This is a genomic window from Paracoccus contaminans, from assembly GCF_002105555.1.
GTDB classification, from domain to species: domain Bacteria; phylum Pseudomonadota; class Alphaproteobacteria; order Rhodobacterales; family Rhodobacteraceae; genus Paracoccus; species Paracoccus contaminans.
The window spans coordinates 2,175,275-2,285,858 of sequence record NZ_CP020612.1 but is presented as its reverse complement, the minus strand read 5'-3'; the positions used below and the strand labels follow the sequence as shown (position 1 = coordinate 2,285,858).

Here is a 110,584-nt window from a genome sequence, read left to right as displayed (position 1 = left end):
TTCCAGCAGAGGAATGGATGTGATCGAGCCGAGCCGCTCGAGGTCGAGCGTCACGTCGAGCATGTCGGTGTCGAAGCGGACCGGCACGTCGAAGGCGTAGCCCGCGGTAATGGCGACGCCCTCCGCGGGCGCAGTGTCGAAGGTGACCGCGCCGGTGGTCGCGTCGACGGACCAGCCGGACGGCTGCTCGACGCCCGCCAGCGCGATGCGCACGCTGCCGGTCACCGGCTTGGCGATGGCGCGCGTCCAGGATTGCGCGCCCGAGGCGTAACGCTTCACCAGTTGAAAGGCGGTCGTCGCGCCGTCGCCGGTGCCGATCGCCTGATCGGTGGGCGACGGCGTGCCCGACGGTAGGCAGGACTTGTGGTCGCCCCAGTCCTTGAACCGGAAACCATGCAGCCGACCGTTGCGCGCCTCGAAGAAGGCAACCACCGCCGCCAGATCGTCGGCGCGGCGGATGCCGTAGGCGACATCGTAGCGGCGGCGCGAATTGGCCCAGCTGGCGTTGCGCTCCTCGTCGCCAGAGGCGAGCTCGACGATCTGCGTGCGCCGCTCGGGCCCGCCCCGCGCGCCGCGGCTGATATTGTCTGGGAAGCGGACCTCGTGGAACGCCATCACATACCCCTCCGCCCGAGTGACACGGCGCGGGCGATGTCGGCCGCGACCTGCGTTCGCGATCGCCGGAAGCTTTCGGCGTCACGCGCCATGATGGTGACGTTGACGCCGCCGCCCGTGCCGTAGCTCTGCGCCTCACGGCGCGACAACACCCGCTCGCCGCGCTGCAGGATCGCGGATACCTCGTCGTGACGAAGCCCGGCCATGCCGCCACCATGCATGCGGGGCGCGGCTGCGAAGGCCATGGCCGGGACCATCCGCGAGGGTCCGCCCGATCCAACCATCCCGCCCGCATGCAGGACGTTCGCGATAATGCCGCCCGCGCCGGAGAACACGCCGGAGAGCGCATTGGCGATCGGCCCGAGGATGAACCGCCGCGCCGCGAGCTGGGCGAGATCGGCCAGCAGCGAGGTGACGAGGTCGCGGAAGCTCAGCTTGCCGGTCCGGACAAAATTGCCCACGGCGTTCTCGGCCGACTGGAAGGCTCCGACGAGGCTCTGACCGATGTCGCCACCGATGTCGCGGGCCTTGCTGGCGTAATCGGACAGCGCCGCCGTGACTGCCTGCCAGCCGGTGACGGCGGCTTCGGTCGCGGGCTCCGCCGCCGCGGCAGCAGCCCCGCCAGCCGCACCAGCACCGGTCGCGGCGCGTCCGACATCGCCGAGTGCCGTCTCCAGCCGCTCGGCCGCGCCGGTGGCCTCGGTCAGCGCATCGGCACTGGCCTCGTCGGTGTCGCGCACCGCATCGCGCAGCGCCTGCCAGCTTTCCAGCGGGGCGCGAGCGCCGTCGGCCAGATCGCGCGCGGCCCCGCGATAGAGGTTCGCGGATTCGAGCGCCCGGTTCGCCGCCTCGGTCAGACCGAGATCGGGCGCGGTGAGCGGGTTGTCCTCGAAGGCCCCGGTCGAAGGCCGCCTGTGCTGCGGTGGTAGCGGCGGTCGCCGCGCCCGCGAAGCGGTTCTCGATCTGGCCGAGGTCGAGGTCGGGCACCAGCGAGATGCGCCGCTCCGACCCGAGCGCTTCCAGCCCTTGGTTGATCCCGCCGATGAAGCCGTTGATGCGCGAGACTACGCCGTTCAGCATCGCCTCGACGCCGTCGACCAGGCTGTTGGCCGCCTGGAACGCCAAATCGCCGATGGCGGCGGGCAGCAGGCCCCAGATCGCCTTGATCGCCTCGTAGGCGCCCTCGAACGTGTTGGCGGCGGTGTTGCCGAAGCCGACGACGCTCTCGATGGCACTCTGCATGCCCGACGCGGCGTCGGCTTTCAGGTCGAAGAACATCGCCGTGGCGGCGGCACCCGCGGCGGCCGCGCCCATGCGGATCCGCTCCCAGACCTCGACGGCGAGGTCCTTCAGGAGCGACATCGCCTCGCCAAAGCCACCCGCACCGGAGACGAGACGCGTGAACTGGTAGACGAGCTCGCCCGCGCCGACGATGAGCGCCCCGATTCCGGTGCGGATCAGCGCGCCGCGCAGGACGACCAGCGCCGTGGCGAGGCCCCGGACCGAGAGCGCCGCAGCGGCCATGCCCGCCACCCAGCGGCCTGCGAGAAAGGCCGCGAAGGTGGCGGCATAGGCTGTGAGGCGGCCGATGTTGTCGAAGAGGCCGCGAATGGCGATGCCGAGCGGGCCGGTGCGGCTGGCGACCGCCGCCATGGCGTCGGCGACGGCTTCCAGTGCAGGCGCAGCGGCGACCGCGAGCTGGTTCGACAGCCCACGCCAGATCAGTCCGAGGCGGGAGATCGCGTCGTTCGTCCGCTCGATCTGGTCCGCGTCCTGCTCCGAGACAACGACGCCGAAGGCGAGGACGTCCTCCGTTGCCTGACGCAGCGTCGCGGTGTCGATCCGGCTCATGGCGATGGAGCCTTCCTCGCCGAAGAGCTGGCCGGCGACGGCCGCGCGCTCCGCGACGGGGACGAAGCTTTCGATCGCGGCGTTGATCGCGCCGACGCGCGCGTCGAGCGGCAGCGCGATCAGGTCGGCGGCCGCGAGGCCGAGCCGGTCCAGCGCGTCCGCGGCGGGGCCGGTCCCGGCGGCAGCCTGGCTGAGTCGCCGCGTCAGGTCCTTCGTCGCCTGCTCGATGCCGGACATGGACACACCAGCCAGCTCGCCCGCGCGCTCCAGCGTCTGGATCGAGGCTACGGTGGTGCCGAGGGACTGGGCGAGCTTGGCCTGCGCATCGACCGTCTGCAGACCGGAGCGGATCATCGCCACGCCCGCCGCGGCGGCAGCTGCAACTGCGGCGGCAGCGGCTACGGCAACGCGACGGGAAAATGCCGCTAGCCTCGCGTTCGCGGCCTCCATCTCCCGGCTCAGCCGTCCGAAGCCGCGCGACCCGGCCTCGCCCACGCCTTCCAGCTCGGCGCGCACCTGCCGTCCGCCCACGGCCGCGAGGCGGACGCTGACCCTCTTCTCAGCCATGGGAGTGCTCCATCTGCTCGTTGAGCTTGGCGACCATCACCGCTTCGATGACAGGCAGCAGTTCGGCCATGGCGAGCGGCGGCACGCCGAGTGCGTCACCGACCGCGAGCGCCGCCGACATGTCCCAGCCGATCACCGCGCCGGGCAGGACACGCAGTTGGCCGCCGAGTCGGCCGACAAGGTCCCAGACCTGCCAACCCTCCGGCGTTGCCGGACGGTTCAGCCGCGCCGGGCAGTCCGGGCAGGCTTGCTCGCGGCCCTCGTAGGGTGCGCAGGTTTCGCAGTAGCGCTCGCCCCCGCCGAAGGACCATTCGGCGAGAGCGCGGAGGCGTTTTTTTCCTGTTCCAGCAGCAGACCCTTCGAGACGTAGGTCAGCTGGAAGGCTTCGAAGATCGGCCAGACATCGAGCAGCGCGTCGATGGCCTCCGGGCTCGGGTCGATCACGTTGCCACCCGCGTCCCCGATGCCGTCCCAGGCGAGCACGGCACGCCGCGCGAGCGCCTTCGCGAAAGCGACGGCGCGTTCCTCGTCCGAGGCTTCTTCCGGAACTGCCTCGACGGCGGGATCGCTCCGGGTCGCCACCATTAGCGCCGTCGTCAGCGGGCGCAGCTGCACCCGGACGCCGGGGGCGACGTCGTGCCAGCGCGGCGCGTTGGTCAGGTCGAGCGTGAGCATCAATACGTCTCCACTTCATTCACGAGGGTGGCGGTGCACATCCGGCCGACGACGCTGTCGCGCGCGGCCTGCCAGTCGAAGGTCGCCTGCACGCCCTGCGGCCCGGAAATCTCGACCCGCGGGCGCGGCAGGTAGACGGCGTGCACGGTGAAGGTGAAACTTTCGCCGGACGGCAGGACGTAGGCGAACTCCATCTCGCAGGCCTCGCCGTTGATCGCCTGCGTCACTAGCGTCTGGTCGGCGAAGCGCACCTCGATCCGGCCGGTGAGCGCCGCGATGGACGGGTCGGCCCCGTCGATGCGCCCGTCCGAGCGGATGGTCTCGATCCGGTCGAGGTTGTTGGCGTAGGTGATCTCGGCCGAGACCACGTTGCCGAGGGCGGACCCGTTGCGCGTGATCGACCCGTTGAAATGGCCGAAGCGCTTCAGTTCCAGCGCAGCAGGCGTTCCGGCGCTGGTCGTCGTGCCCACCGTCTCACCCTGCGCCACCAGCCGCGCGGTGGCAGTCAGTAGGCCAGACCGCTGCATCTGCCAGGTGATCTGGTCGAGCACGCAGCCGGAATACATCGCGTAGCGTGGCACCTCGGGCATGCCAGTCTCGATCGACATGCTCGGCAGCGTCCAGGACCCCGACTGGAACTCGTGGGTGAACGGGGCCTCTGCGCCCGTGGTCATCGGCGCGCCGAAGGCCGCCTTCAGCCAAAAGCCAAAGGCCTCGGCATCAAGCGGCACGACGACATCGCCGTCCGCCGTCACCGCGTCCTTGATCGGCGCCAGCGGATCGCGGCCGTAGCCGAGAAGCTCGGAGTTCAGCAGTGGCTGCTCCGCCCCAAGCGATGAGCTGGCGAAGGGCATGCGAGTGAAGCCGCTCGCGGGCGACGTTCCATAGGTCGTCTCGAACGCAAGCGCCATCAGCGCCCGCGCCCCCTGGGCTCGTGCCATGGTGTTCTCCTGTGGTCGGTTGGGTCAGGCCAGCGCGTCGGCCGTGGAATAATGCAGCACCACCGGGATCACGGCGGCCTTCAGGCTCGCCGCGCCCTCGACCGGCAGATCGACGGGCCTTGGCGCTTCCGCCTCGACCCAGTCGCAAAGGCCGCCCAGCGTTCGGTCGGCGGCGAGCGCTGCGCCGATGCTGGCGGTTAGCGTATCAAAGGCGGCGTCAAGGTCGGCGCCCTGAACGACAGCCTCGATCTCGGCGCGGTGCTGGTAGTGATAGACCAGCGGCGAGAGCGTCACCTCGGGCTCACCCGGCTCGCCGTCGCGCAGGATCAGCAGGCCCTCGGCCGGGACGCGTTCGGGCAGCACCTCACCGCGCAGTGCGGTCGATGGCAGTGCCGATAGCCGCGTGTGCAGCGCGACGAGGATGGTTTCGCGAGCGGTTGCCATAGAGAAGCTCCCAAAGGATACTCACAGTAGCTGCACAGGAGCGACTATTGGCTACAGTTCCAGATGTTTTCATTATCGAGTCCTTGGACCCGGACGATGAGGGGAATGGACGATTTGAAGGCAGTGTCGTTTCCCATGTCCTACGTCTCCATGGAAAGAATCCAAGATACTCGTATGTCCGGACCAGAGAGCAGTTCGAGCAAGCTGCCTTGGATTTCGGGACGTCACGGTACCGGTATTTGCATATCTCAGCACATGCTGAACCTGAGGGGATGTGTACGACAAACCAAGACGAGATCGATTACGACGAGCTAGCAGAAATCTTAGCTCCACACCTTGGCGGTCGACGGTTGTTCCTCTCCGCCTGCTCGATGGTTCATGAGGACATGGCCAAGGAAATCATCCCCAAAACAGGGTGCTATTCCGTGGTCGGGCCGCGCGAGGATATTCCATTCACAACGGCGGCGGTGTTTTGGCCAGCCCTTTATCACTTGATGTTCACAATCAAGGACACCGCGATAAGCCACGGGACATTGAAGGAAAACCTTCTTAGAGTTTCCGATCTGTTTGACACAGAGATCGGTTACTTCTCAAAGTCGAAGAAGCTCAAGCGTGGATACACGTCGGACATAATGAAAAGGCGAGGCTAGAGCTTTTCCTCCACCCAGTTCGCCACGATCAGCCCCGGCACGCTGTCCAATGCCCGGTCCGCGTCTCGTGCGAGGTCTAGCCGCTTCGGCAGCTTGACCTGCGGGACCAGCGGAAGATCGGTGCGGTGACCTTGCCGCGCCTGGTCTTCGAGCGCGACACTACCGCCTGGCCCTTCGTGTTCAGCCGCCCCTCCGCCACCAGCAGGCTCGGGCCGCTACGGCGATAGACGAAGCGGAGCCGCAGCCCGCGTCGCCGTTCCCATTCGCCGGGCGTGATCCGGCCGCCTCGGAGGGACTTGCCTGCGGCAGGCAGCGGGATCGCCAGCCAGAAGCCGCTTTTCGACCGGATCAGCGGCCCCGTGTCATGCGCGCCGACGATCACCGGCGCCTTCGACCAGACCAGCGCCGCGGCGTCGAGGCTCTCGCCCGACCTCGGGAAGTTCTGGCTGCGGATCGAGTTGGCGAGCCGGAGCCCGAGCCCCGCGCCGGTGATCTGTAGCCGCCATGCGGTCTTCAGCCCGGTTCCGGCCTCGCGCATGGCGGCCGTCACGGCGCGCTCCCCGGCCGCCACCTCCGCCGCCATCATCGGGACGATGTCGGGATCGATGTCGAGCTTCAGTTTCACGCGGGCCTCAGATCGACCGTCCAGACCAGCCGCTGACGGTCGCGGACGGGCTCTCCCTGGATGAGGAAGGCGTCGCCATCGATCTCGATGCGGTCGCCGGGGCGCGGGTTCGCAACCTCCGCTACGCGCAGGTCAATCCGGGTGGTTTCCGACCAGAGCCGCGCATCGCCGAAGTCCGATATGGCATCCGCGCGCCGGGCGACGGCACGCACCAGCACGGGCGCGCCGCCGTCGGCGATGTAGACCGCGTCCCGGCCGATATTGGGATCGGCAAAGAGCGCACCGACGGCGGCGGCGAAGGCGCTCATCAGAAGCTCGCGTTCAGCCGTACCCGGCCGATGGTGTCGCCGGCGCCGCTCGCCACCGCCTCGACCGCCAAGCCGATGAGGGTGTTGTCGGTCGCGACCGTGGTGCAGCGCTTGTTGGTGTCGTCCCAATAGACCCTGGCGCCGACGGTCCAGGCCTGAGAGCCGACCTTGGTGATGTCGAACACGCCGACGAGCGCCGTCTCGACGGGCTCGGCGATGGCGGCCGCTCCGGCGGCGATGCCGAAGATGGAGCCGACGAGCAGGCCATCGCCGGAGGCGACGGCATAGGGCGCGGTCAGGGTGATCGTGTTGCCGGGCTGGACGTAGTTTTTCATGATGGGAATCCTCGTGGAAAGACGAAGGGCGGCCCGTCAGGACCGCCCGCGTGTCAGGGTTCAGGATGGGGTGCGGGTTACGCGCCCGGGTTCTTGTAGAGGCCGCGCCAGTCGATGGCCTTGGCGCCGAAGTCGAGGCGGCACTTGATCTCGACGCCGTCGACATCGAAGCCGTTGCGCGTCTCGATGTAGGCGCCCTGCTGGCCCTCGAGATAGGCGTATTCGATGGTGTCGATCTGGTTCGGGCTTGCCGCCAGATACCAGGCGGTCTCGCTGGCCGCGTCGAGCCGGGGCTCGCTGATCGGCGCGAGGGTGCGGATCGACTGCGGCACCACGCTGGACGTCGCGGCGGGGACGAGGTTCTGGGCGACCAGCTGCTCGGCCTTCAGTTCCAGCGACGCGGGCACGATCAGGAACGCCGGGCGGACGTTCAGCACCGTCTTCTTGTCGAGCCCGGTCTGCTTGGCCATCGCGGCGCGGGCCGCGCCGACGCTGCCGACGTCCAGCGCCGCCCCGGTGCCCGCGAGGTTCTTGTGCGTGGTGTGGAAGAGCGCGTTGCCGTCGGCCATCGCCGGGTTGGCGGTGATGATGCCCCAGACCACGTCCGACTCCAGCTGGGCGATGGAGTTGCCGTACATCGCCGGGATCCGCGTGAAGGCGTCGAGATCGTCGTTGATCAGCGTCTGGCGGGTGATCGCGACCACCCGGCCATAGGTCTTGACCTTGTAGCTCTCCTTGCTCTCGCCGAGCGTGCCGCGCTTGAACTCGCCGCTCTCGCCGACTTCCAGCAGCTGGGGCGCTTCGCCGAGCTGGACCTGGTGCATCGCCTTGAAGTCAGTGGCGAGCACCTGGCGGCAGAACAGCATGAAGGTGCGGGGATAGGCCTCGTAGGCCTGCCGCAGCGTCTTGTTGGTGACCGCCGAGAGGATCTCGGGGAAGTCGGACGTCGAATGCAGCGCCCGCGTCGCCACCTCGTCACGCGACAGGCCGCGCGTGCCGACCCCGGCATTGCCGAGGCTTTCGCGGGCGAGTTCCAGCAGGGTCATTCCGCGGTACTGGCGCGCGGCGTCCTCCAGCTGGAACAGCGTCGGGCTGTAGCGGTGCAGCAGCGCGTTTGCCACGGCGTCGCGGCGGGTGATGCGCTCGTCGCGGCCGCCGAGCGGCACGGAGACATGGGGGAAGGTCTGGGTCTCGTCGGATTTGGCGGCGACCTGATCGAGGATCAGGCGGCGGGACTCGTCCACGCTGACGCCGCGCTTGACCAAATCCTCGGCGAAGCCGCGCTCGAGATTCAGGCGGCCCGCGAGATCGTAGATGGTGGAGACCCGGTCGCGCTCCGCCTCGCGGGCGCAGGTGGCGACTGCCTCGGTGTCGGGCGCCGCGGGGGCATCGGTATTCTGAAGCTTCGGCTGGGTGCGGGTTTCCACTGCGGCGACCTTCGGATTGGGCGCAGCCGCTTTCGGCTCGGTCATGGTGGTGTCCTCGGTTTCGACCGGGTCGGTCGGCTGGGTGGTGGCGGGGGTCGCGGCGTCGCTCGCCGGGGTGTGGGTCTTGTCCGTCATCGGGATCGGTCCTTTCGTGCTGAAAGGGGCGTCCCGGCGGTGGAGGACGCAGTCGTGAAGGGGATGCTGGGCGCGGAAGCCCGCTGCCGGGTCCGCGCCGACCGCGACGGCGGAGACCTCGAACGGGGTCCAGTCCACCGCGCGCCAGAGTTCGCGAGCGGCCTCGGGTTTCGAGACCTCGAAGCGGTGGACCTGGTAGCCGATCGAGACCGCGCGGATGTGCCCGGCCTGGATGTCGCGCCAGATCGGCTCGACATCGGCGCGCTCGGAGATGCGCACCAGCGCGATGCCGCGGCCGTTCTCGATCCGGGCCGAGCCCGGCACGATAGAGCCGATCACTGCATCGAGCGTGTCGAGCTCGTGCACCTTGAGGAACGGCGCGCCCGCGTTCAGCCGGTCGAGCCGGACATGGGCGGGATCGAGGCTCAGCTCCTCGTCATAGGGCTCGCCGAAGAAGGTGGCGCGGCGGACGCGGGCACCGGCCGACCAGACCACCTCGACGGTGCGGCTGTCGGCGTCGGCCGTGTTCGGCGCAAGCTCCGCCGACCGGCGCATGGCCGGCAGTTCGATCATCGTGTCCATGAAGGTCAGTCCTGTTGGTCGGCCTGCGCAGGGTCATTGTCCGCGCCGGCCGTCGGGTCGTCGGTGGCCGGATCGTTCGCCGGATCGCTGGCCCCGTCTTTGGATTGTGCGCTGCCGGTCTTGGTGACGCGCCGCGGGTCGCTGTCGAGCACCAGCCCCAGCGCGTCGAGCTTGGCGTTGGTCGCGGCGATCTCGGCCAAAACGGCGTCGGGGTTCCGGCCCTGTCGGGCGATCACCTCGGCCAGCGTCATGGTGCCAGAGCGGATCGACAGCAGGTTCGCCATCGCGTCCTTCTGCGGATCGACCGCCTCGAACTTCGGCGGCGACCATTCGACCGGCACCATGGGCGACGGGATCTGCCCCGCTGCCCACGCGGCTTCCGTGAACCATCGCCAGACCGGTGCGCAGAACATCGGGATGAAGAGCTGCCACTGCACCGCGTCGATCTGGCGGCGGAACTCGACGAGGCCCGCCCGGATCGAGGAATAGTTGACCTGGCTGAGGTCCCCGGTCAGCAATTCATAGGGCACGCGGAACCCGGCCGAGATGGTGTGCAGGCTGGCCCGCTTGTATTCGCCGTAGCCGCCGGTGGCTGAGGGCTGGTTGAAGCGGATGTCCTTGCCGCCACGCGCATAGGCGATCAGCCCCGGCTCGAACTGCTCCACCCGATTGCCGTCGGCGTCGACCACGGAGGGCGCAATGCCCTGCTGCGCCTCGTCGTCGCCGAAGACGATGGCGGTGACACAGGCCTCGGTCTTCTTGCGGACCAGTTCGGCCACCTCGTAGTCGTCGAGATCGCGCAAGCTGCGGATCACCGGCGCGCCCCAGGGAACGCCGCGCGCCTGCGTGCGCTGCTTCTCGTAGACATGGGCGATCTCGGTCGCTGGCACCGGGCGGCTCTGTAACCCGTTCTGCAATGCGCCATAGGCATCGCCAGGGTGTTCGGCATGGAGCCAGTAGGCCCGGCGCTTGCCGACCGGGTCGAACTCGATCCCCTGCACGAGGCGGCCCGCGCCGATGGCGCCGGATTTGGTGGCGTCGAGGAAGTCGGCCTCCAACACCTGCAACTGCAGTGGTTACCGGCAGCCCGTCCGAGGATCGCCGCAGGCGGCGGCGCACCAGCACCTCGCCCGCCTCGACCATCTCGCGGCAGATCAGCGTCTGCAGACCGTAGAAGTCGAGCTGGCCATCGGCGTCGCACTCCGCCGTCCAGCGCTCGAAGAGCGCGTCGACCTTGCGGTCCAGCGTGTCGTCGCCGCTCGCGGCGCGCGGCATGATGCCCGCGCCGATGATGTTGTTCACCAGCACCGCCACGGCCTTGGCCGCATGCGGGTTGTTGCGCACCAGATCGCGCATCCGGTCGCGAAGCAGCGCCCCGGCGACGCCGATCTCGGTGTCGGCCGAGGATCCCGGCGCGCGCCAGCCCTCGGTGCGACGCCCACGCGCGGCCCCGTCATAGCCCCGCGTCAGGGTCTCGAAGGCCTGCCGCGCCATCACGCGGCGCGCGGCCATGCGCGGCGCCACCGTGGCGATGGCATGATCGAACCAGGTCGCCGACATCACCGATCCCCGCGCGAGAAGCCAGCCAGCCCGGCAACCGGCAGCGGCCGCGTCGTTCCCGCGATGGCGCGTTCGATGGTCCGGATGCGCGCCAGCAGGTCTTCAGCCGAGCCGTAATCCACCGACTTGCCGTCATAGCTGACGCGCGTCGTGCCGCTGGCATAGGCCCGGCGCAGCGCCGATAGCTCGGTTTCCGTCCAGTCGGTCATGTTCAAAACCATCCTCCGCGCCGCCCGAGCCAGTCGGATCGGCGTTTGCCCTGCGGGGCCTGTCCCGGCCGGTTGATCTGCCCGGCGGGATCGCTGTCGGTGGGGGCGGCCCCGAGCTGATCCTCGAGGTCGCGCCATTTCTCCTCAGACCAGCGGTCCGCGCCCGCGATCCAGGCGGCGGCGCGGGCATAGACCCGGCAATCCAGCGCCTCGTTGCGCTCGCGGAGCTTCTGCCATTCCAGCCGGGCGAAGCCGCGCTTGGTGCGCACCGTCACCAGCTGTTCCGCGACGAACTGCTTCAGCCATTCGTTCTCGACCCAATACGGCAGATGCACCGAGCCGGGCGGGAACACCGCCCCGTCGGCCATCTCCTCTTCGGTCGGCCGCGCCAGCCGCAGGAAGCGATAGGTCTCGGCCTTGAAGGTCGAGACCGCCACGGTCCAGAGCCGCGCCCCGCGCCGCAGGCGTTTCCCGCCCTCGGTCGCGTCGACGAAGGTGGGCCCCGACACGGGGCTCGAGCGGTTGAACCCCTCGACGCCCTTCACCGGCGACACCTGCGCGAAGCCTTGCGCCCGCGACCAGGAATAGACCGCCGGGGCCTCGTAGCCCGTGTCGATGGCGAGCCGCACGATCCTGAGATGCGCCCCGCGTTCGTGCGGCCAGCTTTTGTCCAGCAGCGCGGTCAGCTCCGACCACGCGTCGTGCCGGTCGGGCCCGCCCTCGATGACGACATGATCGACGAGCCAGGACTCGAGCCCGCGGCCCCAAGCCCAGACATCGACCTCGATCCGGTCCTTCTGCACGTCGGCACCGGCGGTCAGGAACAGCCCGCCCGCGGGCACCGTGCCGGATGTCCACCGCTCGCGCCGGTCATAGAGCCGCTGCCAGTCCGGGGCTTCCCCGGTCTCGACCCATGTCTCGCCGAGGATGGTGTTGCGGAACGCCTTGATCGCCTCGTCCGACCCCTGTGCCGCGTCCCAGGCCCGCACGATCCGCTCCCAGCTCAGCCAGCCGATCGGCGAATAGAGCGCCGAGAGGTGATACCCGACCGTGGTCGGATCGGCGGCGGTGGCGGTCGCCCGCCATTCGCCGCCCTCCAGCATCGCCGTCTTGTGGTGTTCCGCGATTGCCGCGTCGCAGCCCTCGCAGTGATACTCCGCCGTCTCCGGGCGGCCCTTTTGCCAGCGCAGCCGGTCGAACTTCAGCCACTGCATGGCGCCGCAATGCGGGCACGGCACGAAGTAGCGCCGCTGGTCGGACGCCTCGAACTCCCGCTCGATGCGCGACAGCCCCCGGATGGTCGGCGTGGAGACCAGCAGCACCTTGCGCCGGTGGGCGAAGGTCAGCGACCGGGCTTCCGCCAGCGTGACCGGATCGCCTTCCTCGTCGGCCGAGGCCGGATAGGCATCGACCTCGTCGAGGAAGATGTACCGCGCCGGGGTCGAGCGCAGCCCGACCGCCGAGTTCGCCCCGGTCATGATCAGGATGCCGCCCGCGAACTCCTTCGACAGCATGGTGTTGCCCGCATCGCGGGATCGCGCGGGCTTCACCCGCTCCCGCAACTCCGGGCTCTCGTCGATCAGCGGGTCGATCCGCTGGCGCGAGTTCCGTTTCGCCAGTTCCACCGTCGGCTGGACCGCCAGCATCGGCCCCGGCGCCTGGTGGATGGCGAACCCGATCCAGTTGTTGCCCGCCTCGGTCGCGCCGACCTGCGCCGCCTTCATGAACACGACGCGCTGCGCGGGATCGCCGGGCGAGAGCCGGTCCATGATCTCGCGCATGTAGGGCGTGCGCGCGGTGCGGTACCGCCCCGCTTCGGCCGAGGCGCGGCCCGAGAGCATCCGGTGCCGGTCGGCCCATTCCGAGACGGTCAGATCCGGGTCGGGCCGCAGCCCGTTGCCCCAGGCGCGCAGGATCTCGCCCGCGCCGTCGAAATCCGTCAGTGCGTCATCATCACCGGAAGTCGGGCCGGACCTCGGCGAGTTCGTCGAGGTGGGCGCGTACATGCTTTTCCAGGACCTTCTGCATCGCGGCTGGCTCCACGGTGATCTGCGAGCCTGTCGCGTCGCGGCACGAGGCCGAAAGCTCGGCCGCCATTAGCGCCGCCGCTCGTGCAGGCCAGGTCACCCACGTGTCCCGTTCCTCCCGCGCCAGCCGGAACACCAGCGCCAGCGCGCGGGCCCGCTCGATCAACTCCCCCTTCAGCTTCTGCAGACGGATGCGCCGCTCCTGTGCCTTCAGCACTTCGTTCGCGGTCTTGGCCTGCAGGAAGGTTGTGCCGCCGCCCACCGCCGGAACAGCCAGCCCCTGTTCGCGCAGCGTGTCGCCGACGGCGGCCACGGCAGCCTCAGGGACGGGCTTCAGCTTCGGCGCGGGCGGCTTTCTCGTCTTCGACGGGTCCGTTGTCTCGGCCCGTCTAGCGTCGCTGGCGGCCGCGTTGATGCTGCCGTCGGGATAGAGCACCAGCCGCTCGGCCGTCTTCGCCTTCTGGATCGCGCCCCGCGACAGCCCGACATGGGCGGCGTACTGGCGCTCGCTCATGCCCTGCATCGACGGCTCCGATTATCATTCAGATTCATGTGCTTATCGAGTTGATAAGCCTCGCCAGCGGAGCGAACGTCACTTCAAAGAAGCGATGCAACTCACCAAGGAGCCACCAAGATGACCCGCCGCGCGACCGACAACACGAAAGCCCTCGACGCCTTCATCGCCGCGAAGACGGAGATCGACGCGATGCTGGAGCGGCTCGCCGCCCTCAGCGCCGACCACTTCGAGACCAGCCCCGATGAGATCAACTGGGGCCATGTCGGCACCCTGAACCACTATCGCGCCAAGCTGCGCGAGATCACCGACATGGCCTTCAGCGAAGGCGAACACGCCGAGTGAGACGACCCGCTCGCGGTCCTGCCCGCCGACTGGCGGGCTCGACCTCGTAGAAGGGCCCGCATCCTGCGCGCCCCGATACGGGAGACGACGATGACCAAGCTTTCCGACACCCAAGCCCTGATCCTGAGCGCCGCCGCTCAGCGGCCCGAGCACATCGCCCTGCCGCTGCCCGAGAGCCTGCGCGGTGGCGCCGCCGCCAAGGTGGTCGGCGCGCTGCTCGCCAAGGGCTTCCTGCAGGAGGTCGACGCCAACGTGCGCAAGGGCGAACCCGTCTGGCGCGAGAGCGGCGACGGCCATGGAGTCACTCTGGTCGCCACCGACGCAGGGTTCGCCGCCATCGGCATCGAGACCGAGGACGCGAACCCCGCGCCTGTGGGCGCGACTGACGCGCCGACCGAGCAGCCCGCGCCGGAGGCCGCCACCGAAACCGAAGCCGCGCCCAAGGCGCGCACGCCGCGCGAGGGCACCAAGCAGGCCACGCTGATCGCCATGCTGCGCGCGCCCGAGGGGGCGACCCTAGACGAGATCGTGGCGGCCACTGGATGGTTGCCGCACACCGCGAGGGGCGCCATGTCCGGTGCGCTGAAAAAGAAGCTCGGCCTGACCATCACCTCCGAGAAGGTCGAGGGAAGAGGTCGCGTCTACGCCATCTGTGACTGACGCCAGCGCCCCAAGAAACCGATGCCGCCGCCAACCCTCGGGCGGCGGTTCTTCATTCTGCGCTCCGCATCCGGATCGCCTCGAACAGCCGTCGCAGGAGGTAACCGCGCGCCAGAGAGACCCCGACGAAGGCGAGGCCGATGGTCAGATGCTCGGCCAGCCCCGTCTCGATCCCGAACCACGGAAACACCACGATTTGCGTGCCGATGGCCAACACGTAGCCGACAACGACATTCGTCACGGCCTCGACCATCGACATGACCCGGCTCTGCTTCATCGCAGGCTCTCCAGAAACGCCGTCACGAATTCCGCCGCGAGCGGCGGCACGATCGCATTGCCGTAGCCCCGCAAGAGCCCCATGCGGCCGGGTATCCCATCAGCCAGCGGGAATGTTCCGGGCTCAGCGGACCGCCAGCACCCATCGCGGCAGAGGAGCCAGTCCGGATCTCGCCAGACGCCGTCCGTCGCATTGGACCCGGCAGGGTCGGCGCGGTCGACCAGTCGACCAGCTTCACCGTCCTGCGACTCGCATCGGTGTTGCCGGCCGCGTTGTAGCGCTCCGTGGCGGGCGAGCCCGCCATCGTCGCCGGCCACCCCGCCAGCCAGACCTGCCGGCCGAGCAGCGCGTTGATCGGGACCGCATGGCATTCCGAGCCGTCCTTGTGATCCCGCGCTGAGGCCGTCGCCCAGCCCGCTCGGATCGAGGGCGACTGCGCCGAAGAACAGGCGCTGACGGATGTGCGGCGCGCCGATGCCCGCAGCCGGCAGATCGGCCGCTGCGACGGCGTAAGATGCCGCTTCCAGGTCAGCCGCCAGAGCGTCGAACCACGCCCAGCCAGCCGGATCCTCAGCCGCTGTTCGAGCCGCGCTGCCAACCGGTCCGAGCACTGCCGCGCTCGCGACCTGCTCGCCGAAGACGAGCTCCGGACGGCAGGCTGCGACGAGACGCAGGAAGGCCGGGGCGAGGTGGCGGTCATCATCCTGTCACTTGCGCTGCCCGGCCTGGCTGAAAGGCTGGCAGGGTGGTGATCCGGTCCAGACGGACAGTTCCTTGGCGACACCTGCGAGGCGCAGGGCGTAGGGCCAGCCGCCGATCCCGGCGAAGAAATGGCATTGCGCGAAGCCGCGCAGGTCAGCGGGCTCCACCTTGAGGATGGAGCGCTCGTCCACCTCGCCAGCAGGCAGGAGCCCGGCCGAGATCAGTTCCCGCAGCCAGGCGCAGGCCGCGGGATCGGCATCGTTGTAGTAGACGGCCATCAGGCGGCGGCATCGGCCTTGTCGCCCAGCCGCTCGGCCTTCACCTCGGCGAAGGTCCGGCCGTCGCCTTCGAGGATCGCGTCGCGGCCAGTCTCGGCCTGCCAGCGTTCCACGGCGACATCGACATAGGCGGGGCTGATCTCCATTGCGAAGACGCGGCGGCCGTTGGCCTCGCCCGCCATGATCTGTGAGCCCGAGCCGGAAAACGGTTCGTAGCATAGGCCGCCGCGCGCAACGTGCTGGCGCATCGGGATCCCGAAGGCGTCAAGCGGCTTCGGTGTCGGGTGGTCGGGTCGGTCGTCCTTGGCGAAGCTGGGCAGCGCCCAAGTTGACGGTAGCGTTTCCTCGGCCACCTTCGGCGGACGGTTCGGACGGCGCCAGCCCATGAAGCAGGGTTCGTGTTTCCAGAGGTAGTGCGACCGGGTCAGGACACCGCGGTCCTTCACCCAGATGATCTGCTGGTGGACGAACGCCCCGGCCTTCTCCCAGCAGGCTTCGAGCATCGCCTGGCGACGCGAGGCGTGCCAGCAGTACCAGGCGGCGTCCTCGGCGATGGCTTCCGCCACAGCGGCGGCGATGAAGCCGTCGTAGAGCTCCGCACCCTGCGAACTGTCGTCCCAGGTCGTGCCGTAGGACGCCGACCAGTCCTTGTTGCGGGTCGGATGGTTGGACCCGTCGTAATCGACGAGATACGGCGGGTCGGTGGCGAACAGGATCGCGCGCTCGCCGTTCATCAGGCGGCGCACGTCGGCAGCGCTGGTGCTGTCGCCGCACAGGAGGCGATTGTCGCCGAGGATCCACAGGTCGCCCGTCCGCGACGCCGGGTTGCGCGGCGGCTCGGGGATGGTCACCGGCGGCACGGAGCCCCCGGCGCCACCTTCTTCACCGTCGTCTTCCGCGACGTAGGCCAGCAGCTTGTCCAACTCGCCGTCGGAAAAGCCGACCAGCGACAGGTCGAAATCCTCGGCCAGCAGTTCGTTCAGTTCCGACGACAGCAGCGCCTCGTCCCAGGTGCCGAGTTCGGTCAGCTTGTTGTCCGCGATGCGATAGGCCCGCCGCTGCGCCTCGGTCAGATGCCCGAGCACGATGACCGGCGCCTCTGTCAGTCCAAGCTGCGTGGCGGCCAGCACCCGGCCATGGCCCGCAATCAGCTCGCCGTCCTCTGCCACGAGGCACGGCACGGTCCAGCCGAACTCGGCCATGCTGGCGGCGATCTTGGCGACCTGGTCCGGCCCGTGCGCCTTCGCGTTCTTCGCGTAGGGCTGCAGGCGCGACAGCGGCCACATCTCGATCCGCTCGGGGGCGAAGCTCAGCGTCATGGGCGGGCGGTTTCCGGTGTTCAGGTGGATGCTGACCGGACTCCGGACACTGGATGCCGCGCTGGACTCCACGCGGGGTCCAGCGGCATCCGGGGTGTCCGGCCCGAAGGCCAGCGTTCATTGGGGTTGGTGCGGGAGGCGGGTGGATCCGGATTCTGGCTGGCTTCCCAAAAATCCGACCCTGACGCTGGCGAAGTCCCGCGCTTCGCCCGCCAGCATACGAATGTCGCGCAGAAGGAACCGCGAAGTCGGCTGAGGGCTTGGCGGGGGCGGACAGCGGCCCGCAAGGAAAGGATCAGCGCCTTTCCTTTTCCAACGGCCCTCACCAACGAAAGGATGGTTTCGTTCGGGTCTGCGCCGCGCGCGCCTCTCCCGAGCATATCCACTTTCTAGCCCGGGAGAGGCGTTTTTGTCTGCGCGAAAACCCTCTACACGAGACTTTCCTACTGGCTGCGCGCAAGCTTGATGATCTCGAGGATCGGCAGTTTCCGGTTGAAGGGCCGCCTGTTGAGGTTCAGCGCGATGAGCGACAGCCCGTAGCGCCAGTGCTGGTGCGCAGCGGCGTGGCAGAGACCGACGTGCCAGCAGATGTTCTTCCAGCGCTCGTCATGCGCCTTCATCCAGACGATCTTGCCGTCGATGGGCTCGAGGCAGTTCGTCCAAGTTAGCGTCTCCTCCATCCGCGCGATGTCCCGCGGCGAGGGCGAGACGCGCATGGGCTTCGGCTCCTGGCCCACCTTGTCCGCGAATCCGTGGACGATCTCGGGCCATGTGCTGAAGTATCCGTTGCGCCGGGGCTCCGGCAGACGGCGCAGGATCATCCCCGCCTCGGAGAGCCGCGCCTCCACGTCGGCTGGTGTCCAATGGGTCATTTCCTCACCTCTCGTTGTGTTGGGCGCGCGCCGTAAAGACGCTCGCCGAGTTGCCGCACCAGCTCCCGCTCAGGCCAAGTAAGTCTCTGGTCGTCAAGGGAAACTGCGAACACGCGTTGCTCCTTCCAGCCGTCGCGCTTGACCTGTTCGGGGTTGCGGCGCTCGCCGCCATAGCCACGGGGAAACCGCCTCATTGCAGGCCCCCCTTGGTCTCCAGCGCCCAGAGCAGGATCGCGATGGCGTCGGCCTCGTTGTCGTCGGCGGGGCTGAAACCGCGGGCGCGGGCCGCGGCGATCATCGCCTCCTTCGGCGCGTTGCCCTTGCCGGTGGCGTGGCGCTTGATCGTGCCGACCGGGACGCCTTCGTAGGGAATGCCGCGCAGTTCGGCCCATGCGGTCAGCGTGGCCATCAGCCCGCCATAGACATGGGCCGCGTCGGTGGCCGCGTGGCGGCGGACCTCCTCGAACCAGATGGCGGCGACGGGCCCGGACAGCCGATCGATCTCGGTCAGCCAGTTGGTGAAGCGGAGATACCGCATGCCGCCGCCATCGAACCGGCCAGGGCGGAAGGACACCGTGCCGGAGGTGATCAGCCCGTCGATGCCATGCAGCGCCCAGCCCGTCGCGGTGCCGAGGTCAAGGGCCAGCATCGACCTGTTGGATCGGGATACGGGTGGCAGATCGGGGATTGCCTCGCGGCAGTGTGTGGCGAGATTCAGGTCAGCCATGGGTGGTCTCCTCTTCTGGTTGGCTGCTCGGGTGGAAGACGACGGCGGTCTGGTGCTTGGCGGTACGGGGCCGCCGTCGTCGGATCGGGAGATTTGGGCGGGGACGAGCCACGCGCGCGAACCCCCGGGGGTGGGCGTGGGAGAACCCGCCTGCGGCGTTCTCCCCCACCCCCGTAGGGGGTGGTTTCACCCCCTAAACTGGAAAACCGCAGCAACACACTGACAGAAAAAGGGAATTCCAGTTTCGGGAGTGCGCTTGCGCCTGACCCGGCCGAAACTGGGTGCAGCGTAGCCGTTGCGGTCCTAGCGCAATCCTGAAGGGGCAGTTTCGGAAGCGGGCCGAAACTGATCACAGCGGGCGTTTGCGCATGTTCGCGAACGGATGGCGGGGCAGTTTCGGCAAGGCCCCGCATCTGGTTCAAACTGGCCCCTGCGCAATTCTGCGCAGAACGATCTGCCGGGGCGATCATGGCCGTTCCCCCTCCGGATAGACCCAGACCTGAGGGTTCTCGACCTCGAGCAGCGCCCCGGTCTGCGGCGATTTGTAATGGGTGGGCAGCACTGCGATGCTGGCGGGGGTGACCTCGCCGGTCGCCGGATCGACATCCTCGCCGTCCGTGGGCATGACCATCCCCTCGACGCAGAGGTATCCGAAGCGCGAGCGCGAAGGCCCAAGCCCGTATGGCGCGCCGTCACGGATGAACTTGATGGCGCCCTTGGTGGCTTGAACCGCGATCCGGTCGCGGATCGTGTCCTTGCCGCCCAGACCGCCTTTGTTCTCGAAGGCTTCGGCGAACTGGTTGATGGTGTAGAGCCGCCCCTCGGCGGCCTCGTCGAGCAGGATCGAGAGGATCACGTCCCGCTTGCGATCGCGCTCGGCGTCATGCTTCGCGCCGACCTCGGGGCGCACGAGCCGCTCGTTCATCGGGTTGATCTCGACCCATTTGCCCTTGACCTTGTCCACCAGCTTCGCGGGCAGCGCGGGGCCGTTGCGCAGCTCGATTTCCAACCGCCTCTGGGTCGAATCCTCCTCGGGCCGGTGGAGGATCAGGCCGGTCGTGTAGAAACCCCTGAGTGCGCTGGCGCCGGAAAGGGCGAGAAATGGGTCCTCTTTCACCTGGTGCTTCGAGAGCTTCTTGGTGTGGTGGACGAGGATCACGCCGCAGTCCGGGTTGACGTGGTCGCGCAGCACCTCCACCCGGTCCTTCAGGAAGAACATCATCGCGGCGTTGTCGTTCTCGCCGCCGCCATCGGGCCCGCCGTCGAAGAGATTGCGGATCGGGTCGATGCAGAGGATGTCGAGTGGTTCGTCGGGGAACGCGGCCCTGATTGCCTCGGCCACCCGCGCGCTGCCCTCGGCATCGAGCAGCATCCGCAGCTTCGGCGTGACGATCAGGTTGTCGCGCGCGGCCGCAATCAGCTTGGGCGGCAGGCCGATCTGCTGCATGCGTTCGCGCAGGTAGTGGTACTGGATCTCGGCCTGCAGGTAGAAGATCCGCAGCGGCCGTGGCGGGGTGAAGCCGAGGAAGGGCACGCCCGCCGCCATGTGCACGAGCAATGCGATCAGCAGGTCGCTCTTGCCCACCTTGGGCGCGCCACCCAGCACCAGGAGCCCGCCCGGCGTCAGAACGCGCGGGCCGATGATGTCGTCGGGCATCGGGCTCGTGTCGTCGAGCAGCGCGCCGAGGCTGAAGGTCGGCAGGTTCGTTTGCGCAGGCGCCGCGCTGTCCAGGCGGACCAGCGGCGCCCCGTGCCGCTTGATGTGCAGCTCCCACAGCCGGTTCGTCTCGCGCTTCAGCCGGTCGAGCGGCCAGGAGGGGCGCAGCATCGCGGCGTTGTAGCCGCAGATCGCCGTCCAGCCCTCGTCCATCGGCATTCGGCCCTCGTGCACCAGCCGCAGGAAATAGCCGATCGCGGCCGAGGCGCCCTCGAAGCGGGACCAGTCGTCCGCGCCGCCCTCGTGCACCGGGGTCACCAGCACATCGCCTATGGCGGGTTTCTCGCGGGTCTCCGCCGTGGCCATGCCGACGCCGGGCATGGGCGGCATGTCGGCGACGCGTTCAGCCATCTCGGCGAGATCGACCTCGAGCTCTGTCGCCTCGCGGATTTGCACCAGCCGGGTGAGCCCGCCCTTGTGATAGACGGTGCCGGGCACGCGGATCGGCTGGTGGGCCGAGCGGAAATGCGTGTCGCCGCCCACCTTCAGCGCGATCTCGCCGCGGAGCGCGCAGAGCCGGTCGAGATCGGCGCCCTCCGCGGGTTCAGTCAGCTTCCACCAGACATGGAGCTTGGTCGCGCCCTCGGGTGTGCGCCCGCCGCTCTCGACGATCAGGGTCGGTCGCCCTAGGTGGTGGACGAGGTGATCGAGCTTGGCCGGGATGTCGCCCGAGTCGAGATCGACCACGAGGCTCTGCATCTGAAGGACGTCCGCGGCGCGCGCCTGCCCCGTTTCCGCGACCGTGCCGGGGATGACATAGACCGCCGCGCCCTCACGCGCGGCCCAGCCGGCGAAGGTGCCGAGCTTCGCGGGCGCGGTGGCGTCCGCGTCGATCCAGACGTTGTGCGGCCGGCCGTCCTTGCCCTGACCCTTGTCGACGAAACCGCGAACCGGGATCAGCCCGTCGGAATAGCCAAAGACCACATCGACGAAGCGCGCGATCTGGCCCGCGTCCGGTTCGACCGCGAAGGGATCGGCCAGAGGTGCCGCGTCGTTGAAATCCCGCCAGGGATTGAAATGGATGATGTTGTCGTCGCTCATGCCGGCAGGCTCCAGCAGCGCTCGGCCCACGGGCAGAACCGGCATTCGAAGAAGTCGCGATTGGCGGCGATGCGCGGGAGCAGCTCGCCCGCGTCGGTGGCCCGCAGGATCCGCACGCCGCGGTCCGACATGCGCTGTGCGAGATCGGCGTCGAAGGGCACCAGCTCGTGGTGCAGCTCGGCTGTGTCCTTGTTGATCGCGGTGAAGAGCGCCGGGTTCGCGCAGATGCCCGGCACGGTCGCTTCCATGTAGGCTTGGTAGAGCGCGATCTGAGCGGCATAGACCGGCTTCGCGACAGTCACGCCCTTGGCCACCGTCTCGCGCCAGTTCTTCGCGTTCATCGTCTTGCACTCCCAGAGCGCGGGGGTGCGCAGTCCAAGCGCCGCGGGGGCCTCGGCGACGATCCCGTCGACATGGCCGCGGATGCGGCCCCCGGCGACCGAGAAGCCGAACTGCTCGCCGTCCGCGCGGTTGCCCTTGCGGGTGTAGAGGTCCAGCCCCGCCGCCCGCAGCCAGCGGATGGCGAGATCCTCGAGCTGATGCCCAGTGGCGAAGATCCGGAGCGACCGGCCGGAGAAGTTCTGGCCCTCGTCCTTCGGCGCGCCAGCGAATTCGAACTGCAGCGCGCGCTCGCAGGCGTGCCCAAGCCGGGAAGCCCCGAGATAGTCGCGCGGCGGGGTCGCCGCGCGCTCAGCCTCGAGAGCCGCGTCCACGGCCGCGTTGATGCGCTCGACCATGGATGGACGCTTGTTGAAGTCCAGCATCAGAACGGGATCTCCGACTGGCTGGCGATCTCGGCCATCTCGGCGCGGAAGGCCTCGATGGTGGTGACGATCAGCCGGTGCATGTCGTTCTGGGTCAGCTGGCCCAGCGGCCGGTCCCAGCCGATCCGCTCCATTTCGGGCGCGAGCGCGCGCATGACGGCGGGCAGCGCCTGAATTTCCTCTTCGGTGAAATCGACCATGCTCAATCCTTTCCGGGCTTTGAGGGTGAAGGCCGCCTGGCAGTCCATGGAGCAGAACCAGCGGTGGGTGCGGTGGGGGCGTGGCCGGTGGGGATCGAACCAGCCGAAGCCGCGGGTGCGCGCGGTGCAGACGGCGCAGAGCACCGGGCGCGGATGCCAGAAGCGATAAAAGCCCGGTCGATCCGGAGCCTCTGCGGGCGGGGATGGGACTTGCGCGACATGGTTCACGCCGCCCTCCGCTCGGGCGCGGCCGACATGACGAGACGCCGGATGTCGCGGCGGTTGAACTGGAAGGTGATCAGCGCCGAGGCGCGGTAGCGGGTCAGCCCGTAGTCCTGACGCAGCGCGGGCGCGAGGTATTGCAGCTGTTTTTCCGTCGGCGCCTGGCTCAGCCAGCGCTTCGACTTGAAGGCGCTCTCGTCGCTCTCGTGGGCGTTCAGCCAGTCGTCGGCGCGCGCGAGGCAGACGGTGCGATCCCCCACGCTGAGAAGGCAGCTCGGCAGCCCCCTGGCTCCGCCCACGGCATGCCAGCGGCCCTCGAGGAAGAACACGCCGCCCCAGGCGTTGAAGCCGCTGGCCATCAGCGCGGCGTCGTCGCCGAAGAGGTCTTCCCAGACGAAGCTCGACCGTTTCAGCAGGTCGAGCTCGGACATCACGACGCTCTCGAGCGGCGATGTCACGGGCCCGCCGGGGAATTCGTAGCCGCAGATCGGGCACTGACGTGACGCGAGCGGGATTTCGGCCTCGCATTCCGGGCATGTCTTGGTCGGGGCCACACCCGGCGCCGGATCGCGGCCGTCGAGATCGACGTCCTGTTCCAGCGTGCCGTGGGTCAGGCTCGATATCCCGAAATCAAGAATGATGCAGTCGGTCTTCACCACGCCGGGATGCTCGACTGGATCGACGGTGCGCAGCCCGCGCCCGACCATCTGGATCATGGTCGATTTGCAGGAACTTGGCCGCAGCAGCACGACACAGGAGGTGGGCGGGTGGTCCCAGCCCTCGGTCAGCACCGCGACATTGACGATGACCTGGATTTCCCCGGACGCATAGGCTTCGAGCACCATCTTCCGCTCAGTGGAGCCCATATCGCCAAGGACGACGGCGGCCGGGTTTCCGGCCTCATTGAAGGCGGTCGCGACGTCGACCGCGTGCGCGACGGTCGAGCAGAAGACCACGGTTTGGCGGTCGCCCGCCTTTTCCTCCCAGTGCCGGATCACTTCCTCGGTGATGGGCGCGCGGTTCATGATCGCCGCCACCGCGCCCATGTCGTAGTCGTCGGTGGTCTTGCGGATGGCGCGCAACTGCTCCTGCACGCCCACGTCGATTACGAAGGTCCGCGGCGGCACGAGATGGCCGGAGGCGATCAGCTCGCCCAGCCGGACCTGGTCGGCGACATTGTCGAAGACCTCGCGCAGGCCCTTCCTGTCGCCCCGGTTCGGCGTCGCCGTGACGCCGAAGACTCGGGCCTCCGGATTGGCATCGCGCACCCGGTCGATTATGCGGCGATAACTCTCGGCCACCGCGTGATGCGCCTCGTCGATCACCAGCAGATCGAGCTTCGGCATCGCCGCGAGATTGGACGCCCGCGACAGCGTCGGCGCCATGGCGAAGGTGACCTGTCCGTGCCAGGACTTGGTCGTGGCATCGACGACCGATGTCTCCGTGTCGGGATTGACCCGGGCGAACTTCGCCCGGTTCTGGCTGGTCAGCTCGTCGCGGCGGACGAGCACGCAAGCCTTAGCGCCGTCCCCGGTCATCCTGCCGGTGACGGCCGAGAGCATGATCGTCTTGCCCGCACCCGTGGGCGCCACCCCCAGTGTGTTGTCGCGAGTCGAGAGCGCAGCGAGGCTGCGCTCCACGAAGAGTTTCTGGCGGGGACGGAGGAGCATCGCGCGCCCTCTACTCAGCCCAGGCCGGACGGCCCGGCACCGGCGATGTCGCGCGCTGCTGGACCGGCGCCTGCTGGGGCGCCGTCTGCGCGGGCGGCTGGTAGCCGTGCTGCGCCGCCAGCCCCATCACCTGCGCGTAGTCGCGATGGTCGGGCGTGACTGCGGCGCGGATCTCGTTCTTTTCCTCGCCCATGGCGTCGGTGCCGACGTCGATCCGGGCGATGAACTCGATCCCGTCGAGATCGGCGAAACCGTTTATGCGCCGCGCCGCCTGCGCCTGTGGGGACTGATCCTTGTCGGAAATCCCGCGCGCCGAGTTCAGCATCCCGCGCACGAGGCTGCGACCCATGTTGGCCCAGTCGGGCCCCTTGGGGCTGTAGAGCCCGATCAGCGTGAAGATCTTGCGCCGGGCGTATTGGCCCTCGGTGACCGTGAACTCGCCGTTGAGGTAGACAGCCCCGGTCGAGCCGCGGGTGGCATAGCCCCCGGTCCAGCCCTGCGACGGGTCGTCGAAGCCGCCGGGGCGGATCGTCAGCCGCACCTTGGCCAGCGTGCCCTTGGGGATGATGTTGGTGTTGGACTGCGCGTCGTTGAAATCGTTCCAGAGACCGGACATGGCTCGGGTCCTTTCAGTTGGTGGGATAGGAATGGGTGTCGGTCGCCGTCGGACCGGGCGGCGGGGGCAGCTGCGGCGGCGAATAGGTCAGCCGCCGTTCCGCAGGGATCAGCGGGCCGCGGATCTTCTCCATCAGCCGGCCGAGATGGGGCTCTTCGACCAGGTCGAGGCGGCCGGAGCGGTCCTTGGCCGGGTAGCCCCACGGGTTCAGCGTCTGGCAGACGAAGGCGCGCTGAGGCCGGTTCATCTCGTCTGGCAGGCTGGCCATGGTGATGACCTGATCGACGATGCCGGGCAGCTCGAGTCCGGTCTTCGAGCCGTCGATCTGCGGGACGAAGACCTTGCGATTGAAGTCGTCGAGCTTCTCGTCGAGGATCCCGACGAACCAGACATTCTTGCCGCGCGTGTGCTGGAGGTGGGTCAGCCAGCCGATCATCTCGCGCCCGTGCAGCCCGTAGGCGCCGCGCACGTCCGGCTTGCCGGTCTTCTCCGAATGCGCCTCCGGCTGCCCGCGGCACCACTGGAAGCAGAGCCGTCCGGCCACGGTGATCGAATCGATGAAGACGGTGTCGTATTTCGCGAGGACGCGCGGATCTCCGAACCGCCCGCACACCTCGTCGAAATGCGCCTGGCTGTAGGGCTGTTCGGGCCGGAGCGCCGGGTTCGGGCCGCCGATGAAAACCGCGAAGTCCCGACACTCCTTCCAGGTGCGCGGCCGAACCACGTCGATGAGCATTCCCTCGATGGCGAGGTCGCCCGCCTCGAGGTCAAAGAACAGCATGGTCGAGGCTTCCAGCGTCCAGAGCAGGCTGGTCTTGCCGATCCCGGAGCGGCCGAAGATCACGCCCTTGACGCCCCGCGTCTCTGCCAGCCGCTGATCGGCGGTGATGATGGGGAGGCTCACGCGTGGTCCTCCTGCGGCAGGATCGCGATCTTCAGCGTGCCGGTCTTCACGGTGCGGGCGGGCTCGAAGCCTTGGCGGATCGCCTCGGGCCATGCGACATAGGCGCGCTCGGGCACCTTGAAGCTGATCTCGACGTATTCGGATGGGTCGTCGCCGGCGGCGCGGATGCGCTCGACCATGGCGGAGAGCTGGGTCTGGTCCCATTCGACACGCTTCGGCAGATCGGCGACCACGGTGAAATCGCCATCGGCAAGGCGGACAGTGCCGGTATCCTTGCCGCAAGCGCGGCGGGCTTCGGCGGCGCGGGCAGCGTAACGGACCTCGAGGGCCGTCGAGAAGCGCGCGGTGACGGCCTTCATCTGCTTCGCGGCAGCGTCGATCTCGTGCTGCATTGCGGCCAGAAGCTCGACCGGAAGCTGGGCGATCTCGCCTGCGGGCAGGTTGATCAACTCGTCGATCCTGGGGGTGTTCTGCGGGAATGGCATGGGGGCCTCCGTGATTGGGGATAGGGTCAGGCGGCCTCGAGGAGGCGCATCGAAAGGGCGGCGCCAGCGGGGCCGGGATTCGGCCGGGCGACGGCGATGTAGGCGAAGTGGTCGGGGCCGAGCCGGGCCTGCACGAGGTGGACGAGCCGCTGCTCGGCGGCGCGAAAGGCGGCGGCCGCGACACCGCGCACGGTGCGCTGGCGCTCGGGCGTGAGGTTCGAGACGGCCCCGGTGGCGTCGACGGCGAGGAACCCGCGGTGATAGACCAGCGCCTCGCCCGGGGCGGCCTGCGCGATCCAGGCGGAAAACCCCACCTCGTCGAGCGCGGGACCGGCGGCGCCGAAGATCGACACGACGCGGCTGCCGTGGATGGCGGAACGGCGTTCCATCATGCCGCCCCCCGCGCGCTGTCGGCGGTATGCGTGAGCTGGTCCTTCTCGAAGGCCAGGATGTCCTCGAGCCGGTAGACCACCCGGCCGCCGAGTTTCATGTAGGCGGGGCCTTCCCCTGCCCATCGCCAGCGCTCGAGCGTGCGGTGCGAGATCGTCCAGCGCCGCGCGAGCTCCTTCTGTGTGAGGCAGGTCTTCTGCTGCATCGTCATCTCCCGGTGTCGTTTGTCGGGAGCACGATGCGAAATCCCGCGAGGGGATGTCGTCAGGATCGGAGTGGGATGCGGAGGGGGATTGTCAGGAGCTTTTCAATCCAAGGGAGAACGGCTCTGTGGGGGATCGCCATCCCCCTCTCATCCCCCGGCGCATCCCACCGCAGGGATCGGGAGGGCGCGCGGATGGGAGGGATGGCGCGAGATCAGAGCCCGAGCAGGCGATAGGCGCCGCGGCCGTCCGACTCGATCAGGAGGCGCCAGTTCTTCTTCGACTTGAAAACGTCGGACATCTTGAGGCTGCGCGAGCCCGCCGCGGCGAGGATCGCCTTGCCGCTCTGCCAGGGCTCGCCGCGTCGCGCCGCCTCGTGCAGCGCACGCACGACCTGCGCCTGGATCGCGCCCAGCCGGAAGTGCTGACCGTTGCGGCGGACATCCTGGTAGTCGGCCGAGGCATGGAAGGCACCAGGCATTGGTCCTGTCGCCGCGCCTGCGAATCCGGTCTCCGCCTCAAACCGATCGCGTTCCTCGCGCCTTAGCAGCACGTCACGCTTGCGCACGGTGATCTGCTCGCGCGCACCCCAGAGACTGGCGTAGTCGGCGCGCGGGGTTCGGAAATGCCCGACCCGCACCTCGCCATGGCGGAACAGCTGGAACACGTCATGGACGTGCAGGTCGAGCAGCCCGTTGAAACATCCCTGCTCCCAGGGGACGGAGAAGCGCTCGCCGTCCTGCGTTTCCTCGTAGTCACCGAACTCCAGAGGGAGATGGAACACCCGGATCGACAGTCGCAGCTGGTCGTTCTCGGCCAGGTAGACGAGGTCCGCCTCGGACATGGACCAGCGCTCGAGGATCTCCGGCAGGGTGAAATACGACTTCTCGATCTCCATCCGGACCCCCGATTCCCATGTGCGATTGTTTAGGTTTTGTTCTAATCGCTTGACGGGTCCGCATCAATCCTGTTTTATCCTATTTCATCCACATACCCTTGGGGAAAACATGACCGAGCAGCATACCCTGGCCGACCGCCTGCGGGCCCGCGCCCAACAGCTCGGTCTGACGCCTGCCCATGTCGCCGAGATGGCCGGCGTGAACCGCTCCTTCGTCTACGACATCCTGCGCGGCCGCTCCGCGCGCCCCGGCATCGACCGGCTGGCCGAGGTCGCCCGCGTGCTGAAGGTGGACCGCGACTGGCTGATCCACGGCATCGGCGAGGTCGAGGGCACGCCCCCCTTCGTGGACAATCCCGACGACGCCTTCGTGGCCATCGCCCACGCCACCCCGCGCCCCGCGATGGGCGGCGGCGCGGTTGTGACCGAGGACGGCGACACGCCCGGCCGTGTTTATCACTTCCGCCAGTCGTGGGTCCGCCACAAGCTTAAGGCCAGCCCGTCGCAGCTGCGCATCATGCATGTGGAGGGCGACAGCATGGCGCCGACGCTCCTGAGCGGAGACGCGGTGCTTGTCGACATGACCCGCCGCGCGCCCAACCCGCCCGGAATCTTCGTGCTGGACGACGGGATGGGGCTGGTGGCCAAGCGGCTCGAGCACATCCCGAACAGCGACCCGCCCGCGGTGCGCGTCATCTCCGACAACAAGCACTACCCCGAGTACGAAAGAACGGCCGACGAGATTCACATCGTCGGCCGCATCCGTTGGTTCGCGCGGGAGATCTGAGGTGATCGCGTTTCGGGAGATCGACGATGCCGATCCGGCGCTTGCGTTCTCGCCGCTGGTGCGCGGCATGGAGAAGACCTTCGCCTGGATCGGCGAGAATGGCGGTATTCCCCTGACGCCGTCCAAGGCCTTCAAGCGGTTATTCGTGCACTGGGCCGCGGCCGCGTTCGACTGGCCCGGCCACACAGAGGCGGACCTCTTCGCCGTCAACAAGGTGCTGAACGAGCCCGACTTCGCCCCGCTGATGGTGCTGCACGACCTGATGATCGCGATGAAGCTTGGCCGACACTACAAGGGCGAGTTCCGCCTGACGAAAACCGGCCAAGCGCTGGTCGATCATCCCGGCCGCATCTTCGGCATGGTCGTCCCGTTCTTCCTGTTCCGGATCAACCACGCCAGCATGTCGCGCTTCGACGACGCGCCGATCCTTGGCAACTGGGACCTGTTCCTGAACGTGCTGAATGTCGAGACTGAGGATGGCGCGACCGGCGCCTACCTCCGCCGCGCGCTCTTCGGCGAGCCCGAGACGGGACCACTCCCGCGCTACGACGAGGTTATGGGACAGCTCTACATCCAGGTGCTGCGCCCGCTCTGCTGGGCGGGAATTCTGCAGCAGGAGCGCGGAAACCCCAGATATCGGTTCGAGGACGCGGTGTTCATGAAGACACCGCTGTGGCGGGCGGCGTTGAGGCTGGACACGGATCGGCTGGTGCGTGGGGCGACGCGGCACTGACTAAGTCGTTTCAGTAGGTTGGAAAATCGACGATGAAGATGTTTGACGATGAAGGTGAGATGCAGGATTGGCTTGAACGCGAGCTTGCCGAGCGAGAAGGCCTCACTGAACTGATAGAAGAGTTTGACTTTAGAACTGCAAGAAACGCCTCTTGGTCATTCAAGAAGGTTCTGGAAAGCTTTGAATACTGCTTTCGATCTCTAAATATGCTGGAAGTGATATCCAGAAATGAGAACATTTCAATTTCGACCAAAGAGATACTCCGACCGGATATTCTGGCTTATGCGCCAGAAACGCAGAGCGTCGTAATCATTGAATTGAAGAATATATCTGGACCGACACGGCAAGCAGGTACTGAACTTTCAGCATACTGCGCCGAGGTGAATAATTACATGCCATTCATATCGGACTCCGACATAGTTAACGTGATAATCTCAGTGGAGTGGCCAACTCTTCTGCGCCGACATGTCATTCAAGACATCCTTTGGCGAGGAAGAAAACTGATCTGCCTTCGTCCGGAATTGGTTGGCACCGACATTCGCCTCAAGGTAGTTACTCCGGATGATTTGGGATGCGCTGAAGTCGATCTGAAGCTTTCTCCACACCATGTTGGCGGTTATCAGCTATGTCTCTACGACTATGAGCTCTACTCACACAATCCCGATCGAGACCGACTGAGTGCCCACTTGCCACAGATGAAATCTGCCTTGTCTGCGATGGCTGCAAAGGGTCATGCTTTGGGGAGTCATGGATTTGCATTCCTATGGCGTGATCTATGGACTGAGAGTCTCGCGCCCTACAACATCACAATGCTTAACGTCGCCTCGTTCAATAGGCTGGATAGATTTCTTCTTGAACTTCAAGAGGGCGAAGATTTGGCAGAAATCTCAAGAAGACTCCTTAGAATGGTCTCCGAGTTCTCGCCTGAGGGGCATGGAAACTCCCTCAATGACATCACCAACGAAGGCGAGCGTTTTCTGCGTGCCTTTTGCACACCCAGGACTGAAGGGTTCTTCACTTGGCCTGCGCTTCGCGACGTTATGGAACGCCGCGCTGATCATGTAGCTTTTGTTGCCTGGGGTATATTTGGTGAGCGTCACCTAGATCTCCTTGATCAAGAGTACAGGGCGGGAAGCAATCCTGATTTCTTCTCCCCTCAGATCGGCATCAAGCTCGTCAACTGGATTGTCGATGAAAGTGTGCCGTACATCGACCTTGCATTCTTTGACTGGGGTGACAATGACACCGACGAGGCGGGTGAAGACGACTTCTGAACCTGAGATGGCGCTTGAGCGGCATGTGCGCTGAAGGCTCTACCCTCTGCGAAGAACTGAGAGCATGCTCGCGCACGATCTCATGCGATCAATTTCGTTCCGCTACGACAACCACTTGTTTTAACTTGAATTCGCTCGCTGCAACCGGCGAACACGGAGCAAGCCACCTCAAGAGGTTCGCTCCCCATGCAAGACGACATCGCCTTCGCGCCGCCGGCCGAGACGCTCACGACTGATGAGCGGCTGGCGGAGCTGGCCGCCATCCTCGCCAGCGCCATCGCGCGCACGAACCCAATGGAAACGAACGAGAATTCTCCGCTCGACGGAGACAGTTCGCTGGACATTCTCGCCCTCAGACGCCGTCGTCGGAGACAGGTGCAAAACCGAGTTGGAGACGACGCATGAAAAAAAATACAAGGAAATCAGCAGCAAAGGCCGCGCTCGCACGCCAGCCAGAGGGGATCGACGTCCTGGCCGAGTTGGCCGCCCTGAAGGCCATGACGGTGCCCGAGCTGCAGGGCAAATGGCGGGTCATGTTCGGCGAGCCCGCGCCGAACGCCAGCCGGGGGAACCTGGAGCTGCGGATCGGCTACCGCATCCAGGAACTGGCCCATGGCGGGATCGAGCCCGCGACGCGGCGCACGCTGGACGCGCTGGCGGCCGAGGTCGCATCCGGCGCGCCGGGTCCGCTGATCGCGGATCCCCGCCGCCCGATCCCCGGCACCAAGTTGGTGCGGGAGTGGCAGGGCGAGGAGCATGTCGTCACCGTCCTGACAGAAGGTTTCGAATGGCAGGGTCTGCGCTTCAAGTCGCTCTCGGCCGCGGTGCGCGCGATCACCGGCAGTCACTGGAACGGGTGGAAGTTCTTCGGGCTGGCGCATGGCGCCGAGGCCCGCCCATGAGCCGCGCCAAGCCAGAACCCGTCCGCCGCCTGCGCTGCGCGATCTACACCCGCAAGTCGAGCGAGGAAGGGCTCGACTTGGAGTTCAACAGCCTCGACGCACAGCGCGAGGCCTGCGAGGCCTACATCGCCTCGCAGCGCGCCGTAGGCTGGGTGGCGCTCCGCGACCGCTACGACGATGGCGGCTTCTCGGGCGGTACGCTAGATCGCCCCGCGCTGGCACAGCTGATCGCCGACATCGAGGCCGGGCTGATCGACGTGGTCGTGGTTTACAAGATCGACCGTCTGAGCCGCGCGCTGATGGATTTCTCGAAGCTGGTCGAGATCTTCGACCGCCACGGCGTCACCTTCGTCTCGGTCACGCAGTCGTTCAACACGACAACGTCGATGGGGCGGCTGACGCTGAACATCCTGCTCAGCTTCGCCCAGTTCGAACGCGAGGTGATCGGCGAGCGCATCCGCGACAAGTTTGCGGCCTCCCGGCGGAAGGGTATGTGGATGGGCGGTCCGGTGCCACTCGGCTATGTGGTCAAGGAGCGCAAGCTGGTGATCGAGCCCGCCGAAGCCGAACAGGTCCGGACGATCTTCCGCCTCTATGCGAGGTCCAGCTCCACGGCGCAGGTGCTGAAGGAATTGCACGCCCGCGGGATCCGTACCAAGCGCGGCGCAGTGTTCGACCGCGGCTACCTGCTGAAATTCCTGCACAACAAGGTCTACCTCGGCCTCGCCGTGCACAAGGACGAGGTCTATCCCGGCGAGCACGCGGCTATCGTCGACCAGAAGCTGTGGGACGAGGCGCATGCCGTGATGGCCAACAACCGCGTCGCCCGGGCGGCGGTGGCACGAACGGCACAACCAGCACTCCTACGCGGGCTGATCTTCACCGAGACTGGCGCCGCCATGACGCCCCACCACACCAAGCGGAAGGGCAAGCGCTACTGCTACTACACCTCGATGGACGTGATCCGGAAACGCCCTGCGGCCGAACTGCGCGGGCCGCAGCGGCTGCCGGGTGCCATGGTCGAGGATGCCGTGATCGGCGAGATCCGCCGCATGTTGCGCACGCCCGAGGTGGCGGCGCGCACGGCGCGGGCGGTGCGGAAGGACCGCCCCGATCTCGATGAGACCACCGTTGTCGCCGCGCTGGCGCAGTTCGACGACCTGTGGAAGGCGCTCATCCCGGCCGAGCAGGCACGCATCGTCCAGCTGCTGGTCGCCCGCATCACGGTGAGCGAGGCCGGCCTCGCCATTGACCTGCGCCACGACGGCCTCGGCGCCATCGCTGCGCTGATGGCCCCGCCGAAGAAGGAGGTCGCCTGATGCCCGCGCCCGAGACCCTTCGCATCCACATCCCGCTAGAAATCCGCCGTCGCGGCGGTCGCCCCCGGATCCTGCCGCCGAAGCATGTCGAGGCCGCCATGGACCGCGAGCAGGATCCCCACCTCCTGCGCGCCATTGGCCGGGCATGGGGCTGGCGGCAGCGGCTGGAACGCGCTGACGTCGCCACGCTCAGCGATCTGGCCGCCGACGAGGGCCTCTCCGATCGCTATGTCAGTCGCATCCTGCGGCTTGCGTGGCTGGCGCCCGAGGTGCTCGAGCGGCTGGTTGTCCACCGCGAGCCCTCGACGATCAGCATCTACGACCTGTGCTTCGTGGCGTCTCTGCCGTGGGACGAGCAACCAGGGCGGGTGTTCGACTAACGGCGAATTGGACTCGCAGTAGCGAGTAGCGTTGCACGCGCACGCCCGTTTCAGCCACCATTCACTTGCCGACGCAGGGTTCCTTTCCCCTGTGCAAAATTACGTTTTACATCTAGCGTCTACTTCGAACAGCTTGAGGCTTCGTTGCTCCGATCTGTCTGCCCGATCGATCACACAAACTCATAGTCAACCCGAGATGACCCGTACCTTCACCAGCGCAACCGACGAAAGCGTGATCGAAATGATCCGCAGCGCGAGCCGTCGGCTTGCAGTAATTGCACCTGGGGTGACGACTCCGGTTGCGAAGGCGCTGGCGGAGCGGATGGCAGACCTTCCTTCTCTGTCGCTGACCGTGGTCTTGGACGCGGACCCGGAGGTCTATCGCATGGGCTACGGCGACACCGAGGCATTGTCGATCATTCGCGACGCCAGCAAGGCATCGATGTTTGACCTGCGCGAACAGCCGGGCGTCCGAATTGGCGTCATCATCTCGGATGAGCGCACGATGGTCTATGCGCCTGTCAGCCGGAATGTTGAAGCGGGTTCAACTTCGGCCGAGCGGCCGAACGCTATCGTGCTCGGCGGTCCCGCAGCCGACGCGCTGGCCGTTGCCTCCGGCAGTACCCCGCCGCCCGAGACGCACAAAACAGATACCGAGACGGAGCGGCAAGGAGGTCAAGAGATCGGGCATGAGGCGCTCGAACCCACCAAGGTCGAGAAGATGGAGGCAGATCTGCGGGCGAACCCTCCGCGCCCCTTCGACCTCACACGTCGGCTGACGGTGTTCATCTCGGAGGTGCAGTTTGTTGAACTGCGCCTTACGAACGCCATACTCAGCTCGCGGAAAATCAGGCTGCTGCCTCATTTTCTGAAGTTTGAGGATGCCGGGCTGCGCCAGGAGATCGAGTCGACGCTGAAAATTCCCGTCGATCTCACCACGAAGCTTGATGTGACCTTCGCTTCTTATCGCGGCCCGGAAAAACTGAAGATCAGCGAGGCCGACCTGAAACGCGAGCGCGATGCCATCGAGCGCACGTTCTTCTACGACTGGAGAGGGCGTGGAAGAATCATCCTTCGCAAGGACAAAGAGCAGTTCAAGCGTGAGCTTAGTCGCCTTCTGGACATGACCGAGGCTTATCAGGCGGCGTTGAAGAACCAATTCGAAACCGAGAAGGGCAAGTTCCGCAGTAGGATGGTCGAGGAGTTTCTGGAATTCTGGAAGCAGTCACCTCCAGACAACCTCAAGAGACGCGGCCTTGTGGACGAAGAATCTTGCAAGCAGGATATCGAGCGTGCCGCTGACCAGATGTTCGAAAAGGCTGTGACGCTGGGCGCGCCCGATGCCAAGGACATCTACAAGGACATATCCATCGAGGACCTCAAGGACGAGGAACTCATGGCAAGCCTACGAAAGCTGATGACGGACGCAGGCGTCGACCGCGACACCATTCAAAAGCTCTTTCAGTCGGGCGACGCCATTGCTGCTGAAGGGACGCTTTTCTGACGAGAGTGGTCTGAACATAGGTGAGCCGGAGCCTTGCTGAGGAGCACGGCCGGCAGCCCATGCGGCAAAGCTCGCCGGAAACCGATCCCCGTCAACCACAGCCACCGCTACGCGCCATTCTGCCAGCGCACCCAGCGGCTGCGCCTCTCGCGTGTTGCGGCTCTGTTCCCCTCGAAGGGAATGGACACGGGGGCCGAAGTTTTGGCGGAGTTGAAACTCAGGGCATTGGAATGACGAGGAAAAATCCGACCGAACCGAATTCGACGAGGTTCGCCCGAACAGAGACGGAGCGCCATTCAGAGCCCGGAACGGGCCTTGCGTGCAGTCTCGGAGGTTCGCATGGGGGAGGCAAAGCCCTTTGAAAACACGACTATTTCCGCACCACGATGGGCGCCTGTCCGTGTTCGCAACAGGGATGATGGCGGAGGCGGTGGGATTCGAACCCACGGTGGAGTTGCCCCCACGTCGGTTTTCAAGACCGGTGCATTAAACCACTCTGCCACGCCTCCGCAGTGGAGTTGCCTAACCCGCGCCGAGGCCGGGTTCAAGCCATCAGGCCAGCCGGTCCAGCACCCCGGAGAGACGCGCCACAGTGCCGTCCACGTCCCTCAGCTTGTCCAGACCGAACAGCCCCAGCCGGAAGGTGCGGAAATCCGGGCCCTCGCCGATCTGCAGCGGAACGCCCGAGGCAATCTGCATTCCGGCCTGCGCGAACTTGCGCCCGCTCTGGATCTCGGGATCGTCGGTATAGCTGACGACGACGCCCGGCGCGGCAAAGCCATCGGCAGCGACCGACCGAAAGCCGCGCCCGGCCAGTTCGGCCCGCACCCTTCGGCCCAGCTCCCACTGCGCCGTCTTGGCCGCCTCAAAGCCCATCTCGCGCGTCTCGACCATGGCATCGCGCAGCACCAGCAGCGCATCAGTCGGCAGGGTGGCGTGATAGGCATGCCCGCCATCCTCATACGCCTTCATGATCGCCCGCCATTTCTTCAGGTCAAGCGCGAAGCTGTCCGATGCAGTCGCCTCGAGCCGTTCCAGCCCGCGATCCGAGAACATCACCATCCCGGCCGCCGGCGGCGCGCTCCACCCCTTCTGCGGGGCCGAGATCAGCACGTCCACGCCCGTCTCGCCCATGTCCACCCAGACCGCCCCCGAGGCGATGCAGTCAAGCACCAGCAGCGCGCCCACCTCATGGGCGGCATCCGCCAGCGCGCGGATATAATCATCGGGCAGGATCAGCCCGGCCGAGGTTTCGACATGGGGGGCAAAGACGATGGCGGGCCGCGCCGCGCGAATCTCGGCGACCACATCCGCGATCGGCGGGGGCGCATAGGCAGGCTGGGCCTGGTTGCCGGCGGGGCGGGCCATCTCGACCCCGGCCTCTCCGTCGAACTGGGCCGTGTCGCGGATCTGGGTCCAGCGAAAGCTGAACCAGCCGTTGCGGACGATCAGGGCGTCGGCGTCGCGGGCGAACTGGCGGGCGACCGCCTCCATTGCAAAGGTGCCGCCGCCGGGGACGATCGCCATCGCCCTTGCGCCATAGACCTCGCAGGCGATGTGCGAGATGTCGCGCATCACGCCCTGGAACGTCTGCGACATGTGGTTGAGGCTGCGGTCGGTGAAGACGACCGAGAACTCCATCAGGCCGTCCGGGTCCACCAGGCTGTGTCCGTCAGGGCGCAATCCTTGCATCGACTTTTTCCTTTCTGCCGATCTTGCCTATCCTTAGCCGTCCCGGCCGCTTATCGCCAGCAGGACCGTTGCCCCGATCGCCGCGCCCGCGGCGGTTCCCCCTTGCAGGGGCGCGGCCCGCGCGCCTACCTTGCGGGCCGACGGGGCAACCAGGGACAAACGATGCGGATCGGCATCCTCAAATGCGGCCAGTCGCCCGAGGCGCTGCGGGCTGAACATGGCGATTACGATGACATGTTCCGGCGCCTGCTGGCCAATCGCGAGTTCGACTTCGACAGCTATCACGTCGAATCGATGGTGTTTCCGGGCGATGTGCATGACGCCGACGGTTGGCTGATCACCGGATCGCGCCACGGCGTCTATGAGGATCACGCCTTCATCCCGCCGCTGACCGATTTCATCCGCCGTGCCCATGACGCGGGGGTGCCGATCGTCGGCATCTGCTTTGGCCACCAGATCGTTGCACAGGCGCTTGGCGGGCGGGTCGAGCGGTTTGCCGGCGGATGGGCGGTCGGGCCGCAGGAATACGACTTTTCCGGCCAGGCTGTGACGCTGAATGCCTGGCATCAGGATCAGGTCGTGGGCTTGCCGCCGGGGGCAGAGGTCGTCGGCGCCAACGCCTTTTGCAGCAATGCGGCGCTGATCTATGGGGATCGCGCCTTCACCGTGCAGGCCCACCCCGAATTTTCCGACGCCTTCATCGACGGGCTGATCGAACATCGCGGCAGCGCCGTGCCCCAGGCCCTGATCGAGGGCGCCAGGCAACAGCGCGGATCGGCCCGCCCCGACAGCCTGGCCGACCGGATCGAGGCGTTCTTCCGCCAGCCCCGCGCCGGCATGCCTGCCGCCGCCAGCCCCGAAGGCGCCGCCTGATGTATGTCCCGCCCGCCTTCCGCGAGGACCGGCCAGAGGCTCACGAGGCGCTGATCGATGCCTGCCCGCTGGCCCTGCTGGTGACAGCCGGACCGGACGGGCCGCTGGCCGATCCCGTCCCGATGATCCGCGCCGGCAGGGTGCTGCAGGCGCATCTTGCCCTGGCCAATCCGCAGGTCGAACAGTTGCGCGCGGCCGAGGCAGAGGGGCGTGAGGTTCTGGCGGTCTTTCAGGGCCCGCAGAGCTGCATCTCTCCGTCCTGGCATGCGTCCAAGCGGGACCATGGCCGGGTGGTGCCGACCTGGAACTATCTTGTCCTGCAGGTCCGGGCGGTGCCCTGGGTCATCGACGACCCCGCATGGCTGAGGGGGCAGGTCGGCGCCCTGACGGACCGGCACGAGGGGGCGATGCCGGCGCCCTGGGCGGTATCGGACGCGCCCGGCGCCTTCGTGGCGGCGCAGCTGCGCGGGATCGTGGGGCTGGAACTGCCGCTGGCGCGCATCACGGCCAAGTGGAAGGCCAGCCAGAACCGATCCGAGGCCGACCGGCTGGGCGTGATCGCGGCGCTTGCCGCCGCGGAGAACCCGCTGGCCGCACATGTCCCCGCCCCCGAGCAACCCGAATGGAAAGCCGGCCCGTCCGGCAGAAAGATCCCATGTCCGACTGGCTGACCCGCCTGCCCCAGGCCGCCCGCGACTATGTCGAGGGGCGCAGGCTCGACGAGGTCGAGTGCATCGTGTCCGACATCGCGGGCGTCGCCCGCGGCAAGGCGATGCCCGCCTCCAAGTTCGCGCGGCAGGAAAGCTTTTTCCTGCCCAACTCGATCTTCCTGCAGACGATCACCGGGGAATGGGCCGACAATCCCTCGGGCGCCTTCACCGAACCGGACATGATCCTGGTGCCCGATTTCTCGACGGCGACGGCGGCGCCCTGGACGGCGGATGTGACGCTGCAGGTCATCCACGACGCCTTCGACCAGCAGGGCAATCCGGTCGCGGCCGCGCCGCGCAATGTCCTCAGGCGGGTCGTGTCGCTTTACGCCGAGCGCGGCTGGCGCCCGATCGTGGCGCCCGAGATGGAATTCTTCCTCGTCGCCCGCAACATCGATCCCAACCAGCCGATCCAGCCCCCCATGGGCCGATCGGGCCGCCGCGCCGCCGCCAAGCAGGCCTATTCGCTGTCGGCGGTGGACGAATACGGCAAGGTCATCGACGATATCTACGACTTCGCCGAGGCGCAGGGCTTCGAGATCGACGGCATCCTGCAGGAAGGCGGCGCGGGCCAGGTCGAGATCAACCTGGCGCATGGCGACCCGGTGCGGCTGGCGGACGAGATCTTCTTCTTCAAGCGCCTGATCCGCGAGGCGGCGCTGCGCCATGACTGTTTCGCCACATTCATGGCCAAGCCGATCGAGGGCGAGCCGGGCAGCGCCATGCATATCCACCATTCGGTGGTGGACGCCGCGACGGGGCGCAACCTGTTCTCGGACGACGAGGGGCGCGAGACGCCGGCCTTCCTGCATTTCATCGCCGGGATGCAGACCCACCTGCCCGCCGCCGTCGCCCTGCTGGCGCCCTATGTGAACAGCTATCGCCGCTATGTCCCCGACTTTGCCGCGCCCATCAACCTCGAATGGGGGCGCGACAACCGCACCACGGGCCTGCGGGTGCCGATTTCCGGCCCCGAGGCGCGGCGCGTGGAAAACCGTCTGGCGGGCATGGATTGCAACCCCTATCTCGGCCTCGCGGCATCGCTGGCGACGGGTTATCTGGGGCTTGTCCAGGGCCAGATGCCGCGCGCCGAATGCCTGGGCGATGCTTATATGTCCGATGACGAGCTGCCCACCAATCTGGGCGACGCCTTGGACGAAATGGCCGCCAGCGAGGCGATGCGCGATGTGCTGGGGACCGAGTTCGTGGCCGTTTACGAATCCGTCAAGCGCAACGAGTACAAGGAATTCCTTCAGGTCATCAGCCCCTGGGAACGCGAACACCTGCTGCTGAACGTCTGAGGCGCAGAGCTGGCGCGCGCAGGGGTGCCCCGGCGAGCGCCCGCCTTGCTTCGCCGCCGTGACCAGGGGTTTCACACCCCCGGACCCCCGTGGGATATTTGGGTGCAGAAGAAAGACCCTCAGGGCGTGAATTCTTCTGCACTGAAATATCCTGGGGGGGCGCGGAACGCGCGGGGGCAAGGCCCCCTGGCGGCCGGGCCGCGATGCGGCCTTGCGCGCCCGCGGCGGCAGTGGCAATCCCGCCTGAAGGACGGGGGACAGCCATGACCGACCACAAGCTTGCCATTGTCACCGGGGCCTCGCGCGGGCTGGGCAGCGCCATTGCCGAACGCTTGGCCGGGCGCGGCCATCACATCGTCGCCGTGGCCCGCACCGTGGGCGGCCTTGAGGAGCTGGACGACCGAATCCGTGCCAGCGGGGGCGAGGCGACGCTGGCGCCCATGGATGTCGCCAGCCCCGAGGCGATGATCCAGCTGACCCGTGCCGTGTTCGACCGCTGGGGCGGCTGCGACCTGTGGGTTCATGCCGCGATCCATGCCGCGCCCCTGTCGCCGCCCCCCCATGTCGATCCCAAGGACATGGAACGCAGCATCGCCGTCAATATTGCGGCCACCCACGGTCTTTCGGTGCTGATCGAGCCGCTGCTGCGCGCCCGCCAGGGCGCGGCGCTGTTCCTTGACGATCCGCGGGCCGGCCAGCCGTTCTTCGGCGCCTATGGCGCGACCAAGGCGGCGCAGATCGCCTTTGCGCGCAGCTGGCAGGCCGAAAATGCCCGCATCGGGCCGCGCATCCACATCGCCGCGCCCCGGCCGATGGCGACCGCCCTACGCGCACGCTTCTTTCCCGGCGAGGATCGTTCGGCCTTGGCACCCTGCGGCGCCGAGGCCGACCGGATCATGGCCGAACTGGGGCTGTGAGGGGCGCGGGCGCCTAGAGGCGGTAGATCGCGGCGAACTTGTCCTCGAGATAGTCCAGCAGCGGCTCGGGCGTGACGGGCGCGCCGGCGGCGCGCTCGATCAGGGCGCGCGGCTCATGAAGGCCGCCATGGCGCTGCAGGTTCTCGCGCAGCCATTCCACGCCCGGCGCGGCCTCGCCGCGGCCGAGGCTTTCGTCGAGATCGGGCACTGCCGCCCGCATCGCCAGGTTCAGGCAGCCGGCATAGACATTGCCCAGCGCATAGGTCGGGAAATAGCCGAACAGCCCCGCCGACCAGTGGACATCCTGCAGCATCCCGTTTGCAGGGCGGTCCACCGCCACGCCGAAATCCTTGAGGAAGCGTGCATTCCATGCCTCCTCCAGATCATCGGTGGAGAGCTTGCCCGAGATGAGATCGCGTTCGAGATCGAAGCGCATCATGATGTGCAGGTTGTATTGCACCTCGTCCGATTCGGTCCGGATATGGCCGGGCGTCACTCGGTTGACGCTGCGGTAGAAGGCATCCGCGTCGGGGGCGGGCAGATCGCCCGCCATGTCCTGCATGCGCTGGAACAGCCAGCCGGTGAAGGCGCGCCCCCGCCCCATCTGGTTTTCATAGATGCGCGACTGGCTTTCATGCACGCCCATCGACACGCCCCGGCCCAGGGGGGTGAAGGCATAGTCGGGATCGATGCCCAGCTCATAGCTGGAATGGCCGACCTCGTGGATGGTCGAATAGATGCAATTGAGCGGCTCGGCCTCGATCACCCGCGTGGTGATGCGGCTGTCCTGCCAGCGGCCCGAGGAAAACGGATGCACCGCCAGATCCATGCGCCCGCGCGTCCAGTCATAGCCGAAGGCGGCGGCGCAGGCGCGCGCCAGGCGCAGCTGCGCTTCCTGCGCGATGCGGCTGTCCAGCGGGCGGGGCTGGTCGGGGGCCCCAAGAACATCCTCGCGCAGGGCAACAAGGCGCGGGCGCATGGCAGCGAACAGGGCTGCAAGCTCGGCCTGGGTGGCGCCCGGTTCGTAATCGTCCAGCAGCGCGTCATAGGGATCGCCGCCGCCGAAGCCGGCCGCGACAAGGGCATTCGCCTCGTCCTGCTTGAGCAGGACGATCTGGTGCAGCGTGGGCAGGAAATCCTGCGGCGCATCGGCGGCGCGGGCCGCGGCCCAGATGCCGTGCGACAGGCTCGTCTGGCGAGCCAGTTCGGCCGCCAGATCGGCAGGAATCGCCGAGGCGCGGCCGAATTCGCGCGCCACCAGCACCAGCGTGCGTTCCTCGGCGGGGGTCTGGGCCACGGCGGCGTCGAGCCATTCGCCGATGCGCGGATCGGTGCGCCGCTCATGCAGCACCGATTCCATGGCCCCCATTTCCTCGGCGCGCTGTTCGGCGGCGCCGCGCGGCATCACCGTTTCCTGGTCCCAAGACAGACGCTCGGCCACCGCAGACAGCGCCTCGGTCTGGCGCTGAAAGGCGATCAGCGCATTCATGGCGGTGTCGGCTGCAGCTGTGGTCATCGGATGGTCCCCCGGACGCTGGTTTCATAAGGATAGCGGGCATGGTGGCGGGCGCGGATGACCAGCACGAACAGCAGCACCGCGCCAAGCTGATGGCTCAGCGCCTCGGGCAAGGGCGCGCCGTGCATGACGGTGGCGATGCCCAGCATCACCTGAAAGGCGACGGCGCAGATCATCGCCGTGAAGGCCCCCCGCGTCACCGGATGGGGCGAGCGGCGCGAGCGCGCCCAGACCACCAGTGCAAAGGCCGTCAGCACATAGGCAACCATGCGGTGGGTGAACTGCACCGTCGCGGGGTTTTCGAAAAAGTTGCGCCAGCCGAGCGATGCGTCCCAGATCGCCTGCGGGATCCATTCCCCGCCCATGCGCGGCCAGCCCGTATATTGACGCCCCGCATCAATCCCCGCGACCAGCGCCCCCAGCAGGATCTGCACGAAGGCCAGGTGCATCAGGCCCGTCGCCATGGAAAAAAGCTTCGGCTCTCCGGCGCGGCGGGCGCGCAGCAGGGCCGCTTCGGGGCGCGACAGGGACAGGGCGAGCCAGGCGATGGTGCCCAGGATCGCAAAGCCCAGCCCCAGATGCACCGCCAGCCGGTATGAAGCGACCGCGGTCATGCCCGGCTGCAGGCCCGAATGGACCATCCACCAGCCGACTGCCCCCTGCAACCCGCCGAGCGCGCCGATTCCCAGCAGCCGCCCCGTCCATCCGGGGGGATGCGGCGGGTCAGCGCGAAGGCGGCGAAACCCAGCGCCCAGACCAGCCCGACCAGCCGCCCCAGCAGCCGGTGCGACCATTCCCACCAGTAGATCCGCTTGAACCCGGCAAGGTCCATCGTCGGGTTTTCCTCGCGGAACTGCGGTATCTGCTGATATTTGGCGAATTCGGCCTGCCAGGCGGCGTCATCGCGCGGGGGCAGCGTGCCGACGACCGGCTTCCATTCGGTGATCGACAGGCCCGATCCGGTCAGCCGCGTGGCCCCGCCCAGCGCGATCATCGCCGCGACCATGATGAACAGCACGATCAGCCAAGCGCGGATCGCGCGCCGCGCGCCGCGCGGGGCGGCGTCGATCAGGCTGCCGGGCGGAGCAGCGGTGATGGGCGCCGCTGCGGACATCTCTTGAAAGACGGGACGCTTGGCCATGATCTTCCCCTTGCCTGTGCGGCCGGGACAGTGGCCCCGGCGGTGGCAAAGGTCAATCGCGCGGGGGCATGTCCTCGCCTTGGGCAGGCTGTGGCCCGGCCCATGTCAGCTGGCGCAGCATTCCGTGCAGGATCTGCACATCCGCGCGGGTCAGCGGCAGGCGCGACCACAGGTTGCGCAGGGTCAGTCGCATCGGCCCGGCCTTTTCGGGCGGAAAGAAGAAACGTGCAGCCGTCAGCTTTTCCTCCCAGTGATCGCCCAGCCGCTCGATTTCCAGCAGCGTGGCGGGCGTCTCGCCAGGGGGGCGGCGGCCGGCAGGGGCGGGCTGGGGGGGCAGCGCCTCGCGCCCCCATTCATAACCCAGCAGCAGCACCGCCTGCGCAAGGTTCAGCGACGGGAAATCGGGATTGACCGGCACGGTCACGATGGCCGAGGCCCGCGCGATGTCGTCGTTTTCAAGCCCCGCCCGTTCCGGCCCGAAGACCAGCGCCACACGGCTGCCCGCGGCGACAAGGCCGCGCGCCTCGGCCATCGCCGCGGCAGGGGTATGGACCGGCTTGGTCAGCTCGCGCCCGCGCGCTGTGGTGGCGTAGGCGCGGTCGATGTCGCCCAGCGCCTCGGCCAGGGTCGCAAAGACGCGGGCACGGTCCAGCACCTGCCCTGCCGCGCCTGACGCCATCGCCACGGCCCTCGGGTTGGGCCAGCCGTCCCGCGGCGCGACGAGGCGCATGTCGGTCAGGCCGAAGTTCAGCATCGCCCGCGCTGCCGCGCCGATGTTCTCGCCCATCTGCGGGCGGACGAGGATCACGGCGGGCTGGGGGCCCGCGGGCCGGGCGGCGGGCTGGGGGGCGGCAGGGTCTGCGGGCGGCTGGATCGGATCGCTCATGCCCCGCGCCCTAGCGCCGGGGCGGCGGCGCGGCAAGTGCCCCTTTCCGCGCCGTCCGGCCTGCGCTATCCCCCTGCCCCATCCGCCACCCCGCCAGCCGCATCCGCAGGAGATCGCCATGCCCCAGGACGACGCGCCGCAGCTTTACCTGATCGCCCCTGCACGGATCGCGGCCTCGCAGCTTGAGCCGCTGCTGGCGCCGGTGCTCGACGCCCATCCGGTCGCCTGCCTTCGCCTGCCCGGCGCGGGCGAGGAATCGGAACTGGCCCGCATCGCCGACCTTGCGCGCGAGCTGGCCCATGCGCGCGATGTCGCCGTGGTGATCGAGGATCACGTCGCCTTGGCCAGCCGCCACGGCCTTGACGGCGTTCACCTGACCAACGGCGCGCGCGCGGTGCGCTTTGCCCGCAAGGAACTGGGCACGGATGCGATCGTGGGCGCCTTTGGCGGGGCCTCGCGCCATGAGGGGCTGAACGCCGGCGAGGCAGGGGCGGATTATGTCAGCTTCGGCCCCTGCGGCCCCTCCCTCCTCGGGACAGGAGAGAGCGCGCCGCTCGACCTGTTCGCCTGGTGGTCCGAGATGATCGAGGTGCCCGTCGTCGCCGAAGGCGCGCTTGACGCCGCGACCATCCGCGCCCTGTGGCCGACCGCCGATTTCATCGCCATCGGGGCCGAGATCTGGTCGGCCGAAAATCCATCGGCCGCGCTGTCGGCCCTGTGGGGCTGACGGCGGGCGCACCCGCCCCCTGCCCGACCCAGCTCCGCCAAGGGCGGCTGACCCGTTGGCCCGCAGGGTTCTGCCGTCTTTTTGGCACCGCAGGGCGCCTGCCTTGCGTTGCCCGGCTTGCCCAGCCGGGCGCGCCGCCCTAAAGCGCGGGCATGACCCAGCACCAGCGCCTGCTCATCATCGATTTCGGCTCCCAGGTCACGCAGCTGATTGCGCGGCGCCTGCGCGAGCTGAACGTCTTTTGCGAAATCAAGCCCTATCAGGCCGTCGGCGAGGCCGGCCTGCGCGCCGATCCGCCGCAGGCGGTGATCCTGTCGGGCGGCCCCGACAGCGTCACCCGCGCGGGCAGCCCCCGCGCCCCCCAGGCGCTGTTCGAGCTTGGGGTTCCGGTGCTGGGCATCTGCTATGGCCAGCAGACGATGATGGCCCAGCTTGGCGGCCAGGTCGAGGCGGGCCACCATGCCGAATACGGCCGCGCCTTTGTCGAACCGGCGCCCGGCCATGGCGGGGACGGCATGTTCGCCGGCCTTTTCGCCGCCGGCCGCGAAGAAGTCTGGATGAGCCATGGCGACCGCGTGACACGCCTTGCGCCGGGGTTCGAGGTCATCGGCACCTCGCCGAACGCGCCCTTCGCCATGATCGCGGACGAGGCGCGGCGATTCTATGCCGTCCAGTTCCACCCCGAGGTGCATCACACCCCGAATGGCCGCCGGATGCTGGAAAACTTTGTCAGGCTGGCCGGCTTTACCGGCGACTGGACAATGGCGGGCTATCGGGACGAGGCGATCCGCCGCATCCGCGAACAGGTCGGGGATGGCAAGGTCATCTGCGGGCTGTCGGGCGGGGTGGACAGTTCGGTCGCGGCGGTGCTGATCCACGAGGCGATCGGCGCGCAGCTGACATGCGTGTTTGTCGATCACGGCCTGCTGCGCCAGGGCGAGGCCGACGAGGTCGTGACGATGTTCCGCGACCATTACAACATCCCCTTGGTCCATGCCGACGAATCCGAGCTGTTCCTGGGCGCGCTGGACGGGGTCAGCGATCCCGAGGTCAAGCGCAAGACCATCGGCCGGCTGTTCATCGACGTGTTCCAGAAACATGCGGCCGCGGTCGGGGGGGCCGAGTTCCTCGCGCAGGGCACGCTTTATCCCGACGTGATCGAATCGGTCAGCTTCACCGGCGGCCCCTCGGTCACGATCAAGAGCCATCACAATGTCGGCGGGCTGCCTGAGAAGATGGGCCTGAAACTGGTCGAGCCGCTGCGCGAGCTGTTCAAGGACGAGGTCCGGGCCCTGGGGCGCGAACTGGGGCTGCCCGAACGCTTCATCGGCCGCCACCCCTTCCCTGGCCCCGGCCTTGCCATCCGCTGCCCGGGCGAGATCACCCGCGAAAAGCTGGACATCTTGCGCAAGGCGGATGCCGTCTTCATCGACCAGATCCGCAGGCACGGGCTGTATGACGAGATCTGGCAGGCCTTCGTGGCCATTCTGCCGGTCCGCACCGTCGGCGTGATGGGCGACGGGCGCACCTATGATTTTGCCTGCGCCCTGCGGGCCGTTACCAGCGTGGACGGGATGACGGCCGACTATTACCCCTTCACGCATGAGTTCCTCAGCGAGACGGCCACCCGGATCGTGGGCGAGGTAGACGGCATCAACCGCGTGACCTATGACATCACGTCCAAGCCGCCCGGCACCATCGAATGGGAATGATCCGGCCCGGCCTTTCCCGCCACTGACCCTTGCATCCCGCGTCACGGCAGCAGGGCTGCCGGGCAGGCGCGCAATCACAGGCGCGAAACATGCCTGTCCCCCGCCCCCCCATGCCCCTTGCCGGCCAGGCGCGCCGGTGCAGGCAGGCGCAAAGCCTGTTTGCGCCTGCGCCCTGCCCTGGATGGCCGCTGCCTTGCCATGGCGCACCGCGCCGGCGCGGATCATCCTTGGCCAGGTCGTTTCTCGGCCCCGATAAAGCTGCTCTCCTTGCCCGGCGATCCCGGGCCATTGCAGGCGCCCTGGGGGGCCGCACTGGCCCGTCGGGCGGGCGGGCCGGGCGGCAAGGCGCCGCCTCCTGCCCGCGCGTCCCCTGATTGGCAGCCCTTGCGCGCGCTTGTATAAGCAGGCGAGCGGGCTGCGGGGGCGCCATGGCGATCAGCGTGAAGTCAGTCATCCTGGCGGTTGCTTCCGTCATCATCGCCATCGTGGCCTATCTGGCGTTTCTTCATCTTTCGGGCAATTTCCACACGGTCAGTCCGGGCCAGGTCTATCGCGCCGCCCAGATGGATGCAGAGACGCTTGCCCGCTGGCACGAACAGCACGGCATCACCAGCGTTCTCAATCTGCGCGGTCCCAACCGGGGGGCCGATTGGTATGATGCCGAGCGTGCGGTCTCGGACCGCCTGGGGATCACCCATATCGATTTTCGCATGTCGGCGCGGAAGGAGCTGACCCAGCCGGAAATCGAATCGCTGCTGGCGGTGATGCGGGATGCGCCCAAGCCGATGCTGATCCATTGCCTGGGCGGCGCGGACCGCACAGGTCTGGCCTCGGCCCTATATGTCGCGGGGATCGAGGGACGGGGCGAACTGGCGGCGGAATGGCAGCTGTCGCTGGCCTATGGCCATATCGGACTGCCCGTCATCACCAAGGCCTGGGCGATGGACAGGACATGGGAAAGGATCGAGGACTGGCTCGGCCTTGAGAGCAGCTAGGCCCGGGCCGTGCGCGCCGCCCCCCCTGGCACGGCCCCGCGGGGCATCTGCCCTCAGGCGACCACCCCTGCCACCCCCAAGGCGCTGCACAATGTCCGAAAGCGCGCCTCCGCGACCTCGCCCATCAGGTCGCGGCCCTTTGCCGTCAGGGTCAGCGTCAGCGTGCCCGCATCGCGGTCCAGTCGAAGCCTGCCCGCCTCGGCCGGATCGCCGATGGAAAACATCGCGCCAAAGCGCAATGCCTTGCCCAGCGTTTCGGCATCGCGAGTGTCGTCCTCGGTCAGCAGGGTGAACAGCGGCGCCATGGGAGAGCCTGCGCGGCTGTTCTTGTAGCGATGCAGCAGCGCCAGCCCGACGAACACCCGTTCAGGATGGCTCAGCGCCGCAAGGCTCGACCGGGTCACGTTGTCGAAACAGGCCTCGGCCCGGTAATCGGGATGGGCGCGCCAGCTGGTATCGTGCAGCAGGCAGGCGGCACGGATCAGGCGTTCGCGTTCGGGGGGGGCGCCCTCGAACAGGGGGGCGAGGAAATGAAACAGGCGCTTGCCCGAACCCGGCATCCGGGCCATCTGCCGTTCGGTAAAGCGGGCCGCCTCGATCAGCGGATCGCGCCGGCGCAGCGTGTCGGGCATCTGTTCATACAGCAGCCCCTCGCGGATACCGTAGGAGCTGATGGCGATCTCGGACGGGCCGAAGGTCAGCACCACCTGGCGCAACGCCTGCATCGCCAGGGGCACCAGTTCGAGCCGGCTTGAGGATATGCCCGTGCGCGCCTTCAGGTCGGACAGGTTTTCCTCGGCGATCCACTTGACGGTGGCCAGCACGTCGTCGGGCGTCATGCGGTATTCGTGAAGCACCGTCATGGGATAGGCGCGGCGTTCCATGTCCAGCCGGGCGATGGCCCGCCACGAGCCGCCCACCAGATAGATCCGTTCATGATCGGTGCCGACCACATCGGCCAGCCGCTCGACTTCCTTCTGGATATAGCGTTTGAGGCCCTTGGCCTCGACCTGCTGCAACCGGAAGGGCCCAAGGGGCGATGTCGCGCGCCGGCCCACCTCGCGCCGGGCAAGCTCGGCAACCTCCATCGAGTTGCCGCCGATGTCGCATACCAGGCCCAGCGCGTCCGGCCAGCCCAGCAGCACGCCCTGCGCCGACAGGCGCGCCTCTTCCTCGCCGTCGATGACGATCAGCTTAAGCCCGGTTTCCTTTTCCACCGCGCGGTGGAAGGCGGGTCCGTCCTCGGCCTCGCGCACTGCGGCTGTGGCCACGCAGGTCATCTTCTCGATGCCCATGCCGCGCGCCAGCGCCGCAAATCGCTTGAGCGCGGCCATCCCGCGGGCCGCGCCCTCGGGATTCAGCCTGCCCGTCGTCGCAAGCCCCTGCCCCAGCCCCGCCATGACCTTTTCGTTATAGAAATAGGCCGGGCTGCGCGCCGCGCCGTCGAACACCACCATGCGGATCGAGTTCGACCCCACGTCAACCACGCCCACCCGGCTCAGCTCGCGCGCCGAGCGGACCGGCAGCCCCCCCTGCCCGAAGGGAGAGACCTTGTCTCCCGATGTGGTCCTGAGGTTCATGGGCTGCAATCTCCGGTCCTTGGCATTCTGGGTCGGGTCTGGGGCGGGTCAGTCGGGGCTGTGGGTCAGGGCGGGCACATCCCCCGCCCCGGCCGTGCCGCGCCCGGAAAGAGAGGGATTTTCCATGAAGAAGCGGTGACAGTTGAACAGGTCGTCCCGGTCTTCGGGCAGATGGCGCAGATAGCGGCCATCGGGCTGCAGGATCCAGCTCTGCGCCTCGTCGGCCATGTTGGCGGCCATGATCTGGCTGGTGATCTGCGCCTTGACGGTGTCATTCAGGCATTCGACCAGCGTCTCGACCCGGCGCGACAGGTTGCGGTCCATCCAGTCGGCGGAGCTGATAAAGACCCGCGCCTTGCGCGAGGGCAGCCCGTGCCCATTGCCGAAACAGACGATGCGGCTGTGTTCCAGAAAACGGCCGACGATGGATTTCACCCGGATGTTGTCCGACAATCCGGCAATGCCGGGCCGCAGGGCGCAGATCCCGCGAATGACCAGGTTGATCCTGACCCCTGCGGCCGAGGCGGCATACAGCGCGTCGATCACGTCGCGCTCCACCAGGCTGTTCATCTTGGCCCATATCTCGGCCGGACGGCCGCGGCGCGCGAGCTCGGCCTCGCGCCCGATCAGATCGAGCAGCCGCGATTTCAGGCCGATCGGGCTGATCGCGAGATTCTCCAGCCCCTCCGGCTGGACATAGCCGGACAGGTAGTTGAACACCTTGGCCGCATCGCGCCCCAGTGGCGCGTCACAGGTGAACAGCGATAGGTCGGTATAGATGCGGGCGGTGATCGGGTGATAGTTGCCCGTGCCGTAATGGGTATAGGTGACCAGCGCATCGCCCTCGCGCCGCACGACGGTCGAGATCTTCGCATGGGTCTTGTAGTTCACGAAGCCATAGACCACATGGGCGCCCGCCCGTTCCAGCCGCCGCGACTGGCGGATATTGGCGGCCTCGTCAAAGCGCGCCTTCAGCTCGACCAGCGCGACGACCGACTTGCCCGCCTCGGCCGCCTCGCACAGCGCGGAAACAACGGGGCTGTCCCAGCTGGTGCGATACAGCGTCTGCTTGATCGCCAGCACGTCCGGATCGCGCGCGGCCTGCTGCAGAAAGCGGATCACCATGTCGAAGGTTTCATAAGGATGGTGCAGCAGCATGTCCTTTTGCCGGATCGCGGCGAACATGTCGCCGTCGTGATCCTGCACCCGTTCGGGCACGCGCGGGGTGAAGGCGGGCCATTGCAGGTCGCGCCGGCTGTCCAGCACCAGTTCGCGCACATCGGCCATGCCCAGCAGGCCCTCGACCTCGACCACCTCGTCGGCGCCCACGGCGAGTTCGTGCATGATGACGCGGCGCAGCCGGTCGGGCGCGCCGCCCGTGATCTTCAGGCGGATGACCTCGCCGCGGCGGCGGCGCTTCAGCGCCGTCTCGAACTCGCGCACCAGATCCTCGGCCTCGTCCTCGACCTCGAGATCGCTGTCGCGCAGCACCCGGAAGGTGCAGTGGCCGATGTGGCGATAGCCGGGGAACAGCCGCGACAGATGCATCAGCAGCAGATCCTCGAGCCGCAGGAACCGCTGCCCCCCCGGCAGGGGGACAAAGCGTTTCAGCTGCGCCGGCACCGGCAGCAGCGCCTGCATCTGCCGCCCGTCCGATTCGCGCGCCAGCTCCAGCGCCAGCGAAAAGCCGGCATTAGGAATGAAGGGAAAGGGATGGGCCGGGTCGATGGCCAGCGGGGTGAGGACCGGAAAGACCTGGCTGATGAAATGATCGCGCAGAAAGGCCGTCTCGGCGCGGGTGACGCGCCCGCGCGACAGGATGACGATGCCCTCGCCCTCCATCTCGCGGCGCAGGCGGTTCCAGACCGCCTGCTGGGCATCCATCAGGCGGCGGGCATCGGCATTGACCAGCGACAGCTGCTCGGCCGGGGTCAGCCCGTCATCCGAGGGGGTCGCGCTTCCCTCGCGCACCAGCTCGCGCAGGCCCGCGACGCGCACGGTGTAGAATTCGTCGAGGTTGGTGGCCGAGATCGACAGGAAGCGCAGCCGTTCCAGCAGCGGCACGCGCGGGTTGCGCGCCTCGTCCAGGACCCGCCAGTTGAAGGACAGCCAGCTGAGCTCGCGGTTGAAGAACCGCTCAGGGCCAGCGGGCGCACCCCCCGGCATGTCGCGGGGCGCGGGAAAATCTGACTTGAGGAAATCGGCCTGGGTCATCGAATCCGAAGAATGGGCTGGTCAAAGGGTTAACACGGGTTTGGCCTGCCGCCCCGCTGCTTGTCAAACATCGGGCGCGCAGGGCTGGCCCGGCGGCCCCTCAAGCCGCTCGAGTGCCCTCAGGGCGAGCGGCCGCGTCACGGCGCGCCCTTCGGCCAGCGCCATGCGGTCGATTTCGGCGACGAGGCGGCGGGCCAGGCCAAGGTCACGATCCATCCGCCGCACCAACGCCTCGACCACGCCCGGACCGGGATAAAGCTGCCGATCGGCCAGCAGCTTGATCAGCACCGCGGCCAGCAGCCCCTCGTCGGGCGATCCCAGCCTGACCGCCGCCGCCGACCCGACGCGCGAGGCCAGGTCGGGCAGCGTGATCCCCCAGTCGCGGGGCGGGGTGCGCGCGGTCAGCAGCAGCCGCGCCCCGCGCGCCGCCGACAGGTTCCACAGGTGGAACAGCGCCTGTTCTGCCCCCGCCGCCACGGCGACACGGTGGGCGCCCTCGACCGCCAGCGCCCCGCCTTCGGGCGTCAAGGCATCCACCAGATCAGGGCGCAGCCGGTCGGCAGAGACGCGGACCGCGCCCTGTTCGGCGGCCCAGAAGGACGCGATATGCGATTTGCCCGAAGCCTCGGGACCGATCAGCAGCAGCCGGCCCTGCGGCCAGTCCTGCGGCCGGTCCACCAGCGCCAGCGCCTGCGCATTGGCGGGGGCGGGCAGAAAGTCGCTGCGCCCCAGCGCCGGGGCCGTTCCCAGATCCAGCGTCAGCTGCCGCGACATCGCCTCAGCCGTCCGGAGCCGTGCCCGGAAAAGCCGCGGCCGGCCGGCCCGGCAAGGCGGCCGCGGATGGCGGCACGGGCGGGGCAGAAGGCAGGATGGCCCCGCCTGCCCCGTCCCGCGCGGGGGCGGCAGGGCCGGCCTGCGGCACGGGCGCGTCAGGGATGGGGGTATCGGGCGCATCGGGATCGGTGCCGTCGGGCGTCTTGCCGCCCCAGGTGCGGATTTCGGTTTCCATGACCGGGGCCTGCGCCGCGCCGGCGGCGCCCGGTTCGGCGACGGTGACGCGCGCCACGGCGATCTTGGCGCCGTCGCGGCGCGCGGCCTCCTCGGCGGCCTCGCGGGCGGCGCTGCGCGCCTCCTCGATGCGCACTTCGGCGACGGCGGCGGCATGAGCCTCCTGCGCGCGCCGGCGGGTTTCGGCGGTGGTGCCGCGGGGGACCAGCTCGATCAGGACGGGCGGAACAGGGGCGGGCACAACATCGCGCCCGGTATAGAGCGCCCCTTCCTTGTAGCGTTCAACGGCAAAGCGCGTCAGCACGCCCATGATCGCCCCCAGCGGGACCGCCACGATCAGCCCGACAAAGCCGAACAGCTTGCCGAACACCGCCAGCGCGATCATCAGCCAGACCGGGTGCAGCCCGACATGGCCCCCGATGATCTTGGGTTGCAGATAGTTGCCCTCGATGATCTGGCCGACCACGAAGATGGCCAGCACCGCCACGATCCACTGCGGCTCGTTCCAAAAGGCGAAGGCCGCGACCGTGACGGAGGTCACGCCGCCTGTGAACACGCCCACATAGGGGATGATCGACAGCACCGCCGCGGAAATGCCGATCACCAGCGCAAAGGGCAAGCCGACCAGCAGCAGCCCGGTTGAATAGAAGGTCGCCAGGATCAGCGTCACCAGCCCCTGCCCGCGCAGGAACCCGGCCATGCTCTCGTTGATCTCGCGCGCGATCCGGCGGATCGTGCCGGCATGTTCGCGCGGCAGCAGCGTGTCGATCCGCGCCACCATCCGGTCCCAGTCCAGCAGCAGATAGAACGCCACCACCGGCACGATCACCAGCAGCAGGAACACGCTGACGATATTGCCAAGCGAGCTGAGCAGCGTGACCATGATCGTCCCGCCCCGCTCGGAGAGCTGGCGCGCCGCCTCGGTCATTGCGCTTTCCACGGTGCCGTCCGCCGGCATCAGGTCGGGAAAGCGGTTGCTCAGCCAGCCTTGCGCCACCTCGAGATAACCCGGCGCGTCAGTGACAAGCTGCGCGACCTGATGGATCAGCATCGGCACCAGCAGCACCATCGCCAGGACAAAGGCCAGCACCGCGATGATCGTGATCAGCGCCACCGCCTTGGTCCGCGACAGGCCGCTGCGTTCGAGCATGTCCGCCAGCGGGTCCAGCACATAGGCGATGCCCGCCCCGATCAGGAAGGGCGTCATCACGTCGCCCAGTCCCCATAGAAGGGCGACGACCAGCAGGGCGACGCCGCCCCACCACCAGACCTGCTTGTGAACCGGAACGCGCATGACAGCCTCGGCATGGGAATGCTGCCCGCCTGATGCCCTGCACCTTGCGCCGATGCAAGCAGCACGGGACGGCCGCGCGGCTTGCCGGGGGGCGGGCGTTCGGCTATCGCGGGCGCGCAATCCCAAAGGTGCCCGCCCATGCGTCTGTCGCGCTATTTCCTGCCCGTCCTGAAAGAGAACCCTTCCGAGGCGCAGATCGTCAGCCACCGGCTGATGCTGCGCGCGGGCATGATCAAGCAGCAGGCGGCGGGCATCTATTCCTGGCTGCCGCTGGGGCTGCGCGTGCTCGACCGCATCCAGCAGATCGTGCATGAGGAACAGCAGCGCGCCGGCCACATCCCGGTGCTGATGCCGACCATGCAGCCCGCCGACCTGTGGCGCGAAAGCGGCCGCTATGACGATTACGGGCAAGAGATGCTGCGCATCCGCGATCGCCACGACCGCGACATGCTGTTCGGCCCCACCAACGAGGAAATGATCACCGACATCTTCCGCTCGAGCGTGAACAGCTACAAGGACCTGCCGCTGACGCTGTATCAGATCCAGTGGAAGTTCCGCGACGAGGTGCGCCCCCGCTTCGGCGTGATGCGCGGGCGCGAATTCCTGATGAAGGACGGCTATAATTTCGACCTGACGCGCGAAGGCGCGCTGCATGCCTATAACCGGCACCTGGTCAGCTATCTGCGCACCTATGAACGCATGGGCCTGCAGGCGATCCCGATGCGCGCCGACAGCGGCCCCATCGGCGGCGAGGACACGCATGAATTCCTGGTGCTGGCCGAAACCGGCGAATCCGAGGTGTTCTATGACAGCGCCATCACCGACCTGACCTTCGGCGGCCGGCAGATCGACTATGACGACGCGGATGCCTGCCGCGCGGTGCTGGAGGAATTCACCAGCCGCTATGCCCGCACGGACGAGACCCATGACGAGGCGCTGTTCGCCCAGATCCCCGAGGAACGCCGCCGCACCGCCCGCGGGATCGAGGTTGGCCAGATCTTCTATTTCGGGACCAAGTATTCCGAACCGATGGGCGCCAATGTCGTCGGCCCCGACGGCCAGCGCGTCCCCGTCCACATGGGCAGCCACGGGATCGGCGTCTCGCGCCTGCTGGGCGCGATCATCGAGGCCAGCCATGACGAGCGGGGCATCATCTGGCCCGAGGGCGTCACCCCCTTCCATGTCGGGCTGGTGAACCTCAAGCAGGGCGATGCCTCGACCGACAGCGCCTGCGAGGCGCTGGAGCGCGAGCTGACCGCCCGCGGGCTCGAGGTGCTTTACGACGACCGCGACGAACGGGCGGGCGCCAAGTTCGCCACCATGGACCTGATCGGCCTGCCCTGGCGCATCACCGTCGGCCCGCGCGGGCTGGCCAGCAATGTCGTCGAGCTGACGAGCCGCCGCACGGGCGAGTCGGTGGAACTGGCCCCGGCCGATGCCGTCGCCCGCGTGGCCGAGGTCTATGCCCCGGTATTTGCCGCCAGCTGGCGCGGCTGAACCCCGGCACCTGGCGAAAGGGCCGGCGCGGGAACGCGCCGGCCCTTTCGTCTGCCCGCTGACCGGCGGTCAGAAGATCGCGTGGAACGGCGCGCAAAGCCCGCCTCCCAGCATGATCGGGCAGGGCAGCGTCAGCATCCGGGCCATCAGCAGGTTGCGCATCGCGGACATCTGCAACCCCGGCCCGTTCGCGGCCATCGTCCCGGCAACGCCCGAGAACGGCACATGCGTCGTGGACACCGGCAGGCCATATATGTCGGTGGCGGCGATGGTGGCCGAGGCGCCCTGCGCACCCGCCGCGCGGCAGCGGCGCCGCGCGGGCCAAGGCCGCCCTGGGGCCGGCCCCGGCGCCTAGCGGCGCGCGAGGAACGAGCCGCGGTTGGGCGTCGGGTCGGGGATGTCCTCGATGACCGCAAAGCCGCATTCCTCCAGCATGTCGCGCACGCAGGCGCGGGTGGGGAACCATTTGCGGATATGATGGACGCCCGCCGCAGGCGGCTTGAAATGGATGAAGCTCTCCTCGCCCGGATGCAGCGTCGTTTCCAGCCACAAAAGGTCCGACGCGCGGGCGATGATTTCAAGATCGTGGAACGGGTGGCGCAGGTGATAGAGCAGCCCCAGGCACAGGATCGCGTCATAGCGTTCGTCGGGCCGGATCGCCGTCACGTCGCCGACCCGCGTCCAGATGCGGCCCGCAAGGCCCGCGGCCTGCGCGGCAAAGCGCAGGCGGGCGATCATCGCGCCCCAGACATCCTGCGCCAGGACATGGGCGCCCCGCCGCGCCATCTCGATGGCGAAAAATCCGTCGGCAGACCCCAGATCGAGCACCCGCATCCCGCTCATGTCGGCGGGCAGCACGCTTTCATAGACGCGCCAGCGCCGCAGCGGATGATCCGCGGGCTGGGGGCCGGGGCTGGGCGCGATCGCGCGCGTGGCGATGGCGGGCGACAGGCGGATATTGTGGAACCAGGGGCCAAGCGCGGCGACCTGCGCGCGCATCCCTTCGTCATCAAGCCCGCTTTCGAGCGGGGGGACCGGCTCGGCCCCGTGGACGGCGGCAAAGGGGGAAAGGGAGCGCGCCGCGGCGTCGGGCGCGGTGGGGCCTGTGCTGGTCATCTGTGCATCTGTTCCTTGCTGCGGCGGGGCGGCCGGGGGGCGGGCGGGGATGCCGCCGCCTAGCCTGCGCTGCCGTTGCTGATCGTTGCCGCGCCCGCACCGCCGGCGCGCATCATCACCTCGTCGGCCAGCGCCGCCATCTCGGCCTGCGCCGGACCGCGCCCCAGTTCCGACACCGCGCTGCCCCGGCCCAGCGATTCCGCATAGGCCACGCGGTGGGCGACCTGCGCCCCCGCCACGTCCACGCCCAGCGCCGCAGCACCCGCCGCCACCTCAGCGCCCAGCCGGGTATTGGGACGCACGCGGTTCAACACGACCAGCACCGGCCGGCGTTCCCGGTGGGCCAGATCGAGGACTCCCTCGGTCGCCCACAGGTCGACCTGGCTCGACGCGACCGGCACCACCACCAGATCGGCCACCCGCAGGGCGGGGCGCAGGTCGCTCTCGATCTTGGGCGGGGTGTCGATCAGCACCACGTCGAACCGCTTTTTCAGCTTTTCCGCCTCATAGCTGGCGCCCCAGGCCGATGAGGTGCTGAACTCCAGCCCCGGATCCTCGCCGATGCGGTCGAGACGTTCCATGAACCAGCGCCCCAGGCTGCCCTGGGGGTCGGTGTCCAGCACGCCGATGGTCAGCCCCTGCCGGCGCAGCGCCACGGCAAGGTTCACCGTCAGCGTCGTCTTGCCCGAGCCGCCCTTCTGCTGGGCAACGGTGATGATGCGTCCGGCCATGCGGGCTTCTCTCTCCTGTCGGGGTCGGTGTGAGGTGCCACAGCCCCGTGCCCGAGGGCAAGGCTGCGGATCAATAGACCGCCGCCACCTCATACATGACCGGCTCGAAGCTGCGGCACATCGCATGGATGACGCGGTTGCGCTGGCGCATCTCGGGCGATCGCAGCATGGCCTGATAATCCTCGCGGCCCCGCCACTGGGAATAGGTGGCGATGCGCGTCTGCGCGTCGTTCAGATGCACCGCCGCCGCGACAAAGCCCGGCGCCTTGGAAATGACCTGCGCATAGGCGTCGGTCAGCGCCTCGAGCACGTCATGGGCGGTGCCCGGCGTCACGTCGAAGGTGCAGATGACGGTCTGGCCGGCTTGATGGGGTCGGATATCCATGGCGCGCCCTCCTGTGATGGGACGACTGTGCCATGACGGGGCGCAGGCGCAAGGGTGCTTGCAGCCTGCCTGCTGGCGGATCATGGTCACGCGCGCTGACGGAATGGAAAGGCAAGGCGATGATCCCGGTCTTCGACGGACACAATGATTACCTGCAACGCGCGGTCGAGGCGGGCGCGGCCGCGGCGCGCCTGTGGTTGCAGGGGGACGGGACCGGCCACATGGACCTGCCGCGCCTGAAGGCGGGGGGCATGGCGGGCGGCTTTTTCGCCATGTGGATACCCGACCCGCAGACGGGCGACATCGACGCGCTGCTGCATGCCAAGGAAAACCCGCCCTTCGACCTGCCGCTGCCGTCCGAGGTTCCCGCCGCCACCGCCCTGCCCCAGGCATTCGCCCAGGCCGCCGCACTGTTTGCGATGGAGCGGACCGGCACCCTGGCCGTCTGCCGCAGCGCCGCCGATATCCGCGCCGCGATGGCGGACGGGCGCATCGCCGCCATCCTGCACATGGAAGGGGCCGAGGCGATCGCCAACCCCGATGCGCTGCATCTGTGGCACGCGATCGGGATGCGCTCGCTGGGCTTTGTCTGGTCGCGCCCCACCCGCTATGGCCATGGCGTGCCCTTTGCCTTTCCCTCAAGCCCCGACCGGGGCGAGGGGCTGACGGATGCGGGCCGGGCGCTGGTGCGCGAATGCAATGCGCTCAAGATCCTCATCGACCTGTCGCATCTGAACGAAAAGGGGTTCGACGATGTCGCCGCGCTGTCGGATGCGCCGCTGGTGGCGACGCATTCGGGCGTTCACGCGATCTGCCCCAGCTCGCGCAACCTGACCGACCGGCAGCTGCGCCGGATCGCCGAGACGCGGGGCGTGGTCGGGTTGAACTACAATACCGGCTTCCTCGACCCCGCCGGCCGGCGCGACCGCTTTGCCGGGTTCGACATCATGATGCGCCATCTCGATCACCTGCTGGCGCTGCTGGGCGAAGGGGGGGTGGCGCTGGGTTCGGATTTCGACGGCGCGGTGATGCCGGCCGATCTTTCCGACGCCGCCGCATTGCCGGGGCTTGTCCAGGCGATGCTGGACCACGGCTATGGCCGCGAGCTGGCCGAACGGATCGCCTGGCGCAACTGGGTTGACGTGCTGGACCGGACCTGGGGGCAATAGCCTGCCTGCGCATGGTGCCGGCTGAGGGATTTGAACCCCCGACCCCCTGATTACAAATCAGACGCTCTACCACTGAGCTAAGCCGGCGCGCGCGCGCCGACCAGATACGCGCCTGCCCCGCCCGGTGCAAGCGGGCCGCTGCCTTGTGCAAAGCCGTTTGACTGTCCGCTCGGGGCGGCTAAGTTGCCGTGTCAGGGCAAATGGTCCCGTTTTCATTCAACCGGATGCCCTTTGCCGGGCATCTGCCGGCCGGAGGTTTCATGCAGGTCGCCATCCATTTCGGCACCCACGGCACCGAGCCGGAACGGATGATCCGCACGCTGATGGAAAACCGCGACTGGATGCTGGCCAATGGCGTCGAGGTCGTGCCCCCAGGCCGATACAAGGGCGTGCTGGACGAATCGCTGATCGCGCTCAAGGGCGGCGAGGCGCCGGCGGCGATGGAGGAGGTCATCTACGACGCCCTGCTGGAAAGCGAGAATGTCCGGCGCATGGTGCTCAGCCAGGCCTCGCTGATCGGCGCGATCCCCCGCTGCATCGGCCCGCGCGGGCTGTTCCCGCAGGCGGGCGCGCGGATGCGGGCGGTGGCCGCGCTGTTCCCCTCGGCCGAGGTCGAGGTGTCGCTGGCGATCCGCAACCCTGCCCTGCAGGTGCCCCATCTGATCGCCCGCAGCGATCTGCCCTATGACAAGGTGATGGCGGGCATTGACCCCGCCGCCCTGCGCTGGGGGCCGGCAATGCTGTCCATCGTCGAGGCGATGCAGGGCCGCCGCGTGATCGTCTGGTGTTATGAGGACACGCCCCTCATCTGGCCCGAGGCAGTGCGCCGCATCGCCCATATCCCTGCCGATGTGCCGCTGAAATCGGGACTGGCCGTGATCGGCGATCTGCTGACCCCCGACGGGATGGCCGAGCTGCGCACGGCGCTGGGCACGCCGGCCGGCAAGACGACCCAAGCGCGCCGCGCCCTGTTCGAGCATGTCCTTGCCCGGCACGCGGTCGAGGAAGCGATCAGCGAAACGGTCGACCTGCCCGGCTGGACGCAGGATCTGGTGGACAGGATGACCGAGGCCTATGCGCAGGACGTGGCCATGATCGCCGCCCTGCCGGGTGTCGAGTTTCTCGGCCCCTGAGGGCCGCGCGGGGGGGGGCCGGGCGCAGCGGGCGGCGCGTCCCCCGCTGGGGCCGGGCGTGCCTTTGCACCGTCGGCCCCAGGCCTCCTACATGCCCAGGGCAGCCTTGTACATTTCGAGGATCGCTTCCTCCTCGGCCACGTCGTCCTTGTCGCGCTTGCGCAGGGCGATGATCTTGCGCATCACCTTGGTGTCATAGCCGCGGGCCTTGGCTTCGGCCATCAGCTCTTTCTGGCGTTCGGCCAGATCCTTCTTTTCGGCGTCGAGCTGTTCGAACTGTTCGATGAACTGCCGCAGCTCGCCCGCCGCGATGCCATAGGCCTGATCGTCGCTCATCCCTGCCCCTCGGTCTGGTCCGTTTGAGCCGCCGTCCATAGGCCGTCTTGCCGGGCCGCGCAATCGCCGCTAGGCACAACCCCGGCCTGCGGCGGAGAAAGCGGCGATGACGATCTGGAACATCCTGTTGTGGTGCGGCCTGGCCCTGACAGCGGCCGGGCTGGCCGGGATCGCCTGGTGCATCCTTGCCGTCATCCGGGCGCGCCGCGCCGGCCTGCCCGACGCGGCGATGCGCCTGCGGATGCAGCGGGTTGTCGCCGTCAACATGGGCGCGCTGGCCGCATCCATGCTGGGCCTGATGGCCGTGGCGATATCCATCATGCTGGGCCGATGAGGGCGCTGATCCAGCGCGCGGCCGAGGCCGAGGTCACGGTGGGGGGCAGCCCTGCCGGCACCATCGGCCATGGGCTGCTGGTGCTGGTCTGCGCGATGCAGGGCGATGACGCGGCCGCGGCCGAACGGCTGGCGGGGCGCGTCGCGCGGCTGCGCATCTTTCGCGACGACGCGGGCCGGATGAACCGCTCGGTTCAGGACATCGGCGGCGCGGTTCTGGTGGTCAGCCAGTTCACTCTGGCAGCAGACAACCGCTCGGGCAACCGGCCGGGCTTTTCCAGCGCCGCCGCCCCGGCCGAGGGCGAACGGCTGTATCTGCATTTCGTGCAGGCGCTGCGCGATCTCGGCCTGCCGGTCGAGACGGGGGTGTTCGGTGCCGACATGCGCGTGGCGCTGGTCAATGACGGGCCGGTGACGATCTGGATGGACACCGCCGACAGGGGATAGGGGCTCAGCCCCCCGCAAGGGCGCGGGCCGCAGGCTCGAGCGATACGGGCCGCCTGCGATCAGGCGCGATCCCTGGCGCAGCCTGCAGGGCGGTTCGGATATCATAGGCATTCGCCCCATCGGTGCGATCCAGCGCATCCCAGGACAGCGGCATCGCCACCGTCGCCCCTTCGCGCGCCCGGCAGGAAAAGGCCGAAACTGCAGTGGCCTGCGCATCATTCCTCAGCCAGTCGATGAAGATCCTGCCTTCGCGCCGGGCCTTGGACATGACCGCGACATAGCGGCCCGGCTGCTCGGCCGCCAGCAGATGGGCAAAGGCGCGGGCGAACAGCTTGACCGTGTCCCAGCCAACGGTGCGCCGCAGATCGGCGACGACATGGATGCCCTTGCCGCCGGTCAGCATCGGCCAGGTCGGCAGGCCCAGATCGGCAAGCCGGTCGCGCAGGTCGATCGCCGCGGCGCGAACTTGGGAAAAATCCAGCCCCTCGTCAGGGTCCAGGTCGAACACCAGCCGGTCGGGGCGGTCCGCCCGGTCACGCCGGATGCCGCGGATATGATATTCCACGACGCCCATCTGCGCCCCCGCAACCAGCCCGGCAGCGGTGTTGACATAGATGGCAGGTTCATCCTCGCCCGGAATGGGGGTGGTCCTCATCTGCGCGGGAAAGCCGCGTCCGGCATGTTTCTGAAAGAACCGCTCGCCCGCCAGCCCCTCGGGCAGGCGCAGCAGCGCCAGCGGGCGATCGGCGCAATGGGCCAGCATCAGGGGCGCCGCAGCGGCGTAATAGGCGGCCAGATCGCCCTTGGTCACGCCGCAGCCGGGAAAGATCACCCGGTCGGGGCTGGTGACGGCGATCCCTTCGATCACCCGCCCGCCCTGGCCGCCGGGCGCAATGCGGATGACGGGGGCTGGAGAGGACGGCGGCAGGGGGGGCATCTTGTCCTCGCGCAGGCCCTGAAAGCTGGCATGGCGCAGGATGCCATCGGCGGTTGGCTCGGCATAGCGGATCTCGGCCATCAGCGCCGGCTCGATCCATGTCACGCCCCGCGACTGCGCGCGCGGCACCTGCGCGGGCGCCGTCCCGCGCGTCAGCGGCGCCATGCGGGCGGCCAGCTCTGCCTGCGCTTGCGCCGAAAAGCCGGTGCCCACCCGGCCGCGATAGCGCCAGCCCTGCCCCTCGGCGCTGGCCAGCAGCAGCGCACCGAAGGGCCGGCCGGGGCTGTCCGACCTCGTCCATCCGATCACGGCAAAGGCGGTCCGACGCTCGCATTTGGCCTTGCGCCAACTGTCGGCCCTGCCGCTGCGATAGACCGCATCGGCACGTTTGGACACAATCCCCTCGCCCCCTGCGGCGCAGACCGCCGCCATCGCATCCGCGCCCTTGCCGGGCAGCGCCACGGAAAGCTGCACCAGCCCCAGCGGCGGGGCATCGGCCAGAAGCCGTTCCAGCGCGGCGCGCCGTTCTGTCAGCGGGCGATTGCGCAGGCTGCGCCCATCCAGATCCAGCAGGTCGAACGCGATATAGCCGAAGGGGCCGCCATCGGTGATCGCCTGCTGCAATGCGGAAAATCCCTGCGCGCCCGCGCCCGCGACGATTTCCCCGTCGATCAGGGCCGAGCGCGCGGGCAGTTCGGCCAGCGCCGGCACCAGCGCCGCGAAGCGGGCCGTCCAGTCCAGCCCGTTGCGGGTGCGGATCACCGGCCCGCCCTTGCCCAGATGGACCATGCCGCGATAGCCGTCGATCTTGACTTCGTGCAGCCAGCCCTCGCCCTCGGGCGGGCTGTCGACCAGACTGGCCAGCATCGGCTCGACCGGATCTGGCAGCTTCAGCGGGCTGGCGGGGCCGGACGGCACCGGCCCATCGCCCGCCGCGATCTGGTCAAGGCTGCGGCCGGTCGAAACGCTGACGCGATGACGGGCCACCGGATCGGGGCGGCGGGCGGCGTCATCCTCGGCCTTGACCAGCAGCCAGTTCTCGCGCTTTTCGGACGGCCTGCCCCTGATCCGCACCAGATCCCACAGGCCGGTCAGCCGCCGGCCGTAAAGCTGAAAGCGCAGATGCCCCTTGGCAAGGCCCCGGCCCGCATCATCAAGCGGCCGCCAATGGCCCAGATCCCACAGCATCACGGTGCCCGCGCCGTATTGGCCCCGGGGGATCACGCCCTCGAAGGTCAGGTAGGGGATCGGATGGTCCTCGGTGCGCACCGCCAGCCGCTTTTCTGCCGGGTCGAGCGAGGGGCCGCGCGTGACCGCCCAGCTCAGCAGCACGCCATCCCGTTCAAGGCGCAGATCCCAGTGCAGCCGCGTCGCGTCATGGTTCTGCATCGAATAGCGCAGCGCCCCCGCCGAAGGCGCGCCCGCATCGAACGGCTCGGGTGTCGCCCCCGGATCGCGGCGGGCGCGATAGGCGGCAAGGCGCGACAAGTCAGCCCGCCTTGCGGGTGGCCCGCCTGGTGCGCGGCTTTTCAGCGGGCTCATCGGCTTTGGCGCCCTTTTCGGCTTTCGCGGCCTTTTCGCCCTTGGCAGCGGTGCCGCCCTTGGCGCGCCCGCGCGGCGCAGGCGGGGCCTTGCCCCCCGATGCCCCACCTGATGCCCCACCTGATGCCTTGAGGCTGTCCTTGAGCGCCTGCATCAGGTCAACCACATTGTCGGCCGCCGGCCGTTCGCCCGAAGCTGTCACCCGCGGCGCGCGGCCCTTGCGCTTGTCCTCGATCAGCTGGCGCAAGGACTGATCGTAATGATCCACATAGATCGAGGCGTCGAAGGGCGCGGTCTTCTTTTCGATCAGCGCGGTGGCGACCGACAAGAGATCCGGGTCGGCCTCCTCATCCTCGATCGTGTTGAACAGCGGCTCGGCGTCCCTGATCTCGTCGGCATAGAACAGCGTTTCCATCAGCAGCCCGTCGCCGCAGGGGCGCACCGCGCACAGATGTTCACGCCCATGCAGCGTCAGCTGCCCCAGCCCGGTCCGGTTGGCCTTGCGCAGCGCATCGCGCACCACGCGATAGGCATCCTCGGCCAGCTCGTCCGAGGGGACGATGTAATAAGGCTGGTCGTAATACAGGGGCGAGATCTCGTTGGTGCCGACGAACTGCACCAGCTCGAAGGTCTTTTTCGTCTCCAGCTTGATGGCGTCGATCTCGTCCGGCTCGATCAGCAGATATTCGTTGTCGCCAAGCGCATAGCCCTTGAGGATATCGTCCTGCGACACCTTGCCGATGCCGGGCACGGTCTTTTCATACGACACCGGCTTGCCGCTCGGGCCGTGGATCTGGCGAAAGCTGACCCGCCGCCCGGATTTGGTTGCGGCATGGATCTCGATGGGAATGGCGACCAGCGACAGCCTGAGCTGCCCTTTCCAGATCGCGCGCGATGCCATGATGCCCACCCCCTTGATCCCTCGGCCAGCGTCCCGACGTGGCCGCGGGAAACGCCCGGCGGGCGGAGCGGGTTTCATCCCCCCTGCCCGGTCCCCCCGGACGGGGCGTCCAGCGCCCGTTCGGCCCTGTCGGCCAGCGCCTCCGCACGGTCGGCCAGATCGGCCAGCGCGCGGGCGGCACCCTGGGCGATCGCTGGGGCCTCGGCGCGGGGTGGATTGGCGCGCAGGCGGGCAAGTTCGCGTTCGGTCGAGGCGGCGCGATCCTCAAGCGCCTGCGCCCTGTCCGCCAGCATCAGCCCCGCCAGCAGCAACAGCCGCTGTTCGGGCATGCGGCCGGCGCGTTCGAGGATGGACTGCGCCTCGGCATCCAGCATGGCGGCGGCACGCCTGAGCAGCCTTTCCTCGCCTTCCTGGCAGGCCAGGGTATAGCCCTTGTGACCGATGGTGAAATCGACGGTCGGCATCAGCGGCGCTCCTCGTCGCGGGGTTCGGGGCCGGGTGCGGCCGCGTGGACCGGGCGATCATCGCCGCCATCACCCTCGCGCCCCGCAGGCGGGACAGCGCCTTCATCCTCTGGGGGCATCGGCGCAGACGCAAGCGAGCCGTGCTCGTCCCCCGGAACATCCTCGTTCCGGATCACGGTCCGCTCGCGGGGCGGCAAAGCCGAGGGGCGCTGCGGGGCCGGGGCGGTGTCGGCGGGGGCGGTTGCGGGCAGGGGGCGACGGGTCGCGGCCCGCCCTGCCGTCGAATGGCTGCGCGGCGTGGTGGTGACCCCCAGCATACGGTCCAGCGCATCAAGGATTTCGCCCATCTGCGCCAGCTCGGCCGCGCGGGCTGCGCGCAGCGCCTCGATTTCCGCATCCAGCGCCGCACGGACAGCGGTTTGCGCATCCGCGCCGTCGCCGCGCAACTGCGCGATCAGGTCACGATTTGCGCGGGCCAGATCGTCATTTGCGGCGGCAAGGCGTGCCCCCGCCTCGCCCGCGGCGGCCAGGCGTTCATTCGCCTCGGCCAGCCGCATCGCCATGGCTTCGAGCGTGGCGGCCTGCCGGTCATGCAGGGCGGCGATCTCGGCCGATGGCGGCGCTGGGGGCAAAGACGCGGCAGGCTGGCCCGCGTCGGCCTGCGGCCCCTGCGCCGCCGGACGCTGCGCGGCAAGCGCGACGCAGTGATCCAGCCGCTCGAGCGCGGCGATCAACCGCCGTTCGGCTGCGGAAAAGTCGATCATGGGGCATCGGCTCCTTCGGTCGGCCTGCCTGTTGTGACAAAGCGGCGCGATCGTGGCAAGGCGGGGTTGGGCGGGCAGGCAAAGCGGCCTGCCCGCCCCGCCCATCAGCCCTCGGCGCCCGCGACGGCGCGCTCAGCCCCGTCCAGAACCCCGTCGCAGCGCCCGCAGGTGGCGGGGTGATCATGGGTGCCCACATCCGGCAGGATCTTCCAGCAACGCTGGCATTTCCCGCCCTCGGCCTGCTCGAACACGACGCCGATTCCGGGCAGGTCGGGCAGGCGGAACGCCTCGGCCGGGGCGGGGTCGGCCGTCAGGCCGATGCCCGAGGTGATGCAGACATCGGCAAAATCGACCGTGCGCAGCGCCGCCAGCAAGGCGGCATCCTCGACATGAACCACGGGCGCGGCCTCAAGGCTGGCGCCGATGGTCTTGTCCGCCCGCTTCAGCTCCAGCGCGGCCGTCACCACGCGGCGGGCGCGGCGCACCCCGTCCCATTTCGCCGCCAGCGCCTCGTTGCGCCATTCGGCGGGGGTGGCGGGGAAATCATGCAGGTGGACGCTGTCGTCATCCGAGGGGAAACGCGACAGCCAGACATCCTCGGCCGTGAACGGCAGCATCGGGGCCAGCCACAGCGTCAGGCGATGGAACAGCGCATCCATGACCGTGCGCACCGCCCGCCGGCGCAGGCTGCCCGGCGCGTCGCAGTAAAGCGCATCCTTGCGGATGTCGAACCAGAAGGCCGACAGGTCGGTGGTCGCAAAGTCGAACACGGCCCGGAACACGCCCTGGAAATCATAGGCCGCATAGCCCTCGCGCACGCGGGCGTCCAGCTCCGCCAGGCGGTGCAGCACCCAGCGTTCCAGCTCGGGCATGGCGGCGCTGTCCAGCCGCTCGGCCTCGGCAAAGCCGTCCAGCGCCCCCAGCATGAAGCGCATGGTGTTGCGCAGCCGGCGATAGGCGTCGGCGGTGCCTTTCAGGATTTCCTTCCCGATGCGCAGGTCGACCGTATAGTCCGATTGCGCCACCCACAGCCGCAGGATGTCGGCGCCATACTGGTCGATCACCTCCTGCGGCGCGACGGTGTTGCCGAGCGATTTGGACATCTTCATGCCCTTTTCGTCCAGCGTGAAGCCATGCGTCAGCACGCCGCGATAGGGCGCGCGCCCGCGCGTCGCGCAGGCCTGCAGCAGCGAGGACTGAAACCAGCCGCGATGCTGGTCGGTGCCTTCCAGATAAAGATCGGCGATCCCGTCCGGCGCCCCGTCCGCCCGGTCGCGCAGCACGAAGGCATGGGTCGAGCCGCTGTCGAACCACACGTCCAGCACGTCCATGACCTGTTCGTAATCATCAGGCTCGGCGATTCCGTCCAGCATCCGCGCCTTGAAATCCGCACGATACCAAGCGTCTGCACCCTCTTGCTCGAACGCATCGAGGATGCGGGCGTTGACCGTTTCGTTCCGAAGAAGGAAATCCGCGTCATCCGGCCGGGCGCCCTTGCGGGTGAAGCAGGTCAGCGGCACCCCCCAGGCGCGCTGGCGCGACAGCACCCAATCGGGCCTGTTCTCGACCATCGAGTGAATGCGGTTGCGCCCTGTCTGCGGGGTCCAGGTCACCAGCCGGTCGATGGATGCCAGCGCCCGTGCCCGGATCGTGTCGCCCATCTCGCCCATGCCATCGGCGAGCGGCCTGTCGATGGCGGCGAACCATTGGGGCGTGTTGCGATAGATCAGCGGCGCCTTGGAGCGCCAGCTATGCGGATAGCTGTGCTTGAGCTTGCCCTTGGCCAGCAGCGCCCCCTGCCCGGCCAGCGCCTTGATGTTGCTGACATTGGCGGGGCCTTCCTTGCCGTCCGGCGTCAGGATCGCCTGCCCGCCAAAGACCGGCAGATCGGCGCGATAGCTGCCGTCCGGCATGACGTTGTGCGTCATCTTCAGGCCGTATTTGAGGCCCAGCTGGTAATCATCCTCGCCATGGCTGGGGGCCGTGTGAACAAACCCGGTTCCGGCATCGTCGGTGACGTGATCGCCCGGCAGCAAGGGCACGTCGAAATCCCATTCCCCGCTCCCGCCCTCGATGCCCCGGTAGGGGTGCGCGAGGGTCAGCGAGCCAAGCTCGTCCGCCGACACATCACGCAGCCGCCGGTACATACCGGGTTCAAGCCTGGCGGCGCCGAAGACCTCGGCGGCCAGCTTGTCGGCCAGCAGATAGGTCGCGCCGATCGTCGCCATCGACTGCTCGGGCCGCCCGGTGACCTCGTAGAGTCCGTAGGCGATGTCGGGCCCGAACGCGACGGCACGGTTCTGCGGGATGGTCCACGGGGTGGTGGTCCAGATGACGACCCGAGCCGACCGAAGTGCCTCGCGGGCACCTGGCCGCGAAGAGACGGCTTGGTCATGCCCCATATTTCCGGGGTCTTGCGCCGGAACCTGCCGCAGAAACGGGCCGTCGCTGACATCCGCCACCGGGAAAGCCACCCAGATCATGTGACTGGTGTGATCGTGGTATTCGACCTCGGCCTCGGCCAGCGCGGTCTGTTCCACAGGCGACCACATCACCGGCTTTGACCCCTGATAGAGGCTGCCGTTCATCAGCAGCTTCATGAACTCGCCGGCGATCACCGCCTCGGCGTGATGGTCCATGGTCAGATAGGGATCGTCCCACTTGCCGGTGATGCCCAGGCGCTTGAACTCCTCGCGCTGGACATCGACCCAGCCCTGGGCAAAGCGGCGGCATTCCTGACGGAACTCGACCACGTCGACCGCGTCCTTGTCGCGGCCGGCGGCGCGGTACTGTTCCTCGATCTTCCATTCGATCGGCAGGCCGTGGCAGTCCCATCCGGGAACATAGCGCGCGTCAAAGCCCATCATCTGCCGGCTGCGGACGATGAAATCCTTGAGCACCTTGTTCAGCGCATGGCCGATATGCAGATGCCCGTTCGCATAGGGCGGGCCGTCATGCAGGATGAAGGGCGCGCGCCCCGCGGCATCGGCGCGCAGGCGGTCATAGATGCCCAGCCGTTCCCAGCGGGCCAGCCATTCGGGTTCGCGCTGCGGCAGGCCGGCGCGCATGGGAAAGCCGGTTTCGGGCAGAAAGACGGTGTCGCGGTAATCGGGGGCGGCAGGCTGCTGGGCGGCGGCGGTCGGCTGGGCGGCGGTCGGTTCGGTCATGGGCGGCATTTCCTGGAACAAGGGCGATCATGCGGCGGTGATCCCGGCAGCGCAGAGACTACGCCGCCGGGCCGCTAATTCGCCGAGGGCGGACCGCAAAAGACATGCGCGGCGTTATAGAAAGCCGCCCGCCCCGCCGCAAGGCGCTGCCCGATCCGATGGCCCGCACCGATGACCGACCTGCCCGACCGCCGCCCCCTGCACGCCGCCCTTGCCGCCCGCGCCGCATCCGCGCGCGAGGGGGCAAGCTTCTGCCCATCCGAGGTGGCGCGCGCCATGGCCGCCGAATGGCGCATCCTGATGCCCGCGATCCGCGCTGCGGCAGGCGATCTGGCCGATGCGGGGCAACTGGTCGCGACCCAGCGCGGCGCCATCGTCGATCCGCGGACGGCCCGCGGCCCGATCAGGCTGCGCCGCCCCTAGGCGCGCAGACCGGCGAAGGTCATCGGGTCAAGCGAGGTCTGGGCAAAGGTCGGCCCTTCGGTCAGCAGGCTGACCGCGTCGTGGGAATGCAGCGATTCCCGGTGGCTGGCGATCACGCGGAAATCGCCGATCCGCGGCTCTGCCTCAAGCTCGCGGGCAAAGGCGCGCACCGCGTCCTCGACAAAGATGGGGTTGGCGGCGTTCAGCTCGGCAAAGGCCTGCTCGTCCTCGCGCTTGACCATCACTTGTGTTTCGGTCGGCACGGCCCGGCGGCACAGCGCCACCATGTCCTCGAACCACAGCCGGTCATCGCCCTCCATCACCGCCGAGATGCGGGCGATGGACCGCTGCGAATGAGGGGTCGCCAGCTGGCCGCGGGCCTGGCGGGCATGTTCGGACAGCTCCAGCGAACAGGGGCAGGTCGATGAATAGACGTAATCGAAATGCATGACCCGCAGCCGCCGCCCGCCCTGGTCGATCAGCTCCATCGCGATGTCGTAATACTGCCACCCCTCCAGCCCCGAGCGCAGCGAGGGGGCGCGCAGCGGATAGCTCAGCCGCATCTGCAGCCGGGCGTCGAAAGCGTCCAGATGGTCCTTGTAGTCGCTGACCGCCGCGGCCAGCACCCCAAGCGAGAACTGCTTTTCGGCATGGGCGTAGAACGAGCGCATGATGCGGCTCATGTTGATGCCCTTGCGGTCGGCATCCAGGCTGACCGTCCCGGTGACGCTGGTTTCCAGCGTGACCTCGCCCCCGTCCTGGCGGCGATAGCGGATCGGCAGGCGAAAGTTGGATATGCCGACATGCTGAATGGCCTTGCGCGCGCCGACGATCAGGCTGGCCGGGCCGTTCTGCAGGTCCGGCAGGGTCGCGCGATAGGCCTCATCGGCGAGGAAATCCGCCGGATAGGTGCGGCTCAGCGCCGGGGCGGCCGCGCTCGGCTGGCGGAATGGGGGCATGGCGGCGGTGCCTTTCGGATCGTCATCGGCCGCAATATGGGCATCCGCCCGCATGATGCCAGAGCCTCAGCCGATCGCGCCGAGGATATCGGCGGCCAGATCATCCCCGTGTTCCAGCCCCACCGACAGCCGCACAAGGCCCGGCCCGATCCCCAGCGTGGCGCGCTCTGCCTCGGTCAGGCGCTGATGCGTCGTCGTGGCGGGATGGGTGGCGATCGACTTGGCATCCCCCAGATTGTTCGAGATCGACACCAGCGACAGCCGGTCGAGCATGGCGAAAGCCGCCTCCTTGGTGCCAAGATCAAAGGCGATCATGGTTCCGCCCGAACCCATCTGCCGCATGGCCAGGTCATGCTGGGGATGGCCGGGCAGGCCGGGATAGATCGTCCTGACCCCCGCCCTCTGCAACGCGCCGGCCAATTGCGCGGCGGTATCGGCCATCGCCCGCACCCTCAGGTCCATCGTGGTCAGCCCGTTCAGCATGATCCAGGCATTGAAGGGCGAGATCGCGCCCCCCGTATGCTTGAGGTAAGGCTCGGCCACCTCGCGCACGAACTGGCGGGTGCCGCAGATGATCCCGCCCAGCGCCCGCCCGCCGCCATCGACATGCTTGGTCGTGGAATAGACGATGACATCGGCCCCCTGCTCGGCCGCGCGGCTGAAGACAGGGGTCGCGAACACGTTGTCGGCGACAACCAGCGCGCCCGCGGCATGGGCGATGCGGGCGATACCGGCGATATCCATCACCTCGAGCGTCGGGTTCGACACCGTTTCAAAGAAGCAGGCCCTGGTTCCGGGCGTCACCGCCCGTTCCCAGGCGTCCAGATCGGTGCCGTCCACCAGCACCACCTCGACGCCGAACCTGCGCAGGATGTCCAGCACGTAAAGGCACGAGCCGAACAGCTGGCGCGCGGCGACAATCCGCTGGCCTGGGGCGGCCACGCTCATAAGCGCGCCATTGACGGCCGCCATGCCCGATGCGGTGGCAAAGGCATCCTCGGTTCCCTCCAGCGAGGCCATGCGGTCCTCGAACATGCGGCTGGTCGGGTTGCCATAGCGGGCATAGATGAACTCGTCCGGGCCGACCTTCTGGAACCGTCCTTCGGCCTGCCGGGCAGTGTCATAGGCAAAGCCCTGGGTCAGGAACAGCGCCTCGGCCATCTCGCCATACTGGCTGCGGCGGATGCCGTCATGGACGGCGCGGGTGCGGGGATGAAGCGTCTTGTCTGCCATGCCCCGCGATTACGCCCAGCCCGGAAAAAGCGCAATCGCCCCTTGACGCGCGCACAGGCCCGCCTAGGTCTTGCGCGACCGGGCCCCTCTGGCGATCTGTGCAGATCGTGATGTCGGTCGCATCACGCCATCCGCTCAGGGGACCAAATGGAACACAGCGCGTCTTTTCTCGGCCAGCCCGTCTGGATGTGGGCTGCCTTTCTCGGCCTTGTCGCCGTGCTGCTGGCGCTCGATCTCGGCATCCTCAACCGCAAGGGGCGCGAAATCGGCGTGCGCCGTTCGCTGGGCCTGTCGGCCTTCTACATCAGTGTCGGGCTTGCCTTCGGCGGCTTCGTCTGGGCCGGGCTGGGCCGGCAGGCGGCGATCGAATACTGGACCGGCTTCGTCGTCGAGAAATCGCTGGCGATGGACAACGTGTTCGTCATCGCCACCATCTTCGGCTTTTTCGCGGTGCCCCGGCATCTGCAGCATCGGGTGCTGTTCTGGGGCATTCTGGGCGTGATCGTCCTGCGGGCGATCATGATCGGATTTGGCGCCGCGCTGGTGCAGCGTCACGAATGGGTGCTGCTTGTCTTTGCCGCCTTCCTGATCTTCACCGGCATCAAGATGATGATGTCGGGCCATGAGGATGAGGGCGATCTGTCCCGCAACCGCCCGCTGCGCTGGCTGCAGCGCAACCTGCGCGTCACCGACGGCTTCGTGGGCGAGCGCTTCTTCGTGCGCCAACCCGGCCCTTCGGGCAAGATGCGCCTTTTCGTCACCCCGCTGTTCCTTGCCCTGCTGGTGATCGAGGCGGCCGACCTGATCTTTGCCGTCGATTCGGTGCCGGCGATCTTTGCCATCACGACCGACCCCTATCTCGTCTACACCTCGAACATTTTTGCCATCCTGGGGCTGCGGGCGCTTTATTTCGCGCTGGCGGCGGTGCTGCACCGCTTCGCCTATCTCAAGCCGGCGCTGGCCGTGCTGCTGGTCTTCATCGGCGGCAAGGTGATCGTGGCTGAGATGCTGGGGATCGAGAAGGTTCCGCCGATGATCTCGCTGGGCGTGACCTTCGCGATCCTTGCCGGCGGCATCGCGGTTTCGCTGGTCAAGACGCGCCGGGCGGTGCCGCCGCTCTGACGATCTGCGGAAATCTGGAACGAAACCGGAACGCGGCCTTTGCACCAAGGGCCGCGTCCTTTATGTTGGTCCCATGAGCCAGTTCGACGATCATGATGCCTTTGCGGCCGCTGCCACATCCCGCCTGCCGCTGTCGCAGCGGGCGATTGCCGGGCGCCCCGCGCCCTACCTGGACGGGCTGAACCCGGCCCAGCGCCAGGCGGTCGAGGCGCTGGACGGCCCCGTCCTGCTGCTGGCGGGGGCCGGCACCGGCAAGACGCGTGCCCTGACCACGCGCATCGCGCATCTGCTGATGCAGGGGCGCGCAACACCGGGCCGCATCCTGGCCGTGACCTTCACCAACAAGGCCGCGCGCGAGATGAAGGACCGCGTCGCCCGCCTGCTTGGCGAGACGGTCGAGGGCATGCCCTGGCTGGGCACGTTCCATTCGATCAGCGTCAAGATCCTGCGCCGCCATGCCGAGCTGGTGGGCGATGCAGAGCTGCACCTGAAATCAAGCTTCACCATCCTGGATACGGACGATCAGATCCGGCTGCTCAAGCAGCTGATCGTGGCCGCGAACATCGACGAAAAGCGCTGGCCGGCGCGGATGCTGGCCGGGCTGATCGACGACTGGAAGAACCGCGCGCTGACGCCCGGCCGCGTGCCGGCATCCGAAGGCGCGGCCTATGACGGAAAGGGCGTCGCGCTGTATGCCCAGTATCAGCGGCGGCTTCTGGAACTGAACGCCACCGATTTCGGCGATCTGCTGCTGCATTGCGTGACCATCTTTCAGGCGCATCCGGACGTGCTGGCGCAGTGGCAGGACCGTTTCGCCTATATCCTCGTGGACGAATACCAGGATACGAACGTGGCGCAGTATCTGTGGCTGCGCCTGCTGGCACAGAAGCACCGCAACATCTGCTGCGTGGGCGATGACGACCAGTCGATCTATGGCTGGCGCGGGGCCGAGGTCGGCAACATCCTGCGGTTCGAGACGGATTTCCCCGGCGCTCAGGTGATCCGGCTGGAACAGAACTACCGCTCCACCCCCCATATCCTGGCCGCGGCATCCGGGCTGATCGCCGCCAACAAGGGCCGCCTTGGCAAAACCCTGTGGACCGAGGCCGAGGGGGGCGAGAAGCTGCGCCTGATCGGCCATTGGGACAGCGAGGCCGAGGCCCGCTGGATCGGCGAGGAAATCGAGGCGTTCCACGGCGGCCACCGCCACAGCGTCGGCCGGCGCAGCCTGAACGACATCGCCATCCTCGTGCGGGCCGCCCACCAGATGCGCGCCTTCGAGGACCGCTTCATGACCATCGGCCTGCCCTACCGGGTGATCGGCGGGCCGCGCTTCTATGAACGGCAGGAAATCCGTGACGCGATGGCCTATTTCCGCCTCGCGGTCAGCCCGACGGACGATCTGGCCTTTGAACGCATCGCCAACACGCCCAAGCGGGGCTTGGGCGACAAGGGGATGCAGGTGATCCAGCGCGAGGCGCGGGGCGCGGGCCTGTCCTTGCTGGAGGGCGCGGCCGCTGCGGCGGCGAACGGGGCCTTGTCCGGCAAGGCCGCGACGGCGATGCGGCAGTTCACGCAGGCCATGGGCCGCTGGCACGCCGATGCGCTGGACAGCCGCGTGAACCATGTCGAGCTAGCCGAACGCATGCTGGACGAATCGGGCTATACCGCCATGTGGCAGGCCGACAAGTCGCCCGACGCGCCGGGCCGGCTGGAAAACCTCAAGGAACTGGTCAAGGCCCTGGAGGAATTCGAGAACCTGCAGGGTTTCCTTGAACATGTGGCCCTTGTGATGGACGCATCCGAAGGCGAGCAGGCCGAGGAGGTCAGCATCATGACCCTGCATGCCGCCAAGGGCCTTGAATATCCCATCGTGTTCCTGCCGGGGTGGGAAGACGGGCTGTTCCCCTCGCAGCGCAGCATGGACGAATCGGGCCTCAAAGGGCTCGAGGAGGAGCGCCGCCTTGCCTATGTCGGCATCACCCGCGCCGAGCAACTGGCGACGATCACCTTTGCCGGCAACCGCCGCATGTATGGGCAATGGCAGTCCTCGCTGCCCTCACGCTTCATCGACGAGCTGCCCGAGGATCATGTCGAGGTGCTGACCCCGCCCGGTCTTTACGGCGGCGGCTTCGGGGCAGCGGCCCAGCCCTTTGCGACATCGCAGATGCATGACCGCGCGGCCCATGCCGATGTCTACAACTCGCCGGGCTGGAAGCGGATGCAGGAACGGGCAGGCCAGCGCCCTGCCCCCGTCCACCGCGCGCCGATCGTGATCGACGCGGGCGGCGGTGCAGCCTTTGCCGTGGGCGAGCGGGTGTTTCATCAGAAATTCGGCACCGGCACCATCATGGGCGTGGCCGAGGATACGCTGACCGTCCAGTTCCCTGCCGGCTTCAAGACGGTCAAGGCGGCCTATGTGCAGCCGGCCGCGGATGCGGCGCGCGACATCACACCGGGGGATGTGCCGTTCTAGATCGCACCGCCGTCGATTGCGGCAGGGCGCAGCCGCCCCGCACACCCTTGTCCGCGCCCCGATGATCGGCCAGAACAGCGGCCATGAGCGATCACAGACCCCTTTCCCCCGGCCTCAGGGGCGTGCTGGATTACGGCCCGCTGGCGGCGTTCCTTGCGGTGTTCCTGCTGCTGCGCCATCAGACCGTCCATTGGGGCGGGGCCGACTATCCCGGCATGATCGTCGCCACGCTGGTATTCGTGCCGCTGACGATCCTGGCCAATGCGGTGCTGTGGCTGCGCACGGGCCGCCTGTCGGCCTTGCAGCTGATCACGCTGGTGGTGGTCGTCGTCTTTGGCGGGCTGACGGTCTGGCTGAATGATCCCCGCTTCATCAAGATGAAGCCGACGATCATCTATCTGCTGCTGGCCGGGCTGCTGGGCCTTGGCCTTGCGCTGCGCCGCAACTGGCTGGGGCTGGTTCTGGGCGAGGTGGTGCCCATGACGGCCGAGGGCTGGCGCCGCCTCACGGTGCGGATGATGGGGCTTTTCCTGGCGCTGGCCCTGCTGAACGAGGTGATCCGCCGCACGCAGTCGGATACGACCTGGGTGCTGTTCAAGACGGTGGGGCTGATGGCGCTGACCTTCGTGTTCCTGATGGCGAACATGCCGCTGATCCGGCGCCACGCCCTGCCTCAGGACGACGACAGGCGCCGCTGAGCTGCCGCCCTGTCTGCCCGCCCTGGCGCGATCAGCCGCGACCAGCGCCGGGCGGGCCGTTCCGGGCGGGCCATCGCCAGCAAGGGCAGCGGCAGGGCCGCCGGCTGGCACAAAACGGTGCGCCACACCGCAAACAGCCCCGTTCGCAGATAGGGCGACCAGTGGCAGGCGCGGCTGGCCCTGCCCTCGATGCTGAAGCCCAGCCGGCGCAGCGAATCGAGCGTATCGGGATCGTCGATCTGAAGATCCACCCAGTTGCGGCGCGGCTGCCCCAGCCCGAACCCCAGGGCGCGCTGCCGCCCGCCCGACAGGATCAGTTCAAGCCCCAGATCATAGGGATCGTTCTCGCGCGAGGTGACGTTCACCACCTCGGCCAGCATGCCGGCGGGGCTGGCGATGGCCGCCTCGGCCCGGCCCTGCAACTCGGCCGCCGACAGCAGGACGACGCGCCCCACGCTGCCGGGGGCGGCGCGCTGCATCGCGGCCAGCGCGACACGCGCGCCAAGCGAATGGCCGATCATCGCCACCGGCCGGCGCGCCGCCAGGACAAGCGCATCGACCAGCGCCGCAAGTTCGGCCCCCGCATCGGCCGCGCGGGCATAGGCGGCGCGCAGCCCGCCCCGCGCGTGCCAGCCAAAGGCGACAGCCAGCCCCTCATCCCCGTTTTCGGTAAAGCCAAGCGCCTGCGGCCAGGACATCGCCCTTTGGGCGGCCGGGTCCGGGGCCAGCGAAAGGATATGCCGGTGGGGCGATGCCTCGGGGATGCGGGGGCTGAACCGATAGCCGTGGATCATGATCACGATCGGCCGGCCGGGCGGCAGATCGGCCGCGCGCTGCAACAGCGCATGCGGGAAAAAGCCTTCGCTGTCCGCTGTCACAAGGGCCATGGCGCACCTCATTGCCGCGGGTGCAAGGTTGGCGCGGCCCGGCAACCGCCGCATGACGGCGCCATGACCATGGCATGAAAAAACCGCGCCGCGGCAGCAGCCGGGCGCGGTCGGATGGGCGCAAGGGTGGCGCGATCTTACTTGATCTTGCCTTCCTTGTATTCGACATGCTTGCGGACGACCGGATCATATTTGTTGACCGCCATCTTCTCGGTCATCGTCCGGGCGTTCTTCTTGGTGACATAGAAATGTCCGGTGCCCGCCGTCGAGTTCAGGCGGATCTTGATCGTCGTCGGCTTCGCCATGGTCCTGCTCCTGCTCATGCGGGGCGGGCCTGTGGGCGGCTGTCCGATAACCCCGTGGAATCTGTGAAGCCCGCTTTTCCAGCCTGCGACGGGCAAAGTCAACCGGATTTTGCCCTTGCCACCTGCCATGGGGCCGAACGCGCGGACGGCCTGTAAGCCGGGTTCTGTCCGGGGCGTTTCCGCCCGTGGATGACCATTCCTCTGGTCCCGCCGTCGCCGACGGGATCAAGCTGCCAACCCGGATCTGCTGGGGCGCAGGCGGCCCTGCGGGGGCAGGCCCCCGCGCGCGATCCCTATTCGGCATTGCTCCCGGTGGGGCTTGCCGTGCCGGTCCGGTTGCCCGTCCCGCGGTGGGCTTTTACCCCACCGTTTCACCCTTGCCCGGACAGGTCCGGGCGGTCTGTTCTCTGTGGCGCTTTCCCTGGGGTTGCCCCCGCCGGGCGTTACCCGGCACCGTGCCTGCATGGAGCCCGGACTTTCCTCGGACCGTGCCGGCACGGGCCGTCGGTCCGCGGTCATCCGGCCGTCCGCGCTGATTGCAGATAAGCGGGGCCACCAGCCCGGTCAAGCAGGGTTTCAGTCCAGCCGCAGCGCCGCCAGAATCGGGCCGGGCCGATCGCTCCTTATCCGCTGCTGGACAAGCAGCGCATGGCGCGTATCGAGGGGATAGGCCGCATCCGCGCCCCCTTCGGTGCGCAGCGTCAGACGCAGCGGCGTGCGCGCGGGCCAGCGGCTGACCGTTTCCATGCCGATGACGATGTTGCGATAAAGGATGCGCCTGCCTCGGTTCTCGCCCGCCCCGACATCAACCTCGCGGCTGGGCAGATAGCGGATCAGCAGCACCTGCAAGCCGCCCGGAATCGCCGCACGCGGGGTCAGGTCGATCTGATAGCCGCCCTCGGCCCGCGTGGCCGAGGCCATGATCGCCGGCGGCCGGCTGGCATGATCCTCGATCAGCGCCATCAGGCCGCTGCGGTCCGCGCCGATCAGGGTATCGCTGCCATCCACGAGGATCTGCGGGGTATAGACGCCCCGCTCGCCCGCGGCGGCGGCATAGCCCTGCTGGCGAACCGTGTGATCGGGGCGGGCATAGCCGTCGGGCGAACCCAGATAGTCCCAGTAATCGACATGCCAGCCCAGGGCGAGAACATCGGGCCGATCAGCGATGTCCGCGATCATCGCATCCGCCGCCGGGCAGGTCGAGCAGCCCTGCGCAGTGAACAGCTCGACCACGACAGGGATGCCGGCAAAGGGCCGGGGGGCGCGCTCGGACCATTGCGGCGCCAGCGAAAAGGCCCCTTCGGGCACTGCGCCCATCAAGGGCGCGCCAAAGCCGTCCTCCGGCCCGAGGCCGGGGATCGGCTCGTCCGATGATGCGGCCGCGCGGGCGGGGCCGGCATCGTCGGGCGCCTCGATCAGCCCCACGGCGCCGCCATCGGCAAAGGCGTCGTCGCCCAACGGCCCGCCCGCTGCGGGAATCGCCAGCAAGGCGGCCAGGCAGGCGCCCAGCGCAAGGCGGGCAAGGCGCGGCGCCGTGCCGCCGGACCGACGAACTGGAGACAGGGCAGCATGCATGCCCGCGTCTTAGGACGGCTTTGCCCTACCGGCCAAATCAAGGCTTCGTTAGGCAGGCCCGCCGCCCGCTTTCCCGCCGCGCCCCGCCCTTGCGCCGCCCCTGCCGTGGCAGCCCCGCAGCGGGCGCTGCGGCTTGCACGGGCCGCAAAGTCGGTATACTACGGCATACAATGTGTTTCCGGTTGTCGCGGCGCCTGTCGGGTGCTTGCACCTGTGGGCCGAGTCGGGGCAATCGGAACAGGACGCCATCTCTCCATCCCAGGAAGGAAAGCCATGCCCATCGTCACCGGCTCCGACACCGCCAAGACCCGCCGCGAGCTTTCCGCGGGCGGCGAACGCCTTGCCTATTATTCCATCCCCGCCGCGACCGAGGCTGGCCTGGGCGATTTCTCGCGCCTGCCCGCCGCCCTCAAGGTCGTGCTGGAAAACATGCTGCGCTTCGAGGATGGCGGCTTTACCGTCAGCGTCGAGGACATCAGGGCCTTCGCCCAGTGGGCGCAGGATGGCGGCAGGTCGGATCGCGAGATCGCCTATCGCCCCGCCCGCGTGCTGATGCAGGATTTCACCGGCGTTCCGGCGGTCGTCGACCTTGCCGCCATGCGCGACGGGATCAAGGAACTGGGCGGCGACGCGCAGAGGATCAACCCGCTGAACCCGGTCGATCTGGTCATCGACCATTCGGTCATGGTGGATGAATTCGGCAATCCCCGCGCCTTCCAGCGCAACGTCGATCTGGAATACGAACGCAACATGGAGCGTTACCAGTTCCTCAAATGGGGTCAGGGCGCGTTCAACAACTTCCGCGTCGTGCCGCCCGGCACCGGCATCTGCCATCAGGTGAACCTGGAATACCTGGCCCAGACCGTCTGGACCGACACCGACCAGACCGGCGCGACCATCGCCTATCCGGACACGCTGGTCGGCACCGACAGCCATACCACCATGGTCAACGGCCTGGCCGTCCTTGGCTGGGGCGTCGGCGGGATCGAGGCCGAGGCCGCGATGCTGGGCCAGCCGATCTCCATGCTGATCCCCGAGGTCGTCGGCTTCAAGGTAACCGGCGCGCTGCGCGAGGGCGTGACCGCCACCGACCTGGTGCTGAAGGTCGTCAAGATGCTGCGCGACCACAAGGTCGTCGGCAAGTTCGTCGAGTTCTACGGCAGCGGCCTTGACAACATGCCGCTGGCCGACCGCGCCACCATCGCCAACATGGCCCCCGAATACGGCGCCACCTGCGGCTTTTTCCCCGTCGATGACGAGACGCTGCGCTATCTGCGCCAGACGGGCCGCACCGAACAGCGCATCGCCCTGGTCGAGGCCTATGCTAAGGCCAATGGCTTCTGGCGCGGCGCCGATTACGAGCCGGTCTATACCTCGACGCTGCATCTCGACCTCGGCGATGTCGTGCCCGCGATCTCTGGGCCGAAGCGGCCGCAGGACCACGTGGCGCTGGACGTCGCGGCCCAGACATTCAAGGACTACATCATCGGCCTGCGCCCCGCACCGTCGGTGCCCAAGGACCAGAAATACAACATGACCGAGGAAGGCGGCTCGCCCGCGCCCTCGCAGGCCGAGATCCCCGGCGATGAACATTCGGGCGAACAGAGCCGCGGCCGGGTTGAGGGGCAGAGCTATCGCCTGCGCGATGGCAGCGTCGTGATCGCGGCGATCACGTCCTGCACCAACACCTCGAACCCCTATGTCCTGATGGCGGCGGGCCTGGTGGCGAAAAAGGCCAACGAACTGGGCCTGACGCGCAAGCCCTGGGTCAAGACCTCGCTCGCGCCCGGATCGCAGGTGGTCGAGGAATACCTGCGCGCCGCCGGCCTGCAGGAGCATCTGGACGCGCTCGGCTTCAACCTCGTCGGCTTCGGCTGCACGACCTGCATCGGCAACTCCGGCCCCCTGGCGCCCGAGATCAGCAAGTCGATCAACGACAACGACCTGGTGGCGGTGTCGGTGCTGTCGGGCAACCGCAACTTCGAGGGGCGGATCAGCCCCGACGTGCGCGCCAACTATCTGGCCAGCCCCCCGCTGGTCGTGGCCTATGCCATCGCCGGCGACATGAACATCGACATCACGCGCGAGCCGATCGGGCAGACGCCAGAGGGGCCGGATGTCTATCTGCGCGACATCTGGCCGACCTCGCGCGAGGTGGCCGAGCTGGTCGAGAAGATCGTCACCCGCGAGATGTTCCAGGCGAAATACGCCGATGTGTTCAAGGGCGACGAACGCTGGCAGGCGGTCGAGACGACCGACAGCGAGACCTATGACTGGCCGCCGGCATCGACCTATATCCAGAACCCGCCCTATTTCCGGGGCATGTCGCGCGACGCGGGCGTCATCACCGATATCGACGGTGCGCGCGTTCTGGCAATCCTGGGCGACATGATCACGACCGACCACATCAGCCCGGCCGGCAGCTTCAAGCCGACCAGCCCGGCCGGCCGCTATCTGACCGAGCGGCAGGTCGCGCCCGCCGACTTCAACAGCTATGGCAGCCGCCGCGGCAACCACGAAGTCATGATGCGCGGCACCTTCGCCAATATCCGCATCAAGAACGAGATGCTGGACGGCGTCGAGGGCGGCTACACCAAGGGCCCGGACGGCGAGCAGACCTCGATCTATGACGCGGCGATGGAATGGCAGCAGCGCGGCACGCCGCTGGTCATCATCGGCGGGGTCGAATACGGGGCCGGCTCCTCGCGCGACTGGGCGGCCAAGGGCACCAACCTGCTGGGCGTCAAGGCCGTGATCGCCGAAAGCTTCGAGCGCATCCACCGCTCGAACCTGGTCGGCATGGGGGTCATTCCGTTCGAGTTCACGAATGGGGATACCCGCAAGTCGCTGGGGCTGACGGGGGACGAGGTGATCTCGATCCACGGGCTGGCCGATGATTTCAGGCCGCTGAAGATCGTGCCCGCCACGATCCGCCGCGCCGATGGTAGCGAGCAGACGATCCAGCTGAAGGCGCGCGTCGATACCGAGGTCGAGATCGTCTATCTCAAGAACGGGGGCGTGCTGCACTACGTGCTGCGCAACCTCGCCAAGGCGGGCTGAGCGCAGCGCCCCTACCCGAGGCGGCATTGACAAAGACCCCGGATGGCAGCGCCATCCGGGGTTTTTCCGTTCAAACCTGTCTAAAAGGTCAAGCCCGCAAAGGTTAACAATTGATTAAAATCTGTGATACTTCGCCGCGGCCATCCGGCCTGTCATTGAGGGGGAAGTATTCATGAGTTACATCGTCGGAACTGAAGGAAACAATTTTCTGGCCGGCATCAACGGCGTCGACCTGATCCGGGCTCTTGATGGTGATGATGTCGTCATGGGCCGGGGCAACAACGATTATGTCAGCGGCGGCAACGGCAATGATGCGATCTTCGGCCAGCGCGGCTGGGACGTGCTGAACGGCGGTGCGGGCGACGACAGGATCTCGGGGGGCTATGGCCGCGACTATATCCTGGGCGGGGAAGGCAACGATACGATCTGGGCCGGCCATGGGGCGGACCAGGTCGCGGCGGGTGCCGGCGACGACCTGATCTATACCGGCGAGGGCCGCGATATCATCAACGGCGGCGACGGCAATGACCGCATCTTTGCCGGCCTGCGCAACGACTGGGTCGCGGGCGGCACCGGCAACGACTACATCAACGGCGGCGGCGGGCGCGACAGCCTGTTCGGCGGCGATGACAATGACACGCTGAACGGCGGGAACGGGAACGATACGCTGTATGGCGGCAGCGGCAACGACCTGCTGCGCGGCGGCATCGGCAGCGACCTGCTGCGCGGCGGGGACGGCGCGGATACCTTCGTGTTCCGCCAGGGCCATGACACGATCGCCGACTTCCGTTCGGGTGAGGATGTCATCGACCTGCGCACGATGGAGCTGAATTTTGAATCGCTGTCCTCGCACATGGTCGAAGAGAACGGCGGCGTGACCATCCATCTTGGGCAGAACATGGTCCTGCACCTGGACAATCAGCACATCGCCGATCTGAACGCGTCCGACTTCCTGTTCTGACAGGCAGACCGCAATGGCAGGACGGCGGCCCCGCCAGGGCCGCCGTTTTTTTTTCCTAGCGCGGCAGCGCGCCGCAAAATCCACCCGGCGCCGCGGCCCCCGATCCCAGCGCCAAGGCCGCCGGGGCGCGATAGGGGTTGGGCGTCACGGCCAGCAGATCGCCCCCGATGATCAGGCCCAGCATGGCCAGGCAGATGCCCGCGATCATGTGGCGCGTCATGGCCGCCCCTCCATCCACAGGGCCGCGCGCAGCCGCACCCCCACGAGCGATCCGGCAAAACCCAGCACGAGCCAGGCCCAGCCATGCAGGCTGCCCGTCGAGATGCCCGAGAAAAGCGCGCCGACATTGCAGCCGAAGGCAAGCCGCGAGGAATAGCCCAGCAGCAGCCCCGATACGACCGTCGCGGCCCAGGCGCGCGCCGGCAGGCGCGGCAGCGGCTGCGCCAGCCCGCCCCGCCAGAACGCGACCAGCATTGCCCCGATGATCGACCCGAATGCCGTCAGCGAGGTCACATCCGTCAGCACGCTTGCGCCGACCCGCGCCGCATTGCCCGGCGCGGCCCAGAAGGCCGAGCGCGACAGATCCACGCCCAGGCCCGCGGCGGCCTTGGCGCCCCAAAGCCCAAGTCCGTAAACGACGCCCCAGGGCTGCCCCGACACGATCAGGTTCAGCACCGCCAGCGCCGCCAGCAGCAATGCCGCCACGACCCAGCGGCCGGGGATGCGCCGCTTGCCGGGCGCCGCCACCGCCAGAACGATCCCGGCCAGCCCCAGCAACAGGCCCAGCGTCACGGCAAGGCCCGTTCCCCCGCGCAGCACGACCACCGGCAGCGATCCCAGATCGGTCCACCAGACCAGCGACCACGATCCCAGAAAGCTGCCCAGCGCAAAGAAGGGCAGCGCCAGCATCGCCACCGGATTGCCGCTGCCCGCATTGATGAGCGTGCCTGACCCGCAGCCCAGCACCACCTGCATCGCCGCGCCAAAGACGAAGGCCCCGCCCAGCATGGCAAACCCGACCGGCGCGGCAGCCCCCATCAGCTCGGCCGGATGGGCCGCGATCAGCGGCATCGCCGCGCAGGCGGTCAGCCCGATCGCCAGAAGCTGCGCCAGAACGCCGCCCCCCTCGCGCCGCAGGATCAGGGCGCGCCAGGGCCCGGCAAAACCGAACCGCAGCCCTTCCAGCGTCATCCCGAAACCAAGGCCGATCCCGAGCAGCAGCGCGTAGCGCAGCCCGACCAGCAGCGCCATGGCGGCCAGCGCCGCGGCCAACAGCGCCCCCGCCCCCGCGCGCGCGGCGGCCGAAGGGATCAGCGGGCTCGCAGGCGCCTCGCGCGCACCGGCATTCGTCGCGATGCTTGCCATCACAGCCCCTTGATCTGGCGCATCAGGTTGTCGACCAGACCCGGCTTGTTGGCGATCTGGTGGTCGCCCTTGGTATAGCCGACCATCGATTCGGGATACATCCTGACATTGGGCAGACCGGCCAGTTCGGACAGGGCGAACCATTCGGTCGCAGCCCAGTGGCCGGTGTTGCAGAAGGTGACGACCTCGCCGCCCGGCCTGATCCCCAGCCGCGCGGCGATGTCGGCGGCGGTGGCGGGCGGGGCGACGGACGGGGTCTGGCCCGCGAACCATTCGGTGTGGGGCACGCTCTGCGCGCCCGGCACGGTTCCGGGGGCCGATGCGGCCGCATGGGCCTTGCTTCCCTGGAAGAATTCGGCCGGGCGGGCGTCAAGCAGGCGGGCATCCTCCTGCCCGGCGGCGATGCGCGCCACCTCGTCCTCGCTCGCGGTCCAGCGGTCGTCCCAGGTGATCGCCAGCTGCGTGGGCTGGGGCGCCACGGGCGCCGTATCGGCCGGCAGGCCCGCCGCCGCCCAGGCGTTCATGCCGCCGTTCAGAATCGCGATGTCCTGAATGCCGGCCGATTTCAACGTCCAGTAAACCCGGGCGGCCGAGCCGAAATCATCCTGGTCGCTGCCCTGGTGGACAATGACGACCGGACGGTCCTTGGACAGGCCAAGACCGCTCAGCGTGGCCTGCAACCGCTCGACGGGAACAAGCGCGCCAGGATTGTCGGCCGGGCCGCGAAACAGCTTGTAGGGCGCATCAAGCGCACCGGGGATATGGCCCTGGCCATAGGCCTCGCCCCGGATGTCGAGGATCAACGGCCCGGCACCAGCCGCCGCAAGCTGCGGCGCGGTGATCAGCGGGCCAAGGCGCGCCGCTTGCGGCTGGACAGGGGCCGCGGCCTCGGCGGCGGCAGGCTGCCCCGGCGCGGGGGCGGCAAAGGCGGGCGGGGTGGCGATGAATGCCGCAGCGGCAAGCAGGGGTGCGAGGGAACGCATGAATGCCTCGGGTCAGGGGATGCTTGCCCTGAGGATATGGGGCCTGCGCGGCAATACCAAGACCGCCGCTGCCGGGCCGCGCTGTGGCGGGGCGACGGATCATCCTGCCAGGCCATGCGCCGGCAGGCCGCCCTGCCACGCCCTGGGCACTGATGCAGGACAATCGCCCGCCCTGCCAGCGGCGCGGCGGAAAACCCTTCCTCTTTTCGGCATGCTAGGGCCGGCCGGCTTGTGCCTTTTCAAGCGCCCTGTCCAGTTCGGGGCGAAATCGCTGGACGTAATCCTCGCGCACCAGCGGTCCGGCAAAGCGGTAGAGCACCCGCCCCTCGCCATCCAGGATGAACGTCTCGGGCGGGGCGGTCACGCCCCAGTCCAGCGCGGCGCGCCCCTGCGGGTCGGTGGCAAGGCGGGAAAAGGGGCTCCCATGCTCCTCGAGAAAGCGGCGGGCGGCGGGTTCGGGATCCTTCAGGTCGATGCCGATAAGGGGAATCCCCTCGCTTGCAAGCGCCTGAAGGGTGGGATGCTCGGCCCGGCAAGGGGGGCACCAGCTTGCCCAGAAATTGACCAGCGTAACCTTGCCGCTGCGCAGATCGTCAGGCGTGGGCGCGCTTTCGCCCGGCAGGGTCGTGGACGGCAGGGCGGGCGCCGGGCGGCCCACCAGCGCCGAGGGCAGCGCCGCGGGATCGCCCCGTTCCATCCCCCACAGGAACATCGCCGCCAGACCGGCAAACAGCACCGGCGGCAAGGCAAGCAGGGGCGATATCCTAGCCACGACGCTCAACCTCGGCCAAGGCGCGGCGGGCGCGGGCATTGGCCAACAGTGTCTGCACGATGATCCCGGCCAGCAGCGCAAGGCCGATCCCCCAGGCCATCAGCACCGGCGCGGCATATTTCCCAAGCTCGATCATCCCCGCGCCTCGCGTGCCAGCAGGGCCGCGGTGCGGCGGCGGCGGATTTCCGTCCGCGTGCGCACCAGCAGCAATGTCAGGAACAGCAGAAAGAACCCCGCCATGCACAGATACAGCGGATAGCTGTAGGCCGGGGTGATGCGCCGCCCCGGCGCGATGCTGATGGTGGCGCCCTGGTGCAGCCCCTGGTTCCAGAACAGCACCGCATAGCGCGACAGCAGCGCAAAGACCGAACCCACCAGGCACAGCACCCCCGTCAGGTCCGCGGCGCTGTCGGGATCCTCGATCGCCGACCACAGCGCCATATAGCCCAGATAGAACAGGAACAGGATCAGGAACGAGGTCAGGCGCGGATCCCAGGCCCACCATGTCCCCCACATCGGCTGGCCCCAGATCGCGCCGGTGGCCAGGGCGATCAGCGTCATCACCGCGCCCAGCGGCGCGGCCGCGCGCGCCGCCAGCGCGCTGACATGGTGGCGCCGGATGATCCAGACCAGCGAGGCCACCAGCATCATGATCCAGATGTTGATCGCCATCATCGCGGCGGGCACATGCAGGAACAGGATCTTGACCGTCGCGCCCTGCCTGTAGTCGTCGGGCGCCAGGAACCCCCAGACCAGCCCCGTGCCCAGCGTCAGGGCCGCCCCGGCGGCCAGATACGGCAGCACCGCCGCCGAACTGCGCATGAAACGGACAGGATTGGCATAGTCCCAGATCGACATGGATAACCGTCTAGCCGTGCGCGGGGCGGGGCGAAAGCCCCCTCACCGCAGGTTGACACGCAGGGCGGCCGCGGCGGCAAAGGGCAGCACCGCCACCACCCCCAGGCTGATGCCCGCCAGCAGCACCAGCGGGGTCGTGGCGTCCAGCCCGGCGGCCCCGCGGCGCACCGCCTCGGCCCCGAAGATCAGCGTCGGAATGTAAAGCGGCAGCACCAGCAGCGACAGCAGCAGCCCCCCCCGCCGCAGCCCGACCGTCAGGGCCGCGCCAAAGGCACCCAGCATCGACAGCGCCGGCGTGCCCAGCAGCAAGGATGCAAGCGTCCATCCCAGCGCCGCGCGCGGCAGATCCAGCAGCAGCCCGAAGACGGGTATCGCCGCGATCAGCGGCAATGCGGTGGTGATCCAGTGCGCAGCCGCCTTGACCGCCACCGCGCCTTCCAGCGGAAGCGGCGCGGTGAGCAGCAGATCAAGGCTTCCATCCTCGAAATCGAGGGCGAAGATGCGGTCCAGCGACAGCAGGCAGGCCAGCAGCGCCCCGACCCACAGGATGCCCGGCGCGATGCGGGACAGGATGTCGCCCTGCGGCCCCACGCCAAAGGGCACCAGAACGCACAGGATCAGAAAGAAGGCCAGCCCCAACCCGAAGCCGCCCCCTGCTCGCATGGCCAGCCTCAGATCGCGCCAGAGCAGCGCGGTCATCCGAAGGCCTCGTCAAAGCTGGCCGGCGCGCGGGGGGCTGTCCGCCCCGTCATGGCGCGATAGGGCGAAAGATCCAGAACCCGGACGCCCGCGCCCAGCCCCAGATCGACATGCGTGGCGATCAGCGCCGCCCCCCCTTGCGCCAGATGCGCGCCCACGGCCTCGGCGAACAGCGCCGCCGAGGCCGCGTCAAGCGACACGGTCGGCTCGTCCAGAACCCAGACCGGCCGGCCCGTGACCAGCAGCCGCGCCAACCCCAGCCGCCTTTTCTGCCCTGCGGACAGCATTGCGGCGGGCCGGGCGGCAAGATGGGAGAGGTCGAACGCGGCCAGCGCCGCCCCGACCGGTGGCCCGGCAAAGACCGCCTGCCAGAATCGCAGGTTTTCTGCCGCACTCAGCGCGCCCTTCAGGCCGTCGGCATGGCCGGCATAGGCGATCGCATCGGGATCGGCGGTGACGGTCCCCGCGGCGGGGGGTTGCAGCCCGGCGATGGTTCGCAGCAGCGTCGTCTTGCCGATTCCGTTGGGGCCGCGCAGAATCAGCGCCTCGCCTGCGGACAGGTCCAGGTCGATCCCCTCGGCCACCCGCCGGCCCCCGCGCGCGACCGCCAGCCCGCGCGCCGAGACCAGCGCCATCACACCGGCAGCAGGGCGCAGGCGACCCGCCGTCCTTCCGACAGGGTCACGTTATAGCTGCGCGCCGCGGTCGGGGTCGCCATCGTCTCGACCATCAGCCCCGCGTCGTCGAGGCTGTCCAGCAGCCCGGCGGGGGGCGCGGCGATCTCGGCCCCCATTCCCAGGAACAGCAGATCCGCAACGCCCGCCAGCGCGGTCAGCGCCGCCCTATCCGCCAGCCCGCCCCAGGGCTGCGCCCCGGCGGGGGTCACGATCACCGGACCCCGGACCACGCGCCCGGCGATGCGGAAAAAGCCCGGCCCATAGCTGTCCACCGGCACTGCGCCTGCATAGTCGGTTTCGCGCAGCGGCATCAGGGCATGTCCTGGAAGGGCGTTCCGGCAAGCTCGCTCTTTTCGCCGGGGGCGGCCTTGACCGGCTTGGTCCAGTCACGGCGCACGCCCAGCCACAGGACGATGTTCTTGGCGACATAGATCGTGGAATAGCAGCCCACGAACACGCCCCACAGCATCGCAAAGACAAAGCCCCGGATCACGTCGCCCCCCAGCACCAGCAGCGCCGCCAGTGCCAGGGCGGTTGCGACGGCTGTCATGATCGTGCGGCTAAGCGTTTCGTTCACCGTCAGGTTCATCACGTCGACCAGCGGCATCGTCTTGAACTTGATGAGGTTCTCGCGCAGCCGGTCGAACACCACGACGGTGTCGTTGATCGAATAGCCCAGGATGGTCAGCAGCGCGGCGATGGTCGTCAGGTCGAACCGGATCTGGAACAACGCGAACAGCCCCGCCGTCAGCAGGATGTCATGGACCAGGGCAAAGACCCCGCCCAGGGCAAACTGCCATTCAAAGCGCAGCCAGATATAGAACAGGATGCCCAGTGTCGCGGCGCCCACCGAATAGACGGCGGTCTTGATCAGCTCGCCCGACACCTTGGGACCGACCGATTCGACGGCGGCGAAGGTGACGCCCGGATCGACTGCCTTCAGCGCCGCCTCGACCTCGTTCAACTGCTGGGGCGTGACCGATCCGGTTTCGTTGGTGGTTCCGATGCGGATCTGCGCGACATGCTTGTCGGGGCCGAAGGTGGGATCGAACACCTCGGTGATGGTCACGTCCGCAAGGCCCAGATCGCTCAGCGCGCCGCGGTAATCGCCCACCTGGAAGGCAGTCGGGCTTTCGGTGCGGATGGTCGTGCCGCCCTTGAAGTCGATGCCGAAGTTGAAGCCGTTGACGGCGATCACGATGATCGAGGCCAGCATCGCGACAGCCGAGATGCCAAAGGTCAGCAGCTGCCAGCGGAAAAAATCGATCCGCGTGTTGTCGGGGACGAGTTTCAGACGAAATGCCATGGGGCGTCCCTTACAGTTCCAATGTCCGCGGCTTGCGCCAGTCGAGCCATATCACGATCATCAGCCGCGTCAGGTAGATCGCGGTGAACACCGATGTCACGAGGCCGATTGTCAGCGTGACCGCGAACCCCTTGACCGGCCCCGAGCCTAGGAAAAACATCACCAGGGCGGCGATGAAGGTGGTCACGTTGGCGTCGATGATCGCGCTCATCGCCTCGTTGAAGCCGTTGTCGATGGCCTGCACGATGCGCCGCCCGGCGCGCAGTTCCTCGCGGATGCGCTCATAGATGATGACGTTGGCATCCACGGCGGTGCCGACCGTCAGCACGATGCCGGCGATCCCCGGCAGTGTCAGCGTGGCCCCCATCATCGACATGACGGCAAGGATCAGGATCACGTTCACGATGACCGCGATCGAGGCGAACACCCCGAACAGCCCATAGCTGGCGACGATATAGGCCACCACCAGCCCCGTGCCGACGATGCCGGCGATCTTGCCCGCGTCGATCGAATCCTGCCCCAGTTCGGGGCCGATGGTGCGTTCCTCAAGGAAGGTCATCCCGGCCGGCAGCGCCCCTGCCCGCAGCAGCACCGCGAGGCGATTGGATTCGTCCACCGTCATCGCGCCCGAGATCTGGCCGTTCCCGGTGGTGATCGCATCGCGGATATTGGGCGCCGAAATCACCTGGTTATCCAGAACGATGGCAAAGGGCTGGCCGATATTGGCGGCCGTATAGGCCCCGAAACGCCGCGCGCCCTGCGGATTGAAGCGGAATTCGACAGCCGGCTGGCCGTTCTGGTCAAACGAGGGGCGGGCATCGGTCAGCTCTTCGCCGGTCACGACCGGCACCTCGGCGATGGTATAGTAAACGCCCTTTTCGTCCAGCGACGGCACGACGACATTGCCCAGCCCCGGCGCGACATTCGGATCGGTGCCCCGTCCAACCACCGCATTGAAGGTCAGCTTCGCGGTCGTGCCGATCAGCTTCTTGAGATCCTCGGCCGAGCCGATGCCGGGCACCTCGATCAGCACGCGATCCTTGCCCTGGCGCTGGATCGTCGGCTCGCGCGTGCCCACCTCGTCCACGCGGCGGCGCACGATTTCCAGCGTCTGCTGGATGGTGCGATCGTCGGTCGCGGCCTTTTCGGCATCGGACAGGCGCACCGTCATCGTGTTGCCCGCCGCGGTTATATCGAGGCTGGACGAGCCGGCGCCGGTCAGCGACACGACCGGGGCGGCAAGGCTGCGGGCGATCTCGACCGCCTTTGCCATCTGGTCGGGGTTGCCGATCTCGACCCGCAGGACATCATCGGGGCCGGCCACGCGGCGCACCGCGCCGACGACATCGCGCTGGGCGGCAAGCGCGTCGCGCAGATCCGGCCACAGGCTGTTCAAGCGCGATTTGTAGACCTCGGCGGTGTGGACCTCGCCCAGCAGATGCGCCCCCCCGCGCAGGTCCAGCCCCAGATTGACCAGCCCGCCGGGCAGCCATTGCGGCCAGCGGGCGCGGGCGGCCGCCTGCTCGGGCGTTTCAAAGCCGTCGCGCTTGGCCGCGGCGACGGCGTCGTTATGGGCCTCGACCCGCGCATAGAACAGGTTGGGCATCGCATAGATCAGCCCGACCACCACGATGGCGAGGATCAGGATGCGTTTCCACAGCGGGATCTGAAGCATGGCGCGGGGCGATCAGTTGTTGGCGGCAGCAGGCGCGCTGCGGGTGACGACCTGGGCGATGGTCGCCCGGACGACGCGCACCCGCACGCCCTGTGCGATCTCGACATCCAGTTCGTCGTCGCGCAGGCCCACGACCTTGCCGATCAGCCCGCCCTGCGTGATCACGCTGTCCCCCTTCTTCAGCGCCCCCACCATGGCGCGGTGCTGGGCCATCTTTTTCTGCTGGGGGCGCAGGATCAGGAAATACATGATCACGAAGACCAGCAGCAGCGGCACGAATTGCAGGAAAGGCGCCGCGCCGCCTGCGGCGGGGGCTGCGGCAGCCTGGGCATAGGCGGGTGTGACGAACATGGACGTTCCTTAACAGGGGCCGGGACACGGCAAAGGGCTGGCAAGGCCCGCAGAGGCGCCCGACCGGGAATCGGCACGAAACCTAGTCGCGCCGGCCCGCCTTGTCCAGAAACACCCCGGCCCCCCGCCGCAATGGGGCACGGCACCGCGCAGGCCGCCCCTTGGAAGGAGCGGCCTGCAGCATCAGTGTCAGACGCCCTGTCTCAGGCCGCTGGGGCGGGCTGCGCCCGTTCGACCAGGCGGGCAAAGAAGCTTGCCCCGATGGGCGCGATCTCGTCGTTGAAATCATAGGCCGGGTGATGCAGCCCCGCCCCTTCGCCCTGCCCGATGAACAGATAGGCGCCGGGCCTTGCTTGCAGCATATAGCTGAAATCCTCGGCCCCCATCTCGCGGGGGCAATCGCCGTCCACATTGGCCGCGCCCGACACCTCGGATGCGACCTCGACGGCAAAGGCGGCGCAGGCGGGATCGTTCACCGTGGCCGGATCGCCCTGCTGGTAATCCAGCGTCGCCTCGACCGCAAAGCTCGCCGCCTGCCCGGCGACGATCTCGGCCATGCGGCGCATCACCATCGCCTGCACCGCCGGATCGAAGGTCCGCACCGTCCCGTTGATATAGGCATCCGCGGGAATCACGTTATGGGCCGAGCCGGTATGGATCTGCGTGACCGAGACGACCAGATCCTCGATGGCATTGTGGTTGCGGCTGACGATGCTTTGCAGCGCCTGCACGATTCCCACCGCCGCGATCACCGGATCGGCCGTCAGATGCGGGTTCGCCCCATGCCCGCCGCGGCCCTTGATGCGGATGTCGAAGGCATCCACCGCCGCCATCAGCGGGCCGGGATTGGTTTGGAACGCGCCCACCGGGACATTGGGCGAATTGTGCAGGGCATAGACCTGCGCGATGCCGAAGCGGTCCATGATCCCTTCATCGACCATGACCTTGGCCCCCCGCCCGCCTTCCTCGGCCGGCTGGAAGATCAGGGCCACGCGGCCCGAGAAGTTGCGCGTCTCGGCGAGGTATTTCGCCGCGCCCAGCAGCATCGTGGTGTGCCCGTCATGGCCGCAGGCGTGCATCTTGCCCGGGGTGCCCGAGGCATAGTCCTTGCCCGTCGCCTCGATGATCGGCAGCGCGTCCATGTCGGCCCGCAGGCCGATGGTCGGCCCCTGGCCCGCCGCATTGCCGCGCCCGTTGATGATCGCGACGATGCCGGTCCGGGCGATCCCCTCATGCAGCTCGTCCACGCCGAAGGCGCGCAGGCGCTCGGCCACGAAGGCGGCGGTCTGGCCCAGATCGAACTGCAGCTCGGGGTGCTGGTGAAGATGCCGGCGCCAGGCGGTCATCTCGTCGGCATAGCCGGCAATGCGGTTCAGAACGGGCATGGTGAACTCTTTCACGTCAGGGTAATCCTGCGCGCAATCCAACCGAACGGGGCCAGATTGTCCATGACCGACGCGACAGACGAGCTTTCCCGCCTAGCGCAGATCATGGCCGCCCTGCGCGATCCGCAGACCGGCTGTCCCTGGGACATCGAACAGGATTTCGCCTCGCTCGCCCCCTATGCCATCGAGGAGGCGCATGAGGTGGCCGATGCCATCGCCCGCGGCGCCTGGGACGAGCTGCCGGGCGAGCTGGGCGATCTGCTGCTGCAGGTGGTCTTTCAGGCGCAGGTCGCTTCCGAGGCGGGGATGTTCGATCTGGGCGATGTGGCGCGGGCGATAGCGGACAAGCTGGTCGCGCGCCATCCCCATATCTTTGCCGGCGAAAGCCGCGACAAGACGGCCGAGCAGCAGGTCCGCGACTGGGAGGCGATCAAGGCGCAGGAACGCGCCGCCCGCGCCGAACGCGGCACCCTCGACGGGGTGGCGCTGGGGCTGCCGGCGCTGACCCGCGCGGTCAAGCTGCAGAACAGGGCGGCGCGGGTCGGCTTTGACTGGCCCTCGACGGACGAGGTGCTCGACAAGCTGGCCGAGGAAACGGCCGAGCTGCGCGCCGCGGCTGATCCCGTCCACCGGGCCGAGGAATTCGGCGATCTGCTGTTCGTGATGGCCAACCTTGCCCGCCACATGGGGATCGACCCCGAGGAGGCGCTGCGCAGCGCCAATGCCAAGTTCACCCGCCGCTTTCAGTCGGTCGAGGCGGCCCTGGCGGCGCGCGGCCGGCGGCCGGAACAATCCGACCTGGCCGAGATGGACGCCCTGTGGAATGCCGCCAAGGCGGCAGAACGGGCGGGTTAGCCCCCCGCCGCGGTCAGGGCCGCGTCATAGTCCTGCAATGTCCCGCCCGCGCCCCGTTCGGACAAGATGCGCCTCCATGCGCGGGCGCCGGGGCGGCCGTGGAAAAGGCCCAGCATGTGGCGCGTGATCTGGTGCATGCGCCCGCCTGCGGCCAGATGCGCGGCAATGCGGCCGCGCATGGCCAGCGCCGCATCCAGCGGCGCGGCAAGGGGCGGCGTCTCGCCCCACAGCGCATCGGCCTGCCCCAGGATCGCCCAAGGGTCGTGATAGGCGGCGCGGCCGATCATCACCCCGTCCATCACCGCAAGCTGCGCCCGCGCCTCTTGCAGCGATCCGATCCCGCCATTGATCGACAGGTGCAGGGCGGGAAAGGCCGCCTTCATCGCATGCACCAGCGGATAATCCAGCGGCGGGATCTCGCGGTTCTCGCGCGGCGACAGGCCGTTCAGCCACGCCTTGCGGGCATGGATGATGACCCGGCGCACCCCCGCTTGCTCGACTGCGGCCAGAAAGGCGGGCAGGATCTCGGCGGGCTGCTGTTCATCCACGCCGATGCGGCATTTCACCGTGACCTCGACGGGGCTCGCATCCTGCATGGCCCTGACGCAGGCGGCAACCAGCGCGGGCGATTTCATCAGCACCGCGCCAAAGCAGCCCGACTGCACCCGGTCGCTGGGGCAGCCGACATTGAGGTTGATCTCGGCATAGTTCCATCCGGCCGCGATCCGCGCCGCCTGCGCCAGCTGCGCCGGGTCGGACCCGCCCAGTTGCAACGCCGCCGGCCCGTCCGCGTCATGGTCCAACAGCCGGGCACGGTCGCCATGGATGATCGCGGGCGCGGTGATCATTTCGCTGTAAAGCAGCGCCCGGCGGCTGAGCAGCCGGTGAAAGGCCCGGCAGTGCCGGTCTGTCCAGTCGATCATGGGGGCCACGGAAAGCCGCGCCGCCTGCCGCGCCGCGCCGATCGCGCCCCCTGCCGCGACCGGCCCTGCCGCCGGGGTGTCCGTCCCGGACGCGCCGGCCGGGCGCAGGGATGATGCCGTGCAGGGCTGCGTCATGATGATCCCGCTCGTCTGTCCAGACCCGCCTTCCTACAGCAGGGCCGGATCGCCGGCAACGCGACGCCGGCGCCGGGAACGGGTTGAGCCGGGCGCCCTGCGCGCCTATCTTGGAAGGCAAGCGCGAAAGGCACCCCCGATGTTCTCGATCCCCGGCAAGCCCCCTGTCACCATCACGCCCGCCGCCGAGGCGCGGATCGCGCGGCTGATGGCCGACAAGCAGGCCGGCGGCCTGCGGATCGGCCTGAAGAAGGGCGGCTGCGCGGGGATGGAATACACGATGGAACTGGCCGAGGCCGCCAATCCCGGCGACGAGGTCGTGGAACAGGGCGGCGCGCGGGTGATGATCGCGCCGACCGCGCAGATGTTCCTGTTCGGCACGCAGATCGACTACAAGACCGACCTGCTGGACAGCGGCTTCCGCTTCATCAACCCCAATGTCACCGAAAGCTGCGGCTGCGGTGAATCGGTGCGCTTTGCCCCGCTGGAAGGATCGGCCGCGCAACGCGGCTGACCTTGCCTACCCCGGCCCGCAAAGCCCATGCGGCCAGCAAGCAGGGCAGCCGAGCCGCAGCACGGCCCGCAGCGGTCCGTGCATCCGCCTTTGTCTCATGCGCATGTCCCGCCGCCTCGCAGGGCAGATCGCGGGCTGCCCTATCCTGCCTTGCGGCTCCTGCCCGCCCCTGAGCCGTTCTGGCCGCGCATGGCAGGGGCGAAATCCGCAGGCCAAGGGACCACCCGTCTTGCCATGGACAGGACAGCCGGGCTAGGCCGGCATGACGATCAAGGAGGATGCGATGGCCCCCCCCAAGCTTGCCGCCGGCAACTGGAAGATGAACGGCACCCTGCAATCGCTGGCCGAACTGGACGCCCTGCCCACGGCGCCGGGGGTAGAGGTGCTGATCTGCCCCCCCGCCCTGCTGGTTCAGCCAATGGCCGGGCGCGCCGCCGGGCGCATCATGGTCGGCGGCCAGGATTGCCATGCCGCGGCGTCGGGCGCCCATACCGGCGACATCGCGGCCGCACAGCTCAAGGATGCGGGCGCAAGCCATGTCATAGTCGGCCATTCCGAGCGGCGCAGCGACCACGGCGAAACCGACGCCGCCGTCATGGCCAAGGCGGCCGCTGCCCATCAGGCTGGCCTCGTCGCCATCATCTGCGTGGGCGAGACCGAGGCGCAGCGCGACAGCGGCGAGACGCTGTCCGTCATCGCCGGGCAGCTTGCCGCCTCGGTTCCCGATTGCGCCACCGCCGCCAATACCGTCATCGCCTATGAACCCGTCTGGGCGATCGGCACCGGCCGCACGCCCAGCGCCGCCCAGATCGCCGAGGTGCATGACGCCATGCGCCAGGCGCTTTGCGCCCGCTTTGCCGACGGGGCCGAGATCAGCCTTCTTTACGGGGGCAGCGTCAAGCCCGCGAATGCGGCAGAGATCTTTGCCATCCCGCATGTGAACGGCGCGCTGGTCGGGGGCGCCAGCCTCAAGGCTGCCGATTTCGGCCCCATCATCTCGGCGCTTTCCGCCGCCTGAAGGCAGGGACGGGCGGCCTATGCCCGCCCCGGCTGATCCTAGCGGAACAGGATCAGCGATCCGGGCGACCAGTCCACCCGGACGCGGGTGCCCAGGTCGGGCAGCTCGCGGCCAAAGACGTTACGCATCGAGATGCGGATCTCGTGCTTGCCCTCAAAGCCGTCGCCTTCCAGCATCACGTCGTAATAGCTCATGTCGCCGTAATAGACGACCTCGTCGATCAGTCCCTCGGCCACATGCGTGCCGGCCGGCGCATTGGCCGCCAGCAGCGTCACCGCCTCGGGCCTGAAGCCGATCGAGGGGCCGGCATCGCCGCGGTCAGCGCGGCTGACATTGGCCGCGGGAATATCCACGCGGCCGAAACCGGGTGTCTCGATCGTCACCGTCTGGGCGGTTTCGCCCAGGATACGCGCGGGCAGGAAGTTCATCACCCCGATGAACTCGGCCACCCGGCGGCTGGCCGGGCGGGTATAGAGCGCCTCGGCCGAATCAAGCTGGGCGATCTCGCCCTCGAACATGACGGCGATACGGTCGGACATGACCAGCGCCTCTTCCTGGTCATGTGTGACCAGCACGAAGGTGATGCCCACCTGCCGTTGAAGCTTGATCAGCTCGACCTGCATCTGCTCGCGCATCTTGCGGTCGAGCGCGGAGAGCGGCTCGTCGAGCAGCAGCACCTTGGGTTTCAGGATCAGCGCCCGCGCCAGCGCCACCCGCTGGCGCTGGCCGCCCGACAGGGCATGGGCCGCACGCGCGCCGTATCCGCGCAGGCCCACCATGGCGAGCGCCTCCTCCACCGCGGCCGCTTTCTGCGCGCGGCTGCGCGGGTCGCGGCGCAGCCCGAAGGCGACGTTCTGCGCGACCGTCAGATGGGGAAAGATCGCATAGGACTGAAACACCATGTTGGTCGGCCGCACATTGGCCGGCACGTCCGCCATGTCCTTGCCGTCGATCAGCACCACGCCCGAGCCGATGTCCTCGAAGCCCGCGATGGTGCGCAGCAGCGTGGTCTTGCCGCAGCCCGAGGGGCCGAGCAGCGAAAAGAACTCGGCCTCGCGGATGGTCAGGTCGATGCCGCGCAGCGCATGATAGTCGCCGTAATATTTGTGAACCTCGCGGCACTCGATCATGGGCCTGCGGTCCATGATCGGCGTCGGGCGGCCCTGGGCATCGCGGGCGGGGGCATAGGCGGTGGAATGGGCGGTCACAGGAAGCCTCCGCTGTCCTTCTGGCCGGTGCGGGCGACGCCGCGGCGGCGGAAATATTCGGCGACCGTCAGCAGGACGATCGACATGGCGACCAGCACCGTCCCCAGCGCCATGATCATCGGGATGGATTTGGGGAAGCGCAGCTGGCTGAAGATATAGGTCGGCAGCGTCGGCTCGTTCCCCGCCAGGAAGAAGGCGATGATGAATTCATCCAGGCTGATCGTGAAGCTCATCAGCATGGCCGAGATGATGCCGGGCATCACCAGCGGCAGGATGACCAGCCGGAACGCGTTCCACTTGGTCTCGCCCAGATCCTGCGCCGCTTCCTCGAGCGATCGGTCAAGCGAGGAAAAGGCCGTCGTCAGGATCGCGACCGCATAGGGCATGCAGACGAGCGTATGGCCCAGGATCACCGTCAGGATCGACAGCGGCACCCCGACGCCCAGCAGCACCACCAGCAGTGACACGCCCACGATGATTTCCGGCAGGACCAGCGGCAGCATGATCAGCCCCATCACCGGCCCCTTGCCGGAGAAGGCAAAGCGCGTCGAGGCGCGGGCCGCGAACAGCCCCAGGCAGGTCGCCAGCGCGGCCGAGCTGAGCGCGATGACCAGCGAATTCAGCAGCGCCCGGCGCAGCGTGGCGTTTTCCCACATCTGGCCGAACCACTGGGTCGTGATCCCCTTCAGCGGAAAGGCGACGATCGTGCCCGAGTTGAAGGCGAAGATCGGCAGCAGCAGGATCGGCGCATAGAGGAACAGCAGATAGAGGATCGCATAGGCCCGCAGGCCCCCGCCCTTCATTGCCGCACCTTGAGGAAGCGGCGGTTGAGGAACAGGAAGATCAGCGCCAGCACCGTCACGACCAGCATGGCGCTGACCGCGATGGCCGATCCCAGCGGCTTGTTGTCGATATCCAGCATCTGCGCCTGAATGAGGTTGGCCACCATCGGGATCTTGCCGCCCCCGATGATCGTGGGGGTCACGTAATCGCCGATGGTCGGGACGAACACGATCAGCACCGCCGCCAGCACCCCCGGCATGGCCAGCGGCAGGGTGACGCGCCAGAAGGTCATCGCCCGGCTCTCGCCCAGATCGCGCGCCGCCTCGAGCAGCGAGCGGTCGATCTTTTCCAGCGCGACATAGATCGGCAGGATCGCGAAGGGGGCATAGGCATGCGCCAGCGTCATCACGATCGACCCGGTGTTGTAGAGCAGGAAGGTCAGCGGCTGGTCGATCAAGCCGAGGCTTTTCAGGCCCGAGTTGATGACCCCGTTATGCCCCAGGATCACCTTCCACAGGAAGACGCGCACCAGATAGCTGGTCCAGAACGGGATGGTGATGAGAAACAGCCACAGCGACTTGCGTTCGGGCCGGACCACGAAGGACAGGAAATAGGCGATCGGAAAGGCCAGCAGCACGGTCAGCATCGTGACCAGCGCCGCAACCCCGAGCGAGCGCAGCATCAGCGTGCGGAAGATCGGATCGCTCCACACCGCGCGATAGTTTTCCAGGGTGAAGCTGCGGATGACGACCTGATAGCCATCCTTGAAGAAGGAATAGGCCAGGATCGTCAGCAGCGGGATCGCCAGCATCAGCAGGGCATAGACGAAGGGGGGCGTGACGATCCGCCACCCTTGTGCCGATTCCGTTCCGCCGGCGGCTGCCATCCGCGCCTTCCCTTTCCCCTGCCGCCTGCCGCGGCCGTCTGGCGCATCAGAACCACAGGGCCGGTTAAAGGAAAAGCGCAATTTTTCTTTCCGCGCCCGCGTGCCCGCCCCGATCGGCCGGGGGGCTGAAAGGGCGTCTCGACAGGCGGGCCGGGGCTGTGCAATCTGCCTTCGCATTCGGCAGAAGCGGGGCGCAACGAACCCGCCTGCGACAGTGGAGGACGACATGACCGACAAGATCGAACTGGGCCGCCGCGCCTTTCTGACCCGTGCCGGCATCGGCGGCGCGGCGGCGGCGGCAGGGGCCACGCTGGCTGCGCCGGCGATCGCGCAGGAATCGCCCACCATCACCTGGCGGATGGCGTCGTCCTTTCCCAAGTCGCTGGATACCATCTACGGCAGCGGCGAGGATGTCGCGACGCGGGTGAAGGAAGCCACCGACGGCAAGTTCACCATCCAGGTCTTTGCCGCGGGCGAGATCGTCCCTGGCCTGCAGGCGATGGACGCGGCCACCGATGGCACGGTCGAATGCGCCAACACAGTCGGCTATTACAGCTGGGGCAAGGATCCGGCCTTTGCCTGCGGCGCCGATCTGCCCTTCACCTTCAGCGCCCGCTCGAAAGCCGCCTATAACTACTATGGCGGCGGGATCGACACCTATAACGAATTCCTGGCCACCAAGGGCCTGATCAGCTTTCCGGCGGGCAATACCGGCGCCCAGATGGGCGGCTGGTATCGCAAGGAAATCAAGTCGCTCGACGACATGAAGGGCCTCAAGATGCGGATCTCGGGGCTGGCCGGCCGGGTGGTCGAAAAGCTGGGCGTGGTGCCCCAGCAGATCGCCGGGGGGGACATCTATCCCTCGCTGGAAAAGGGCACCATCGACGCCGCCGAATGGGTCGGCCCCTATGACGACGAGAAGCTGGGCTTTCAGAAGGTCGCGCCCTTCTATTACTACCCCGGCTTCTGGGAGGGCGGGCCGACGGTCGGGGTGTTCATCAACCTGGAAAAGTGGAACGCGCTGCCCGACACCTACAAGTCGCTGCTGCGCACCGCCTGCCAGGCAGCCGACAGCAGCACGCTGGCGGAATACGACTTCAAGAACCCCACCGCGCTCAAGAACCTGGTGGCCTCGGGGGCGCAGCTGCGGCCCTTCCCCGAAGATGTGATGACCGCCGCGTTCGACGCATCGCGCCAGGTCTATGCCGAACTGTCCGCACAGAACCCCGCCTTCAAGAAGCAGTGGGATGCCCAGCAGCAGTTCATGAACGACTGGTATCTGTACCAGCAGACGGCTGAATACACCTTCGACACGATGATGATGATCCAGCAGCGCAACGGCAAGCTGGCCGGGGCTGGCGGGGCTGCGCCGGCTGCGCCAGCCGCACCGGCCGCGCCCAAGAACTGACGGCCCGTTTCCCGACCGCCTTGCGCCGCCGCCCTTCGGGGCGGCGGTCTGCATTGGGGCGCAGGCTAGGGGCCTGTCCCCTTGCCCAACAGGCAAGACGCAAGGCGCGGCGCCTCAGAACGACGATCGCGCCAAGCCGTCCTTGCCAAAGGGTCAAGCGTCAGGCGAAAGGCCAAGGGCCGGCCTGAGCGGATGCTGGGCCGGGGCGCGATAACGCGCCCCGCGGGCCGCGCCTTTGGCCCCTGCCGGGCGCCGCTGCATCAGGGATCGCAAACCGTGCCCGAAAGGAACGGCGGCCCGCAACGGTGCAGCGTTCCCGGGGCAGCGCAGTTCGCCGGGCGCGCATGGGCGGCTCGGCAGTCAGGCGACGGGCGCAGGGGCGCGGCCGGGCAGCGCCGGCACAAAGCCCCTGCCCCGGCAACCTAGTTCGACTGCGGCGCCGCAAGGCCCGGCGGCGGGCCGGACAGCCCGCCAAGCCCGGACGGGGCCGAAGCCTGGCCCGCCGTCTGGGGGACGGCACCTGCTGGGGCCAAGCCGGGCTCGGCTGCGGAAGCGGGCGGCAGGGCAGCAGGATCGCTTGCCCCCGGCTGGCCCTCAGGCGAGGAAAGGCCTGCCCCCGGCATGATGCCCGAGGGCGAGACGGCGGAGGAAGGCGCTGCCGGCACCGGGATGCCGGCCGGCGGCACGGCAGGGGCCGGCGCATTGGCCGCAGGCGAGCCCAGGCCGCCCAAGCCGCCAAGCCCGCCCAAACCGCCGCCCAACCCGCCGGGTGCGCCGGTCGCCTCGCCGCCACCCGCAGCCGGCGCAGCAGCAGCTCCCGCCGGCGCAGGGGGCGCGCCGAAGGGGCTGCCCAGACCGCCCAGACCGCCGCCCAATCCGCCGCCCAGACCCGAGCCGAGGCCCCCAAGGCCGCCCGAGCCGCCGCCCATGGGCACCTGGAAGCTGGTATTGGACAGGTCCACCGGCTTGCCCTTGTAGTGCATGACCATGCCGGGAATCAGGATCACCAGCCCGATCATCACGATCTGGATCAGGACAAAGGGCACCGCGCCCCAGTAGATCTGGGCGGTTCTCACCGGCTCGATCATCTGTCCGGTGACGCGGTCGCGATAGGCCGCCTTGGGGGCGACCGAGCGCAGGAAGAACAGCGAAAATCCGAAGGGCGGGTGCATGAACGATGTCTGCATGTTCACGCCCAGGATGACGCCGAACCAGATCAGGTCGATCCCCAGCTTTTCCGCGGCAGGCGCAAGCAGGGGCACGATGATGAAGGCCAGTTCGAAGAAGTCGAGGAAGAACGCCAGGAAGAACACGAGCAGCGAGACGACGATCAGGAACCCGTATTCGCCGCCCGGAAGCGAGGTCAGCAGCTCTTCGACCCACAGCTGCCCGTTCACGCCATAGAAGGTGAGCGAGAACACCCGCGCCCCGATCAGGATGAACATGACGAAGGACGACAGCCGTGTCGTCGCCGCCAGCGCCTGCGGGATCACCCCGCCGCCCAGCCGGCCCTTCAGCCCGGCCAGCACGAGCGCCCCGACCGCGCCCATGGCGCCGCCCTCGGTCGGGGTGGCGATCCCCAGGAAGATCGTGCCCAGCACCAGAAAGATCAACGCCAGCGGCGGGATCAGCACGATGATGACCTGCTGGGCCAGCCGGCTCATCCAGTTAAGGCCCAGACCGCGATCCAGCAGCGCAAGCGCATAGATGATCACGACGGCGCCCGTCGCGGCAAGGATATCGGCATTCGCGCCATGGCCCGGCGCCAGCCGCTGCCACAGCGCATAGAAGACACCGCCCCCCAGCGCCAGCGCGACGATCAGCGACAGAACGCCCGAACCCAGCGTCCGCGCCTCCTTGGGCAGGGCCGGCATCGACTGGGGCCGCAGGATCGACATCGTGAAGACATAGAGGATGTAAAGCCCGGTCAGGATCAGGCCGGGATACATCGCGCCCTTGTACATGTCGCCCACCGACCGGCCCAATTGGTCGGCCAGCACGATCAGCACCAGGCTGGGCGGGATGATCTGCGCCAGCGTCCCCGACGCGGCGATCACCCCCGAGGCGATGCGCCGGTCATAGCCGTAGCGCAGCATGATGGGCAGCGAGATCAGCCCCATGGCGATGACCGACGCGGCGACTACGCCCGTCGTCGCCGCGAGCAGCGCGCCCACGATGATGACCGCATAGGCAAGCCCGCCCCGGATGGGGCCGAAAAGCTGGCCGATTGTGTCGAGCAGATCCTCGGCCATGCCGGATTTTTCCAGCACGATCCCCATGAAGGTGAAGAACGGAATCGCCAGCATCGTCTCGTTGCTGAGCAGGCCCCAGAGCCGCTCGGGCATCGCCAGCAGCAGGCTCCAGTGAAGATTGATCTCGCCCCCCGACAGGGGCGCGATCTCGACCCCGATAAGGAAGAACAGCAGCCCGTTCGCCGCCAGCGAGAATGCGACAGGATAGCCCATCAGCAGGAACGCGATCAGCGACAGGAACATGATCGGCGCCATGTTGTGGGCGATAAGCTCCATCATCATGGGCGGATGCTCCGGTCGGTGTGATTGCGCTGATGCGCAAGGGGGTGGTCCATCATCTCGTCGGTCGCGGGATGGTCGGGATCGGCAAAGCCCACCTCGGCCAGCAGCCTCTCGTCGATCGCAGCCTCTCCGTGGGGCGAAAGCTGCGCCTGCGTGTCGGGAATGATGCCGCGCATCACCGCGATCTTCTTGATGATCTCGGAAATGCCTTGCAGGAACAAAAGGATGAAGCCGGCCAGCAGCAGCGCCTTGGCCGGCCACAGCACCAGCCCGCCGGCATTCATCGACCGCTCGCCCGAGTGGTAGGAACGCGCCAGCCAGGGCACCATCAGCCAGATCATCAGCGTGACGAAGGGCATCAGGAACAGAAGATGGCCTGCCAGATCGATCACATGCTGGGTGCGCCGGCTGCGCCCGCCATACAGGATGTCGATGCGGATATGTTCGTTTTCCAGCAGCGTGTAGGCCGCCGCCAGCAGGAACGCCGCGCCGTAAAGATACCACTGAAGCTCGAGCCAGGCGTTCGAGGACAGTGACCAGACCTTGCGGCTGATGGCGTTTCCGGCGCTGACCAGCACCGCGACCAGGATCAGCCAGCTTACGCTGCGGCCGATAACGGTATTGACGCGGTCAATGCCGCGCGACAGGCCCAAAAGGCCGCCCATCCTGTTTCCTCCCCCCGTCGCGCCGCCTTTACCCGAGGCGAAGCGGCGCCATTGCAGGGACCGGATATGGCCGAGGGGGCGCCGCGCGGTCAAGCGTTTCCATGCGCGCCGCCGCGGTATTCCCGCCCCTGCCGGCCCTGCATGACGCGCGCGGGCGGCCACGCAGGCGTCAGGCGCAGCTTTCGGTCAACCGTGCGGTGCTGCCGGGGCGGGCCGAGGGGCGCGATCCCGTCTGCGGACAGGCCACCGGGCGCCCTGTCCGCGGCGCGGCATCGGGTCGATCCTCTCGATCTGCGCAGCGGCCCTGGATCAGCGCGCCTGCCCGGCGTTCACGTCGGCCACCGCCTGCGCCACCCGTGCCTGCCGCTGCGCCCGCGAGGGGTGCGAGCCAAGGATGCGGTCGCCCGGATCGGGCAGGCGTTCAAAGAACCTGGCCCCGCGCACCGGGTCATAGCCCGCGTCCAGCGCGATGATCGCCCCCAGATAGTCGGCCTGCAATTCCCAGTCCTTGGAATAGTACTGCGCCCCGACCTGCGCCCCCATCCGCTGGGCGGCGCGGATCGCGGCCGCATCGGCCCCCGACACCGCCGCGATCCCCGACAGGATCACCGCGCCCGCCGCCGCCGCGCCCGATTTCTGGTCGATGTGGTTGAGGATATGGTGCGAGGCCTCGTGCCCGACCACGAAGGCCAGCTCGTCCGTGTTCAGCGTGGCCCCGATCAGCGACAGCGTGAAGCCGATGATGGGCCGGCCGGTCCTGTCCAATGTCTGGAAGGCGTTCGGCTCCAGCCCCGGGCGGTCGTCCACCACGAACTGGAAATCGCAATTGATCGGGGCGCGCCGGCGCTCGATGCACTCGCGCTCCACCGCCGGCTCCATCGCGCGGATGACGCTGACAAAGGCCGCCGCCTGCCCCTGGGCGCTCGCCGGCGTCTGCTGGTGAGGCAGCGAGGCCCGCGGCACCACCACCGGGGCCTCGGCGCCGGGCGGGGGCAGCTTGGGCTGGGCGCAGCCGGCCACCAGAACGACGCCTGACAGCATGAGCGCGGCAAGCAAATGGCCTGGGCCGCGCCGCCGTCCGTGCCTGCCCACGCTGGCTGCCCCTGTCGTCATCGTTCCGCCTTGCATGATCCTGCCGCAAGTCCCCTGCCGCGCCGCAGGCAAGCTACACCCCGCCGCCGCAAGAGCAAGCGGGCGGTCTTGCCGCCGCCTCGCTCTCACGCGATTGTTGCCCGCGCAAGGCGGAAAGGACAGCGGATGTTCACCATCGAACACGACTTTGACGCGACCGTCATCACGCTTGTGGACGAGACGGAACCGGGTGTCCGGCCCCTCAACGAGGATGTGGTGATCCAGAGCTTTGACGACCGCGTGGTGATCGAACAGATGGAAGCGGGGGGTGACGGGGTGTCGCGCGTGGTCCTGTCGCTGCGCCAGCTCGATGAGCTGCGCGCGGCGCTGAACCTGCCCGAGGGGCAGTATCGCCTGGCCCGCCGCCCCTGACACCGGCGGGCCGCACGGCTTTCAACGCGGGCGGCGGCGCGTTATGCCACCCGCGCAGCAACCTTGACGGAGTCAGCCGGCCATGCAGCATGTCGATGCGCCCACGCTTTCGTTTCTCGCGCGCCGCCGGTCGCATCCGCCGCGCACGTTGTGCGAACCCGCGCCCAGCCGGCAGCAGCTTGCCGATCTGCTGGCCCTGGCCGCGCGGGTGCCCGACCATGGCAAGCTGGAACCCTGGCGCTTTGTCGTGATCGAACGCGCGGCGCTGGACCGCCTTGCACCCGCGCTGGCTGCCCATGTCGCGGCCGCTGGCGGAGACGAGGCCGCGGTGGAAAAGGCGCGCTCCGCCTTCGGCTCGCCCCTGGTGGTGGCGGTGGTGTCAAGCCCGGTGGCCCATCCGAACGTGCCCGAATGGGAACAGCTGCTGTCCGCCGGGGCCGTGTGCCTGTCGCTCGTCAATGCCGCGCTGGCCGCGGGCCATGGGGCGGCCTGGCTGACCGGCCCTGCGGCCGATCCTGCCTTTGCCCGCGCCCATCTGGGCCTTGCGCCGCATGAACGGGTGGCCGGGCTGATCCATATCGGCAGCCGCGGCCCCGCCCCGGTGCCCGAGCGCCCGCGCCCCGATGTGCCGGCAAGGACGACCTTCCTGTGACCGCCGCGATCGGGGCATTGCTGATGGGCTGGCTTGACCTGCTGCGCCCGCGCGTCTTCGGCGTGCTGGCCAAGGGGGTCGGGCTGACCATCGGCCTGTTCGTCCTGCTGCAGATCGCGGCCTTCCGCGCGCTGCAAAGCTGGGGGCCGGATGCCGTCACCCTGCCCTGGCTGGGCCGGGTCGAGATCGGCAGCGCCCTTGCCTGGGGATCGCTGGCGCTGCTGCCGCTGATGGGCCTGTTCCTGGCCGCCCCGGTCGCCGCCGCCTTTGCGGGGCTGTTTTCCGATCAGGTCGCCGCCAGTGTCGAGGACGCGCATGGCTATCCGCGCGGCGCCGGCCCGGACATGGTGGACGGGCTGCTCGACAGCGCGGTGATCATGGCCGCGGTGGTGCTGGTCGGCATCGCGGTGCTGGTGATCACGCCCCTAGCCGGGCCGCTGGCCCCGGTGATCTTTTACGGGGCCAATGGCTGGCTGCTGGGACGCGAGTTCTTCCAGATGGCCGCGCGCCGCCATCTGGACGCGCAGCACGCCGATGCGCTGCGCCGCAGGCGCGGGTTCGAATCGACCGCGCTGGGGGTCGGGATCGCCCTTCTGCTGACCATTCCGTTGCTGAACATTGTCGTGCCGGTTCTGGCGGCGGCGGCCTATACGCATCTGTTCCACCGCCTCGCGCGGCGCGAACTCAGCGGCGGTTGAATTCCATCAGGGCGCTGCGGGTGATCCAGCCCTGGTTCAGCGCCCACCAGAACACCGCCACCAGCACCGCCGCCAGCGCCGCCGCCAGCAGCGCCTTGCGCCCCAGCCGCGGATCGGTCGGGGCGCCTGCGGGCGTGCCCGGCACGATCTCGCCCGCTTCCTCCTGGCTGCGATGCCCCCAGGGCAGCAGCAGGAACAGCACCAGGAAAAAGGTGGTGGCGAACATCACCAGCGCGCCGGTCAGCGACATCAGAGCTGCTCCAGCTCTATCAGGCAGCCGTTGAAATCCTTGGGGTGCAGGAACAGCACCGGCTTGCCATGGGCGCCGATCCTGGGCTCGCCCCCGCCCAGCACCCGCGCGCCCGAGGCCAGCAGCGCATCGCGCGCGGCGTGGATGTCCTCGACCTCGAAGCACATGTGGTGGATACCGCCGGCCGGATTCCTGTCCAGGAAAGCCTGGATGGGGCTGCCCTCGCCCAGCGGGTGCAGCAGCTCGATCTTGGTGTTGGGCAGGGTGATGAACACAACCGTCACGCCGTGATCGGGTTCGTCCTGCGGCGCGCCCACCTCGGCCCCCAGCGTATTGCGGTACTGCGCTGCGGCCGCGTCCAGATCGGGCACGGCGATGGCGACATGGTTCAGGCGTCCGATCATCGGTCTCTCCTCGGGCCGGCCCGGCCCCGCGGCGCTGGCATGGGGGAACAGCATTAACCCGTCGTTAGCACCACGTCGATAGCGTCAAAGGCAAGCGATTCGGGGGAACGTGCCATGACACCGCACCAGATTGCGCCGCCGGACGAGGCCGCCCCGCCATGGGGGGCGAGCCTGCCGGGCCGCCCCCTTGGCGGGCTGACCGTGCTGGTGGTCGAGGATTCGCGCTTTGCGTCCGAGGCGGTGCGCCTGCTGTGCCTGCGCTCAGGCGCGCGCCTTCGCCGCGCCGACAGCCTGCGCACGGCCGCGCGGCACCTGCAGGTCTATCGCCCGGCGGTGGCGATCGTGGACATGGGCCTGCCCGATGGCAACGGCGCCGGGCTGATCGCCCGCCTCGCCGGGCAGGCACCGCGCCTGCCGGTGATCCTCGGCATGTCGGGCGATCCGGGGGCCGAGGCGGCGGCCCGTGCCGCGGGGGCGGATGGCTTTCTGGGCAAGCCGGTCGAAAGCCTGGCGCAGTTCCAGCAGGCGATCCTGTCTGCCCTGCCGCAGGGGATGCCGCCGGGGGGGCTGCGGTGTCTCGATCCCGGCACCGTCCGGCCTGACGATTCGGCGCTGCGGGGCGATCTTTCCCACATTGCCGCGATGCTGGCCGGTGCACCGGATGGCGGGGCCATCGACCATGTCGCGCGCTTTGCCGCCGGCCTGGCCCGCGCGGCCCGCGACGCGCCGCTGGAACAGGCGGCAACGGCGCTGGCGCAGGATCATGCGGCGGGCCTTCCCCCGGCCGCCCCTTTGACCAGGCTCGGCTGGCTGGTGCGGGATCGGCTGGCAGGCGCCGCCTGATCTTGCCAGGCGATCATGCCAGGGTGACGATGGGGCAGGCCCGTGCCGTCCTGCCGGACGGGCGCAAGAAAAGGATCCCTGCATGAGCGATGAGGATGATCGCCTCGGAACGCCTGTCCCTGCCTTTGCCGCGCCGCCCGCGCCCGACATGACCGCGCTGGCCGGGCGCTTTGTCACGCTCGAGCGGCTGGACCCGCCGCGCCATGCCGCGGAGCTGTTCGAGGCCAACCGCGGCCATGATGGGCTGTGGGATTTTCTCGGCTATGGCCCCTTTCCCGACCTTGCCGGCTACCTGCAATGGCAGCGGCAGATGGCGGCGCAGGCCGATCCGGTGTTTTACGCCCTGCGCGCGGCAGACACCGGCAGGATCGGCGGTCTTGCCTCGTTCCTCAGGATCGACCGGGCGAACGGCGTCATCGAGATCGGGCACATCCAGATCGCCCCCGTGATGCAACGCACCCCCGCCGCATCCGAAGCGATCATGCTGATGATCCGCTGGGCCTTCAAGGCGGGCTATCGCCGGGTCGAATGGAAATGCAACGCGCTGAACGCCGCCTCGATGCGGGCCGCCGAACGCTATGGCTTTCGTCCCGAGGGGATCTTTCGCAATCACATGATCGTCAAGGGACGCAACCGCGACACCGCATGGTTCGCCATCACCGATGCCGAATGGCCCGCGATCGGGCGCGCCCATGCGCGCTGGCTGGCCGGCGGCAACCTTGACCCCGGCGGGCAGCAGCAAAGACCCCTGGGCGAGATCATGGCAGAGGAGCGCAGGGCGCCCAGCCCTGTGACAAGCCGCGCCTGAAACGGGCGGGCTTTCGGCCCGGCGGGCCTTTGCATCAGCCATCCCAGCCGCCACCGGGCGCGCGGCAGCCCGCCTGCGCCGCGCCCCCGCCGTGTTTCAGACGCTGCCCCGGTCCGTCATCTGAGCTGGCTGTCCTTGGACCCGCGCCGGTTGATGCCGCCTGCCGGGCGGAAGGCGCGGTCGTTTCCGGCCTAGCAGTCCAGGCACAGCGAGGCCCCCGGCACCGCGCGGCGCCGCGCCTCGGGGATCGGCTCGCCGCATTCGGCGCAATCGGCGCGGCCCTCGCCGCCCTGCCGCGCGCGCAGCCGCACGCGGGCCAGCGCCTCGCTGGTGCTGATCTCGATCTGCTCGTTCACCGCGCCATCCGTTGCCCAGCCGCCGGCCATGCCCCGCCCTTTCCGATTGCCTGGCCGTCAAGCTATGCAGGGGCCGTTTTCCCGGCAAGAGGGGCCAAGCTGCGGTGTTTTCGTGCTATTCCGGAACCCGCCTGCCAAAAGCAAGGTTGACTAGCAGGCGAACGAGCCGCACCCTCGCAGCCAATGAAAGGCCCTCTGATGAGCGAAAAGACCCTGACCCGCATGGACCTGGCCGAGGCGGTGTTCCGAGAGGTAGGGCTGTCGCGGCACGAAAGCGCGCAGCTGGTGGAAAGCGTCCTGAGCCATGTGTCGGACGCCCTGGTGCGCGGCGAACAGGTCAAGATCTCGTCCTTCGGCACGTTTTCCGTGCGCGACAAGAACGAGCGGCTGGGGCGCAACCCCAAGACCGGCGAGGAGGTGCCCATCACCCCGCGCCGGGTGCTGTCCTTCCGCCCGTCCCATCTGATGAAGGACCGGGTCGCGGCGGGCAATCGCTGACCGGCGCGGCGGCCGCCCGATGACCAAATCGCCCCATGCCTTTCGCAGCATCGGCGAGGTGGCGCGCCTGGTTGGGGTGGCCACCCATGTCCTTCGCTACTGGGAAACGCAGTTCGCGGCGTTGCGGCCCGTCAAGCGCGCGGATGGGCGGCGCTATTACCGGCCCGATGACGTGCTGCTGGTCGCCGGCATCCGCGAGGCGCTGCACGAGGAGGGGCTGACGATCCGCGGCGCCTGCCGCCTGATCGCCCTGGACGGGGGCGCGGGCCTGCGGGCAAGGGGTGCGGCCCGGCTGGCGCGGGCGGGCATCGCGCTCGACGATGATTCCGGGCAGAGCGCCTCTGCACCCGTGCCGTCCGATGCCTCGCCTTCGCAGCCCTCGCCCGCTGCCGGCGCGCTGCCCGGCGCCTTGCCGGCGGCGATCGCGGCCCCGCCCGCCTGCTGTCTGCTGGGCCGTCTTTGCGCCACGGCCGATGCGCTCCGCGATCGGCAGGCACCCCTGCCGCCCCGCATCGCTCCGCTGGTTGACGCGCTCAGGACGGCGCGCGGGGCGCTGGCCGATTCCCTGTCCGGCACCTGATTCCCGCCGCCCTGTTGAAAAGCGCGGGCGCCTCTTGTGCTGCGCTGCCGCTTGGCTCTATATGGCCCCCGTCGGGCCGTGGCGCAGTCTGGTTAGCGCGTCCGTCTGGGGGGCGGAAGGCCGCGAGTTCGAATCTCGCCGGCCCGACCATCACGAACCGCCCGCCCCCGCAAGGGGGTGGGCGTTCGCTTATCCGGCCGCATCAGGGGGCAACAGTGGACGGCGTTCTTCCTGACAGCGCCCTGCGCCGTCTGATCGACCAGGGCGCGATCGGCGCGCCTGTCCCGCTTTTGCCCGGCCAGATCCAGCCGGCCAGCATCGACCTGCGGCTGGGGCAAACCGCCTGGCGGCTGCGTGCGTCCTTTCTGGCGGGGCGCGGCCGGACCATCGCCGAACGGCTGCCCGATTTCGAGATGCACCGGATGGACCTGTCGCAGGGGGCGGTGCTGGAAAAGGGCTGCGTCTATCTGGTCCCCCTGGTCGAGCGGCTGGCCCTGCCCGACGGGATCGAGGCGGTGGCGAACGCCAAGTCATCGACGGGCCGGCTCGATCTGCTGACGCGTCTTGTCACCGATGACGGGACGGAATTCGACCGCCTGCCCGATGGCTATGACGGCCCGCTTTATGCAGAAATCTGCCCGCGCAGCTTTTCCGTGCTGGTCCGGCCGGGGATGCGCCTGAACCAGCTGCGGCTGCGCAGGGGGCAGGCGCGGCTCGACGATGCGGCGCTGCGCGCGCTGCATGCGGCTGATCCGCTGGTGGACGGGGCGCCCCTGATCGACCAGGGCCTGGGATTTTCCGTGGATCTGCGCCCCGCCGCGGGCGATCTGGTCGGCTATCGCGCGCGGCCGCATACCGGGGTCATCGATCTTGACCGCATCGCATCCTATCCGGCCGCAGACTTCTGGGACGAATTGCGCACGCGCGAGGGCCGGCTGATCCTCGATCCGGGCGCGTTCTATATCCTCGTCAGCCGCGAATCGGTGGCGATCCCCCCCGATCATGCGGCGGAAATGTCGCCCTATCTGGCGATGGCGGGTGAATTCCGCGTCCATTACGCAGGGTTTTTCGATCCCGGCTTCGGCCATGGGCCCGGCGGGCGGGGGGCGCGCGGCGTGCTGGAGGTGCGCTGTCACGAGGCGCCCTTTGCC

At 68.3% G+C, this 110,584-nt stretch carries 113 protein-coding genes, 3 tRNA genes, 1 other RNA gene and 5 pseudogenes (2 of these 122 cut by a window edge); 42 read left to right on the top strand and 80 right to left on the bottom strand.

Annotated features, from left to right (window positions below):
• From B0A89_RS10885 to B0A89_RS10865, 6 genes and pseudogenes are all read right to left on the bottom strand, one after another.
• Positions 1–615, bottom strand: partial view of a DUF2460 domain-containing protein gene (locus B0A89_RS10885; protein WP_085378173.1) — the 5' portion only. It extends 12 nt beyond the left edge of the window; only the first 615 of its 627 coding nucleotides appear in the window; it begins with the start codon at positions 613–615; its stop codon lies off the left edge, out of view.
• Positions 615–3,033, bottom strand: a pseudogene (locus tag B0A89_RS10880) (phage tail tape measure C-terminal domain-containing protein). Before B0A89_RS10880 ends, B0A89_RS10885 begins: the two are co-directional and overlap by 1 nt.
• A complete protein-coding gene (locus B0A89_RS15185; RefSeq protein ID WP_169712114.1) occupies positions 3,026–3,169 on the bottom strand; it encodes a DUF7697 family protein in 144 nt (47 codons plus the stop codon). The pseudogene B0A89_RS10880 and the gene B0A89_RS15185 overlap by 8 nt, the downstream one beginning before the upstream one ends.
• 83 nt (positions 3,170–3,252) lie before the next feature.
• Entirely contained in the window at positions 3,253–3,708 is a 456-nt protein-coding gene (locus B0A89_RS10875) for a hypothetical protein (RefSeq protein ID WP_085378172.1), read from the bottom strand.
• A complete protein-coding gene (locus B0A89_RS10870; RefSeq protein WP_085378171.1) occupies positions 3,708–4,649 on the bottom strand; it encodes a phage tail tube protein in 942 nt (313 codons plus the stop codon). Before B0A89_RS10870 ends, B0A89_RS10875 begins: the two co-directional genes overlap by 1 nt.
• Positions 4,650–4,673: 24 nt before the next feature.
• Complete coding sequence (locus B0A89_RS10865; RefSeq protein WP_085378170.1) at positions 4,674–5,093, bottom strand: acyl-CoA transferase; 420 nt, start codon at positions 5,091–5,093, stop codon at positions 4,674–4,676.
• Between the two features lie 47 nt (positions 5,094–5,140).
• Here B0A89_RS10865 and B0A89_RS10860 point away from each other — a divergent pair, with 47 nt between their 5' ends.
• On the top strand, positions 5,141–5,743 hold the full coding sequence (locus tag B0A89_RS10860; protein ID WP_085378169.1) for a hypothetical protein: 603 nt from the start codon (positions 5,141–5,143) through the stop codon (positions 5,741–5,743).
• Here the strand turns inward: B0A89_RS10860 and B0A89_RS10855 are convergent.
• The 9 genes and pseudogenes from B0A89_RS10855 to B0A89_RS10820 form a co-directional block, all read right to left on the bottom strand.
• Positions 5,740–6,368, bottom strand: a pseudogene (locus tag B0A89_RS10855) (DUF6441 family protein). The gene B0A89_RS10860 and the pseudogene B0A89_RS10855 overlap by 4 nt on opposite strands.
• The gene (locus B0A89_RS10850; protein WP_085378168.1) at positions 6,365–6,676 is read right to left on the bottom strand and encodes a head-tail joining protein; all 312 of its coding nucleotides are present in this window, start codon (positions 6,674–6,676) and stop codon (positions 6,365–6,367) included. The pseudogene B0A89_RS10855 and the gene B0A89_RS10850 overlap by 4 nt, the downstream one beginning before the upstream one ends.
• Positions 6,676–7,011: a DUF2190 family protein gene (locus B0A89_RS10845; RefSeq protein ID WP_085378167.1), complete on the bottom strand. Its 336-nt coding sequence runs from the start codon at positions 7,009–7,011 to the stop codon at positions 6,676–6,678. Before B0A89_RS10845 ends, B0A89_RS10850 begins: the two co-directional genes overlap by 1 nt.
• Before the next feature lie 77 nt (positions 7,012–7,088).
• Positions 7,089–9,155 carry a prohead protease/major capsid protein fusion protein gene (locus B0A89_RS10840; RefSeq protein WP_085378166.1) on the bottom strand — a complete coding sequence of 689 codons (2,067 nt, stop codon included), beginning with the start codon at positions 9,153–9,155 and terminating at the stop codon, positions 7,089–7,091.
• A 5-nt stretch (positions 9,156–9,160) separates the two neighbouring features.
• Positions 9,161–10,213 (bottom strand): phage portal protein, encoded by a 1,053-nt coding sequence (locus B0A89_RS10835; protein WP_276207419.1) that lies wholly within the window; start codon positions 10,211–10,213, stop codon positions 9,161–9,163.
• 79 nt (positions 10,214–10,292) lie between these two features.
• Positions 10,293–10,649 (bottom strand): annotated as a pseudogene (locus B0A89_RS15335) (phage portal protein); the annotation flags it as partial.
• Positions 10,650–10,714: 65 nt separating this feature from the next.
• Positions 10,715–10,924, bottom strand: coding sequence for a phage head-tail joining protein (locus tag B0A89_RS10830; RefSeq protein WP_028030714.1), 210 nt, complete (start codon positions 10,922–10,924; stop codon positions 10,715–10,717).
• A gap of 2 nt (positions 10,925–10,926) precedes the next feature.
• The gene (locus B0A89_RS10825; RefSeq protein WP_085377258.1) at positions 10,927–12,930 is read right to left on the bottom strand and encodes a phage terminase large subunit family protein; all 2,004 of its coding nucleotides are present in this window, start codon (positions 12,928–12,930) and stop codon (positions 10,927–10,929) included.
• Positions 12,878–13,474 (bottom strand): hypothetical protein, encoded by a 597-nt coding sequence (locus tag B0A89_RS10820; protein ID WP_085378165.1) that lies wholly within the window; start codon positions 13,472–13,474, stop codon positions 12,878–12,880. Before B0A89_RS10820 ends, B0A89_RS10825 begins: the two co-directional genes overlap by 53 nt.
• Positions 13,475–13,585: 111 nt before the next feature.
• On the opposite strand from B0A89_RS10820, the gene B0A89_RS10815 reads away from it, so the two are divergent.
• Both B0A89_RS10815 and B0A89_RS10810 read left to right on the top strand, forming a co-directional pair.
• On the top strand, positions 13,586–13,810 hold the full coding sequence (locus tag B0A89_RS10815; protein WP_085378164.1) for a hypothetical protein: 225 nt from the start codon (positions 13,586–13,588) through the stop codon (positions 13,808–13,810).
• 90 nt (positions 13,811–13,900) lie between these two features.
• Complete coding sequence (locus tag B0A89_RS10810) at positions 13,901–14,470, top strand: DUF3489 domain-containing protein (RefSeq protein ID WP_085378163.1); 570 nt, start codon at positions 13,901–13,903, stop codon at positions 14,468–14,470.
• 52 nt (positions 14,471–14,522) lie between these two features.
• On the opposite strand, the gene B0A89_RS10805 is transcribed toward B0A89_RS10810, so the two are convergent.
• From B0A89_RS10805 to B0A89_RS10730, 16 genes are all read right to left on the bottom strand, one after another.
• Positions 14,523–14,747 carry a DUF7220 family protein gene (locus tag B0A89_RS10805; protein ID WP_085378162.1) on the bottom strand — a complete coding sequence of 75 codons (225 nt, stop codon included), beginning with the start codon at positions 14,745–14,747 and terminating at the stop codon, positions 14,523–14,525.
• The gene (locus tag B0A89_RS14985) at positions 14,744–15,358 is read right to left on the bottom strand and encodes an SPRY domain-containing protein (protein ID WP_205949745.1); all 615 of its coding nucleotides are present in this window, start codon (positions 15,356–15,358) and stop codon (positions 14,744–14,746) included. Before B0A89_RS14985 ends, B0A89_RS10805 begins: the two co-directional genes overlap by 4 nt.
• 96 nt (positions 15,359–15,454) lie before the next feature.
• Complete coding sequence (locus B0A89_RS14980; protein WP_205949744.1) at positions 15,455–15,727, bottom strand: DNA cytosine methyltransferase; 273 nt, start codon at positions 15,725–15,727, stop codon at positions 15,455–15,457.
• On the bottom strand, positions 15,727–17,046 hold the full coding sequence (locus B0A89_RS10795) for a site-specific DNA-methyltransferase (protein ID WP_085378161.1): 1,320 nt from the start codon (positions 17,044–17,046) through the stop codon (positions 15,727–15,729). The genes B0A89_RS14980 and B0A89_RS10795 overlap by 1 nt, the downstream gene beginning before the upstream one ends.
• 443 nt (positions 17,047–17,489) lie before the next feature.
• Positions 17,490–17,918 (bottom strand): DUF6362 family protein, encoded by a 429-nt coding sequence (locus B0A89_RS10790; RefSeq protein ID WP_085378160.1) that lies wholly within the window; start codon positions 17,916–17,918, stop codon positions 17,490–17,492.
• Positions 17,919–18,108: 190 nt separating this feature from the next.
• Positions 18,109–18,645: a crossover junction endodeoxyribonuclease RuvC gene (locus B0A89_RS10780; RefSeq protein ID WP_085378159.1), complete on the bottom strand. Its 537-nt coding sequence runs from the start codon at positions 18,643–18,645 to the stop codon at positions 18,109–18,111.
• A 466-nt stretch (positions 18,646–19,111) separates the two neighbouring features.
• The gene (locus tag B0A89_RS10775; RefSeq protein ID WP_085378893.1) at positions 19,112–21,403 is read right to left on the bottom strand and encodes an AAA family ATPase; all 2,292 of its coding nucleotides are present in this window, start codon (positions 21,401–21,403) and stop codon (positions 19,112–19,114) included.
• A complete protein-coding gene (locus tag B0A89_RS10770) occupies positions 21,400–22,167 on the bottom strand; it encodes a PD-(D/E)XK nuclease family protein (protein ID WP_085378158.1) in 768 nt (255 codons plus the stop codon). Before B0A89_RS10770 ends, B0A89_RS10775 begins: the two co-directional genes overlap by 4 nt.
• The gene (locus tag B0A89_RS10765; RefSeq protein ID WP_085378157.1) at positions 22,167–22,367 is read right to left on the bottom strand and encodes a DUF6511 domain-containing protein; all 201 of its coding nucleotides are present in this window, start codon (positions 22,365–22,367) and stop codon (positions 22,167–22,169) included. The genes B0A89_RS10770 and B0A89_RS10765 overlap by 1 nt, the downstream gene beginning before the upstream one ends.
• 224 nt (positions 22,368–22,591) lie before the next feature.
• Positions 22,592–24,229 carry a DEAD/DEAH box helicase gene (locus B0A89_RS10760; RefSeq protein ID WP_240558522.1) on the bottom strand — a complete coding sequence of 546 codons (1,638 nt, stop codon included), beginning with the start codon at positions 24,227–24,229 and terminating at the stop codon, positions 22,592–22,594.
• Between the two features lie 40 nt (positions 24,230–24,269).
• Positions 24,270–24,875: a hypothetical protein gene (locus tag B0A89_RS10755; RefSeq protein WP_085378155.1), complete on the bottom strand. Its 606-nt coding sequence runs from the start codon at positions 24,873–24,875 to the stop codon at positions 24,270–24,272.
• A gap of 13 nt (positions 24,876–24,888) precedes the next feature.
• Positions 24,889–25,779 (bottom strand): ATP-binding protein, encoded by an 891-nt coding sequence (locus B0A89_RS10750; protein ID WP_085378154.1) that lies wholly within the window; start codon positions 25,777–25,779, stop codon positions 24,889–24,891.
• Positions 25,776–26,264, bottom strand: coding sequence for a hypothetical protein (locus tag B0A89_RS10745; protein WP_085378153.1), 489 nt, complete (start codon positions 26,262–26,264; stop codon positions 25,776–25,778). The genes B0A89_RS10750 and B0A89_RS10745 overlap by 4 nt, the downstream gene beginning before the upstream one ends.
• A 26-nt stretch (positions 26,265–26,290) precedes the next feature.
• Entirely contained in the window at positions 26,291–26,653 is a 363-nt protein-coding gene (locus B0A89_RS10740; RefSeq protein ID WP_240558520.1) for a hypothetical protein, read from the bottom strand.
• The gene (locus tag B0A89_RS10735) at positions 26,653–26,865 is read right to left on the bottom strand and encodes a helix-turn-helix transcriptional regulator (RefSeq protein WP_157115320.1); all 213 of its coding nucleotides are present in this window, start codon (positions 26,863–26,865) and stop codon (positions 26,653–26,655) included. The genes B0A89_RS10740 and B0A89_RS10735 overlap by 1 nt, the downstream gene beginning before the upstream one ends.
• Before the next feature lie 206 nt (positions 26,866–27,071).
• A complete protein-coding gene (locus tag B0A89_RS10730; protein ID WP_085378151.1) occupies positions 27,072–27,755 on the bottom strand; it encodes a hypothetical protein in 684 nt (227 codons plus the stop codon).
• A gap of 109 nt (positions 27,756–27,864) precedes the next feature.
• Between B0A89_RS10730 and B0A89_RS10725 the strand changes: the two genes are divergently transcribed.
• The 8 genes from B0A89_RS10725 (at position 27,865) to B0A89_RS10690 (ending at position 34,654) form a co-directional block, all read left to right on the top strand.
• Entirely contained in the window at positions 27,865–28,542 is a 678-nt protein-coding gene (locus B0A89_RS10725) for an XRE family transcriptional regulator (RefSeq protein WP_085378150.1), read from the top strand.
• Position 28,543: 1 nt separating this feature from the next.
• Positions 28,544–29,275, top strand: a complete 732-nt coding sequence (locus tag B0A89_RS10720; RefSeq protein WP_085378149.1) for a hypothetical protein — start codon at positions 28,544–28,546, stop codon at positions 29,273–29,275.
• Between the two features lie 32 nt (positions 29,276–29,307).
• Positions 29,308–30,549, top strand: coding sequence for a hypothetical protein (locus B0A89_RS14690; RefSeq protein WP_157115319.1), 1,242 nt, complete (start codon positions 29,308–29,310; stop codon positions 30,547–30,549).
• A 186-nt stretch (positions 30,550–30,735) separates the two neighbouring features.
• Positions 30,736–30,954 carry a hypothetical protein gene (locus tag B0A89_RS10710; protein WP_085378147.1) on the top strand — a complete coding sequence of 73 codons (219 nt, stop codon included), beginning with the start codon at positions 30,736–30,738 and terminating at the stop codon, positions 30,952–30,954.
• Positions 30,951–31,451: a DUF2924 domain-containing protein gene (locus B0A89_RS10705; protein ID WP_085378146.1), complete on the top strand. Its 501-nt coding sequence runs from the start codon at positions 30,951–30,953 to the stop codon at positions 31,449–31,451. Before B0A89_RS10710 ends, B0A89_RS10705 begins: the two co-directional genes overlap by 4 nt.
• A complete protein-coding gene (locus tag B0A89_RS10700) occupies positions 31,448–32,770 on the top strand; it encodes a recombinase family protein (RefSeq protein ID WP_085378145.1) in 1,323 nt (440 codons plus the stop codon). The genes B0A89_RS10705 and B0A89_RS10700 overlap by 4 nt, the downstream gene beginning before the upstream one ends.
• Positions 32,770–33,150, top strand: coding sequence for a hypothetical protein (locus tag B0A89_RS10695; RefSeq protein WP_085378144.1), 381 nt, complete (start codon positions 32,770–32,772; stop codon positions 33,148–33,150). The genes B0A89_RS10700 and B0A89_RS10695 overlap by 1 nt, the downstream gene beginning before the upstream one ends.
• Before the next feature lie 196 nt (positions 33,151–33,346).
• Entirely contained in the window at positions 33,347–34,654 is a 1,308-nt protein-coding gene (locus tag B0A89_RS10690; protein WP_157115318.1) for a hypothetical protein, read from the top strand.
• Between the two features lie 419 nt (positions 34,655–35,073).
• Here B0A89_RS10690 and B0A89_RS10685 read toward each other — a convergent pair.
• Both B0A89_RS10685 and B0A89_RS10680 read right to left on the bottom strand, forming a co-directional pair.
• Positions 35,074–35,163, bottom strand: a tRNA-Ser gene (locus B0A89_RS10685).
• 43 nt (positions 35,164–35,206) lie between these two features.
• Complete coding sequence (locus tag B0A89_RS10680; protein ID WP_085378142.1) at positions 35,207–36,346, bottom strand: aminotransferase class V-fold PLP-dependent enzyme; 1,140 nt, start codon at positions 36,344–36,346, stop codon at positions 35,207–35,209.
• Between the two features lie 162 nt (positions 36,347–36,508).
• Between B0A89_RS10680 and B0A89_RS10675 the strand changes: the two genes are divergently transcribed.
• From B0A89_RS10675 to B0A89_RS10660, 4 genes are all read left to right on the top strand, one after another.
• On the top strand, positions 36,509–37,219 hold the full coding sequence (locus B0A89_RS10675; RefSeq protein ID WP_085378141.1) for a type 1 glutamine amidotransferase: 711 nt from the start codon (positions 36,509–36,511) through the stop codon (positions 37,217–37,219).
• On the top strand, positions 37,219–37,890 hold the full coding sequence (locus tag B0A89_RS10670; RefSeq protein ID WP_085378140.1) for an FMN-binding negative transcriptional regulator: 672 nt from the start codon (positions 37,219–37,221) through the stop codon (positions 37,888–37,890). The genes B0A89_RS10675 and B0A89_RS10670 overlap by 1 nt, the downstream gene beginning before the upstream one ends.
• On the top strand, positions 37,875–39,230 hold the full coding sequence (locus B0A89_RS10665; protein WP_085378139.1) for a glutamine synthetase family protein: 1,356 nt from the start codon (positions 37,875–37,877) through the stop codon (positions 39,228–39,230). The genes B0A89_RS10670 and B0A89_RS10665 overlap by 16 nt, the downstream gene beginning before the upstream one ends.
• A 263-nt stretch (positions 39,231–39,493) precedes the next feature.
• Positions 39,494–40,147 (top strand): SDR family NAD(P)-dependent oxidoreductase, encoded by a 654-nt coding sequence (locus B0A89_RS10660; RefSeq protein WP_085378138.1) that lies wholly within the window; start codon positions 39,494–39,496, stop codon positions 40,145–40,147.
• A gap of 13 nt (positions 40,148–40,160) precedes the next feature.
• Here the strand turns inward: B0A89_RS10660 and B0A89_RS10655 are convergent, their stop codons facing one another.
• The 3 genes and pseudogenes from B0A89_RS10655 to B0A89_RS10645 all read right to left on the bottom strand — a co-directional run bounded on the left by B0A89_RS10655 (position 40,161) and on the right by B0A89_RS10645 (position 43,591).
• Entirely contained in the window at positions 40,161–41,663 is a 1,503-nt protein-coding gene (locus B0A89_RS10655) for a carboxypeptidase M32 (protein ID WP_085378137.1), read from the bottom strand.
• Positions 41,660–42,804 (bottom strand): annotated as a pseudogene (gene ctaA, locus B0A89_RS10650) (heme A synthase). The gene B0A89_RS10655 and the pseudogene ctaA overlap by 4 nt, the downstream one beginning before the upstream one ends.
• A 52-nt stretch (positions 42,805–42,856) precedes the next feature.
• On the bottom strand, positions 42,857–43,591 hold the full coding sequence (locus tag B0A89_RS10645) for an RNA methyltransferase (RefSeq protein ID WP_240558701.1): 735 nt from the start codon (positions 43,589–43,591) through the stop codon (positions 42,857–42,859).
• A 217-nt stretch (positions 43,592–43,808) separates the two neighbouring features.
• Here B0A89_RS10645 and B0A89_RS10640 point away from each other — a divergent pair, with 217 nt between their 5' ends.
• From B0A89_RS10640 to B0A89_RS10630, 3 genes are all read left to right on the top strand, one after another.
• Positions 43,809–44,417 (top strand): thiamine phosphate synthase, encoded by a 609-nt coding sequence (locus B0A89_RS10640; protein ID WP_085378135.1) that lies wholly within the window; start codon positions 43,809–43,811, stop codon positions 44,415–44,417.
• Positions 44,418–44,569: 152 nt separating this feature from the next.
• On the top strand, positions 44,570–46,129 hold the full coding sequence (gene guaA / locus B0A89_RS10635) for a glutamine-hydrolyzing GMP synthase (protein WP_085378134.1): 1,560 nt from the start codon (positions 44,570–44,572) through the stop codon (positions 46,127–46,129).
• A 428-nt stretch (positions 46,130–46,557) separates the two neighbouring features.
• Positions 46,558–47,124, top strand: a complete 567-nt coding sequence (locus B0A89_RS10630) for a tyrosine-protein phosphatase (protein ID WP_085378133.1) — start codon at positions 46,558–46,560, stop codon at positions 47,122–47,124.
• A 53-nt stretch (positions 47,125–47,177) separates the two neighbouring features.
• On the opposite strand, the gene B0A89_RS10625 is transcribed toward B0A89_RS10630, so the two are convergent.
• The 4 genes from B0A89_RS10625 to B0A89_RS10610 form a co-directional block, all read right to left on the bottom strand.
• On the bottom strand, positions 47,178–48,704 hold the full coding sequence (locus B0A89_RS10625) for a Ppx/GppA family phosphatase (protein WP_085378132.1): 1,527 nt from the start codon (positions 48,702–48,704) through the stop codon (positions 47,178–47,180).
• Between the two features lie 48 nt (positions 48,705–48,752).
• Positions 48,753–50,918 carry an RNA degradosome polyphosphate kinase gene (locus B0A89_RS10620; RefSeq protein ID WP_085378131.1) on the bottom strand — a complete coding sequence of 722 codons (2,166 nt, stop codon included), beginning with the start codon at positions 50,916–50,918 and terminating at the stop codon, positions 48,753–48,755.
• Between the two features lie 63 nt (positions 50,919–50,981).
• Positions 50,982–51,692 carry an AAA family ATPase gene (locus tag B0A89_RS10615; protein ID WP_085378130.1) on the bottom strand — a complete coding sequence of 237 codons (711 nt, stop codon included), beginning with the start codon at positions 51,690–51,692 and terminating at the stop codon, positions 50,982–50,984.
• Positions 51,693–51,696: 4 nt separating this feature from the next.
• Complete coding sequence (locus B0A89_RS10610; RefSeq protein ID WP_085378129.1) at positions 51,697–53,220, bottom strand: AI-2E family transporter; 1,524 nt, start codon at positions 53,218–53,220, stop codon at positions 51,697–51,699.
• A gap of 138 nt (positions 53,221–53,358) precedes the next feature.
• Here B0A89_RS10610 and proS point away from each other — a divergent pair, with 138 nt between their 5' ends.
• A complete protein-coding gene (gene proS, locus B0A89_RS10605; RefSeq protein WP_085378128.1) occupies positions 53,359–54,717 on the top strand; it encodes a proline--tRNA ligase in 1,359 nt (452 codons plus the stop codon).
• Between the two features lie 69 nt (positions 54,718–54,786).
• Here proS and B0A89_RS10600 read toward each other — a convergent pair whose 3' ends face one another.
• From B0A89_RS10600 to B0A89_RS10585, 4 genes are all read right to left on the bottom strand, one after another.
• Positions 54,787–54,957, bottom strand: a complete 171-nt coding sequence (locus B0A89_RS10600) for a hypothetical protein (protein WP_240558519.1) — start codon at positions 54,955–54,957, stop codon at positions 54,787–54,789.
• A gap of 111 nt (positions 54,958–55,068) precedes the next feature.
• A complete protein-coding gene (locus tag B0A89_RS10595) occupies positions 55,069–55,833 on the bottom strand; it encodes a methyltransferase domain-containing protein (protein WP_085378126.1) in 765 nt (254 codons plus the stop codon).
• 59 nt (positions 55,834–55,892) lie between these two features.
• Positions 55,893–56,564 carry a ParA family partition ATPase gene (parA, locus tag B0A89_RS10590; protein WP_085378125.1) on the bottom strand — a complete coding sequence of 224 codons (672 nt, stop codon included), beginning with the start codon at positions 56,562–56,564 and terminating at the stop codon, positions 55,893–55,895.
• A gap of 70 nt (positions 56,565–56,634) precedes the next feature.
• A complete protein-coding gene (locus B0A89_RS10585) occupies positions 56,635–56,949 on the bottom strand; it encodes an antibiotic biosynthesis monooxygenase family protein (RefSeq protein ID WP_085378124.1) in 315 nt (104 codons plus the stop codon).
• A 119-nt stretch (positions 56,950–57,068) separates the two neighbouring features.
• Between B0A89_RS10585 and B0A89_RS10580 the strand changes: the two genes are divergently transcribed.
• Positions 57,069–58,118, top strand: a complete 1,050-nt coding sequence (locus B0A89_RS10580; protein ID WP_085378123.1) for a dipeptidase — start codon at positions 57,069–57,071, stop codon at positions 58,116–58,118.
• Between the two features lie 12 nt (positions 58,119–58,130).
• On the opposite strand, the gene B0A89_RS10575 is transcribed toward B0A89_RS10580, so the two are convergent.
• Positions 58,131–58,205, bottom strand: a tRNA-Thr gene (locus tag B0A89_RS10575).
• 173 nt (positions 58,206–58,378) lie between these two features.
• On the opposite strand from B0A89_RS10575, the gene B0A89_RS10570 reads away from it, so the two are divergent.
• A complete protein-coding gene (locus B0A89_RS10570) occupies positions 58,379–59,251 on the top strand; it encodes a hypothetical protein (RefSeq protein ID WP_085378892.1) in 873 nt (290 codons plus the stop codon).
• Between the two features lie 87 nt (positions 59,252–59,338).
• Here B0A89_RS10570 and B0A89_RS10565 read toward each other — a convergent pair whose 3' ends face one another.
• Positions 59,339–59,587 carry a DUF2312 domain-containing protein gene (locus B0A89_RS10565; protein ID WP_085378122.1) on the bottom strand — a complete coding sequence of 83 codons (249 nt, stop codon included), beginning with the start codon at positions 59,585–59,587 and terminating at the stop codon, positions 59,339–59,341.
• A 106-nt stretch (positions 59,588–59,693) separates the two neighbouring features.
• On the opposite strand from B0A89_RS10565, the gene B0A89_RS10560 reads away from it, so the two are divergent.
• Both B0A89_RS10560 and dtd read left to right on the top strand, forming a co-directional pair.
• Positions 59,694–59,921: a hypothetical protein gene (locus B0A89_RS10560; RefSeq protein WP_085378121.1), complete on the top strand. Its 228-nt coding sequence runs from the start codon at positions 59,694–59,696 to the stop codon at positions 59,919–59,921.
• Positions 59,918–60,367, top strand: a complete 450-nt coding sequence (gene dtd / locus B0A89_RS10555; protein WP_085378120.1) for a D-aminoacyl-tRNA deacylase — start codon at positions 59,918–59,920, stop codon at positions 60,365–60,367. Before B0A89_RS10560 ends, dtd begins: the two co-directional genes overlap by 4 nt.
• A gap of 4 nt (positions 60,368–60,371) precedes the next feature.
• On the opposite strand, the gene ligD is transcribed toward dtd, so the two are convergent.
• The 5 genes from ligD to ileS form a co-directional block, all read right to left on the bottom strand.
• Complete coding sequence (ligD, locus tag B0A89_RS10550) at positions 60,372–62,792, bottom strand: DNA ligase D (RefSeq protein ID WP_169712159.1); 2,421 nt, start codon at positions 62,790–62,792, stop codon at positions 60,372–60,374.
• 1 nt (position 62,793) lies between these two features.
• Entirely contained in the window at positions 62,794–63,747 is a 954-nt protein-coding gene (ku, locus tag B0A89_RS10545; RefSeq protein ID WP_085378891.1) for a non-homologous end joining protein Ku, read from the bottom strand.
• Positions 63,748–63,821: 74 nt separating this feature from the next.
• Entirely contained in the window at positions 63,822–64,211 is a 390-nt protein-coding gene (locus B0A89_RS10540; protein WP_085378118.1) for a cell division protein ZapA, read from the bottom strand.
• Positions 64,211–64,975, bottom strand: coding sequence for a hypothetical protein (locus B0A89_RS14975; RefSeq protein WP_205949743.1), 765 nt, complete (start codon positions 64,973–64,975; stop codon positions 64,211–64,213). The genes B0A89_RS10540 and B0A89_RS14975 overlap by 1 nt, the downstream gene beginning before the upstream one ends.
• Positions 64,976–65,079: 104 nt before the next feature.
• Positions 65,080–68,142: an isoleucine--tRNA ligase gene (gene ileS / locus B0A89_RS10530; protein WP_085378890.1), complete on the bottom strand. Its 3,063-nt coding sequence runs from the start codon at positions 68,140–68,142 to the stop codon at positions 65,080–65,082.
• 171 nt (positions 68,143–68,313) lie between these two features.
• Between ileS and B0A89_RS10525 the strand changes: the two genes are divergently transcribed.
• Positions 68,314–68,565: a DUF3253 domain-containing protein gene (locus B0A89_RS10525; protein WP_085378117.1), complete on the top strand. Its 252-nt coding sequence runs from the start codon at positions 68,314–68,316 to the stop codon at positions 68,563–68,565.
• Here B0A89_RS10525 and folE2 read toward each other — a convergent pair.
• A complete protein-coding gene (gene folE2 / locus B0A89_RS10520) occupies positions 68,562–69,524 on the bottom strand; it encodes a GTP cyclohydrolase FolE2 (protein ID WP_085378889.1) in 963 nt (320 codons plus the stop codon). The genes B0A89_RS10525 and folE2 overlap by 4 nt on opposite strands.
• Before the next feature lie 66 nt (positions 69,525–69,590).
• Positions 69,591–70,757, bottom strand: coding sequence for an aminotransferase class I/II-fold pyridoxal phosphate-dependent enzyme (locus tag B0A89_RS10515; RefSeq protein WP_085378116.1), 1,167 nt, complete (start codon positions 70,755–70,757; stop codon positions 69,591–69,593).
• A 147-nt stretch (positions 70,758–70,904) separates the two neighbouring features.
• Between B0A89_RS10515 and B0A89_RS10510 the strand changes: the two genes are divergently transcribed.
• From B0A89_RS10510 to B0A89_RS10500, 3 genes are all read left to right on the top strand, one after another.
• Positions 70,905–71,879 (top strand): TerC family protein, encoded by a 975-nt coding sequence (locus tag B0A89_RS10510; RefSeq protein ID WP_085378115.1) that lies wholly within the window; start codon positions 70,905–70,907, stop codon positions 71,877–71,879.
• A gap of 73 nt (positions 71,880–71,952) precedes the next feature.
• Positions 71,953–74,355 (top strand): ATP-dependent helicase, encoded by a 2,403-nt coding sequence (locus B0A89_RS10505; RefSeq protein WP_085378114.1) that lies wholly within the window; start codon positions 71,953–71,955, stop codon positions 74,353–74,355.
• Positions 74,356–74,438: 83 nt separating this feature from the next.
• Entirely contained in the window at positions 74,439–75,053 is a 615-nt protein-coding gene (locus B0A89_RS10500) for an inner membrane-spanning protein YciB (RefSeq protein ID WP_085378113.1), read from the top strand.
• Here the strand turns inward: B0A89_RS10500 and B0A89_RS10495 are convergent.
• The 4 genes from B0A89_RS10495 to B0A89_RS10480 form a co-directional block, all read right to left on the bottom strand.
• A complete protein-coding gene (locus tag B0A89_RS10495; RefSeq protein ID WP_085378112.1) occupies positions 75,029–75,940 on the bottom strand; it encodes an alpha/beta fold hydrolase in 912 nt (303 codons plus the stop codon). The genes B0A89_RS10500 and B0A89_RS10495 overlap by 25 nt on opposite strands.
• 137 nt (positions 75,941–76,077) lie before the next feature.
• Entirely contained in the window at positions 76,078–76,245 is a 168-nt protein-coding gene (gene rpmG, locus B0A89_RS10490; protein ID WP_028719409.1) for a 50S ribosomal protein L33, read from the bottom strand.
• 137 nt (positions 76,246–76,382) lie between these two features.
• Positions 76,383–76,776: RNase P RNA component class A (gene rnpB, locus B0A89_RS10485), an RNA gene on the bottom strand.
• 45 nt (positions 76,777–76,821) lie between these two features.
• Positions 76,822–77,820, bottom strand: a complete 999-nt coding sequence (locus tag B0A89_RS10480) for a DUF1223 domain-containing protein (protein ID WP_085378111.1) — start codon at positions 77,818–77,820, stop codon at positions 76,822–76,824.
• A gap of 273 nt (positions 77,821–78,093) precedes the next feature.
• Here B0A89_RS10480 and acnA point away from each other — a divergent pair, with 273 nt between their 5' ends.
• Together acnA and B0A89_RS10470 are read left to right on the top strand one after the other, a co-directional pair.
• On the top strand, positions 78,094–80,880 hold the full coding sequence (gene acnA, locus B0A89_RS10475) for an aconitate hydratase AcnA (protein ID WP_085378110.1): 2,787 nt from the start codon (positions 78,094–78,096) through the stop codon (positions 80,878–80,880).
• Positions 80,881–81,052: 172 nt separating this feature from the next.
• The gene (locus B0A89_RS10470; protein WP_085378109.1) at positions 81,053–81,841 is read left to right on the top strand and encodes a calcium-binding protein; all 789 of its coding nucleotides are present in this window, start codon (positions 81,053–81,055) and stop codon (positions 81,839–81,841) included.
• Positions 81,842–81,896: 55 nt separating this feature from the next.
• Here B0A89_RS10470 and B0A89_RS14685 read toward each other — a convergent pair whose 3' ends face one another.
• From B0A89_RS14685 to B0A89_RS10410, 13 genes are all read right to left on the bottom strand, one after another.
• Positions 81,897–82,061: a hypothetical protein gene (locus tag B0A89_RS14685; RefSeq protein WP_157115317.1), complete on the bottom strand. Its 165-nt coding sequence runs from the start codon at positions 82,059–82,061 to the stop codon at positions 81,897–81,899.
• Positions 82,058–83,206, bottom strand: coding sequence for a YeeE/YedE thiosulfate transporter family protein (locus B0A89_RS10465; protein ID WP_085378108.1), 1,149 nt, complete (start codon positions 83,204–83,206; stop codon positions 82,058–82,060). Before B0A89_RS10465 ends, B0A89_RS14685 begins: the two co-directional genes overlap by 4 nt.
• A complete protein-coding gene (locus tag B0A89_RS10460) occupies positions 83,206–84,189 on the bottom strand; it encodes a sulfurtransferase (protein ID WP_085378107.1) in 984 nt (327 codons plus the stop codon). The genes B0A89_RS10465 and B0A89_RS10460 overlap by 1 nt, the downstream gene beginning before the upstream one ends.
• A gap of 214 nt (positions 84,190–84,403) precedes the next feature.
• Positions 84,404–84,925 carry a DsbE family thiol:disulfide interchange protein gene (locus tag B0A89_RS10455; RefSeq protein WP_338045726.1) on the bottom strand — a complete coding sequence of 174 codons (522 nt, stop codon included), beginning with the start codon at positions 84,923–84,925 and terminating at the stop codon, positions 84,404–84,406.
• A 28-nt stretch (positions 84,926–84,953) separates the two neighbouring features.
• On the bottom strand, positions 84,954–85,097 hold the full coding sequence (gene ccmD, locus B0A89_RS10450; RefSeq protein ID WP_085378105.1) for a heme exporter protein CcmD: 144 nt from the start codon (positions 85,095–85,097) through the stop codon (positions 84,954–84,956).
• The gene (gene ccmC / locus B0A89_RS10445; RefSeq protein ID WP_085378104.1) at positions 85,094–85,819 is read right to left on the bottom strand and encodes a heme ABC transporter permease CcmC; all 726 of its coding nucleotides are present in this window, start codon (positions 85,817–85,819) and stop codon (positions 85,094–85,096) included. Before ccmC ends, ccmD begins: the two co-directional genes overlap by 4 nt.
• Positions 85,820–85,861: 42 nt before the next feature.
• On the bottom strand, positions 85,862–86,518 hold the full coding sequence (gene ccmB / locus B0A89_RS10440) for a heme exporter protein CcmB (protein ID WP_085378103.1): 657 nt from the start codon (positions 86,516–86,518) through the stop codon (positions 85,862–85,864).
• A complete protein-coding gene (gene ccmA, locus B0A89_RS10435) occupies positions 86,515–87,153 on the bottom strand; it encodes a heme ABC exporter ATP-binding protein CcmA (RefSeq protein ID WP_085378102.1) in 639 nt (212 codons plus the stop codon). Before ccmA ends, ccmB begins: the two co-directional genes overlap by 4 nt.
• Entirely contained in the window at positions 87,153–87,506 is a 354-nt protein-coding gene (locus B0A89_RS10430; RefSeq protein WP_085378101.1) for an Mth938-like domain-containing protein, read from the bottom strand. The genes ccmA and B0A89_RS10430 overlap by 1 nt, the downstream gene beginning before the upstream one ends.
• Entirely contained in the window at positions 87,506–88,501 is a 996-nt protein-coding gene (gene secF, locus B0A89_RS10425) for a protein translocase subunit SecF (RefSeq protein WP_085378100.1), read from the bottom strand. The genes B0A89_RS10430 and secF overlap by 1 nt, the downstream gene beginning before the upstream one ends.
• Positions 88,502–88,511: 10 nt before the next feature.
• Complete coding sequence (secD, locus tag B0A89_RS10420; protein ID WP_085378099.1) at positions 88,512–90,176, bottom strand: protein translocase subunit SecD; 1,665 nt, start codon at positions 90,174–90,176, stop codon at positions 88,512–88,514.
• A gap of 12 nt (positions 90,177–90,188) precedes the next feature.
• Complete coding sequence (yajC, locus tag B0A89_RS10415) at positions 90,189–90,527, bottom strand: preprotein translocase subunit YajC (RefSeq protein ID WP_085378098.1); 339 nt, start codon at positions 90,525–90,527, stop codon at positions 90,189–90,191.
• A gap of 203 nt (positions 90,528–90,730) precedes the next feature.
• On the bottom strand, positions 90,731–91,912 hold the full coding sequence (locus tag B0A89_RS10410) for a M20 aminoacylase family protein (RefSeq protein WP_085378097.1): 1,182 nt from the start codon (positions 91,910–91,912) through the stop codon (positions 90,731–90,733).
• A gap of 63 nt (positions 91,913–91,975) precedes the next feature.
• Here B0A89_RS10410 and mazG point away from each other — a divergent pair, with 63 nt between their 5' ends.
• Positions 91,976–92,767, top strand: a complete 792-nt coding sequence (gene mazG / locus B0A89_RS10405; RefSeq protein ID WP_085378096.1) for a nucleoside triphosphate pyrophosphohydrolase — start codon at positions 91,976–91,978, stop codon at positions 92,765–92,767.
• Here mazG and dusA read toward each other — a convergent pair.
• Positions 92,764–93,690 carry a tRNA dihydrouridine(20/20a) synthase DusA gene (gene dusA, locus B0A89_RS10400; protein WP_240558699.1) on the bottom strand — a complete coding sequence of 309 codons (927 nt, stop codon included), beginning with the start codon at positions 93,688–93,690 and terminating at the stop codon, positions 92,764–92,766. The genes mazG and dusA overlap by 4 nt on opposite strands.
• 274 nt (positions 93,691–93,964) lie before the next feature.
• Here dusA and B0A89_RS10395 point away from each other — a divergent pair, with 274 nt between their 5' ends.
• Positions 93,965–94,339 (top strand): HesB/IscA family protein, encoded by a 375-nt coding sequence (locus B0A89_RS10395; RefSeq protein ID WP_085378094.1) that lies wholly within the window; start codon positions 93,965–93,967, stop codon positions 94,337–94,339.
• Positions 94,340–94,622: 283 nt separating this feature from the next.
• Complete coding sequence (tpiA, locus tag B0A89_RS10390) at positions 94,623–95,357, top strand: triose-phosphate isomerase (protein WP_085378888.1); 735 nt, start codon at positions 94,623–94,625, stop codon at positions 95,355–95,357.
• A 38-nt stretch (positions 95,358–95,395) separates the two neighbouring features.
• On the opposite strand, the gene B0A89_RS10385 is transcribed toward tpiA, so the two are convergent.
• From B0A89_RS10385 to B0A89_RS10375, 3 genes are all read right to left on the bottom strand, one after another.
• On the bottom strand, positions 95,396–96,487 hold the full coding sequence (locus tag B0A89_RS10385) for an ABC transporter ATP-binding protein (RefSeq protein ID WP_085378887.1): 1,092 nt from the start codon (positions 96,485–96,487) through the stop codon (positions 95,396–95,398).
• A 74-nt stretch (positions 96,488–96,561) separates the two neighbouring features.
• Positions 96,562–97,368, bottom strand: a complete 807-nt coding sequence (locus tag B0A89_RS10380; RefSeq protein ID WP_085378093.1) for an ABC transporter permease — start codon at positions 97,366–97,368, stop codon at positions 96,562–96,564.
• Positions 97,365–98,234 (bottom strand): ABC transporter permease, encoded by an 870-nt coding sequence (locus B0A89_RS10375; protein ID WP_085378092.1) that lies wholly within the window; start codon positions 98,232–98,234, stop codon positions 97,365–97,367. Before B0A89_RS10375 ends, B0A89_RS10380 begins: the two co-directional genes overlap by 4 nt.
• A gap of 244 nt (positions 98,235–98,478) precedes the next feature.
• Here B0A89_RS10375 and B0A89_RS10370 point away from each other — a divergent pair, with 244 nt between their 5' ends.
• Positions 98,479–99,642 carry a TRAP transporter substrate-binding protein gene (locus B0A89_RS10370; RefSeq protein WP_157115417.1) on the top strand — a complete coding sequence of 388 codons (1,164 nt, stop codon included), beginning with the start codon at positions 98,479–98,481 and terminating at the stop codon, positions 99,640–99,642.
• Between the two features lie 422 nt (positions 99,643–100,064).
• On the opposite strand, the gene B0A89_RS10365 is transcribed toward B0A89_RS10370, so the two are convergent.
• The 3 genes from B0A89_RS10365 to B0A89_RS10355 form a co-directional block, all read right to left on the bottom strand.
• A complete protein-coding gene (locus B0A89_RS10365) occupies positions 100,065–102,173 on the bottom strand; it encodes a TRAP transporter large permease (RefSeq protein WP_157115416.1) in 2,109 nt (702 codons plus the stop codon).
• Positions 102,173–102,841: a TRAP transporter small permease subunit gene (locus B0A89_RS10360; RefSeq protein ID WP_085378090.1), complete on the bottom strand. Its 669-nt coding sequence runs from the start codon at positions 102,839–102,841 to the stop codon at positions 102,173–102,175. Before B0A89_RS10360 ends, B0A89_RS10365 begins: the two co-directional genes overlap by 1 nt.
• Positions 102,842–103,150: 309 nt before the next feature.
• Positions 103,151–103,882, bottom strand: coding sequence for a M48 family metalloprotease (locus B0A89_RS10355; protein WP_085378885.1), 732 nt, complete (start codon positions 103,880–103,882; stop codon positions 103,151–103,153).
• 216 nt (positions 103,883–104,098) lie between these two features.
• Here B0A89_RS10355 and B0A89_RS10350 point away from each other — a divergent pair, with 216 nt between their 5' ends.
• The 3 genes from B0A89_RS10350 to B0A89_RS10340 all read left to right on the top strand — a co-directional run bounded on the left by B0A89_RS10350 (position 104,099) and on the right by B0A89_RS10340 (position 105,694).
• Entirely contained in the window at positions 104,099–104,344 is a 246-nt protein-coding gene (locus B0A89_RS10350) for a hypothetical protein (protein WP_085378089.1), read from the top strand.
• An 82-nt stretch (positions 104,345–104,426) separates the two neighbouring features.
• Positions 104,427–104,996: a nitroreductase family protein gene (locus B0A89_RS10345; protein WP_085378088.1), complete on the top strand. Its 570-nt coding sequence runs from the start codon at positions 104,427–104,429 to the stop codon at positions 104,994–104,996.
• Positions 104,993–105,694 (top strand): EI24 domain-containing protein, encoded by a 702-nt coding sequence (locus B0A89_RS10340; RefSeq protein WP_240558517.1) that lies wholly within the window; start codon positions 104,993–104,995, stop codon positions 105,692–105,694. The genes B0A89_RS10345 and B0A89_RS10340 overlap by 4 nt, the downstream gene beginning before the upstream one ends.
• On the opposite strand, the gene B0A89_RS10335 is transcribed toward B0A89_RS10340, so the two are convergent.
• Both B0A89_RS10335 and mce read right to left on the bottom strand, forming a co-directional pair.
• Positions 105,681–105,944, bottom strand: coding sequence for a DUF1467 family protein (locus tag B0A89_RS10335; RefSeq protein ID WP_085378087.1), 264 nt, complete (start codon positions 105,942–105,944; stop codon positions 105,681–105,683). The two genes, B0A89_RS10340 and B0A89_RS10335, sit on opposite strands and share 14 nt — an antisense overlap.
• Positions 105,944–106,348, bottom strand: coding sequence for a methylmalonyl-CoA epimerase (gene mce / locus B0A89_RS10330; RefSeq protein ID WP_085378086.1), 405 nt, complete (start codon positions 106,346–106,348; stop codon positions 105,944–105,946). Before mce ends, B0A89_RS10335 begins: the two co-directional genes overlap by 1 nt.
• Before the next feature lie 114 nt (positions 106,349–106,462).
• On the opposite strand from mce, the gene B0A89_RS10325 reads away from it, so the two are divergent.
• Together B0A89_RS10325 and B0A89_RS10320 are read left to right on the top strand one after the other, a co-directional pair.
• Positions 106,463–107,191, top strand: a complete 729-nt coding sequence (locus tag B0A89_RS10325; protein WP_085378085.1) for a response regulator — start codon at positions 106,463–106,465, stop codon at positions 107,189–107,191.
• Between the two features lie 82 nt (positions 107,192–107,273).
• Positions 107,274–107,999, top strand: a complete 726-nt coding sequence (locus B0A89_RS10320; protein WP_085378084.1) for a GNAT family N-acetyltransferase — start codon at positions 107,274–107,276, stop codon at positions 107,997–107,999.
• Between the two features lie 116 nt (positions 108,000–108,115).
• Here B0A89_RS10320 and B0A89_RS10315 read toward each other — a convergent pair.
• Positions 108,116–108,385: pseudogene (locus B0A89_RS10315) on the bottom strand (DksA/TraR family C4-type zinc finger protein).
• A gap of 168 nt (positions 108,386–108,553) precedes the next feature.
• On the opposite strand from B0A89_RS10315, the gene ihfA reads away from it, so the two are divergent.
• The 4 genes from ihfA to B0A89_RS10295 form a co-directional block, all read left to right on the top strand.
• Positions 108,554–108,853: an integration host factor subunit alpha gene (gene ihfA / locus B0A89_RS10310; RefSeq protein WP_085378083.1), complete on the top strand. Its 300-nt coding sequence runs from the start codon at positions 108,554–108,556 to the stop codon at positions 108,851–108,853.
• 19 nt (positions 108,854–108,872) lie between these two features.
• Positions 108,873–109,433 (top strand): MerR family transcriptional regulator, encoded by a 561-nt coding sequence (locus tag B0A89_RS10305; RefSeq protein ID WP_085378082.1) that lies wholly within the window; start codon positions 108,873–108,875, stop codon positions 109,431–109,433.
• Positions 109,434–109,505: 72 nt separating this feature from the next.
• Positions 109,506–109,583: transfer RNA gene (locus tag B0A89_RS10300), tRNA-Pro, on the top strand.
• A 65-nt stretch (positions 109,584–109,648) separates the two neighbouring features.
• Positions 109,649–110,584 carry the 5' portion of a 2'-deoxycytidine 5'-triphosphate deaminase gene (locus tag B0A89_RS10295; RefSeq protein WP_085378081.1) on the top strand. 132 nt of this gene lie beyond the right edge of the window, so the window shows 936 of its 1,068 coding nt (coding positions 1–936); it begins with the start codon at positions 109,649–109,651; its stop codon lies beyond the right edge, outside the window.

Coding starts and splice junctions, on each gene's coding strand:
- B0A89_RS10875 (WP_085378172.1), bottom strand. CDS start 3,708: ATGCTCACGCTCGACCTGACCAACGCGCCGCGCTGGCACGACGTCGCC.
- B0A89_RS10870 (WP_085378171.1), bottom strand. CDS start 4,649: ATGGCACGAGCCCAGGGGGCGCGGGCGCTGATGGCGCTTGCGTTCGAG.
- B0A89_RS10865 (WP_085378170.1), bottom strand. CDS start 5,093: ATGGCAACCGCTCGCGAAACCATCCTCGTCGCGCTGCACACGCGGCTA.
- B0A89_RS10850 (WP_085378168.1), bottom strand. CDS start 6,676: ATGAGCGCCTTCGCCGCCGCCGTCGGTGCGCTCTTTGCCGATCCCAAT.
- B0A89_RS10845 (WP_085378167.1), bottom strand. CDS start 7,011: ATGAAAAACTACGTCCAGCCCGGCAACACGATCACCCTGACCGCGCCC.
- B0A89_RS10840 (WP_085378166.1), bottom strand. CDS start 9,155: ATGGACACGATGATCGAACTGCCGGCCATGCGCCGGTCGGCGGAGCTT.
- B0A89_RS10830 (WP_028030714.1), bottom strand. CDS start 10,924: ATGACCGACTGGACGGAAACCGAGCTATCGGCGCTGCGCCGGGCCTAT.
- B0A89_RS10825 (WP_085377258.1), bottom strand. CDS start 12,930: ATGTACGCGCCCACCTCGACGAACTCGCCGAGGTCCGGCCCGACTTCC.
- B0A89_RS10820 (WP_085378165.1), bottom strand. CDS start 13,474: ATGCAGGGCATGAGCGAGCGCCAGTACGCCGCCCATGTCGGGCTGTCG.
- B0A89_RS10815 (WP_085378164.1), top strand. CDS start 13,586: ATGACCCGCCGCGCGACCGACAACACGAAAGCCCTCGACGCCTTCATC.
- B0A89_RS10810 (WP_085378163.1), top strand. CDS start 13,901: ATGACCAAGCTTTCCGACACCCAAGCCCTGATCCTGAGCGCCGCCGCT.
- B0A89_RS10805 (WP_085378162.1), bottom strand. CDS start 14,747: ATGAAGCAGAGCCGGGTCATGTCGATGGTCGAGGCCGTGACGAATGTC.
- B0A89_RS14980 (WP_205949744.1), bottom strand. CDS start 15,727: ATGGCCGTCTACTACAACGATGCCGATCCCGCGGCCTGCGCCTGGCTG.
- B0A89_RS10795 (WP_085378161.1), bottom strand. CDS start 17,046: ATGACGCTGAGCTTCGCCCCCGAGCGGATCGAGATGTGGCCGCTGTCG.
- B0A89_RS10790 (WP_085378160.1), bottom strand. CDS start 17,918: ATGACCCATTGGACACCAGCCGACGTGGAGGCGCGGCTCTCCGAGGCG.
- B0A89_RS10780 (WP_085378159.1), bottom strand. CDS start 18,645: ATGGCTGACCTGAATCTCGCCACACACTGCCGCGAGGCAATCCCCGAT.
- B0A89_RS10775 (WP_085378893.1), bottom strand. CDS start 21,403: ATGAGCGACGACAACATCATCCATTTCAATCCCTGGCGGGATTTCAAC.
- B0A89_RS10770 (WP_085378158.1), bottom strand. CDS start 22,167: ATGCTGGACTTCAACAAGCGTCCATCCATGGTCGAGCGCATCAACGCG.
- B0A89_RS10765 (WP_085378157.1), bottom strand. CDS start 22,367: ATGGTCGATTTCACCGAAGAGGAAATTCAGGCGCTGCCCGCCGTCATG.
- B0A89_RS10755 (WP_085378155.1), bottom strand. CDS start 24,875: ATGTCCGGTCTCTGGAACGATTTCAACGACGCGCAGTCCAACACCAAC.
- B0A89_RS10745 (WP_085378153.1), bottom strand. CDS start 26,264: ATGCCATTCCCGCAGAACACCCCCAGGATCGACGAGTTGATCAACCTG.
- B0A89_RS10740 (WP_240558520.1), bottom strand. CDS start 26,653: ATGGAACGCCGTTCCGCCATCCACGGCAGCCGCGTCGTGTCGATCTTC.
- B0A89_RS10735 (WP_157115320.1), bottom strand. CDS start 26,865: ATGACGATGCAGCAGAAGACCTGCCTCACACAGAAGGAGCTCGCGCGG.
- B0A89_RS10730 (WP_085378151.1), bottom strand. CDS start 27,755: ATGGAGATCGAGAAGTCGTATTTCACCCTGCCGGAGATCCTCGAGCGC.
- B0A89_RS10725 (WP_085378150.1), top strand. CDS start 27,865: ATGACCGAGCAGCATACCCTGGCCGACCGCCTGCGGGCCCGCGCCCAA.
- B0A89_RS14690 (WP_157115319.1), top strand. CDS start 29,308: ATGAAGATGTTTGACGATGAAGGTGAGATGCAGGATTGGCTTGAACGC.
- B0A89_RS10710 (WP_085378147.1), top strand. CDS start 30,736: ATGCAAGACGACATCGCCTTCGCGCCGCCGGCCGAGACGCTCACGACT.
- B0A89_RS10705 (WP_085378146.1), top strand. CDS start 30,951: ATGAAAAAAAATACAAGGAAATCAGCAGCAAAGGCCGCGCTCGCACGC.
- B0A89_RS10700 (WP_085378145.1), top strand. CDS start 31,448: ATGAGCCGCGCCAAGCCAGAACCCGTCCGCCGCCTGCGCTGCGCGATC.
- B0A89_RS10695 (WP_085378144.1), top strand. CDS start 32,770: ATGCCCGCGCCCGAGACCCTTCGCATCCACATCCCGCTAGAAATCCGC.
- B0A89_RS10690 (WP_157115318.1), top strand. CDS start 33,347: ATGACCCGTACCTTCACCAGCGCAACCGACGAAAGCGTGATCGAAATG.
- B0A89_RS10680 (WP_085378142.1), bottom strand. CDS start 36,346: ATGCAAGGATTGCGCCCTGACGGACACAGCCTGGTGGACCCGGACGGC.
- B0A89_RS10675 (WP_085378141.1), top strand. CDS start 36,509: ATGCGGATCGGCATCCTCAAATGCGGCCAGTCGCCCGAGGCGCTGCGG.
- B0A89_RS10670 (WP_085378140.1), top strand. CDS start 37,219: ATGTATGTCCCGCCCGCCTTCCGCGAGGACCGGCCAGAGGCTCACGAG.
- B0A89_RS10665 (WP_085378139.1), top strand. CDS start 37,875: ATGTCCGACTGGCTGACCCGCCTGCCCCAGGCCGCCCGCGACTATGTC.
- B0A89_RS10660 (WP_085378138.1), top strand. CDS start 39,494: ATGACCGACCACAAGCTTGCCATTGTCACCGGGGCCTCGCGCGGGCTG.
- B0A89_RS10655 (WP_085378137.1), bottom strand. CDS start 41,663: ATGACCACAGCTGCAGCCGACACCGCCATGAATGCGCTGATCGCCTTT.
- B0A89_RS10645 (WP_240558701.1), bottom strand. CDS start 43,591: ATGGGCGAGAACATCGGCGCGGCAGCGCGGGCGATGCTGAACTTCGGC.
- B0A89_RS10640 (WP_085378135.1), top strand. CDS start 43,809: ATGCCCCAGGACGACGCGCCGCAGCTTTACCTGATCGCCCCTGCACGG.
- guaA (WP_085378134.1), top strand. CDS start 44,570: ATGACCCAGCACCAGCGCCTGCTCATCATCGATTTCGGCTCCCAGGTC.
- B0A89_RS10630 (WP_085378133.1), top strand. CDS start 46,558: ATGGCGATCAGCGTGAAGTCAGTCATCCTGGCGGTTGCTTCCGTCATC.
- B0A89_RS10625 (WP_085378132.1), bottom strand. CDS start 48,704: ATGAACCTCAGGACCACATCGGGAGACAAGGTCTCTCCCTTCGGGCAG.
- B0A89_RS10620 (WP_085378131.1), bottom strand. CDS start 50,918: ATGACCCAGGCCGATTTCCTCAAGTCAGATTTTCCCGCGCCCCGCGAC.
- B0A89_RS10615 (WP_085378130.1), bottom strand. CDS start 51,692: ATGTCGCGGCAGCTGACGCTGGATCTGGGAACGGCCCCGGCGCTGGGG.
- B0A89_RS10610 (WP_085378129.1), bottom strand. CDS start 53,220: ATGCGCGTTCCGGTTCACAAGCAGGTCTGGTGGTGGGGCGGCGTCGCC.
- proS (WP_085378128.1), top strand. CDS start 53,359: ATGCGTCTGTCGCGCTATTTCCTGCCCGTCCTGAAAGAGAACCCTTCC.
- B0A89_RS10595 (WP_085378126.1), bottom strand. CDS start 55,833: ATGACCAGCACAGGCCCCACCGCGCCCGACGCCGCGGCGCGCTCCCTT.
- parA (WP_085378125.1), bottom strand. CDS start 56,564: ATGGCCGGACGCATCATCACCGTTGCCCAGCAGAAGGGCGGCTCGGGC.
- B0A89_RS10585 (WP_085378124.1), bottom strand. CDS start 56,949: ATGGATATCCGACCCCATCAAGCCGGCCAGACCGTCATCTGCACCTTC.
- B0A89_RS10580 (WP_085378123.1), top strand. CDS start 57,069: ATGATCCCGGTCTTCGACGGACACAATGATTACCTGCAACGCGCGGTC.
- B0A89_RS10570 (WP_085378892.1), top strand. CDS start 58,379: ATGCAGGTCGCCATCCATTTCGGCACCCACGGCACCGAGCCGGAACGG.
- B0A89_RS10565 (WP_085378122.1), bottom strand. CDS start 59,587: ATGAGCGACGATCAGGCCTATGGCATCGCGGCGGGCGAGCTGCGGCAG.
- B0A89_RS10560 (WP_085378121.1), top strand. CDS start 59,694: ATGACGATCTGGAACATCCTGTTGTGGTGCGGCCTGGCCCTGACAGCG.
- dtd (WP_085378120.1), top strand. CDS start 59,918: ATGAGGGCGCTGATCCAGCGCGCGGCCGAGGCCGAGGTCACGGTGGGG.
- ku (WP_085378891.1), bottom strand. CDS start 63,747: ATGGCATCGCGCGCGATCTGGAAAGGGCAGCTCAGGCTGTCGCTGGTC.
- B0A89_RS10540 (WP_085378118.1), bottom strand. CDS start 64,211: ATGCCGACCGTCGATTTCACCATCGGTCACAAGGGCTATACCCTGGCC.
- B0A89_RS14975 (WP_205949743.1), bottom strand. CDS start 64,975: ATGATCGACTTTTCCGCAGCCGAACGGCGGTTGATCGCCGCGCTCGAG.
- ileS (WP_085378890.1), bottom strand. CDS start 68,142: ATGACCGAACCGACCGCCGCCCAGCCGACCGCCGCCGCCCAGCAGCCT.
- B0A89_RS10525 (WP_085378117.1), top strand. CDS start 68,314: ATGACCGACCTGCCCGACCGCCGCCCCCTGCACGCCGCCCTTGCCGCC.
- folE2 (WP_085378889.1), bottom strand. CDS start 69,524: ATGCCCCCATTCCGCCAGCCGAGCGCGGCCGCCCCGGCGCTGAGCCGC.
- B0A89_RS10515 (WP_085378116.1), bottom strand. CDS start 70,757: ATGGCAGACAAGACGCTTCATCCCCGCACCCGCGCCGTCCATGACGGC.
- B0A89_RS10510 (WP_085378115.1), top strand. CDS start 70,905: ATGGAACACAGCGCGTCTTTTCTCGGCCAGCCCGTCTGGATGTGGGCT.
- B0A89_RS10505 (WP_085378114.1), top strand. CDS start 71,953: ATGAGCCAGTTCGACGATCATGATGCCTTTGCGGCCGCTGCCACATCC.
- B0A89_RS10500 (WP_085378113.1), top strand. CDS start 74,439: ATGAGCGATCACAGACCCCTTTCCCCCGGCCTCAGGGGCGTGCTGGAT.
- B0A89_RS10495 (WP_085378112.1), bottom strand. CDS start 75,940: ATGGCCCTTGTGACAGCGGACAGCGAAGGCTTTTTCCCGCATGCGCTG.
- rpmG (WP_028719409.1), bottom strand. CDS start 76,245: ATGGCGAAGCCGACGACGATCAAGATCCGCCTGAACTCGACGGCGGGC.
- B0A89_RS10480 (WP_085378111.1), bottom strand. CDS start 77,820: ATGCATGCTGCCCTGTCTCCAGTTCGTCGGTCCGGCGGCACGGCGCCG.
- acnA (WP_085378110.1), top strand. CDS start 78,094: ATGCCCATCGTCACCGGCTCCGACACCGCCAAGACCCGCCGCGAGCTT.
- B0A89_RS10470 (WP_085378109.1), top strand. CDS start 81,053: ATGAGTTACATCGTCGGAACTGAAGGAAACAATTTTCTGGCCGGCATC.
- B0A89_RS14685 (WP_157115317.1), bottom strand. CDS start 82,061: ATGACGCGCCACATGATCGCGGGCATCTGCCTGGCCATGCTGGGCCTG.
- B0A89_RS10465 (WP_085378108.1), bottom strand. CDS start 83,206: ATGGCAAGCATCGCGACGAATGCCGGTGCGCGCGAGGCGCCTGCGAGC.
- B0A89_RS10460 (WP_085378107.1), bottom strand. CDS start 84,189: ATGCGTTCCCTCGCACCCCTGCTTGCCGCTGCGGCATTCATCGCCACC.
- ccmD (WP_085378105.1), bottom strand. CDS start 85,097: ATGATCGAGCTTGGGAAATATGCCGCGCCGGTGCTGATGGCCTGGGGG.
- ccmC (WP_085378104.1), bottom strand. CDS start 85,819: ATGTCGATCTGGGACTATGCCAATCCTGTCCGTTTCATGCGCAGTTCG.
- ccmB (WP_085378103.1), bottom strand. CDS start 86,518: ATGACCGCGCTGCTCTGGCGCGATCTGAGGCTGGCCATGCGAGCAGGG.
- ccmA (WP_085378102.1), bottom strand. CDS start 87,153: ATGGCGCTGGTCTCGGCGCGCGGGCTGGCGGTCGCGCGCGGGGGCCGG.
- B0A89_RS10430 (WP_085378101.1), bottom strand. CDS start 87,506: ATGCCGCTGCGCGAAACCGACTATGCAGGCGCAGTGCCGGTGGACAGC.
- secF (WP_085378100.1), bottom strand. CDS start 88,501: ATGGCATTTCGTCTGAAACTCGTCCCCGACAACACGCGGATCGATTTT.
- secD (WP_085378099.1), bottom strand. CDS start 90,176: ATGCTTCAGATCCCGCTGTGGAAACGCATCCTGATCCTCGCCATCGTG.
- yajC (WP_085378098.1), bottom strand. CDS start 90,527: ATGTTCGTCACACCCGCCTATGCCCAGGCTGCCGCAGCCCCCGCCGCA.
- B0A89_RS10410 (WP_085378097.1), bottom strand. CDS start 91,912: ATGCCCGTTCTGAACCGCATTGCCGGCTATGCCGACGAGATGACCGCC.
- mazG (WP_085378096.1), top strand. CDS start 91,976: ATGACCGACGCGACAGACGAGCTTTCCCGCCTAGCGCAGATCATGGCC.
- dusA (WP_240558699.1), bottom strand. CDS start 93,690: ATGATCGACTGGACAGACCGGCACTGCCGGGCCTTTCACCGGCTGCTC.
- B0A89_RS10395 (WP_085378094.1), top strand. CDS start 93,965: ATGTTCTCGATCCCCGGCAAGCCCCCTGTCACCATCACGCCCGCCGCC.
- tpiA (WP_085378888.1), top strand. CDS start 94,623: ATGGCCCCCCCCAAGCTTGCCGCCGGCAACTGGAAGATGAACGGCACC.
- B0A89_RS10385 (WP_085378887.1), bottom strand. CDS start 96,487: ATGATCGAGTGCCGCGAGGTTCACAAATATTACGGCGACTATCATGCG.
- B0A89_RS10380 (WP_085378093.1), bottom strand. CDS start 97,368: ATGAAGGGCGGGGGCCTGCGGGCCTATGCGATCCTCTATCTGCTGTTC.
- B0A89_RS10375 (WP_085378092.1), bottom strand. CDS start 98,234: ATGGCAGCCGCCGGCGGAACGGAATCGGCACAAGGGTGGCGGATCGTC.
- B0A89_RS10365 (WP_157115416.1), bottom strand. CDS start 102,173: ATGATGGAGCTTATCGCCCACAACATGGCGCCGATCATGTTCCTGTCG.
- B0A89_RS10360 (WP_085378090.1), bottom strand. CDS start 102,841: ATGGGCGGCCTTTTGGGCCTGTCGCGCGGCATTGACCGCGTCAATACC.
- B0A89_RS10355 (WP_085378885.1), bottom strand. CDS start 103,882: ATGCTGTCAGGCGTCGTTCTGGTGGCCGGCTGCGCCCAGCCCAAGCTG.
- B0A89_RS10350 (WP_085378089.1), top strand. CDS start 104,099: ATGTTCACCATCGAACACGACTTTGACGCGACCGTCATCACGCTTGTG.
- B0A89_RS10345 (WP_085378088.1), top strand. CDS start 104,427: ATGCAGCATGTCGATGCGCCCACGCTTTCGTTTCTCGCGCGCCGCCGG.
- B0A89_RS10335 (WP_085378087.1), bottom strand. CDS start 105,944: ATGTCGCTGACCGGCGCGCTGGTGATGTTCGCCACCACCTTTTTCCTG.
- mce (WP_085378086.1), bottom strand. CDS start 106,348: ATGATCGGACGCCTGAACCATGTCGCCATCGCCGTGCCCGATCTGGAC.
- B0A89_RS10325 (WP_085378085.1), top strand. CDS start 106,463: ATGACACCGCACCAGATTGCGCCGCCGGACGAGGCCGCCCCGCCATGG.
- B0A89_RS10320 (WP_085378084.1), top strand. CDS start 107,274: ATGAGCGATGAGGATGATCGCCTCGGAACGCCTGTCCCTGCCTTTGCC.
- ihfA (WP_085378083.1), top strand. CDS start 108,554: ATGAGCGAAAAGACCCTGACCCGCATGGACCTGGCCGAGGCGGTGTTC.
- B0A89_RS10305 (WP_085378082.1), top strand. CDS start 108,873: ATGACCAAATCGCCCCATGCCTTTCGCAGCATCGGCGAGGTGGCGCGC.